At 67.0% G+C, this 114,293-nt stretch carries 110 protein-coding genes and 2 tRNA genes (1 of these 112 cut by a window edge); 83 read left to right on the top strand and 29 right to left on the bottom strand.

Going from position 1 to position 114,293, the window contains the following annotated elements; all coding sequences use genetic code 11:
* Positions 1–1,473: the 3' portion of a phosphoglycerate dehydrogenase gene (gene serA, locus AAHH99_RS07775; protein ID WP_418768144.1), read on the top strand. Its footprint begins 114 nt before the window's first position; only the last 1,473 of its 1,587 coding nucleotides appear in the window; the start codon falls outside the window, past its left edge; the stop codon is at positions 1,471–1,473.
* Positions 1,474–1,481: 8 nt separating this feature from the next.
* Entirely contained in the window at positions 1,482–2,492 is a 1,011-nt protein-coding gene (locus AAHH99_RS07770) for a 3-isopropylmalate dehydrogenase (RefSeq protein WP_418769549.1), read from the top strand.
* A 219-nt stretch (positions 2,493–2,711) separates the two neighbouring features.
* Here AAHH99_RS07770 and AAHH99_RS07765 read toward each other — a convergent pair whose 3' ends face one another.
* A complete protein-coding gene (locus AAHH99_RS07765) occupies positions 2,712–3,917 on the bottom strand; it encodes an MFS transporter (protein ID WP_418768143.1) in 1,206 nt (401 codons plus the stop codon).
* Between the two features lie 116 nt (positions 3,918–4,033).
* On the opposite strand from AAHH99_RS07765, the gene AAHH99_RS07760 reads away from it, so the two are divergent.
* From AAHH99_RS07760 to AAHH99_RS07745, 4 genes are all read left to right on the top strand, one after another.
* Positions 4,034–4,843, top strand: a complete 810-nt coding sequence (locus AAHH99_RS07760; protein ID WP_418768142.1) for a fumarylacetoacetate hydrolase family protein — start codon at positions 4,034–4,036, stop codon at positions 4,841–4,843.
* Positions 4,843–6,318 carry a glutamate--tRNA ligase gene (gene gltX / locus AAHH99_RS07755; protein ID WP_418768141.1) on the top strand — a complete coding sequence of 492 codons (1,476 nt, stop codon included), beginning with the start codon at positions 4,843–4,845 and terminating at the stop codon, positions 6,316–6,318. The genes AAHH99_RS07760 and gltX overlap by 1 nt, the downstream gene beginning before the upstream one ends.
* A 118-nt stretch (positions 6,319–6,436) precedes the next feature.
* Positions 6,437–6,511, top strand: a tRNA-Gln gene (locus AAHH99_RS07750).
* Positions 6,512–6,573: 62 nt separating this feature from the next.
* Positions 6,574–6,646 (top strand) — tRNA-Glu (locus tag AAHH99_RS07745).
* A 37-nt stretch (positions 6,647–6,683) separates the two neighbouring features.
* Here the strand turns inward: AAHH99_RS07745 and AAHH99_RS07740 are convergent.
* Positions 6,684–7,385: an IclR family transcriptional regulator gene (locus AAHH99_RS07740; RefSeq protein ID WP_418768140.1), complete on the bottom strand. Its 702-nt coding sequence runs from the start codon at positions 7,383–7,385 to the stop codon at positions 6,684–6,686.
* A 38-nt stretch (positions 7,386–7,423) separates the two neighbouring features.
* Between AAHH99_RS07740 and leuC the strand changes: the two genes are divergently transcribed.
* From leuC to AAHH99_RS07725, 3 genes are all read left to right on the top strand, one after another.
* Positions 7,424–8,884, top strand: coding sequence for a 3-isopropylmalate dehydratase large subunit (gene leuC, locus AAHH99_RS07735; protein ID WP_418768139.1), 1,461 nt, complete (start codon positions 7,424–7,426; stop codon positions 8,882–8,884).
* Between the two features lie 14 nt (positions 8,885–8,898).
* Positions 8,899–9,495, top strand: coding sequence for a 3-isopropylmalate dehydratase small subunit (gene leuD / locus AAHH99_RS07730; protein WP_418768138.1), 597 nt, complete (start codon positions 8,899–8,901; stop codon positions 9,493–9,495).
* Positions 9,496–9,685: 190 nt separating this feature from the next.
* The gene (locus AAHH99_RS07725) at positions 9,686–10,318 is read left to right on the top strand and encodes an HU family DNA-binding protein (RefSeq protein WP_418768137.1); all 633 of its coding nucleotides are present in this window, start codon (positions 9,686–9,688) and stop codon (positions 10,316–10,318) included.
* Positions 10,319–10,444: 126 nt separating this feature from the next.
* On the opposite strand, the gene AAHH99_RS07720 is transcribed toward AAHH99_RS07725, so the two are convergent.
* From AAHH99_RS07720 to cofC, 3 genes are all read right to left on the bottom strand, one after another.
* A complete protein-coding gene (locus tag AAHH99_RS07720) occupies positions 10,445–11,368 on the bottom strand; it encodes an NUDIX hydrolase (protein ID WP_418768136.1) in 924 nt (307 codons plus the stop codon).
* Positions 11,369–11,446: 78 nt separating this feature from the next.
* Positions 11,447–13,636: an RNA degradosome polyphosphate kinase gene (locus AAHH99_RS07715; protein WP_418768135.1), complete on the bottom strand. Its 2,190-nt coding sequence runs from the start codon at positions 13,634–13,636 to the stop codon at positions 11,447–11,449.
* Between the two features lie 54 nt (positions 13,637–13,690).
* Positions 13,691–14,335 carry a 2-phospho-L-lactate guanylyltransferase gene (gene cofC, locus AAHH99_RS07710; protein WP_418768134.1) on the bottom strand — a complete coding sequence of 215 codons (645 nt, stop codon included), beginning with the start codon at positions 14,333–14,335 and terminating at the stop codon, positions 13,691–13,693.
* Positions 14,336–14,397: 62 nt separating this feature from the next.
* Between cofC and AAHH99_RS07705 the strand changes: the two genes are divergently transcribed.
* The 3 genes from AAHH99_RS07705 (at position 14,398) to AAHH99_RS07695 (ending at position 17,701) form a co-directional block, all read left to right on the top strand.
* On the top strand, positions 14,398–15,378 hold the full coding sequence (locus AAHH99_RS07705; RefSeq protein ID WP_418769548.1) for an NAD(P)H-dependent glycerol-3-phosphate dehydrogenase: 981 nt from the start codon (positions 14,398–14,400) through the stop codon (positions 15,376–15,378).
* 3 nt (positions 15,379–15,381) lie between these two features.
* On the top strand, positions 15,382–16,485 hold the full coding sequence (locus tag AAHH99_RS07700; RefSeq protein ID WP_418768133.1) for a cystathionine gamma-lyase: 1,104 nt from the start codon (positions 15,382–15,384) through the stop codon (positions 16,483–16,485).
* Positions 16,486–16,546: 61 nt separating this feature from the next.
* Positions 16,547–17,701 carry a D-alanine--D-alanine ligase family protein gene (locus AAHH99_RS07695; protein ID WP_418768132.1) on the top strand — a complete coding sequence of 385 codons (1,155 nt, stop codon included), beginning with the start codon at positions 16,547–16,549 and terminating at the stop codon, positions 17,699–17,701.
* 29 nt (positions 17,702–17,730) lie between these two features.
* On the opposite strand, the gene AAHH99_RS07690 is transcribed toward AAHH99_RS07695, so the two are convergent.
* Together AAHH99_RS07690 and AAHH99_RS07685 are read right to left on the bottom strand one after the other, a co-directional pair.
* Entirely contained in the window at positions 17,731–18,297 is a 567-nt protein-coding gene (locus AAHH99_RS07690) for a DUF3515 domain-containing protein (RefSeq protein ID WP_418768131.1), read from the bottom strand.
* A 9-nt stretch (positions 18,298–18,306) separates the two neighbouring features.
* A complete protein-coding gene (locus tag AAHH99_RS07685) occupies positions 18,307–18,549 on the bottom strand; it encodes an Lrp/AsnC family transcriptional regulator (RefSeq protein WP_418768130.1) in 243 nt (80 codons plus the stop codon).
* A 119-nt stretch (positions 18,550–18,668) separates the two neighbouring features.
* Between AAHH99_RS07685 and AAHH99_RS07680 the strand changes: the two genes are divergently transcribed.
* From AAHH99_RS07680 to AAHH99_RS07665, 4 genes are all read left to right on the top strand, one after another.
* Positions 18,669–19,622: a thiamine-phosphate kinase gene (locus tag AAHH99_RS07680; protein WP_418768129.1), complete on the top strand. Its 954-nt coding sequence runs from the start codon at positions 18,669–18,671 to the stop codon at positions 19,620–19,622.
* Positions 19,623–19,637: 15 nt separating this feature from the next.
* Positions 19,638–19,928 carry a DUF1330 domain-containing protein gene (locus AAHH99_RS07675; RefSeq protein WP_418768128.1) on the top strand — a complete coding sequence of 97 codons (291 nt, stop codon included), beginning with the start codon at positions 19,638–19,640 and terminating at the stop codon, positions 19,926–19,928.
* On the top strand, positions 19,925–20,608 hold the full coding sequence (locus AAHH99_RS07670) for a uracil-DNA glycosylase (protein ID WP_418768127.1): 684 nt from the start codon (positions 19,925–19,927) through the stop codon (positions 20,606–20,608). Before AAHH99_RS07675 ends, AAHH99_RS07670 begins: the two co-directional genes overlap by 4 nt.
* A gap of 72 nt (positions 20,609–20,680) precedes the next feature.
* Positions 20,681–21,025 carry a hypothetical protein gene (locus AAHH99_RS07665; RefSeq protein WP_418768126.1) on the top strand — a complete coding sequence of 115 codons (345 nt, stop codon included), beginning with the start codon at positions 20,681–20,683 and terminating at the stop codon, positions 21,023–21,025.
* Here AAHH99_RS07665 and rpmB read toward each other — a convergent pair.
* On the bottom strand, positions 20,997–21,188 hold the full coding sequence (gene rpmB, locus AAHH99_RS07660; RefSeq protein WP_064398602.1) for a 50S ribosomal protein L28: 192 nt from the start codon (positions 21,186–21,188) through the stop codon (positions 20,997–20,999). The genes AAHH99_RS07665 and rpmB overlap by 29 nt on opposite strands.
* Before the next feature lie 246 nt (positions 21,189–21,434).
* Between rpmB and AAHH99_RS07655 the strand changes: the two genes are divergently transcribed.
* From AAHH99_RS07655 to AAHH99_RS07645, 3 genes are read left to right on the top strand one after another with little or no spacing between them, the layout of a single operon-like run.
* Positions 21,435–23,075, top strand: a complete 1,641-nt coding sequence (locus AAHH99_RS07655) for a DAK2 domain-containing protein (RefSeq protein WP_418768125.1) — start codon at positions 21,435–21,437, stop codon at positions 23,073–23,075.
* Between the two features lie 2 nt (positions 23,076–23,077).
* On the top strand, positions 23,078–25,288 hold the full coding sequence (gene recG / locus AAHH99_RS07650) for an ATP-dependent DNA helicase RecG (protein ID WP_418768124.1): 2,211 nt from the start codon (positions 23,078–23,080) through the stop codon (positions 25,286–25,288).
* On the top strand, positions 25,285–25,992 hold the full coding sequence (locus AAHH99_RS07645; RefSeq protein ID WP_418768123.1) for an HNH endonuclease family protein: 708 nt from the start codon (positions 25,285–25,287) through the stop codon (positions 25,990–25,992). The genes recG and AAHH99_RS07645 overlap by 4 nt, the downstream gene beginning before the upstream one ends.
* A 13-nt stretch (positions 25,993–26,005) precedes the next feature.
* Here the strand turns inward: AAHH99_RS07645 and AAHH99_RS07640 are convergent, their stop codons facing one another.
* Together AAHH99_RS07640 and AAHH99_RS07635 are read right to left on the bottom strand one after the other, a co-directional pair.
* Positions 26,006–26,857 carry an aldo/keto reductase gene (locus AAHH99_RS07640; RefSeq protein WP_418768122.1) on the bottom strand — a complete coding sequence of 284 codons (852 nt, stop codon included), beginning with the start codon at positions 26,855–26,857 and terminating at the stop codon, positions 26,006–26,008.
* Between the two features lie 5 nt (positions 26,858–26,862).
* Positions 26,863–27,693: an aldo/keto reductase gene (locus AAHH99_RS07635; protein WP_418768121.1), complete on the bottom strand. Its 831-nt coding sequence runs from the start codon at positions 27,691–27,693 to the stop codon at positions 26,863–26,865.
* Between AAHH99_RS07635 and AAHH99_RS07630 the strand changes: the two genes are divergently transcribed.
* From AAHH99_RS07630 to AAHH99_RS07535, 20 genes are all read left to right on the top strand, one after another.
* Positions 27,692–28,780: an alpha/beta hydrolase gene (locus AAHH99_RS07630; RefSeq protein ID WP_418768120.1), complete on the top strand. Its 1,089-nt coding sequence runs from the start codon at positions 27,692–27,694 to the stop codon at positions 28,778–28,780. The genes AAHH99_RS07635 and AAHH99_RS07630 overlap by 2 nt on opposite strands.
* A 35-nt stretch (positions 28,781–28,815) precedes the next feature.
* Positions 28,816–29,592, top strand: coding sequence for a DsbA family protein (locus AAHH99_RS07625; protein WP_064398617.1), 777 nt, complete (start codon positions 28,816–28,818; stop codon positions 29,590–29,592).
* Positions 29,589–30,221 (top strand): vitamin K epoxide reductase family protein, encoded by a 633-nt coding sequence (locus tag AAHH99_RS07620; RefSeq protein ID WP_418768119.1) that lies wholly within the window; start codon positions 29,589–29,591, stop codon positions 30,219–30,221. Before AAHH99_RS07625 ends, AAHH99_RS07620 begins: the two co-directional genes overlap by 4 nt.
* A 35-nt stretch (positions 30,222–30,256) precedes the next feature.
* A complete protein-coding gene (locus AAHH99_RS07615; RefSeq protein ID WP_418768118.1) occupies positions 30,257–33,652 on the top strand; it encodes a pyruvate carboxylase in 3,396 nt (1,131 codons plus the stop codon).
* Entirely contained in the window at positions 33,649–34,239 is a 591-nt protein-coding gene (rsmD, locus tag AAHH99_RS07610) for a 16S rRNA (guanine(966)-N(2))-methyltransferase RsmD (protein WP_418769547.1), read from the top strand. Before AAHH99_RS07615 ends, rsmD begins: the two co-directional genes overlap by 4 nt.
* Before the next feature lie 11 nt (positions 34,240–34,250).
* On the top strand, positions 34,251–34,730 hold the full coding sequence (gene coaD, locus AAHH99_RS07605; protein ID WP_418768117.1) for a pantetheine-phosphate adenylyltransferase: 480 nt from the start codon (positions 34,251–34,253) through the stop codon (positions 34,728–34,730).
* Between the two features lie 82 nt (positions 34,731–34,812).
* Positions 34,813–35,379, top strand: coding sequence for a hemerythrin domain-containing protein (locus tag AAHH99_RS07600; protein WP_418768116.1), 567 nt, complete (start codon positions 34,813–34,815; stop codon positions 35,377–35,379).
* Between the two features lie 326 nt (positions 35,380–35,705).
* Positions 35,706–36,443: a cell division protein SepIVA gene (gene sepIVA, locus AAHH99_RS07595; RefSeq protein ID WP_064398631.1), complete on the top strand. Its 738-nt coding sequence runs from the start codon at positions 35,706–35,708 to the stop codon at positions 36,441–36,443.
* A gap of 43 nt (positions 36,444–36,486) precedes the next feature.
* The gene (locus AAHH99_RS07590) at positions 36,487–37,089 is read left to right on the top strand and encodes a YceD family protein (RefSeq protein WP_418768115.1); all 603 of its coding nucleotides are present in this window, start codon (positions 36,487–36,489) and stop codon (positions 37,087–37,089) included.
* Positions 37,082–37,780, top strand: a complete 699-nt coding sequence (gene rnc, locus AAHH99_RS07585; protein WP_418768114.1) for a ribonuclease III — start codon at positions 37,082–37,084, stop codon at positions 37,778–37,780. Before AAHH99_RS07590 ends, rnc begins: the two co-directional genes overlap by 8 nt.
* On the top strand, positions 37,773–38,630 hold the full coding sequence (mutM, locus tag AAHH99_RS07580; RefSeq protein WP_418768113.1) for a bifunctional DNA-formamidopyrimidine glycosylase/DNA-(apurinic or apyrimidinic site) lyase: 858 nt from the start codon (positions 37,773–37,775) through the stop codon (positions 38,628–38,630). The genes rnc and mutM overlap by 8 nt, the downstream gene beginning before the upstream one ends.
* An 82-nt stretch (positions 38,631–38,712) precedes the next feature.
* Complete coding sequence (locus AAHH99_RS07575) at positions 38,713–39,129, top strand: OsmC family protein (RefSeq protein WP_418768112.1); 417 nt, start codon at positions 38,713–38,715, stop codon at positions 39,127–39,129.
* A complete protein-coding gene (locus AAHH99_RS07570) occupies positions 39,113–39,397 on the top strand; it encodes an acylphosphatase (protein WP_068198351.1) in 285 nt (94 codons plus the stop codon). Before AAHH99_RS07575 ends, AAHH99_RS07570 begins: the two co-directional genes overlap by 17 nt.
* A 26-nt stretch (positions 39,398–39,423) precedes the next feature.
* Positions 39,424–43,011, top strand: a complete 3,588-nt coding sequence (smc, locus tag AAHH99_RS07565) for a chromosome segregation protein SMC (protein WP_418768111.1) — start codon at positions 39,424–39,426, stop codon at positions 43,009–43,011.
* A gap of 128 nt (positions 43,012–43,139) precedes the next feature.
* The gene (gene ftsY / locus AAHH99_RS07560) at positions 43,140–44,477 is read left to right on the top strand and encodes a signal recognition particle-docking protein FtsY (RefSeq protein WP_418769546.1); all 1,338 of its coding nucleotides are present in this window, start codon (positions 43,140–43,142) and stop codon (positions 44,475–44,477) included.
* A 182-nt stretch (positions 44,478–44,659) separates the two neighbouring features.
* Positions 44,660–46,024: an ammonium transporter gene (locus AAHH99_RS07555; protein WP_418768110.1), complete on the top strand. Its 1,365-nt coding sequence runs from the start codon at positions 44,660–44,662 to the stop codon at positions 46,022–46,024.
* Between the two features lie 33 nt (positions 46,025–46,057).
* Positions 46,058–46,396, top strand: coding sequence for a P-II family nitrogen regulator (locus AAHH99_RS07550; protein ID WP_018600748.1), 339 nt, complete (start codon positions 46,058–46,060; stop codon positions 46,394–46,396).
* Between the two features lie 68 nt (positions 46,397–46,464).
* Complete coding sequence (locus AAHH99_RS07545) at positions 46,465–48,960, top strand: [protein-PII] uridylyltransferase (protein ID WP_418768109.1); 2,496 nt, start codon at positions 46,465–46,467, stop codon at positions 48,958–48,960.
* Between the two features lie 69 nt (positions 48,961–49,029).
* The gene (gene ffh / locus AAHH99_RS07540) at positions 49,030–50,598 is read left to right on the top strand and encodes a signal recognition particle protein (RefSeq protein WP_418768108.1); all 1,569 of its coding nucleotides are present in this window, start codon (positions 49,030–49,032) and stop codon (positions 50,596–50,598) included.
* A gap of 1 nt (position 50,599) precedes the next feature.
* Positions 50,600–51,682: a metal-dependent hydrolase family protein gene (locus tag AAHH99_RS07535; RefSeq protein WP_418768107.1), complete on the top strand. Its 1,083-nt coding sequence runs from the start codon at positions 50,600–50,602 to the stop codon at positions 51,680–51,682.
* A 69-nt stretch (positions 51,683–51,751) separates the two neighbouring features.
* On the opposite strand, the gene AAHH99_RS07530 is transcribed toward AAHH99_RS07535, so the two are convergent.
* Both AAHH99_RS07530 and AAHH99_RS07525 read right to left on the bottom strand, forming a co-directional pair.
* Positions 51,752–52,585 (bottom strand): D-alanyl-D-alanine carboxypeptidase family protein, encoded by an 834-nt coding sequence (locus AAHH99_RS07530; protein WP_418768106.1) that lies wholly within the window; start codon positions 52,583–52,585, stop codon positions 51,752–51,754.
* Positions 52,586–52,658: 73 nt separating this feature from the next.
* Positions 52,659–53,537 (bottom strand): D-alanyl-D-alanine carboxypeptidase family protein, encoded by an 879-nt coding sequence (locus AAHH99_RS07525; RefSeq protein ID WP_064416872.1) that lies wholly within the window; start codon positions 53,535–53,537, stop codon positions 52,659–52,661.
* Positions 53,538–53,569: 32 nt separating this feature from the next.
* Here AAHH99_RS07525 and AAHH99_RS07520 point away from each other — a divergent pair, with 32 nt between their 5' ends.
* The 5 genes from AAHH99_RS07520 to trmD all read left to right on the top strand — a co-directional run bounded on the left by AAHH99_RS07520 (position 53,570) and on the right by trmD (position 56,259).
* A complete protein-coding gene (locus AAHH99_RS07520; RefSeq protein ID WP_418768105.1) occupies positions 53,570–53,986 on the top strand; it encodes a nuclear transport factor 2 family protein in 417 nt (138 codons plus the stop codon).
* Between the two features lie 258 nt (positions 53,987–54,244).
* Positions 54,245–54,802 (top strand): 30S ribosomal protein S16, encoded by a 558-nt coding sequence (rpsP, locus tag AAHH99_RS07515; protein ID WP_418768104.1) that lies wholly within the window; start codon positions 54,245–54,247, stop codon positions 54,800–54,802.
* Positions 54,803–54,810: 8 nt separating this feature from the next.
* Positions 54,811–55,053 (top strand): RNA-binding protein, encoded by a 243-nt coding sequence (locus AAHH99_RS07510; protein WP_003881089.1) that lies wholly within the window; start codon positions 54,811–54,813, stop codon positions 55,051–55,053.
* 9 nt (positions 55,054–55,062) lie between these two features.
* Entirely contained in the window at positions 55,063–55,578 is a 516-nt protein-coding gene (gene rimM, locus AAHH99_RS07505) for a ribosome maturation factor RimM (protein WP_418768103.1), read from the top strand.
* A gap of 3 nt (positions 55,579–55,581) precedes the next feature.
* On the top strand, positions 55,582–56,259 hold the full coding sequence (gene trmD, locus AAHH99_RS07500; RefSeq protein WP_418768102.1) for a tRNA (guanosine(37)-N1)-methyltransferase TrmD: 678 nt from the start codon (positions 55,582–55,584) through the stop codon (positions 56,257–56,259).
* A gap of 5 nt (positions 56,260–56,264) precedes the next feature.
* Here the strand turns inward: trmD and AAHH99_RS07495 are convergent, their stop codons facing one another.
* Positions 56,265–56,789 (bottom strand): hypothetical protein, encoded by a 525-nt coding sequence (locus AAHH99_RS07495; protein ID WP_418768101.1) that lies wholly within the window; start codon positions 56,787–56,789, stop codon positions 56,265–56,267.
* A gap of 84 nt (positions 56,790–56,873) precedes the next feature.
* Positions 56,874–57,797 carry a hypothetical protein gene (locus AAHH99_RS07490; protein WP_418768100.1) on the bottom strand — a complete coding sequence of 308 codons (924 nt, stop codon included), beginning with the start codon at positions 57,795–57,797 and terminating at the stop codon, positions 56,874–56,876.
* Between the two features lie 322 nt (positions 57,798–58,119).
* Between AAHH99_RS07490 and rplS the strand changes: the two genes are divergently transcribed.
* The 11 genes from rplS to AAHH99_RS07435 all read left to right on the top strand — a co-directional run bounded on the left by rplS (position 58,120) and on the right by AAHH99_RS07435 (position 69,165).
* Entirely contained in the window at positions 58,120–58,461 is a 342-nt protein-coding gene (rplS, locus tag AAHH99_RS07485) for a 50S ribosomal protein L19 (protein ID WP_064351209.1), read from the top strand.
* A gap of 86 nt (positions 58,462–58,547) precedes the next feature.
* Complete coding sequence (lepB, locus tag AAHH99_RS07480) at positions 58,548–59,363, top strand: signal peptidase I (protein WP_418768099.1); 816 nt, start codon at positions 58,548–58,550, stop codon at positions 59,361–59,363.
* Positions 59,364–59,391: 28 nt separating this feature from the next.
* A complete protein-coding gene (locus tag AAHH99_RS07475) occupies positions 59,392–60,123 on the top strand; it encodes a ribonuclease HII (RefSeq protein ID WP_418768098.1) in 732 nt (243 codons plus the stop codon).
* Positions 60,124–60,177: 54 nt separating this feature from the next.
* Positions 60,178–60,483 (top strand): DUF2469 domain-containing protein, encoded by a 306-nt coding sequence (locus AAHH99_RS07470; RefSeq protein ID WP_064398671.1) that lies wholly within the window; start codon positions 60,178–60,180, stop codon positions 60,481–60,483.
* 600 nt (positions 60,484–61,083) lie between these two features.
* Positions 61,084–62,277, top strand: a complete 1,194-nt coding sequence (locus tag AAHH99_RS07465) for an MCE family protein (protein WP_418768097.1) — start codon at positions 61,084–61,086, stop codon at positions 62,275–62,277.
* Entirely contained in the window at positions 62,274–63,299 is a 1,026-nt protein-coding gene (locus AAHH99_RS07460) for an MCE family protein (RefSeq protein WP_418768096.1), read from the top strand. The genes AAHH99_RS07465 and AAHH99_RS07460 overlap by 4 nt, the downstream gene beginning before the upstream one ends.
* Positions 63,299–64,399, top strand: coding sequence for an MCE family protein (locus AAHH99_RS07455; protein ID WP_418768095.1), 1,101 nt, complete (start codon positions 63,299–63,301; stop codon positions 64,397–64,399). Before AAHH99_RS07460 ends, AAHH99_RS07455 begins: the two co-directional genes overlap by 1 nt.
* Positions 64,396–65,835: an MCE family protein gene (locus AAHH99_RS07450; protein WP_418768094.1), complete on the top strand. Its 1,440-nt coding sequence runs from the start codon at positions 64,396–64,398 to the stop codon at positions 65,833–65,835. Before AAHH99_RS07455 ends, AAHH99_RS07450 begins: the two co-directional genes overlap by 4 nt.
* On the top strand, positions 65,832–66,992 hold the full coding sequence (locus AAHH99_RS07445; protein ID WP_418768093.1) for an MCE family protein: 1,161 nt from the start codon (positions 65,832–65,834) through the stop codon (positions 66,990–66,992). Before AAHH99_RS07450 ends, AAHH99_RS07445 begins: the two co-directional genes overlap by 4 nt.
* A complete protein-coding gene (locus AAHH99_RS07440) occupies positions 66,992–68,689 on the top strand; it encodes an MCE family protein (RefSeq protein WP_418769545.1) in 1,698 nt (565 codons plus the stop codon). Before AAHH99_RS07445 ends, AAHH99_RS07440 begins: the two co-directional genes overlap by 1 nt.
* Positions 68,686–69,165 carry a hypothetical protein gene (locus tag AAHH99_RS07435; RefSeq protein ID WP_418768092.1) on the top strand — a complete coding sequence of 160 codons (480 nt, stop codon included), beginning with the start codon at positions 68,686–68,688 and terminating at the stop codon, positions 69,163–69,165. The genes AAHH99_RS07440 and AAHH99_RS07435 overlap by 4 nt, the downstream gene beginning before the upstream one ends.
* On the opposite strand, the gene AAHH99_RS07430 is transcribed toward AAHH99_RS07435, so the two are convergent.
* On the bottom strand, positions 69,143–70,255 hold the full coding sequence (locus AAHH99_RS07430) for a dihydrodipicolinate reductase (protein WP_418768091.1): 1,113 nt from the start codon (positions 70,253–70,255) through the stop codon (positions 69,143–69,145). The two genes, AAHH99_RS07435 and AAHH99_RS07430, sit on opposite strands and share 23 nt — an antisense overlap.
* 142 nt (positions 70,256–70,397) lie before the next feature.
* Here AAHH99_RS07430 and AAHH99_RS07425 point away from each other — a divergent pair, with 142 nt between their 5' ends.
* Genes AAHH99_RS07425 through AAHH99_RS07410 form a run of 4 tightly spaced genes read left to right on the top strand, consistent with a single transcriptional unit; the run spans position 70,398 to position 74,645 of the window.
* Entirely contained in the window at positions 70,398–71,366 is a 969-nt protein-coding gene (locus AAHH99_RS07425) for an LLM class flavin-dependent oxidoreductase (protein ID WP_418768090.1), read from the top strand.
* A 16-nt stretch (positions 71,367–71,382) separates the two neighbouring features.
* A complete protein-coding gene (locus tag AAHH99_RS07420) occupies positions 71,383–72,456 on the top strand; it encodes a dihydrodipicolinate reductase (RefSeq protein WP_418768089.1) in 1,074 nt (357 codons plus the stop codon).
* 6 nt (positions 72,457–72,462) lie between these two features.
* A complete protein-coding gene (locus AAHH99_RS07415) occupies positions 72,463–73,452 on the top strand; it encodes an LLM class flavin-dependent oxidoreductase (RefSeq protein WP_418768088.1) in 990 nt (329 codons plus the stop codon).
* Entirely contained in the window at positions 73,449–74,645 is a 1,197-nt protein-coding gene (locus AAHH99_RS07410; RefSeq protein ID WP_418768087.1) for a cytochrome P450, read from the top strand. The genes AAHH99_RS07415 and AAHH99_RS07410 overlap by 4 nt, the downstream gene beginning before the upstream one ends.
* On the opposite strand, the gene AAHH99_RS07405 is transcribed toward AAHH99_RS07410, so the two are convergent.
* From AAHH99_RS07405 to AAHH99_RS07390, 4 genes are all read right to left on the bottom strand, one after another.
* On the bottom strand, positions 74,632–75,942 hold the full coding sequence (locus AAHH99_RS07405) for a TetR/AcrR family transcriptional regulator (protein ID WP_418768086.1): 1,311 nt from the start codon (positions 75,940–75,942) through the stop codon (positions 74,632–74,634). The genes AAHH99_RS07410 and AAHH99_RS07405 overlap by 14 nt on opposite strands.
* A gap of 93 nt (positions 75,943–76,035) precedes the next feature.
* Positions 76,036–76,605 (bottom strand): nuclear transport factor 2 family protein, encoded by a 570-nt coding sequence (locus AAHH99_RS07400; RefSeq protein ID WP_418768085.1) that lies wholly within the window; start codon positions 76,603–76,605, stop codon positions 76,036–76,038.
* Positions 76,602–77,249, bottom strand: a complete 648-nt coding sequence (locus AAHH99_RS07395; RefSeq protein ID WP_418769544.1) for a nitroreductase family protein — start codon at positions 77,247–77,249, stop codon at positions 76,602–76,604. The genes AAHH99_RS07400 and AAHH99_RS07395 overlap by 4 nt, the downstream gene beginning before the upstream one ends.
* A 99-nt stretch (positions 77,250–77,348) precedes the next feature.
* Positions 77,349–78,278 (bottom strand): SDR family NAD(P)-dependent oxidoreductase, encoded by a 930-nt coding sequence (locus AAHH99_RS07390; protein WP_418768084.1) that lies wholly within the window; start codon positions 78,276–78,278, stop codon positions 77,349–77,351.
* An 81-nt stretch (positions 78,279–78,359) separates the two neighbouring features.
* On the opposite strand from AAHH99_RS07390, the gene AAHH99_RS07385 reads away from it, so the two are divergent.
* From AAHH99_RS07385 to AAHH99_RS07340, 10 genes are all read left to right on the top strand, one after another.
* On the top strand, positions 78,360–80,081 hold the full coding sequence (locus tag AAHH99_RS07385) for a nitric oxide reductase activation protein NorD (protein ID WP_418768083.1): 1,722 nt from the start codon (positions 78,360–78,362) through the stop codon (positions 80,079–80,081).
* A 29-nt stretch (positions 80,082–80,110) separates the two neighbouring features.
* Positions 80,111–80,917, top strand: coding sequence for a CbbQ/NirQ/NorQ/GpvN family protein (locus AAHH99_RS07380; protein ID WP_418768082.1), 807 nt, complete (start codon positions 80,111–80,113; stop codon positions 80,915–80,917).
* Between the two features lie 61 nt (positions 80,918–80,978).
* Complete coding sequence (locus tag AAHH99_RS07375) at positions 80,979–82,091, top strand: ABC transporter substrate-binding protein (RefSeq protein ID WP_418768081.1); 1,113 nt, start codon at positions 80,979–80,981, stop codon at positions 82,089–82,091.
* A gap of 4 nt (positions 82,092–82,095) precedes the next feature.
* A complete protein-coding gene (locus AAHH99_RS07370; protein ID WP_418768080.1) occupies positions 82,096–83,238 on the top strand; it encodes a spirocyclase AveC family protein in 1,143 nt (380 codons plus the stop codon).
* A 4-nt stretch (positions 83,239–83,242) separates the two neighbouring features.
* Positions 83,243–84,148 (top strand): SDR family oxidoreductase, encoded by a 906-nt coding sequence (locus AAHH99_RS07365; RefSeq protein ID WP_418768079.1) that lies wholly within the window; start codon positions 83,243–83,245, stop codon positions 84,146–84,148.
* Positions 84,141–85,619: an aldehyde dehydrogenase family protein gene (locus tag AAHH99_RS07360; RefSeq protein WP_418768078.1), complete on the top strand. Its 1,479-nt coding sequence runs from the start codon at positions 84,141–84,143 to the stop codon at positions 85,617–85,619. Before AAHH99_RS07365 ends, AAHH99_RS07360 begins: the two co-directional genes overlap by 8 nt.
* Before the next feature lie 9 nt (positions 85,620–85,628).
* Complete coding sequence (locus tag AAHH99_RS07355; RefSeq protein ID WP_418768077.1) at positions 85,629–86,852, top strand: cytochrome P450; 1,224 nt, start codon at positions 85,629–85,631, stop codon at positions 86,850–86,852.
* The gene (locus AAHH99_RS07350) at positions 86,849–87,760 is read left to right on the top strand and encodes an SDR family NAD(P)-dependent oxidoreductase (RefSeq protein WP_418768076.1); all 912 of its coding nucleotides are present in this window, start codon (positions 86,849–86,851) and stop codon (positions 87,758–87,760) included. The genes AAHH99_RS07355 and AAHH99_RS07350 overlap by 4 nt, the downstream gene beginning before the upstream one ends.
* Positions 87,757–89,025, top strand: coding sequence for a cytochrome P450 (locus AAHH99_RS07345; RefSeq protein ID WP_418768075.1), 1,269 nt, complete (start codon positions 87,757–87,759; stop codon positions 89,023–89,025). Before AAHH99_RS07350 ends, AAHH99_RS07345 begins: the two co-directional genes overlap by 4 nt.
* Positions 89,026–89,047: 22 nt before the next feature.
* Positions 89,048–89,926: a mycofactocin-coupled SDR family oxidoreductase gene (locus tag AAHH99_RS07340; protein WP_418768074.1), complete on the top strand. Its 879-nt coding sequence runs from the start codon at positions 89,048–89,050 to the stop codon at positions 89,924–89,926.
* Here AAHH99_RS07340 and AAHH99_RS07335 read toward each other — a convergent pair.
* Complete coding sequence (locus tag AAHH99_RS07335) at positions 89,923–90,579, bottom strand: TetR/AcrR family transcriptional regulator (RefSeq protein WP_418768073.1); 657 nt, start codon at positions 90,577–90,579, stop codon at positions 89,923–89,925. The two genes, AAHH99_RS07340 and AAHH99_RS07335, sit on opposite strands and share 4 nt — an antisense overlap.
* Before the next feature lie 203 nt (positions 90,580–90,782).
* On the opposite strand from AAHH99_RS07335, the gene AAHH99_RS07330 reads away from it, so the two are divergent.
* Positions 90,783–91,571, top strand: a complete 789-nt coding sequence (locus AAHH99_RS07330) for a spirocyclase AveC family protein (RefSeq protein ID WP_418768072.1) — start codon at positions 90,783–90,785, stop codon at positions 91,569–91,571.
* Positions 91,572–91,602: 31 nt separating this feature from the next.
* Here AAHH99_RS07330 and AAHH99_RS07325 read toward each other — a convergent pair whose 3' ends face one another.
* From AAHH99_RS07325 to AAHH99_RS07315, 3 genes are read right to left on the bottom strand one after another with little or no spacing between them, the layout of a single operon-like run.
* Complete coding sequence (locus AAHH99_RS07325; RefSeq protein WP_418768071.1) at positions 91,603–92,616, bottom strand: hypothetical protein; 1,014 nt, start codon at positions 92,614–92,616, stop codon at positions 91,603–91,605.
* Positions 92,613–93,938 (bottom strand): Dyp-type peroxidase, encoded by a 1,326-nt coding sequence (locus AAHH99_RS07320; protein WP_418768070.1) that lies wholly within the window; start codon positions 93,936–93,938, stop codon positions 92,613–92,615. Before AAHH99_RS07320 ends, AAHH99_RS07325 begins: the two co-directional genes overlap by 4 nt.
* A gap of 17 nt (positions 93,939–93,955) precedes the next feature.
* Positions 93,956–94,516, bottom strand: a complete 561-nt coding sequence (locus AAHH99_RS07315) for a hypothetical protein (RefSeq protein WP_418768069.1) — start codon at positions 94,514–94,516, stop codon at positions 93,956–93,958.
* Positions 94,517–94,817: 301 nt separating this feature from the next.
* Here AAHH99_RS07315 and AAHH99_RS07310 point away from each other — a divergent pair, with 301 nt between their 5' ends.
* The 5 genes from AAHH99_RS07310 to AAHH99_RS07290 all read left to right on the top strand — a co-directional run bounded on the left by AAHH99_RS07310 (position 94,818) and on the right by AAHH99_RS07290 (position 98,356).
* Positions 94,818–95,123 (top strand): hypothetical protein, encoded by a 306-nt coding sequence (locus AAHH99_RS07310; RefSeq protein ID WP_418768068.1) that lies wholly within the window; start codon positions 94,818–94,820, stop codon positions 95,121–95,123.
* Positions 95,124–95,152: 29 nt separating this feature from the next.
* Complete coding sequence (locus AAHH99_RS07305) at positions 95,153–95,497, top strand: heme-binding protein (protein WP_418768067.1); 345 nt, start codon at positions 95,153–95,155, stop codon at positions 95,495–95,497.
* Positions 95,498–95,561: 64 nt separating this feature from the next.
* Positions 95,562–96,302, top strand: a complete 741-nt coding sequence (locus tag AAHH99_RS07300) for an HAD-IIA family hydrolase (protein WP_418769543.1) — start codon at positions 95,562–95,564, stop codon at positions 96,300–96,302.
* Between the two features lie 33 nt (positions 96,303–96,335).
* Positions 96,336–97,556, top strand: a complete 1,221-nt coding sequence (locus AAHH99_RS07295) for a CoA transferase (RefSeq protein WP_418768066.1) — start codon at positions 96,336–96,338, stop codon at positions 97,554–97,556.
* Positions 97,553–98,356: an acyl-CoA thioesterase gene (locus AAHH99_RS07290; RefSeq protein WP_418768065.1), complete on the top strand. Its 804-nt coding sequence runs from the start codon at positions 97,553–97,555 to the stop codon at positions 98,354–98,356. Before AAHH99_RS07295 ends, AAHH99_RS07290 begins: the two co-directional genes overlap by 4 nt.
* Here the strand turns inward: AAHH99_RS07290 and AAHH99_RS07285 are convergent.
* The 4 genes from AAHH99_RS07285 to AAHH99_RS07270 are packed head-to-tail and all read right to left on the bottom strand — an operon-like array spanning position 98,337 to position 104,472.
* Entirely contained in the window at positions 98,337–100,832 is a 2,496-nt protein-coding gene (locus tag AAHH99_RS07285; protein ID WP_418768064.1) for an AMP-binding protein, read from the bottom strand. The two genes, AAHH99_RS07290 and AAHH99_RS07285, sit on opposite strands and share 20 nt — an antisense overlap.
* Positions 100,829–101,878: an ABC transporter ATP-binding protein gene (locus AAHH99_RS07280; protein ID WP_418768063.1), complete on the bottom strand. Its 1,050-nt coding sequence runs from the start codon at positions 101,876–101,878 to the stop codon at positions 100,829–100,831. Before AAHH99_RS07280 ends, AAHH99_RS07285 begins: the two co-directional genes overlap by 4 nt.
* Positions 101,875–103,455 (bottom strand): ABC transporter permease, encoded by a 1,581-nt coding sequence (locus tag AAHH99_RS07275; RefSeq protein WP_418768062.1) that lies wholly within the window; start codon positions 103,453–103,455, stop codon positions 101,875–101,877. Before AAHH99_RS07275 ends, AAHH99_RS07280 begins: the two co-directional genes overlap by 4 nt.
* Positions 103,456–104,472 (bottom strand): iron ABC transporter substrate-binding protein, encoded by a 1,017-nt coding sequence (locus tag AAHH99_RS07270; protein ID WP_418768061.1) that lies wholly within the window; start codon positions 104,470–104,472, stop codon positions 103,456–103,458.
* A 236-nt stretch (positions 104,473–104,708) separates the two neighbouring features.
* On the opposite strand from AAHH99_RS07270, the gene AAHH99_RS07265 reads away from it, so the two are divergent.
* Entirely contained in the window at positions 104,709–105,080 is a 372-nt protein-coding gene (locus tag AAHH99_RS07265) for a heme-binding protein (RefSeq protein WP_418768060.1), read from the top strand.
* Between the two features lies 1 nt (position 105,081).
* Here AAHH99_RS07265 and AAHH99_RS07260 read toward each other — a convergent pair whose 3' ends face one another.
* Positions 105,082–105,900 (bottom strand): DUF1206 domain-containing protein, encoded by an 819-nt coding sequence (locus AAHH99_RS07260; RefSeq protein ID WP_418768059.1) that lies wholly within the window; start codon positions 105,898–105,900, stop codon positions 105,082–105,084.
* 136 nt (positions 105,901–106,036) lie between these two features.
* Here AAHH99_RS07260 and AAHH99_RS07255 point away from each other — a divergent pair, with 136 nt between their 5' ends.
* The 7 genes from AAHH99_RS07255 to AAHH99_RS07225 all read left to right on the top strand — a co-directional run bounded on the left by AAHH99_RS07255 (position 106,037) and on the right by AAHH99_RS07225 (position 113,140).
* Complete coding sequence (locus AAHH99_RS07255; RefSeq protein ID WP_418768058.1) at positions 106,037–106,405, top strand: YraN family protein; 369 nt, start codon at positions 106,037–106,039, stop codon at positions 106,403–106,405.
* Positions 106,406–107,917, top strand: a complete 1,512-nt coding sequence (locus tag AAHH99_RS07250; RefSeq protein ID WP_418768057.1) for a YifB family Mg chelatase-like AAA ATPase — start codon at positions 106,406–106,408, stop codon at positions 107,915–107,917. It abuts the gene before it with no gap.
* On the top strand, positions 107,914–109,044 hold the full coding sequence (dprA, locus tag AAHH99_RS07245) for a DNA-processing protein DprA (RefSeq protein WP_418768056.1): 1,131 nt from the start codon (positions 107,914–107,916) through the stop codon (positions 109,042–109,044). Before AAHH99_RS07250 ends, dprA begins: the two co-directional genes overlap by 4 nt.
* A 168-nt stretch (positions 109,045–109,212) precedes the next feature.
* Entirely contained in the window at positions 109,213–110,061 is an 849-nt protein-coding gene (locus AAHH99_RS07240) for a siderophore-interacting protein (RefSeq protein ID WP_418768055.1), read from the top strand.
* Positions 110,062–110,085: 24 nt separating this feature from the next.
* On the top strand, positions 110,086–111,246 hold the full coding sequence (locus tag AAHH99_RS07235; protein ID WP_418768054.1) for a lactate 2-monooxygenase: 1,161 nt from the start codon (positions 110,086–110,088) through the stop codon (positions 111,244–111,246).
* Positions 111,247–111,279: 33 nt separating this feature from the next.
* Positions 111,280–112,182 (top strand): tyrosine recombinase XerC, encoded by a 903-nt coding sequence (locus tag AAHH99_RS07230; protein ID WP_418768053.1) that lies wholly within the window; start codon positions 111,280–111,282, stop codon positions 112,180–112,182.
* Positions 112,183–112,252: 70 nt separating this feature from the next.
* Positions 112,253–113,140 (top strand): alpha/beta fold hydrolase, encoded by an 888-nt coding sequence (locus tag AAHH99_RS07225; RefSeq protein ID WP_418768052.1) that lies wholly within the window; start codon positions 112,253–112,255, stop codon positions 113,138–113,140.
* Here AAHH99_RS07225 and AAHH99_RS07220 read toward each other — a convergent pair.
* Positions 113,124–114,059: an LLM class F420-dependent oxidoreductase gene (locus tag AAHH99_RS07220; RefSeq protein ID WP_418769542.1), complete on the bottom strand. Its 936-nt coding sequence runs from the start codon at positions 114,057–114,059 to the stop codon at positions 113,124–113,126. The genes AAHH99_RS07225 and AAHH99_RS07220 overlap by 17 nt on opposite strands.
* Between the last annotated feature and the right edge of the window lie 234 nt (positions 114,060–114,293).

Here is a 114,293-nt window from a genome sequence, read left to right as displayed (position 1 = left end):
GCCGCGGTGGCCGATGCCGACGCACTTCTGGTTCGCTCCGCGACGACCGTCGACGCCGAGGTGCTCGCCGCCGCGCCCAAGCTCAAGATCGTCGCCCGTGCCGGAGTGGGTCTCGACAACGTCGACGTGGACGCCGCCACCGCCCGAGGCGTGCTGGTCGTCAACGCGCCGACCTCGAATATCCACAGCGCGGCCGAGCACGCCATGGCCCTGCTGCTGTCCGCGGCGCGCGAGATCCCGGCCGCCGATGCGTCGCTGCGCGCGCACACGTGGAAACGCTCGTCGTTCTCGGGCACCGAGATATACGGCAAGACCGTCGGCGTCGTCGGCCTGGGCCGCATCGGTCAGCTGGTGGCCCAGCGCCTGGCCGCGTTCGGCACCCACGTCGTCGCCTACGACCCGTATGTCTCGGCGGCCCGCGCCGCACAGCTCGGCATCGAGCTGCTGAGCCTCGACGAGCTGTTGGAGCGCGCGGACTTCATCTCGGTGCACCTGCCGAAGACACCGGAGACCGCGGGACTGATCGGCAAGGAGGCGCTGGCCAAGACGAAGCCCGGGGTGATCATCGTCAACGCCGCCCGCGGCGGTTTGATCGACGAGGACGCACTGGCCGAAGCGGTGCGCTCAGGGCATGTGCGCGCGGCGGGCATCGACGTGTTCGCCAGCGAGCCCACGACCGAAAGCCCGCTGTTCGAACTGCCGCAGGTGGTGGTGACCCCGCATCTCGGCGCGTCCACCGCCGAGGCGCAGGACCGGGCGGGTACCGACGTCGCGGCCAGCGTGAAGCTGGCCCTGGCCGGGGAGTTCGTTCCCGACGCGGTCAACGTCGGCGGGGGAGTCGTCGGTGAGGAGGTCGCGCCATGGCTGGACCTCGTCCGCAAGCTCGGCCTGCTGGTCGGAGTGTTGTGTGACGAGCTTCCGGTGTCGCTTGCGGTGCAGGTCAAGGGTGAACTCGCCGCCGAAGACGTTGAGGTGCTTCGCCTTTCGGCGTTACGCGGTTTGTTCTCGGCGATCATCGAAGACCCCGTCACGTTCGTCAATGCCCCCGCGCTCGCCGCCGAGCGGGGGGTGCAGGCCGAGATCAGCACCGCGAGCGAGAGTCCCAACCACCGCAGCGTGGTGGACGTGCGGGCCGTCTACGCCGACGGGACGACCGCCAACGTCGCAGGCACGCTGACCGGTACCCAACTGGTCGAGAAGATCGTCCAGATCAACGGGCGCAACTTCGATCTGCGGGCCGAGGGCGTCTACCTGATCATAAACTACGTCGACCAGCCGGGCACGCTCGGCAAGATCGGCACCATCCTCGGGTCGGCGGGCATCAACATCCACGCCGCCCAGTTGAGCGAGGACGCCGAAGGTCCCGGCGCGACCATCCTGCTGCGCATCGACCGTGACGTTCCCTCCGACGTCCGGTCCACCATCGCCGAAGAAGTCGGCGCGATGATGCTGGAAGTGGTTGATCTGTCGTGACTTCGGCCATGAAGCTGGCGATCATCGCCGGTGACGGGATCGGCCCGGAGGTCGTCGGGGAGGCCGTCAAGGTTCTCGACGCGGTGCTTCCCGGCGTGCAAAAGACGCCTTACGACCTCGGCGCGCGCCGCTACCACGCCACCGGTGAGGTGCTACCCGACTCCGTGCTCGACGAACTGCGCGGGCACGACGCGATCCTGCTGGGCGCGATCGGGGACCCGTCGGTACCCAGCGGCGTGCTCGAACGCGGTCTGCTGCTACGGATCCGGTTCGAGCTCGACCACCACATCAACCTACGGCCCGGCCGGCTGTACCCCGGCGTGAACAGCCCCCTGGCGGGCAACCCCGACATCGACTTCGTCGTCGTGCGCGAAGGCACCGAGGGTCCCTACACCGGAACCGGCGGCGCGATCCGTGTCGGCACACCGCACGAGATCGCGACCGAGGTCAGCGTCAACACCGCCTTCGGTGTGCGTCGGGTCGTGACGGACGCGTTCGCCCGTGCCCAGCAGCGTCGTAAACACCTGACCCTGGTGCACAAGAACAACGTCCTGACCTTCGCGGGCGCGTTGTGGTGGCGCACCGTTCAGGAGGTCGCCGCCGACTTCAGTGACGTCGAGATCGCCTACCAGCACGTGGACGCGGCGACCATCCACCTCGTCACCGACCCCGGCCGTTTCGATGTGATCGTGACCGACAACCTGTTCGGCGATATCGTCACCGATCTCGCCGCCGCTGTGTGTGGCGGAATCGGCCTTGCGGCGAGCGGCAACATCGACGCCACCCGCACCAATCCGTCGATGTTCGAACCCGTGCACGGCAGCGCCCCCGACATCGCGGGCCAGGGAATCGCGGACCCGACCGCTGCGATCATGTCGGTCGCACTAATGCTGGCCCATGTCGGCGAGACGGATGCGGCTGCGCGCGTCGACAAGGCCGTCGAGCAGCATCTGGCCACACGCGGCGACGAGAAGCTGTCCACCTCCGCGGTCGGCGACCGGATCGCGGGCTATCTGTAGCTCGGCGTCCCTCTTGGGTCGCGGCCGCCTGACCCTCGGGCGCTCAGCTCCCTCCGCGCTCGGTAGCCTCGGGGGCGCTCCCGTACTGCCCAGCTCTGAGCGAATAATTCGCTCCCAGCGAATTATTCGCTCGTAGGTGGGCAACGGTGGGGGTGGTTCGGGCGGAGGTTGACGACGCGCTGGTGTGAACATCCGTGTTGGGAGCGCACGTTGGGCGAATCACAGTCCCGGCGCAGGGTTCGGCGAACCTGAGGGGTCAGGGGGCACGAGTGGGATCGCCGCCAGCGGGAGCAACGCGCTCACCGCGAATGCGGCCGGATAGCCGGCAACCCCGATCAACCCGCCGAACAGCGGTGCGGCGGCCGCCGACGCCAGATGTTGGCTGGTGTTCTGGGTGCCAAGGGCGCGGCCGCTCCAGAATGGCCCCGCGATCTCAGCGATGGCGGTGAACGCCAAACCGTTGTCGGACACCGTGATCACCGAGGCGACCACCATCGCTGCCACCGCGACCGGAGAGCTCAGCCAGTCCGACAGCGCGAGGACGCCCATGGACAGCGCCGCGGCGGCGGCGATCGCACGGATCGGACGAAGCCGTTGACCCAACCGGTCCGACCAGTATCCCGCCGCGATACGTCCGGCGGCGCCGAGCAATTGGGCCACCATGACGATGAGGCCTGCCGAGCCTGCCGACCAGCCGTGCTCCGACATCAACCACACCAGCGTGAAAGTCCACACCACCGCCTGCGGCACGACGAGCAACACCGAGACGGCGTGGATCCGCCACAGCACCGACGATCCCCGATAGGGGTTCGTGAGATGTTCGATCGGCGCCTCGGAACGCGGCGGTCGTGGCGGGTCGATCACCGCGACGAGGCATACCAGCGCCGACACCGCGCACACCGCCGCCGGAAACAGCAACGCGCCAGTCACGCCGTGGCCTTCGGCCAGCCGCGGAATCACCAGCGCGCCCAACCCGACGCCCAACGGGGTGGCCGTCTGCCGGATGCCCATGGCCAGGCCGCGCCGTTCGACCGGGAACCAGCCGACAACCAACCGTCCGCTGGCCGAATTGCTGCTCGCGGCAGCCATGCCGCCGAGAAAGAGGAAAGCGCCGACGGCGACCAGGGATTCGGAGAAGGCGGCGGCGAACGCTGCCGCGGATATCAGCACCGACCCGACCGACAGCACAATGCGCTCGCCGTAGCGGTCGACGACATAACCCCACGCGATCAACGTGATCACCAGCCCGAAGCCCGGCATCGCGGAAAGCAGGCCGGCCGCCGCGAGGTCGAGGCCCCGCTCGCTGTGCAGTGTCGGGATGAGAAACGCCACGCCGTTGATGAACACGTTGGCGCTCGTCGTCGCCGCCAGAGCGATACACAGCAACGACCACCGCCGGCCAGTGGTGAGTGACTCGGCGGACATCGGTCCATCGTGGCATAGCCATCTCACGATGCTGAATTTGTATCTCAGATATCGAGACGAAGCTGTCGTGGGAGCGGTCGGCCGCCGCTACTGGGCCGGCTACTAGGCTGAACGCCATGCGCCTTGGCCGAATCGCCAGCCCCGACGGTGTCGCCTTCGTCAGCGTCGAGGGTCCACTCGACGATCCCGCACAGGCGATCGCGAGGGAGATCGCCGAGCACCCCTTCGGCAATCCGCAGTTCACGGGCAGACAGTGGCCGCTGGCCGACGTCCGCCTGCTCGCCCCGATCCTTGCGACCAAGGTGGTGTGCGTGGGCAAGAACTACGCCGCCCACATCGCCGAGATGGCCGCACGCGCCGAGGACGGTTCGGAACCCCCCACTTTCGACGACCCGATCATCTTCATGAAACCCAACACGGCGATCATCGGACCGAACGTGCCGATTCAGTTGCCCGCCGACGCCGATCCCGTGCACTTCGAGGGTGAGTTGGCGGCCGTCATCGGCAGGCCGTGCAAGGACGTGTCGGCCGCGCGCGCCGCGGAGAACATCCTGGGATACACGATCGCCAACGATGTCTCGGCCCGCGATCAGCAGCAGAAGGACGGCCAATGGACCCGCGCGAAGGGGCATGACACGTTCTGCCCCGTCGGGCCGTGGATCGTCACCGACGTCGATCCCGCGGACCTGGAGATCCGCACCGAGGTCAACGGGGTCGTCAAGCAGAACAGCAGGACGTCGATGATGATCCACGACGTCGGCGCGATCGTGGAATGGATCTCCCGGGTGATGACCTTGCTGCCGGGCGATCTGATCCTGACCGGGACACCGGAGGGTGTCGGTCCGATCGAGGACTCCGACACCGTGAGCATCACCGTCGAAGGTATCGGAACATTGACGAATCCTGTTGTGCGCAAAGGGAAGTGATGACAAGTGATGTCCGGGTGCGGTTCTGTCCGTCGCCCACGGGTACGCCGCACGTCGGCCTGATCCGCACCGCGCTGTTCAATTGGGCGTACGCGCGCCATACCGACGGCACTTTCGTATTCCGCATCGAGGACACCGACTCGGCGCGCGATTCCGAGGAGAGCTACCGCGCGATACTCGACGCGCTGCGCTGGCTCGGACTCGACTGGGACGAGGGCCCCGAAGTCGGTGGTCCCTACGGGCCGTACCGCCAGTCGCAGCGTCTCGATCTCTACCGCGACGTGATCGACCGGCTCCTACAGGCCGGTGACGCATACGAGTCGTTCTCCACGCCTGAGGAAGTCGAAGCGCGTCATCTGGCAGCGGGGCGCAATCCGAAATTGGGCTACGACAATTTCGACCGCGATCTGAGCGAGGAGCAGAAGGCGGAGTTCCGCGCCCAGGGCCGGCGCGCCGTGGTGCGGTTGAAGATGCCCGACGAGGACATCGGCTGGCGCGATCTCGTGCGCGGTGAAACGACGTTCCCGGCCGGATCAGTACCCGATTTCGCGTTGACCCGCGGCAACGGGGAGCCGTTGTACACGTTGGTGAATCCGGTCGACGACGCGCTGATGAAGATCAGCCACGTGCTGCGCGGTGAGGACCTGCTGTCGTCGACCCCGCGCCAGATCGCGCTGTATCAGGCGCTGATGCGGATCGGCGTGGCCGACCGGATTCCCGAGTTCGCTCATCTGCCAAGCGTTCTGGGGGATGGCAACAAGAAGCTGTCCAAGCGCGATCCCCAGTCCAACCTGTTTCTGCATCGCGAGCGGGGTTTCATCCCGGAAGGTCTGCTGAACTATCTGGCCCTGCTGGGGTGGGGAATCGCCGAGGACCGGGACGTTTTCAGCCTCGACGAGATGGTGGCCGCCTTCGACGTCGCCGACGTCAACTCGAATCCGGCCCGGTTCGACCAGAAGAAGGCCGACGCGCTGAACGCAGAACACATCCGGATGCTGAGCGACGAGGAGTTCAGGGCCCGTCTGAGCGCGTACTTCGCCGAGCACGGTCACGACACCGGCCTCGACGACGACCGGTTCGCCGAAGCCGCCGCGCTCGTACAGACCCGCATCGTGGTGCTCGGCGACGCGTGGGACCTGTTGCAGTTCCTCAACGACGCGGAGTTCGCGCTCGACGAGAAGTCGGCGGCCAAGGAGTTGAAGCCCGAGGCGGTCGCGGTGCTCGACGCCGCACTGGGCGCACTGGAGGACGTCGCCGACTGGACCACTCCGGCGATCGAGGCGGCGCTCAAGGAGGCGCTGCTCGACGGCCTCGGAGTGAAGCCGCGCAAGGCGTTCGGCCCGATCCGCGTTGCCGCCACGGGCGCTTCGGTCAGCCCGCCGCTGTTCGAATCGCTTGACCTGCTGGGGCGCGAACGCAGCCTGGACCGGCTACGGGCCGGCCGCGAACGAGCCGCCGCGGAAGCCGAGGCCTGAAAAGCGCGTTGAAAATCTTTGGTAGTCTGCACGTCGGTCCGATACCGCGCGCGACGGGTTCCGCCCGCCGCACTAGGGGACCGGAATAAGCCTGTGACCTGCGGTTACGGGCCGCCGATGGGGTATGGTGTAATTGGCAACACAGCTGATTCTGGTTCAGCCATTCTAGGTTCGAGTCCTGGTACCCCAGCCAACCACCGTGATTAGGCCGACAAATCTCGCTGAGATATGCTGGCGATCCGGAAACCAGTTCTAGCCCCCGTCGTCTAGCGGCCTAGGACGCCGCCCTCTCACGGCGGTAGCGTGGGTTCGAATCCCATCGGGGGTACAGATTTCGCGGTCTGCGAACTGCGTCACATTCACATTCACAGGCGCCGGGTCAGGGCGTCGGCAGCGGCCAACAGATCGGCGGCCCACCGCGCACCGGGCCGCCTGCCCATCCGGTCGATCGGCCCGGACACCGATACCGCGGCGATGACCACACCGCGTCCGTCACGCACCGGAGCCGAGACACTCGCCACACCCGGCTCGCGTTCGGCGGCGCTCTGCGCCCAGCCGCGCTTGCGTACCTCGGCGAGCGTGCGCTCGGTGAACTTGGCGTTCGGGAGGACGGCCTGCTGGGTGGCCGCGTCGGCATACGCCAATAGGACCTTCGCGCCCGATCCCGCCGTCATCGGCAGCGTGCTGCCGACCGGCACGGTATCCCGCAGCCCGGCAGGCGGTTCCAGCGCCGCGATGCAGATCCGCGAGGCGCCTTCGCGGCGGTAGAGCTGCACGCTCTCGCCGGTGATCTCGCGCAACCGGGGCAGCACCACCGCTCCGGCGGCCACGAGCGGATCGTTGACCTGTCCGGCCAACTCGGTGAGGCCGGGGCCGAGCCGCCAGCGGCCGTCGCCGTTGCGCGCCAGCAAGCGGTGGGTTTCCAGGCCCGCGGCAAGACGGTGTGCCGTGGCGCGCGGCAAGCCCGTGCGCTCGCACAGTTCGGCCAGCCCGCAGGGCGAATCGGCGACCGCGTGCAGCACGCCCACGGCTTTGTCCAATACGCCGATGCCGCTATCCTGTCTCACAGGGAGATACTAACGTCCCAGATTGTGAGATAGTCAAGATGTTCACCGATGTTTCCAGTGCCGCCCGCGGCCGCGGTGACACACCGCGCACGTTGGCCGAAAAGGTGTGGGCCGACCACGTCGTCGTCGAAGGTGGCGGCGAGGGCGCTGCGCGCGAACCGGATCTGATCTACATCGACCTCCATCTCGTGCACGAGGTGACAAGCCCCCAAGCGTTCGACGGGCTGCGGTTGGCGGGGCGCCCGGTACGCAGACCGGATCTGACCATCGCCACCGAGGACCACAACGTGCCGACGGTCGACATCGACAAGCCGATCGCCGACCCCGTCTCGCGCACACAAGTGGAGACCCTGCGGCGCAACTGCGAAGAGTTCGGTATCCGGCTTCATCCGATGGGCGATGCCGAGCAGGGCATCGTGCACATCATCGGACCGCAGCTCGGATTGACGCAGCCCGGTATGACGGTTGTGTGTGGCGACAGCCATACCTCGACGCACGGTGCGTTCGGCGCGCTGGCGATGGGAATCGGTACGTCGGAAGTCGAGCACGTACTCGCCACGCAGACTCTGCCGTTGCGCCCGTTCAGGACCATGGCAGTCAACGTCGACGGCGAACTTCCCGACGGAGTGAGCGCCAAGGACATCATTCTCGCCGTGATCGCCAAGATCGGCACCGGCGGAGGACAGGGTCACGTCATCGAATACCGCGGCAGCGCCATCGAATCGCTGTCGATGGAGGGCCGGATGACGATCTGCAACATGAGCATCGAGGCGGGTGCGCGGGCCGGCATGGTGGCACCGGACGACACGACGTTCGAATTTCTGCGCGGGCGTCCACACGCCCCACAGGGCGAACAGTGGGACGAAGCGGTCGCGGCATGGCGCAACCTTCGCACCGACGAGGGTGCCGAATTCGACACCGAGGTCTACATCGACGCCTCGACCCTGAGCCCGTTCGTCACGTGGGGCACCAACCCTGGCCAGGGGGTGCCGCTGTCCGATTCGGTGCCCGACCCGGAGTTGATTTTCGACGAGGGGGAGCGCCAAGCGGCCGAAAAGGCGTTGGCCTACATGGACCTTCGGCCCGGTACCGCGATGCGTGACATCACGGTCGACACCGTCTTCGTCGGCTCGTGCACCAACGGTCGTATCGAGGATCTGCGGGTGACCGCCGACGTGCTGCGCGGACGCAAGGTCGCTGACGGGGTGCGCATGCTGATCGTGCCCGGGTCCATGCGCGTGCGGATGCAGGCCGAATCCGAAGGGCTCGGAGAGATCTTCACCGCTGCGGGAGCGGAGTGGCGTCAGGCGGGCTGCTCGATGTGTCTGGGCATGAATCCCGACCAGCTGTCACCGGGTCAACGTTGTGCCTCGACCTCCAACCGGAATTTCGAGGGCAGGCAAGGCAAGGGCGGCCGCACACATCTGGTGTCTCCCGCAGTCGCGGCTGCCACCGCGGTGCGCGGCACATTGTCCTCGCCCGCAGACCTGACCGACTGATAGGAGCAGAACCCGTGCAGGCTTTCCACACTCACACCGGCATCGGCGTCCCGCTGCGTCGGTCGAATGTCGATACCGATCAGATCATTCCGGCGGTCTATCTGAAGCGAGTTACACGAACGGGTTTCGAGGACGGCTTGTTCGCCGCCTGGCGCAACGACCCGTCGTTCGTATTGAACTTGCCTCCGTTCGACAAAGGTTCGGTATTGGTCGCCGGCCCCGATTTCGGCACCGGTTCGTCACGCGAGCATGCCGTGTGGGCGCTTATGGATTACGGCTTCCGGGTCGTCATCTCGTCCCGCTTCGCCGACATCTTCCGGGGCAATGCGGGCAAGGCCGGGCTCCTGGCGGCCGAAATTCCGCAAGATGATGTGGAAATTTTATGGAAGCTCATCGAGCAGCAGCCAGGCCTGGAAATCACTGTGAATCTTCAAGATCGAACCATCGCCGCAGGAACGGTCATGGTGCCGTTCAGAATTGACGACTATACGGCTTGGCGATTGCTCTCCGGACTCGACGATATAGGTCTTACGCTGCGCAAATGCGATGATATCGCGGCTTATGAATCGCGCAGGCCGGACTGGAAACCGCGGACTCTGCCAGCCGGATAACGGCGCCCGGTAAGCCGAAATCACCGTCACTGGACCCGGTTCTTCGGGGGCCCCTCTGGAGGTCAAGTGGGGCAAGAAAGTTCGCTGGCTTCGCCTGAAACTGCGCGTGGCTCTTGGAAATCAATGGGGAATGGGTTTACCGTGTCCTCTAGTCGGTCCAAAGAGGACCACTGGTTTCCGGAGGTTATGCATGAACAAAGCAGAGCTCATCGACGTACTCACGGAGAAAATGGGCTCGGATCGTCGGTCGGCCACCGCTGCGGTGGAGAATGTCGTTGACACCATCGTGCGTGCGGTGCACAAGGGTGACAGCGTCACCATTACCGGCTTCGGCGTTTTCGAACAGCGCCGCCGCGCAGCACGCGTCGCGCGTAATCCGCGCACCGGCGAGACCGTCCGGGTGAAGCCCACCTCTGTGCCGGCATTCCGGCCCGGCGCTCAGTTCAAAGCCGTTGTCTCTGGGGCGCAGCGCCTCCCGGCGGAAGGACCAGCAGTGAAGAGAGGCGTTACGGCGGGCAGTGCCCGCAAGGCGGCCAAGAAGTCGCCGGCCAAGAAGAGTGCCGCCAAGAAGTCACCGGCTAAGAAGGCCGCGACCAAGCGGACGGCGGCCAAGAAGACCGCCGCCAAGAAGTCGCCGGCTAAGAAGGCCGCGACCAAGCGGACGGCGGCCAAGAAGACCGCCGCCAAGAAGTCGCCGGCCAAGAAGTCGGCCGCCAAGAAGGCACCGGCTAAGAAGTCGGCCGCGAAGAAGTCGCCGGCCAAGAAAGCCGCCGCCAAGAAGTCACCGGCCAAGAAGGCCGCGACCAAGCGCGGGCGCAAGTAGTTTCGAACGGACACGCCGTGGGTCTACGCGACCCACGGCGTGTTCGAGTTTTGCGCCCACCAAAACATCTACGGCTCAATCTTTCCGAGCGGCAGTCCCCCGGAATTTGCATTCAACGTGTGGGCGTCATTTCACGGCCAGTGGGCTGCCCATATGGTCCGCCGCAATCAGCCGACCGTTGTGAAGCGACATCACCCAGGTGCTGCCCTTGCGATTGCGCGACTTGTCGGGCCGCACGCCGTCGCGCTCGCACCACCATTTGACGAGGTCCGGAATCACCTTGCCCTGAGTGCAGATCACCGGCGTGCCAGCGGTGCCGGCGATCTCGAGGAAGCGCTGCCGGGCCGCTTTGCGGTTGTCCGCGTAAGCCTCTTCGGTCAGCAGCCCGTCACTCTGGATCGACGTCCCGAGTTCTTCTGCCAGTGGTTCCAATGTCGATACACAGCGCACTCGGTCCGCCGCGAACAGCCGGTCGGCACCGAAGGCGAGCAACATCTCGACCAGTGACTCCGCCTGCGCGCGGCCGTGCTTGTCCAAGGGCCGTTTGCGGTCGTCGCCCTTGAACCGGGACTTGCTGCCCGCGGTGGCGTGGCGGACGATCAGCACGGTCTTGGTGTCGGCCGGATACTTCGCGAAGCGGCGCAGGACCTTTCGATCGTGCGGATAATCGAGCTGTTTGATCGCCGCCGGGACGGGTAGCCATTTGAGCTCGTCGACCTCGTCGTTCGGGCAGAACTCACCGCGGACCATGCGCGCCGCCCAGTAGCGCACCTTCTTCTTGCCGCCCTCGACGGGATAGCTGACCGAACTGAGTCGTCGGCCGAGATGTGCGGTGTACCCGGTCTCTTCGCATACCTCGCGGACGGCGGTCACGGGCTCCGTCTCGCCGGGATCCACCTTGCCTTTCGGCAGCGACCAGTCGTCGTACCGAGGGCGGTGGATCAGCGCGACTTCCGGCGCATCGGGATTTCCGTCGGGCCGCCACAACACCGCCCCGCCGGCCAGGATCGTCTCCACATCGGAGCTGGTCTCGGATGTCCGCTTCGGCACCTCAACTCCTGCAGATCATTCTGGGCACCCGCGGCCCACGACGACAATGCTGAAAGTCCCTGACGTTGAGGAGGTCCGTCATGGTTGCCGGTGGTGTTCCATCAACGAGACCTGGTGGTCGCGGACCGTGTGGCCCTCCTGCGGCGACGCCGTCCACTTACCGTCGACGCCCAACTCCCAACACCGGGTCGAGGGGTCCATCGCCGATTCGAAGATGTCGTGCAGTTGCGCCTTCAGCCGCGGATCCTTGACTTCGGCCATCACTTCGACGCGCCGGTCCAGATTGCGGTGCATCATGTCCGCGCTGCCGATCCAGAACTCGTCGATCGCACGGAAGTGAATGATCCGCGAGTGTTCGAGGAACCGGCCGAGGATCGAGCGGACAGCGATGTTGTCCGAATATCCAGGGGCGTGGGGTCGTAGCGCGCAGATACCCCGGACCACCACCTCGACCCGCGCACCGGCCTGCGACGCGCGGTACAGCGCATCGATGACCTGCTCGTCCACCAACGCGTTGGCTTTCAGCCTGATCCGCCCCTCGGCGCCGTCGCGGGTGGCGACGATCTCCCGTTCGATGCGCTCGATGATGCCCCGTCGGACCCCCTGAGGGGCGACAAGAAGGTTGCGGTAGGAGTCCTTGCGCGAGTAGCCCGTCAGTGAGTTGAACAGATCGGTGAGGTCCGCGCCGATGTCGGGCGCGGCGGTCAGCAGCCCGATGTCTTCGTACAGCCGCGCGGTTTTGGGGTTGTAGTTGCCGGTGCCGATGTGGCAGTAGCGCCGGATCAGTGAGCCCTCCCTGCGCACCACCAGACACGTCTTGCAGTGAGTCTTGAGTCCGATGAGCCCGTACACGACGTGCACGCCCGCACGCTCCAGCGCACGTGCCCACTTGATGTTGGCCTGCTCGTCGAACCGGGCCTTGATCTCGACGAGCGCGACAACCTGCTTACCCGCCGCCGCCGCGTCGATGAGCGCGTTGACGATTGGCGAGTCGCCCGAGGTGCGGTACAGGGTCTGCTTGATCGCCAACACGTTCGGGTCCGCCGCGGCCTGTTCGATGAAGCGCTGCACGGTGGTGGAGAAGGAGTCGTACGGGTGGTGCACCAGCACGTCGCCGTCGCGCAGCGTCGAGAAGATGCTCTTGGGAGTCTCGCGCTCGCCGAACGCCGGCGGGGTGGCAGGCACGAACGGCCGGTCTTTGAGCGCAGGTCGGTCGAGACCGTAGATCTGCCACAGCGAGGACAGGTCGAGCAACCCGGGCACCTCGATGACATCGCCCGGCGCGACGTCGAGTTCGCGCAACAGCAACTCGAGCATGCTCTCGGTCATGTCGTCGGAGACTTCCAACCGGACCGGGGAACCGAATCGGCGCCGTGCCAGTTCCCGTTCGAGGGCCTGCAGCAGGTCCTCGTCGCGGTCCTCTTCGACCTCGAAATCGGCGTTGCGCGTGATGCGGAACGCATGGTGCTCGACGATCTCCAGCCCGGGGAACAGGACATGAAGGAACGCCGCGATCAGTTCCTCCATCGGCAGGAAGCGAACGATGCTGGCATCGCTTTCGCGGGCGGCCAGTTCGACGAACCGTTCTACGTTGTCGGGCACTTTGACGCGGGCGAAGTGCTGCCCACCGTCGTCGGGATGTTTGACGGTGATCGCCAAGTTCAGGCTCAGGCCACTCACGAAAGGGAACGGGTGGGCCGGATCGACGGCGAGCGGCGTCAGCACCGGGAACACCTGCTCGTGGAAGTAGGTCGACAACCGTGCGCGTTCGGCCTCGTCGAGTTCGGCCCACGTGACGATCACGATGCCTTCGTCGGCCAGCGCTGGGCGCACCGAATCGAGGAATACGTGCGCGTGCCGGTCGGCAAGGTGCTGGGTTCGCTCGTTGATGCGACGCAACTGTTCGCGGGGCGAGAGCCCGTCGGCGGAGCGCACCGACAGGCCCATCTCGTCGCGGCGTTTCAGTCCGGCGACCCGGACCATGTAGAACTCATCGAGATTCGACGCGAAGATCGCAAGGAATTTCGCCCGCTCCAGCAGCGGCAGCGACGTATCGGCGGCCAATGCCAGCACCCGGGAGTTGAAGTCGAGCCAGCTCAGCTCGCGGTTCAGGTAGCGATCTTCTGGTAGCGCGTTGTCGACGGCGGGGGCGGTCGCTGCGGGAGGGGCATCCGGCGCCGAGTTACCGGAGTCCGACGGCAACGTTCGGATGGTCGGCGACGGTGGTTCGCCGTCGCTGGCACGAACCTCGGTCCCGGCTTTCGTCATGCCTGCGATGATCCCCTATCCAACGGTCTTCGTGCCAGCGCGCAGTTGAACGGTTCATCTCGAATCGGTGATGGCCGCCGTCGTTGCCGCGCCGACGCCGAGCCGGCGCGCCACCAGCAGGTCGTCGGGTGTGTCGATGTCGCAGCGGAGTCCCGGCCACGCGCCGGTGAGCTCGAGCGCGCCGGAACGCCGGTGGCGTTGAGCGGAGTCGGCGCCGAATTGCGGGTTCAAGGCGACCCCGAACGCGAACAACGCCGACGTACCGGTGCCGTGCCGGTCACCGACGAAGCTGCGTGGGTGTTCTCGGGACGCCGCGACGGCGGCGGCCAGCTCGTGGGCTTGCAATGCGGGCAGATCACCTTGCAACACAGCGACGTTCGATGTCTCATGGCGGACATCGGCTTCGGCGGCGGCGATCGCATTGTTCAGCGGGTCGGGGTGGCTTCCGGGGGTCGGGTCGGTGAGCACCCGCGCGCCGAGTCGACGCGCGGCCCCGGCGGCGACTTCGTCCGGTGTGACCACCGTGACCGAGCCGATGGCCGAAACCGCGGACGCGGCGGTGATGGTGTCGATCAACATCGCCAGTACGACCTTCTCGCGGGTGGATGCGGAAAAGACGGGGGCCAACCGGGTCTTGGCCGCGGCGAGGCGTTTTACGGCGATCACCAATGCGATCTCGGCATCCGGTGACCCGCTCATGTGCGTCATCCTGCCAGCAGTCGGGCGGGGGCTACGCTGAAGGCGTGGTCGAGGCGGCGGTGATGGGGGCCGGTGCGTGGGGGAGCGCACTGGCGAAGGTCCTTGCCGATGCGGGCAACGAGGTGACGCTGTGGGCACGTCACCAAGAAGTCGCCGACGAGATCAACGACACCCATCGCAACTCCGGATATCTCGGTGACACCGAACTGCCCAAGACCATCAGGGCGACCACCGATGCGGCCGAGGCGCTGAACGGCGCATGCACGGTGCTGTTCGCGGTGCCCGCCCAGACGCTTCGGGCCAATCTCGAACGGTGGTCGGGGCTGATCGACGACGAAGTCACGTTGGTGAGCCTGGCCAAGGGCATCGAACTCGACACGCTCATGCGCATGAGCCAGGTGCTCATCCAAGTGATCGGTGCCGATCCGGCACGCGTCGCGGTGGTCTCCGGTCCGAACCTCGCTAGCGAGATCGCCGACGAGCAACCGGCAGCCACCGTGGTCGCCTGCAGTGACTCCGGACGGGCCGTCGCATTGCAACGGGCGCTTTCGACGGCATACTTCCGGCCTTACACCAATGCCGACGTCATCGGCGCCGAAGTCGGTGGTGCGTGCAAGAACGTCATCGCGCTCGCGTCCGGTATGGCGGCGGGGGTGGGGCTGGGTGAGAACACCGCCGCGGCGATCATCACCCGTGGGCTGGCCGAGATCATGCGGTTGGGAATCGCGTTGGGCGCCAAGCCCGCGACCCTCGCGGGCTTGGCCGGAGTCGGTGACCTCGTCGCGACGTGCACATCCGGGCAGTCGCGTAACCGCACGTTCGGGCTGCGCCTGGGCCAGGGCGGCACAATGGAATCGGCGATGCTCGCCACCGGTGGCCACGTCGCCGAAGGCGTCGCGTCGTGCCAATCGGTGCTGGCGCTGGCCGAGAGCTACGACGTCGAGATGCCGCTGACCGATGCCGTGTTCCGGGTATGCCACAGGGGTCTGTCGGTCGACGAGGCCGTCGTCCTGTTGCTCGGGCGCAGCACCAAACCGGAGTGACCGGTGGACGGTCAGTACGGCGATTCCACTCGTAGCGTCAAATCCGTTGCCTCGGAACCTGTCCCGGGGCAGGCCGTGGCGCCATCACCGGTTCCGGCGTCCACCTTTCACCTGTCGTCCGATCCATCGGACGTGCCGGACTCCTATGGACGGAGCTCGAATCCGACCTGGCGCCACCTGGAGTCGGCGCTCGCGCAACTGGAGGGCGCCCCGTCCGCGCTGGCCTTCGGTTCGGGGATGGCCGCGATCACGTCCGTTCTGCGGGTGCTCGCCAAGCCGGGACATAAGCTCGTCGTGCCCGCCGACGGCTACTATCAAGTCCGCCGGTACGCGTCCGAATACCTTGCCGAGCAAGGGGTTGCGGTGGTGCCGGCCGCCACCGGCGAGATGTGTACGGCATCGGCGGACGCGGACGTCGTGCTCGCCGAGAGCCCGGCCAATCCGGGCCTGGATGTGGTGGATCTGCACCGGCTCGCGCTGCAGTGCCGTAGCCGGGGCGCCACGCTCGTCGTCGACAACACCACCGCCACCCCCTTCGGTCAGCAACCGCTTTCGCTGGGCGCCGACGTGGTCGTCGCCAGTGCGACCAAGGCGTTGTCGGGCCATAGCGATCTGCTCGCCGGTTATGTCGCGAGCGCGCACACCGACCTGATGGCGGAGGTGGCGCGCGAACGACTGCACTCCGGTGCGATCCTCGGCGCCTTCGAGGCGTGGCTGCTGTTGCGCAGCCTGGGCACCGCGGGCCTGCGGTTCGAACGGCAGTGCCACAACGCGACGGCGCTCGCCGTGGTGCTGCACGCCCACCCCGCCGTGCGCGCCGTGCGCTATCCCGGTCTGCCCGACGATCCGTCGCACCGCATCGCGTGCGCGCAGATGAAACGGTTCGGTGGCCTGATCGCCGCCGAGTTGGCCGACGCTGCGGCTGTGCACAGCCTGGTCGAGCGCAGCATGCTGCTGATCGCATCGACGAGTTTCGGCGGAATCCACACGTCGGTGGACCGCCGCGCCCGCTGGGGCGACGACGTCAGCGACGGGTTCGCGCGCATCTCGCTGGGGATCGAGGACACCGACGACCTGATCGCCGACATCGAGCAGGCGCTGGCCTGACACCACGGTCGGCCATCGCCGGACGACCGGCCGCCGACGCGGGCGGTAGCCTCTCTAGGTTGTGACTGCCCGCCATGAGCCCGGAGCCGCCCGGCCGGCGACATCGGACAGGAGCACCGGACGCGTCCGGGTTGCCGTCGTCTACGGCGGGCGCAGCTCCGAGCACGCAATTTCGTGCGTATCCGCAGGCAGCATCCTGCGCAATCTCGATCCGCAGCGGTTCGACGTGGTCGCCGTCGGCATCACCCCCGGAGGGGCCTGGATGTTGACCGAAGCGCGGCCGGACAGCCTCGCGATCACCGACGGCCGACTTCCGGAAGTGACCGCCGCGTCGGGCACCGAACTGGCCCTGGCCGCCGATCCGGGCCGCCGCGGCCAACTGCTGTCGCTGGGTGAGGGGGCGGGGGAGATGTTGGCGACGGTCGACGTGGTCTTCCCGGTGCTACACGGTCCGTACGGCGAAGACGGCACGATCCAGGGACTGCTCGAATTGGCGGGAGTGCCCTACGTCGGAGCGGGTGTCCTGGCCAGCGCGGTGGGCATGGACAAGGAGTTCACCAAGAAGCTGCTGGGCGCCGCGGGGCTGCCGATCGGCGATCACGAGGTGCTGCGGCCCCGCCAGGACGCCTTGACTTTCGAGGCGCGCGAGCGGCTTGGCCTGCCCGTCTTCGTCAAGCCGGCGCGCGGGGGGTCGTCGATCGGCGTCAGCCGGGTCACGGCGTGGGATCAGCTGCCGTCGGCGATCGAACAGGCCCGCCGCCACGATCCGAAGGTGATCGTCGAATCCGCGGTGCCGGGGCGCGAACTCGAATGCGGCGTGCTCGAATTCCCCGACGGCCGGATCGAGGCCAGCGCGCTCGGCGAGATCCGGGTCGCAGGCGTGCGCGGCCGCGAGGACGGCTTTTACGACTTCGCGACGAAATACCTCGAGGACGCCGCCGAACTCGATGTCCCCGCCAAAGTGGACGACGACGTTGTCGAGGCGGTGCGACGGCTCTCGATTCAGGCCTTCAACGCGATCGACTGTCAGGGCCTGGCCCGCGTCGACTTCTTTCTCACCGATGACGGGCCTGTGATCAACGAGCTCAACACCATGCCGGGGTTCACCACCATCTCGATGTACCCGCAGATGTGGGCGGCCACCGGGGTCGATTACCCGACCCTGCTGGCCACCATGGTCGAAACCGCACTCAAACGCGGCACCGGTCTGCGCTGACGAGCGCTACCTGCGGCCACAGCGCAGGATCAACGCACCGGTGCGGGAGCGACGGGCTTAGCCGGAAGCGATTCGGCGATGACCGTGGAAAGCAGCTGAATCGGCGTCGGGCCGGAGCCCTGCGGCAGGGTCAGGGCGACGTACACGCCGCGGTCGACGGCGTACCACGTGCTACGCGCCTGCTCGGCGCCAGCGTCATCGACACCGGCCTCACCCACCCGGAACCACTGCACGTCGTCCACCACCTGCACCGGCGCACCGACGACGAACTCCGCGGGCCGTTCCACCCCGCAGCGCAGCACGATCGGTTCTCCCTGACCCTCGGCTCGCCACGCCCCCGCACCGGCAGGCGCGGGATCGGCCAACGGTGCGCGGGTGTGATCGCCGAGCTTGTCCGGCAGTTGGGCGATCAGGTCGGCGCATTCGGCGCTCGTGGCCTGCGGGGCCGGCACCGGCACCAACGGCACCGCCTGTTGTTCCTCGGGATTCTGGCGCAGCGCGGCGATCACCAGAATCGCCACCACCGCTGCGACCGCCACCACCAGCGCGGCGATCAGCAGCGCCCGCGGCGGCCCGTCACCGGTCTGCGAAGCCACGGTCCAACTCTAGAAAGGCGCCCCGTTGGCGATCGGACAGGTCAGCGTGCGGGTGATACCGGTCACCCGTTGAACATTGGGAACCACGGTGGCTTTCAGATCGGCCAAGGTATCGGCGCCCACACGCGCGACCACGTCGTACGGGCCGGTCACGTACTCCGCGGACACCACCCCGGGAAGCGCGGCGAGTTGTTTGGCGACGACCTCGGCGCGGCCCACCTCGGTCTGAATCAGCATGAAAGCCTCGACCACCCGCTGTTCCTCCACATCGATGCATAGACTCCACGCCGCAGGCGCTTAACGTACCGCAGGTGCGGCCAGTGTTCAGGCCGGCACGAAACGGATAAGGTGCGGCCGCGACGGGAGGTGACATGGCGACCGACGCCGAAACCCTGGCGCAAGTGGGCGAGTTCGCCGTGATCCGGCGATTGGTGGCCGGACGCCGCCAGCCGGACGTCGTCGCGCTCGGGCCCGGTGACGACGCCGCGGTGCTGTTCGCGCCCGACGGTAAGACGGTCGTGAGCACCGACATGCTGGTGGCCGAGCGTCACTTTCGGTTGGACTGGTCGACGCCGCATGACGTGGGGCGCAAGGCGATCGCGCAGAACGCCGCCGATATCGAGGCGATGGGTGCACGCGCGACCGCCTTCGTCGTCGCATTCGGGGCACCCTCGGAGACGCCGGCCGACCAGGCGCTGCAGCTCGCCGACGGCATGTGGCGCGAGGCCGAGTCGATGGGCGCGGGCATCGTCGGCGGCGACCTCGTCAGCGCGCCGCAATGGGTGATCTCAGTGACGGCGCTCGGTGACCTCGACGGCCGCGGGCCGGTGCGCCGCAGCGGGGCACGACCCGGCGACGTGGTGGCCATCACCGGTGACATCGGTTGCTCAGCCGCCGGATTCGAATTGTGGCGCAACGATATTCGACAATTCGACGAACTGCGTGGGTGCCATGTCGCGCCGCGGCCGCCTTACGGACAGGGCCGCATCGCCGCCGAAAGCGGCGCGACCGCGATGACCGACGTCTCCGACGGGCTGCTGGCCGACCTGGGTCACATCGCCGAGGCATCCGGCGTCGGCATCGACCTGTCCACTGCGGCATTGACCGCCGACCGCGACGTGCTGGCCGGCGCAGCAGAAGCGGTCGGCGCCGACGCGTGGGCGTGGATCCTCGGCGGCGGCGAGGACCATGCGCTGGTCGCGACGTTCCCGGGGGCGCTGCCGTTCGGGTGGAGGGAGATCGGTCGCGTGCAGGAGGGCCCGGAGCGGGTGTCGGTCGACGGCGCGGCCTGGCAGGGGAATGCCGGGTGGCAGTCGTTCGACTAGTTAGGGTGTCGACTCGTGACCGTGTACGCCATCGCCCAGCTGAGGTTCACGGACCGTGCGGCCTATGACCGCTACCAAGCCCGTTTCCTGGCGGTCTTCAACCGGTATGCGGGGACGCTGCTCGCGGCCGATGAGTCGCCGCAGGTTCTGGAGGGCGAGTCGGACCGCGAGAAGGTCGTGTTGATGTCGTTTCCCGATGAGCCTTCGTTTCGGAACTGGGCGAACTCGCCCGAGTACCAGGAGATCTCGAAGGACCGCCGAGCCGGCGCTGATTCAGTGGTGTTGCTGATCAGGGGATTGGCATGACGGCGCGGCCGCTGCACGAGCTCATCGAGCAGGGTTGGGCCACGGCTCTGGAACCAGTCGCGGGTCAGGTCGCGCAGATGGGCGAGTTTCTCCGCGCTGAACTGGCCGCCGGAAACGGATATCTGCCCGCGGGTCAGAACGTCTTGCGCGCGTTCACCTTTCCGATGGACCGGGTGCGGGTACTGATCGTAGGACAGGACCCTTACCCGACGCCCGGTCACGCCGTCGGCCTCAGCTTCTCGGTGGCGCCCGAGGTGCGGCGGCTGCCGCGCAGCCTGGAGAACATCTTCAAGGAGTACGGAAGCGACCTCGGCCACCCCGCCCCGTCCACCGGTGACCTGACGCCGTGGGCCGAACGCGGGGTGATGCTGCTCAACAGGGTGCTCACCGTTCGACCGGGCACGCCGGCGTCGCACCGCGGTAAGGGCTGGGAGGCGGTGACCGAGTGCGCGATTCGCGCGCTGGTCGCACGCGGGCAGCCTTTGGTCGCGGTGCTGTGGGGTCGCGACGCCTCGACTCTGAAACCGATGCTGGACGGCGCCGACTGCGTGGCGATCGAGTCTCCGCACCCGTCGCCGCTTTCGGCGTCGCGCGGCTTCTTCGGCTCGCGACCGTTCAGCCGCGCGAACGAACTGCTCGAGAAGATGGGTGCCCAGCCGATCGACTGGCGGCTTCCCTAGGACTATCCGACGCCCGGAATCGGCGGCGGCGAGGGAATCGGCGGAGGAGACGGAATCGCCGGCGGTGACGGAATGGCCGGGGGTGACGGGACATCGGGAACCGGAACCTCGACGGTGCCGTTCCCTTCGGTGGTGGTGGCCGGCGATTCCGGCGACGCCGGGGTGGTCTCCGGCGCGCTCGTCTCCACCGTCACTTCCACCGACGTGGTCGGCGATGTCGTCGACGTAGTAGTGGTGGTGGTCTCGTCGCCGGCGGAATCACCGCCGCCGCACGCGGTCAACAAGGCCAACGCACATCCGGACGCCAGCGCGGTCAGGGTGGATCTTGCAGCTGCACGAGAGGTCATGCAGCACGACTACCCGGTCGCCGGTAACGGCAATCGCGGCGTCAGCCGCGCGAGACCTTTCCGGCCTTGATACACGACGTGCACACGTTCATGCGCTGTTTGTTGCCGCCGGGGCGGGCGGCGCGCACGGTCTGGATATTGGGATCCCAGCGACGGCTGGTCCGGCGATGGGAGTGCGAGACCGACTTGCCGAAGCCGGGTCCCTTCCCGCAGATATCGCACACGGCAGCCATATGCAGAACTCCTCAGATCAGTACGTGGGGTCCGGGTCGCGGCACCGCGACCGGTGCGGCTCGACCCGACAACCTGACCAGGATACCGGCAGCCGCAGCGAACGCCAAAATGTCGTCCCGCGCTGCGTGCGAGCCTGCCCCAGCCTACCGACCGGCGAGAACGTTGTGCCGAGGCTGTCAGGTCCAATCGCTAGGCTGACCGCACGGCGGGGTGCGTGGAGCGTCACATTTCTGCGGAGGTTAGGCATGTCGGCTCGACTGCTCGATGCCCCCATGCTGCAGAAGTGGTCGCACACCGCGGTCGGTGACCTCATCACCCATACCGACGAGATCAACCGACTCAACGTGTTCCCGGTCGCCGACGCCGACACCGGCACGAACATGCTGTTCACAATGCGCTCGGCGTGGGCGCAAGCCGATGCGCTGGCCGGCGCCGACGACGTCGCCGAAGTCGCGGCGGCGCTGGCACGCGGCGCCATCCACGGGGCGCGGGGCAACTCGGGCGTGATCCTGTCCCAGATACTGCGCGCGCTGGCCGAGGTCACCGCAGAAGCATCGGCCGATCTGCACGGTGGTCTGGACCGGGTGGACGGGCCGCTGTTCGCCGCGGCGCTGCACCACGCCGTGGTGTTGGTGATCCGGGCGATGGGCGAGGCCGTGCCGGGCACCATCGTCACAGTGCTCCAGGCCGCGGCCGAGGCCGCCGAGCAGGCCTCGACCGATGGCGCCGAGCTGCCCGAGGTCGTGTGCAGGGCCGCAGACGCGGCAGCGCAGTCGCTGGAGAAGACCACCGGCCAACTCGACGTGCTGGCCCGCGCGGGCGTGGTGGACGCCGGAGGGCGCGGCCTGCTGGTACTGCTGGACGCGATGAGCACCACGCTGACCGGCAGTGCTCCGCGCAGGACGGAGTACATTCCGGCGCCGCCACCGCACACCGACAACGGTGCCAACCGCGCCGTCGCGGCTCCGCAGTTCGAGGTGATGTACCTGCTCAGCGGATGCGATCCGGCAGGGGTGGAGAAACTGCGCAACGACCTCGACGGGCTGGGCGACTCGGTCGCGATCGCCGCTCCGTCGGACGGCAGCGGCCATTACTCGGTGCATGTGCACGCCGACGACGCCGGCGCCGCCGTCGAGGCCGGACTCGCGGTGGGCACCCCCAGCCGCATCCAGATCACCGCTCTCAGCGGCACCCACGATGCCCGCCCGGAGAGGGCGTGGTCCCATGCACGGACGGTGCTCGCCGTCGTCGATGGGACGGGCGCCGAGGAGTTGTTCGCGGCCGAGGGCGCCCACGTGCTGCCGCTCGAGGGCGACGCGCCGGTCAGCGCCAAACAGCTGCTGCACGCACTGGTCAACGCCGACGCGGGCCAGGCGATGATCCTGCCGAACGGATACGTCGCGGCCGAGGAACTGGTCGCCGGGTGCACCGCCGCGATGGGCTGGGGCCTCGACGCGGTGCCGGTACCCACGGCGTCCATGGTTCAAGGGCTGGCGGCGCTGGCGGTCCACGACGACGCGCGCCAGGCCGTCGACGACGGATACACCATGGCCAGGGCCGCCGCGGGCGCCCGGCACGGATCGGTGCGGATCGCCACCGAGGAAGCGCTCACCTGGGCGGGGATGTGCAAGCCGGGCGACGGTCTCGGCATCTCCGGCGACGAAGTGCTGATCGTCGGTGACGACCTGGCCGCGGCGGGAGCGGGGCTGATCGACCTGTTGCTGGCCGCCGGCGGTGAACTCGTCACGGTCCTCACCGGCGCCGGGGTCGACGAGGGTGTCGCCGGCGCGCTCTCCGAGCACGTGCACGACCGGCATCCCGGCGTCGAACTGGTGACCTACCACACCGGCCACCGCGGCGACGCCTTGCTGATCGGGGTGGAATAGCCGTGGCGACCCTGTCCGACCGTCTCGACTTCGTGCTCGGTAAGAAGGCCGCGGACCCGCTCGCTGAGCACTTCGGCATCCACACGGTCAACGATCTGCTGCGTCACTATCCCCGCAAGTACAGCGACGAGATGACGACGGTCGGCGAGGGTGAGGATCTCGAGGAGGGCGTCCACGTCACGTTCGTCGACGTCATCACCAAAGCCGAACTGAGGCGGACCAACCGGCAACCCCAGCGCGAATATCTCGTCGTCACCCTCGGGCACCGGAAGCCGAAGGTGACCGCGACGTTCTTCAACGTCAAGTACCTCAAGAAGCAGTTGGTCGAGGGTGCGAAGGTGATGCTGTCGGGGGAGGTCGGCTACTTCAAGGGCGTCATGCAGCTGACCCATCCGGCGTTCCTGGTGTTGCACGAGACCGGCGGCGTGCGAGGATCCAAGTCTCTCAAGGCGATCGCCGAGGCCTCGGGGGCCACCGGTGAGGACCTGCTGGCCGCCTTCGAACGCGACTTCTTCCCGATCTACCCGGCCAACAAGAAGGTGCAGACCTGGGAGATCTACGCCTGTGTGCGTCAGCTGCTCGACGTGCTGGACCCGATCACCGAACCGCTACCGAAAGCCTTTCTGCGACAACATGGTCTGATCACCGAAGACCAGGCGCTCCGCGCGATCCACACCGCAGAGAGATCGGCCGAACGCGACGCCGCGGTCGCGCGACTGACGTACGACGAGGCCATCGGCCTGCAATGGGCATTGGTCAACCGACGCCACGGTGAGCTGAGTGAGTCGGGTCCGGTCGCGCAGCGCCGCGACGACGGGCTCGTCGCCGCCATGTGCGAACAGTTGCCGTTCGAATTGACCGACGGCCAGAAGGAAGTGCTCGACGTCGTATCGGACGAGCTGGAGAGCACCCGACCGATGAACCGCATGCTGCAGGGCGAGGTCGGTTCGGGCAAGACGATCGTCTCGGTGCTGGCGATGTTGCAGATGGTCGACGCCGGCTATCAGTGCGCGCTGCTCGCACCCACGGAAGTCCTTGCCGCACAACATGCCCGCTCAATCGGCGCCGTTCTCGGCCCGTTGGCCCTCGCCGGTCAACTCGGTGGCATGGACGGTGCCACCCGCATCGCGCTGTTGACCGGATCGATGACAGCGCAACAGAAACGCGCGGTACGCGACGAGGTCGCCGGCGGTGAGGCGGGCATCGTCATCGGCACCCACGCCCTATTGCAGGACGCCGTCGAATTCCACCGCCTCGGCATGGTGGTCGTCGACGAGCAGCACCGGTTCGGCGTGGAGCAACGGGATCGGTTGCGCGGCAAGGCCCCTGCGGGTATCACGCCGCATCTGCTGGTGATGACGGCCACGCCGATACCGCGCACCGTCGCGTTGACTCATTACGGTGACCTGGAGACCTCGACATTGCGCGAGCTGCCGCGGGGCAGGCAACCGATCACGACAAACACCGTCTTTCTCAGCGAGCACCCACGCTGGCTGGACCGTGTGTGGCAGCGCATCACCGAAGAGGTGAGCCAGGGCAGGCAGGCGTACGTGGTGGCCTCGCGGATCGACGAGAACGACAAGTCGGCCAAGGACAAGGAGGGCGGTCCGCCGCCGATCACGGTGGTCGAGTTGTTCGCGCGGCTGAGCCGAGGCCCGCTCGCCGGACTGCGGCTCGGGCTCATGCACGGGAGGCTGCCCGCCGACGAGAAGGACGCCGTGATGGCCGCGTTCCGCGCGGGCGAGATCGACGTGCTGGTGTGCACGACGGTCATCGAAGTCGGCGTCGACGTGCCGAATGCGACGGTGATGGTGGTGATGGACGCCGACCGGTTCGGCATCAGCCAGCTGCACCAGTTGCGCGGGCGCATCGGGCGCGGACAGCATCCGAGCCTGTGCCTGCTCGTCACCAAACTCCCGCAGGGGTCCAAGGCCGGCGCCCGGCTGACCGCCGTCGCATCCACACTGGACGGGTTCAAGCTCGCCGACCTCGACCTCTACGAGCGGCAGGAGGGAGATGTGTTGGGCTTCAGCCAATCCGGCCGCGCGATCACGCTCCGGTTCCTGTCGCTGCAGGAGCACCTCGACATCATCGTGACGGCCCGCGAGTTCTGCGCACGGCTGTACGAGAACGATCCGGACCACCCGGGTATGGCGGCGCTGGCCGCCCCGTTCGTCAACACCGACCGCGTCGAATTCCTGGACAAGGCATGAAGCGCAGGCATCTGCTGTGGCTGACCGCGATCGTCGCGCTGGCGGTGATCGTCGCCGTGCAGGCGGTCAACTCGGCGGGGGACCGGGCGCAGTTCATCGCACGCGCCGACATCCCGACCGTGGTGCCGGGGGTCGACGTTCTCGCGGGCGTTGCCGTCATACCGTTGCGGATCCGCGGATACGACTACCGCAGAGCGGCTTTCGGGGACAGCTGGACCGACGACAACTCGGCCCCGGGCGGACACAACGGGTGCGACACCCGCAACGACATCCTCAACCGCGACCTCGACGACAAGACGTTCGTGTCGATCAAGCGTTGCCCCGACGCCGTCGCCACGGGCACGCTGCACGACCCGTACACCAACGCCGTCGTCGCCTTCACCCGAGGCGAGAAGACCGGCGCCGCGGTGCAAATCGACCACATCGTCCCGTTGGCGCTTGCCTGGGACCTCGGGGCGCGCAACTGGCCCGAAGACCTGCGCGTCCGGTTCGCCAACGATCCGGCGAATCTCATCGCGGTGGCCGGACACGCCAACCAGGAAAAGGGTGATCAGGAGCCTGCGACCTGGATGCCGCCGAATGCGGCGTTTCACTGCCAGTACTCGATGCAGTTCATCGCGGTGCTGCGCGGATACCGACTGCCGATCGACGCGCCGTCGGCGACCGCACTGCGCGACGCCGCGGCCACCTGCCCGACGGGTTGAGCTCCTCTAAGGCCTACGTACCGGTGTAGGTTTCCGGGTCCGGGCGGAACCGCGTGCCCTCGTCGAGGCCGTTGAGGGAGGCGATCTCGTCGTCGGTGAGCTCGAAGTCGAACACCTCGAGGTTCGAGGCGATCCGCTCCGGTTTCGACGACCGGGCGATGACCGCGTTGCCCAGCTGCACGCTCCATCGGATCAACACCTGCGCGGCGGTCTTGCCGTGCGCCTGCGCCACCGACGTCACCGTCTCGTTCTCCAGCAGGCGGCCGACGCCCAGGGGACCGTACGCCTGGGTGACGATCCCGTAACCGGCATTGACCTCCCGCAGCTCCGCCTGGTTCAGCAACGGGTGCAGCTCGATCTGGTTGATCGCCGGGGTGAAGAACGACAGGTCGATGACGTTCGACAGGTGCTCGGCGTGGAAGTTGGCGACCCCGATCGACTTGGTGTCGCCGACCTCTTTGCGCTTCATCAGGCCGCCCCAGCTGTCGACGTACTTGCCATGTTCACCGGCGGGCCAGTGGATCAGGTAGAGGTCGACGTAATCGAGCCCGAGCCTGCCCAGGCTCGCCTTGAGCGCATCCTGGGACGATTGGAAGCCGAGGTCGGGGGTGGCCAGCTTGGTGGTGACGAAGATGTCGTCGCGCGGCACGCCCGACGCCTTGATGGCCCGCCCAACCGCCTCCTCGTTGCCGTATGCCGCGGCGGTGTCGATCAGCCGGTAGCCGGCTGACAACGCCGCCAGCACCGCCTGCTCGGTCTCGGACTCCGACAGCTCGCCGACGCCGAGACCGAATATCGGCATCGTGTGGTCGTCGTTGAGCGTGACGGTCGGAACCGCAGCCGCATTGCCCGGCGATTCGGTCATTTCACCTACCCCGTGAATTCGAATGTTCGCGGATCGGGGCCCAACCGAGTGCCGTCGCCGAGCGTCGAGACGGACGCCATGTCCTGCTCGCTCAACTCGAAATCGAACACGTCGAAGTTACTCACGATTCTCTCGGGGGTCACCGACTTCGGGATGACTATATTGCCGAGCTGCATATGCCACCTAATCAACACCTGGGCCGGCGTCTTGCCGTGCGCTTCGGCGACCGAGACCACGGTGTCGTTGGACAGCAGTGACCCCTGGCCGAGCGGACTCCACGCCTCGGTCGCGATCCCCATCTGAGCATGCATCTCGCGCAACTCCTCCTGCTGCAGCAGCGGATGCAGTTCGATCTGGTTGACCGCGGGCACGATCTCGGTGGCGTCGACGAGTTCCCGCAGGTGTTCGGGCTCGAAGTTGCTCACCCCGATCGACCGGATGCGGCCCTGCTCACGCAGGTGGGCGAAGGCCTTGAAGGTGTCGACGAACGCGCCCTTGGCCGGCAGCGGCCAGTGGATGAGGTAGAGATCGAGGTAGTCGAGCCCCAGCCGGTGCATGCTCTTGTCGAAGGCACTCAGCGTGCTGTCGTACCCTTGCTCGGAATTCCACAGCTTGGTGGTGATGAACACCTGATCGCGCGGCAGGCCCGATTTCTCGAGCGCTCGGCCGACCTCGCGTTCGTTCTGGTACGCGGCGGCGGTGTCGATGTGGCGGTAACCCGCTTCGAGCGCGGTCGCGACCGCGCGTTCGGTGTCCTCCGGAGGGGTCTGCCAAACTCCGAGTCCAACCTGCGGTATCGAATTACCGTCGTTCAACGTGATCGAGGGAGATGCCATGACCCAGAGTCTGCCAGCCCATGACCATTGGCGGCCGAGCCGCAAGGAGACGCTGGTCAATACCGCGGCGGGCGTCACCCTTCGCGCGTTGCCGCGCATCCCCGAGGCCGTCAAACGTCTCCTGCTGAGACGCCGCACCGTCAGCATCGACGGCAACACGCTGGACACGACGCTGCAGTTGATGCTCGCCGGACAAAAGCTCACGGGCATCGACGGTCTGGTCAACGCTGACGGGGTCGCCGCCGCCCGTGGACAACTCGAAACGCTGGCCGCGGGTTTCAAGCAGAACATCCCCGTCGCGTCGGTGAGCGATCTCTCGATCCCAGGACCCGCCGGAGCCATCCGCGCGCGCCATTACCGGCCGGTCGAGGATGAGGGAGCCCTACTGGTCTTCTTCCACGGCGGTGGACAGGTCATCGGCAGCATCGACTCCCACGACGACCTGTGCCGCGAGATCTGCCACCGGGGCCAGATGCACGTGCTGTCGGTCGACTATCGCCTTGCCCCCGAACATCCCGCGCCTGCGGGCACCGACGACGCCCACGCCGCCTTCAGGTGGGCGTGCGAGCACGCCGCCGAACTGGGCGCGGACCCCGAGCGCGTCGCCGTCGGTGGTGACAGCGCGGGCGGCAACCAGGCCACGCTCGTCGCGCACCGCGCCCGCGGCGATGGCCCGCAGCCGGCCCTGCAGTTCCTGCTGTATCCGGTCGTCAACTACCGCGACACGACCAGGTCGCAGGTGCTGTTCTCCGAGGGCTACTTCCTCACCCGCGACGACATCGACTGGTTCCGCGACAAATACCTCAGCGGCGGAGTCGATTCCGGTGACCCCCGCGTGTCGCCGCTGCTGGCCGACGATCTGTCCGGACTGTCCCCGGCGCTGATCGTCACCGCCGGTTTCGACCCGCTGCGCGACGAAGGCAGGCAGTACGCCGAGGCCATGCGGACCGCCGGCGTCCGCGTCGACCATCGGGAGTTCGGATCGCTGATCCACGGCTTTGCGAACTTCTTCCCGTTCGGCGGTGACAGCGCCACCGCGATGGCCGAGGTGATCTCGGCGCTGCGGGCGCATCTGGCCCGCGGCTGACCGGGCGGCGAAATCGCGCCGGTACTCTTACCTGCGTGGCCACGAAACGCAAGAAGACCCCGAGCTACGACCTGAAGGCGGCTGACCGCAAGCGGAACCGGGCTGTGCAGATCGGCCTGACCGCCATCGTCGTGATCTTCGCCGTCGCGTTGGTGCTCTACATCGTGATGACCAAAGAGGACAAACCCGGTGAGGGCGAGACCAGGGCGGTCCGCGTGGCGTCGAGCAACGTGATCACCCAGGAGGGCACGTCCGAGCCCAAAGCGGTGGTGTCGCTCTACGAGGACTTCCTGTGCCCGGCGTGCGGGAACTTCGAGAAGCAGTTCGGCCCGACGATCAACCGGCTGATCGACAGCGGTGCTGCGGCCGTGGACTACAACATGGTGTCCATCCTCGACCGGGCGGGCCAGGGTTACTCGACCCGCGCCGCCAACGCCGGCTACTGCGTGGCCGACGCGGACACCGAAGCCTTCCGGCGTTTCCACGCCGCCTTGTTCGCGCAACAGCCGCCCGAGGGTGTGGGCCCCTTCCCCGACAATGCCCGGCTGATCGAGATCGCTCGCCAAGCGGGGGTGACCGGTGAGGTGCCGGCCTGCATCAACGGTGGACGCTACAACGACATGGTCAAGGGTTTGGCCAAAGCGAGCGGGGTCAACTCGACGCCGACCATCCGGATCAACGGTGAGGACTATTCGCCGTCGACGCCCGACGCGCTTATCGCCGAGATCGAGAAGATCGTCGGCGAGGTGCCCGCACTGGATGCCGGTGCGCCGCCGCCCAACGCCGATCCGACGCAGCCGGCGAGGCCGTGACGCTCGCCGCTCCCGGAGCCGTCCAGCCGTCCGAACCCGCGGCTCATGAGCCGACGGGTCTGTCGGTGGGTCGTCCGAGCGCGGTGTGGATCCTCATCGCGGGTGTGCTGGGGCTGGCCGCCGCGGTCGCGCTGACCGTCGAGAAGGTCGAGTTGCTGATCGATCCGGAGTACACCCCGTCGTGCAGCTTCAATCCAGTGCTGTCCTGCGGTTCGGTGATGATCACGCCGCAGGCGTCCGCGTTCGGATTCCCGAACTCGTTGATCGGCATCATCTCGTTCACGATCGTGGTGGTGACCGGTGTGCTCGCGCTCGCGAGGGTCGCGTTGCCGCGTTGGTACTGGGCCGGTCTGGCCACGGGCACGCTGCTTGGCGCCGCGTTCGTGCACTGGCTCATCTACCAGAGCCTCTACCGCATCGGCGCGCTGTGCCCGTACTGCATGGTGGTGTGGGCGGTCACGATCCCGCTGTTGGTGGTCGTTGCGGCCGTCGCTCTGCAGCCCCAGCACGGGAACACCGTCGCGCGGGTGCTGCACACCTGGCGGTGGTCTCTGGTCACGCTGTGGTTCACCGGCCTGCTCCTTCTGGTCCTCGTGCGCTTCTGGAGCTACTGGTCCACGCTGGTCTGACCCGCCCGGAGGATAAAGTACGTGCGTGATCGCCCATGATCTCTAAAGTCCTGGTCGCCAATCGTGGCGAAATCGCGATCCGCGCTTTCCGGGCCGCCTACGAAATGGGGATCGACACCGTCGCGGTCTACCCCCACGAGGATCGCAACAGTATTCACCGGCTGAAGGCCGACGAGTCCTACCAGATCGGCGAGACCGGCCATCCCGTGCGCGCGTACCTGTCGGTCGAGGAGATCATCCGGGTCGCCAAGCATGCCGGAGCCGACGCGGTCTATCCGGGATACGGCTTCCTGTCGGAGAATCCGGCGTTGGCGGCGGCGTGCGCGGAGGCCGGCATCACGTTCGTCGGGCCCAGCGCCCAGGTGCTGGAGCTGACGGGTAACAAGTCGCGGGCGATCGAGGCGGCCCGCTCGGCGGGCCTGCCGGTGCTCAACTCATCGGCCCCGTCGGCGTCGGCCGAGGAGTTGATGGCCGCCGCGGAGGGCCTGGAGTTCCCGTTGTTCGTCAAAGCCGTGTCCGGTGGCGGCGGCCGGGGCATGCGGCGGGTCACCGACATCGACGCGCTGGCCGACGCGATCGATGCCGCGTCGCGCGAAGCCGAGTCCGCGTTCGGCGACCCGACGCTGTATCTCGAACAGGCCGTGCTCAACCCCCGCCACATCGAGGTGCAGATCCTGGCCGACACCCACGGCAACGTGATGCACCTGTTCGAACGGGACTGCAGCGTGCAGCGCAGGCACCAGAAGGTCATCGAGCTCGCACCCGCCCCGAACCTGTCCGACGAACTGCGGCAACGAATCTGCGACGACGCGGTCGCGTTCGCCCGGCAGATCGGATACACGTTCGCCGGCACCGTCGAGTTCCTGCTCGACGAGCGCGGTCATTACGTGTTCATCGAGTGCAATCCGCGCATCCAGGTCGAGCACACCGTCACCGAGGAGATCACCGATGTCGATCTGGTGTCGAGCCAGTTGCGCATCGCCGACGGCGAGACCCTCGACAGCCTCGGACTGAGCCAGGACGCGCTACCCGCGCCGCGGGGTTTCGCGCTGCAGTGCCGGATCACCACCGAGGACCCCGCCAACGGATTTCGTCCCGATACCGGCCGTATCACCGGATACCGCACCCCGGGCGGCGCGGGCATCCGGTTGGACGGCGGCACCCATCTCGGCGCGGAGATCAGCGCGCACTTCGACTCGATGCTGGTGAAGCTGACGTGCCGGGGACGCGACTTCGGCGCCGCGGTGGCGCGGGCGCGCCGCGCGCTGGCCGAGTTCCGCATCCGCGGGGTGTCGACGAATATCCCGTTCCTGCAAGCGGTGGTCAACGATCCGGATTTCCGGGCCGGACGCATCAGCACGTCGTTCATCGAGGAGCGCCCGTATCTGCTGACCGCCAGAACACCTGCCGACCGCGGTACCAAGATCCTCAACTATCTGGCCGACGTGACGGTCAACCAGCCGCACGGCCCGCGAACCGCATCGGTGTACCCGCAGGACAAGCTGCCCGACATCGATCTGGAAGCGCCGCCGCCCGACGGCAGCAAGCAACGCCTGACCGAACTCGGCCCCGAGGGCTTCGCGCGCTGGCTGCGCGACTCCAAACCGTTGGCCGTCACCGACACGACGTTCCGCGACGCCCATCAGTCGCTGTTGGCCACCCGCGTGCGCACCACGGGGCTATTGATGGTGGCGCCCTACGTCGCGCGGATGACGCCGCAGTTGCTCTCGCTCGAATGTTGGGGTGGGGCGACTTACGATGTGGCGCTTCGGTTCTTGAAAGAAGACCCGTGGGAGCGGCTGGCCGCGCTGCGCGAAGCGGTCCCCAACATCTGCCTGCAGATGCTGCTGCGCGGGCGCAACACCGTCGGTTACACCCCGTATCCGGAGACCGTCACCCACGCGTTCGTCGCCGAGGCCACGGCGACGGGCATCGACATCTACCGCATCTTCGACGCGCTCAACAACGTCGATTCCATGCGTCCGGCCATCGACGCGGTCCGCGAAACCGGCACGGCGGTGGCCGAAGTCGCGATGAGCTACACCGGGGACCTGTCTGACCCCGGGGAAAACCTCTACACGCTGGACTACTACCTGAAGCTCGCCGAGCAGATCGTCGACGCGGGCGCCCACGTGCTGGCGATCAAGGACATGGCCGGGCTGCTGCGCCCTCACGCCGCGCACACGTTGATCGGCGCGCTGCGCACCCGGTTCGACCTGCCCGTGCACGTGCACACCCACGACACCCCGGGCGGCCAGTTGGCCACGTACCTGGCGGCGTGGCAGGCCGGAGCCAGCGCCGTCGACGGAGCATCGGCGCCGCTGGCAGGTACCACCAGCCAGCCGGCGCTGAGCTCGATCGTGGCCGCCGCCGCGCACACCGAGTACGACACCGGGCTGTCGTTGGAGGCGGTGTGCGACGTCGAACCGTACTGGGAAGCGCTGCGAAAGGTGTACGCGCCCTTTGACGTTGTGTCAGCTGGACCTCCTTCCCCCACGGGCCGGGTGTACCGCCATGAGATCCCCGGCGGTCAGCTGTCGAATCTGCGCCAGCAGGCAATCGCGCTCGGGTTCGGCGACCGCTTCGAGGAGATCGAGGCCAACTACGCCGCAGCCGACAGGGTGCTCGGCCGGCTGGTGAAGGTGACGCCGTCGTCGAAGGTGGTGGGCGACCTTGCGCTCGCGCTGCTGGGGGCGGGCATCAGCGCCGACGAATTCGCCTCGGACCCATCGCGGTTCGATATTCCCGATTCGGTGATCGGATTCTTTCGCGGCGAACTCGGCGACCCGCCAGGTGGATGGCCCGAACCGCTGCGCACCAAGGCGCTTGCCGGTCGGGCGCCGGCCAAGTCGCAGGAGGAACTCAGCGAGGAGGACGAAGCGGTTCTCGCCCAGGCGGGCCCGAAGCGCCAAGCCGCGCTGAACCGGCTGCTGTTCCCTGGCCCGACAAAGGAACTCGAAGCCCACCGCGAACAGTACGGGGACACGTCGAGCCTGTCGGCGAACCAGTTCTTCTACGGGCTGCGCAGCGACGAGGAGCATCGCGTCCGGTTGGAGCGGGGCGTCGAACTGCTGATCGGGCTCGAGGCGATCTCCGAGCCCGACGAGCGCGGCATGCGCACGGTGATGTGCATCCTCAACGGCCAACTGCGTCCGGTTCTGGTGCGTGACCGCAACGTCGCCAGCGACATCCCCACCGCAGAGAAGGCCGACAAGTCCAACCCCGACCACATCGCCGCGCCCTTCGCCGGGGTTGTCAGCGTCGGCGTCAGCGTCGACGACGAGGTGCAGGCCGGCCAGACGATCGCCACGATCGAGGCCATGAAGATGGAGGCCGCCATCACCGCGCCCAAGGCAGGCAAGGTGAACCGGGTCGCGGTCTCGGAGACGGCACAGGTCGAAGGCGGCGATCTGCTGGTGGTGGTCAGCTGACCCGCATCATCGCCGGCGCGCTGGGTGGTCGACGAATCACCGTGCCCCAGAATCGATCTGAGCACAGGCCTAGTGGAGGGACCCGTCCTACCACCGACCGGGTACGGGAAGCGATGTTCAACGTGCTGGCCGCGCGCATCGACTTCAGCGGGATCGCGGTGCTCGATCTGTACGCCGGGTCGGGCGCACTCGGGCTCGAGGCGCTCTCGCGGGGGGCCGCGGAGGCGACGTTCGTCGAGACCGACCGACGAGCCGCAGGAGTCATCGCCGACAACATCGCTGCACTCGGCGTCACCGGGGCGAGTGTGCGGCGCGGCGCCGTCGCCGAGGTACTGGCCGCAGGCAGCCCGCGACCCGTCGACCTCGTCCTCGCCGACCCGCCGTACGACATCGCCTCCGGAGAAGTGGAATCGATGCTGTCGTTGCTCACCGAACGGGGTTGGGCCGGACCGGAAACCGTCGTCGTGGTGGAACGCGCGGCGAGCGGACCGCCGCTCACGTGGCCGCAGGGCTGGCAGGTATGGCCGTCGCGCAGCTACGGCGACACCCGCCTGGAGCTTGCCGAGGCACCAGAGCGGCCCTGCTAGCGTCTTCGCTCATGAGCGGCGCGGTATGCCCCGGATCCTTCGACCCGGTCCATCTCGGGCACGTCGACGTCTTCGAGCGCGCGGCCGCGCAGTTCGACGAGCTGATCGTCGCCGTGCTGGTCAACCCGAACAAGAAGGGCATGTTCACGCTCGACGAGCGCATCGCGATGATCGAGGAGTCCGCCGGGCACCTGCCGAACCTGCGCGTCGAGTCGGGGCAAGGCCTGGTGGTCGACTTCGCCCGGCAGCGCGGCGTGACGGCGATCGTCAAGGGTCTGCGCGGTGGTGCCGACTTCGAATACGAACTGCAGATGGCGCAGATGAACAAGCACATCGCCGGCGTCGACACGTTCTTCGTGGCCGCGATACCGCGGTACTCGTTCGTGTCGTCGTCGTTGGCCAAGGAGGTCGCGTCGATGGGTGGCGACGTCTCCGAACTGCTTCCCGCCGCGGTCAACACGCGCCTGCAGGCCAAGCTGAGCCAGGGTTAACCCGCTCCAGCACGGGTAATCAGGTGGAGGCGCACAGCCCATTCGCGCCCACACCACTACCGAAATGCAGGAGGTTTCTGCCATGGCTGAAACGTTCGTCCAGAACACCGACGACGTCGTGAAGTTTTTGACCGACCAACACAACCTGATCAAAGACCTGTTCGAAGAAGTGCTGGGCGCGTCGGAAACTGAGGCGCGCGAGAAGGCGTTCGCCGATCTGCGTCAGCTGCTCGCCGTGCACGAGACCGCCGAGGAGATGGTGGTCCACCCGCGCGCCCGCAAGGAGGTCGCCGACGGTGAGGCCATCGTCGACGCGCGCCTCAAGGAAGAGCACGAGGCCAAGGAGTTCCTGTCGCGGCTCGAGAAGATGGACATCGGGTCCCAGGAGTTCCTCGACGAACTGATGAAGTTCCGCGAGGACGTGGTCGAGCACGCCGAACTCGAGGAGCGGGAGGAGTTCAGCCACCTGCAGAAGAACCTCGACGGTGATGACCTCAAGCGGATGGCGGGCGCCGTACAGGCCGCCGAGGCGATCGCCCCGACCCATCCGCATGCGGGCGTCGAGTCGGCCAAGGCCAATTTCGCGCTCGGACCGTTTGCTTCGATGCTCGATCGCGCCCGCGACCTCATCGGCGCGGCGGTGAAGTAAGCGCCCTCGGCCGTCGTGGTCGCCGAATCTGAACTTGTGTTCGAGAAATCGCCGATTTCGCGCGAAGAAGTTCAGATTCGAGGAAGACTCACGCCCGCCCCCGGGCGCCATCGAAGGATGCCGCCCGGGGGCGGGCTTTCGCCTCCGGCTCGGGCGGTTGACATAATGCGAGCAGCAATTCAGCCGGGAGTTGCGGCCTGGGGAGTGGAGAGACTCAGCAATCCATGAATTTCCGACGTCCGGGCGACACACCGGGCGGGAAGCTGAGTCACAGGGGTAACACCAGGCACACTAGTAACTGACAACTACGCCTGGAGGGTGTTGCCGTGTACCGAGTTTTTGAGGCGCTCGACGAACTGAGCGCGATTGTGGAAGAAGCCCGCGGCGTGCCGATGACGGCAGGCTGCGTCGTGCCCCGCGGCGATGTCCTCGAATTGATCGACGACATCAAGGACGCGATTCCCGGTGAGCTCGACGATGCCCAGGACGTCCTCGATGCCCGCGACGGGATGCTGCGCGAGGCCAAGGACCACTCCGACTCGATGGTGTCCACAGCCACCGCTGAGGCGGATTCGGTTCTGAACCACGCCCGCGCGGAGGCGGACCGGCTGCTGGCCGACGCCAAGGCGCAGGCCGATCGCATGGTGGCCGAGGCTCGCCAGCACAGCGAGCGGATGGTCGGCGAGGCCCGCGAGGAGGCCACCCGGGTCGCCGCCACCGCCAAGCGCGAGTACGAGGCCAGCACCGGACGAGCCAAGACCGAAGCCGACCGGCTCATCGAGAGCGGCAACCTCGCCTACGAGAAGGCCGTGCAAGAGGGCATCAAGGAGCAGCAGCGGCTGGTGTCGCAGACCGAGATCGTCGCCACCGCGACAGCCGAGGCGACCCGGTTGATCGACTCGGCGCATGCCGAGGCCGACCGGTTGCGCGGCGAGTGCGACATCTACGTCGACAGCAAGCTCGCGGAGTTCGAGGACTTCCTCAACGGCACGCTGCGCTCTGTCGGTCGAGGTCGTCATCAACTTCGCACCGCCGCGGGCACGCACGACTACGCCGCCCGCTGAGTGCCAGGGGCCGCCAAAATTCCTCGCCGTAAACTCGGTACTTATGGCGACGCATGCCAAAGCGGCGGCGCATCGCGCGTCACAATCGCCGCTCGTGATCAACATCTCCCGGCTCGGTAGGCGACCCGGGTCGATGATGACTGTCTCCGAAACGGTGCCCAGCCCGTCGCGCATCGGCCTCGACCTCATCGCCATCGACAAGGGAGCACCGTTGGAGCTCGACCTGCGCGTCGAGTCGGTGTCGGAGGGAGTCCTGGTCTCCGGAACGGTGTCGGCGCCGACGACGGGCGACTGCGCGCGATGCCTAACGCCTGTCACCGGCGACGTCGAGATCTACCTCACCGAACTGTTCGCCTATCCCGACAGCGCCACCGACGAGACGACCGAAGCCGACGAGGTCGGTCGCGTGGTGGACGACACCGTCGACCTGGAGCAGCCGATCATCGACGCCGTCGGACTGGCGCTGCCGTTCGCGCCGCTGTGCGGTCCGGATTGCGCGGGCCTCTGCCCGGACTGCGGTGTCGCGTTGGCCACCGCAGAACCCGGTCACCACCACGAGCGGATCGACCCGCGCTGGGCGAAGCTGGCCGGCATGCTCGACACTGTCGGCGGAGCCGACGATCCCACCGAGGACACGCGTGAGTGAGCGCGCCGCGCTGCTGGCGGCGCTGGGTGTCGATCTGCCCGACGAACTGCTCACCATGGCCCTCACCCATCGCAGCTACTCCTACGAGAACGGCGGCCTGCCGACCAACGAGCGATTGGAGTTCCTCGGCGATGCCGTGCTCGGGCTGACCATCACCGAGGAGCTCTACCACCGGCACCCCGACCGGTCCGAGGGCGATCTGGCCAAGCTGCGCGCCAGCATCGTCAACACCCAGGCGCTCGCCGACGTCGGTCGTCAGCTGTCCGATGCCGGACTCGGTGCCTACCTGCTGCTCGGCAAGGGCGAGCTGAACTCCGGCGGCGCCGACAAGGCCAGCATCTTGGCCGACGGCGTCGAATCTCTGTTGGGTGCAATCTATTTGGAACACGGCAACGCGATTGTCCGCGATGTGATCCTGCGGCTGTTCGGCGACCTGCTGGACACCGCGCCCACGTTGGGCGCCGGGCTCGACTGGAAGAGCAGTCTGCAGGAGCTGACCGCCTCGCGCGGCCTTGGCGCGCCCACCTATCTCGTCACCTCGACGGGCCCCGACCACGACAAGGAGTTCACCGCGACGGTCATGGTGACCGACACCGAATACGGCAGAGGCGTCGGGCGCACCAAGAAGGAGGCCGAGCTCAAGGCGGCCGCGGCGGCGTGGAACGCGCTGACCGCCGAGGTTGATGCCTGAGCTTCCCGAGGTCGAGGTCGTCCGCCGCGGACTGGACGAACACGTCGTCGACAAGACGATCACCGCTGTGCGGGTACATCATCCGCGCGCGGTGCGGCGCCACGAAGCGGGACCCGCGGATCTGACTGCCCGCCTGCTCGACAGCAGGATCACCGGGACCGGGCGGCGAGGTAAGTACCTGTGGCTGACGCTGGATGACGGCTCCGCGCTGGTCGTGCACCTCGGCATGAGCGGGCAGATGCTGCTGGGCACGCCTCCGAGCGAGAACCACCTGCGCATCGCGGCGCTGCTCGATGACGGGACCGCGCTGAGCTTCGTCGACCAGCGTACGTTCGGTGGATGGATGCTCACCGACATGGTCACCGTCGGCGGGACCGAGGTCCCGTTTCCCGTCGCGCACCTCGCGCGTGACCCGCTCGATGCGCAATTCAACCGCGACGGCGTCGTGGAAGTGTTGCGGGGCAAGCACTCCGAGATCAAACGTCAGCTGCTCGACCAGACCGTCGTCTCGGGCATCGGCAACATCTACGCCGACGAGGCGCTGTGGCGGGCCAAGGTCAACGGCGCCCGGTTGGCGTCATCTCTGAACCGGCCGAAGCTGGCCGAACTGCTCGACGCGGCGGCCCAGGTGATGGGGGATGCGCTCGCGCAGGGCGGGACGTCTTTCGACTCGCTGTATGTCAACGTCAACGGTGAGTCGGGTTACTTCGACCGCTCGCTGGACGCCTATGGGCGCGAAGGCGAGCCGTGCCGACGCTGTGGCGCCATCATGCGGCGCGAGAAGTTCATGAACCGCTCGTCGTTCTACTGCCCGAAATGTCAGCCGCGGCCGCGGGTACGGCGCGGCTAAACTTCCGCGAGCGACCGTGTCTGTACGCCAACACGCCGGTTCGGGACGGCATTTCGCGGTCGCTCGCGGAAAGGGAGCGACCATGACAGAACTGTGGGTGGAGCGGACGGGGGCGCGGCGCTACACCGGGCGCAGCTCGCGCGGCGCGGAGGTGCTCGTCGGCAGCGAGGATGTCGACGGCGTCTTCACGCCGGGCGAGCTTATGAAGATCGCGCTCGCGGCCTGCAGCGGGATGGCCAGCGACGTGCCCCTGCAGCGGCGCCTCGGCGAGCAGTACCGCGCCACGATCCGCGTCTCCGGGGCGGCCGACCGCGAGCAGGAGCGCTATCCGCTGCTCGAAGAGCGGATGGAACTCGACCTGTCCGGGCTGTCCGAGCAGGAGCGGGCGCGGGTGCTCACGGTCGTCGAGCGTGCCATCGACCAGGTCTGCACCGTCGGCCGGACCCTGAAGGCTGGGGCCAAAGTGACTTTTGAGGTAGATGATGCAGGAGTTAGCTGAGGTACGCCTGACCGCTTGGGTGCACGGGCACGTGCAGGGTGTCGGCTTTCGGTGGTGGACGCGCGCCCGCGCACTCGAACTGGGGCTGACCGGATTCGCGGCCAACAAGCCCGACGGCCGGGTTCAGGTAGTCGCCCAGGGCCCTCGCGAGTCCTGTCAGCGGCTGCTTGACCTGCTGCAAAGCGGAGAAACACCGGGGCGGGTCGACAATGTCGTCGCCGACTTCACAGAACCTCGCGACTCGCTACAAGGGTTCACCGAGCGATAGCCGCCGCGGCGGTAGTGTGGCACGTCGTGCACCTCAAGAGTCTGACCCTGAAGGGCTTCAAGTCGTTTGCTTCGCCGACGACTCTGCGCTTTGAGCCAGGCATCACGTGCGTGGTCGGGCCCAACGGTTCGGGTAAGTCCAACGTCGTCGACGCGCTCACCTGGGTGATGGGTGAGCAGGGCGCCAAGACGTTGCGCGGCGGCAAGATGGAGGACGTCATCTTCGCGGGCACGTCGTCGCGCCCGCCACTGGGGCGCGCCGAGGTGACGGTGACCATCGACAACTCCGACAACTCGCTGCCGATCGAGTACTCCGAAGTGTCGATCACCCGGAGGATGTTCCGCGACGGCGGCAGCGAGTACGAGATCAACGGCAGCAGTTGCCGGTTGATGGACGTGCAGGAACTGTTGTCCGACTCCGGCATCGGGCGCGAGATGCACGTCATCGTCGGACAGGGCAAGCTCTCCGAGATCCTCGAGTCGCGTCCCGAGGACCGGCGCGCGTTCATCGAGGAGGCCGCCGGCGTCCTCAAGCACCGCAAGCGCAAGGAAAAGGCAGTCCGCAAGCTCGACGCGATGTCGGCCAACCTGAACCGGCTGACCGACCTGACCACCGAACTGCGCCGCCAACTCAAACCGCTCGGGCGCCAAGCTGAGATGGCCCGGCGCGCACAGACCATCCAGGCCGATCTGCGCGATGCGCGGCTGCGGCTGGCCGCCGACGACCTCGTCACCCGCCGCGCCGAGTTCGACAACACCAATCAGGCCGAGACCACGCTGCGGCGCGAACACGACGAGATCGCCACGCGACTCGAGGCCAAGACCGCCGAGCTGGCAGCGCATGAGGCGGCGGTGGGCAGCCTCAGCGAACGCGCGGACGCTGCGCAGCAGACCTGGTTCGCGCTGTCCGCGCTGGCCGAACGCGTCAGCGCGACGGTGCGCATCGCCAGCGAGCGCGCACAGCATCTCGACACCGAGCCCGAGGTGTCTACGGGTCCGGATCCCGACGCTCTGGAAGCCCAGGCCGACGAGGTCGCCGGACAGGAGCGCCGGCTGCTCGGCGAGCTGACCGAGTCGCGCGGCAAGCTCGATGCGGCCCGCGCCGAACTCGCCGAACGTGAGCGCATCGCCGCCGAGGCCGAACGCGCACACATGGCCGCGGCTCGCGCCGAGGCCGACCGCCGCGAGGGTCTGGCGCGGCTGGCCGGTCAGGTCGACACCATGCGCACCCGCGTGGAATCGATCGACGAGACCGTCGCCCGTCTCACCGGCACCATCGACGAGGCCGCCACCCGCGCGCAGCAGACCCAGGCCGAGTTCGAAACCGTGCAGAGCCGCGTCGGCGAACTCGACGCCGGTGAGGTCGGTCTGGACGATCACCACGACCGGACGGTCGCCGCGCTGCGGCTCGCCGACGAACGCGTCGCCGAACTGCAGGCCGCCGAACGTGGCGCAGAACGTCAGGTGGCCTCGCTGCGCGCGCGTATCGAGGCCCTCTCGGTGGGTCTCGATCGCAAGGACGGCGCGGCCTGGCTGCAGAAGAACCGCGGTGGGGCAGGCCTTCTCGGTTCGGTCGCGAACCTGCTGAAGGTGCGCAACGGCTACGAGGTGGCAGTCGCGACCGTGCTGGGTGCCGCGGCCGACGCAGTGGCCGCCGAGAGCCCGGGCGCCGCTAGCGCAGCGGTCGCGGCGCTCAAGGAGTCCGACGGCGGGCGGGCGGCGATCGTGCTGAGCGACTGGCCGAACCATCAAGTGCCGCAGGCACAGTCGTTGCCCGACGGCGCGGTGCGGGCAGTCGATCTGGTCGAGGCGCCACCGCGGCTGCAGGGTGCGGTCCGGGCCATGCTCGCCGACGTCGTGGTGGTCTCGGACCTGGCCGCTGCGCTGGACGCGGTCGCGGTGCACCCGACGCTGCGGGCGGTCACCACCGACGGCGATCTCGTGGGTCCGGGCTGGGTCAGCGGGGGGTCAGATCGCAAACCCAGCACGCTCGAGATCGCATCGGAGGTCGACAAGGCCCGCGCCGAGCTCGCCGAGGCTGAAAGGCAGGTCAACGAGCTGTCGGCAGCGCTGTCCGGTGCGCTTGCCGAACAGGCCAGTCGTCAGGATGCCGCCGAGCAGGCGTTGGCGGCGCTCAATGAATCCGACGCGGCGATCTCGGCGATCTACGAGCAGTTGGGCCGGCTCGGTCAGGACGCCCGTTCGGCCGACGACGAATGGCAGCGGCTGATCCAGCAGCGAAATGAGCTGGAAACAAACCGATCTCGCACCGTCGACGAACTTACCCAGCTCGAGCAGAGACTACACAACGCGCAGCAGGAGCCGACGTTCGAAGCCGAGCCCGTCAACCGGCAGGAGACGACGGCAGCGGCAGAGGCGGCGCGCACCGCCGAGGTGGAGGCCCGCTTGACGGTGCGAACCGCCGAAGAGCGCGCCAATGCCGTTCGCGGAAAGGCTGATTCGCTGCGTCGGGCCGCCGCGGCCGAGCGCGAGGCAAGGCTACGCGCGATGCGGGCCCGCGAAGCTCGTCGACATGCGGCGGCCGTGGCGGCCGCCGTCGCGGAGTCGGGTCGCGTTGTCGCGCAACGGCTCAGCGCCGTCGTGGCGGTGGCCTCACGTGCCCGCGACGAGGTCGCCGCCGAACGACAGCACCGCGCCGCCGCGCTGGCCGGGACGCGCGACGAGGTCAACGAGCTCACCGCCAAAGTCAACGGCCTCACCGAGGCGCTACATAAGGACGAGCTCGCCAAAGCGCAGGCCGCGCTGCGGATCGAGCAGCTCGAGGAGCAGGTGCTCGAACAGTTCGGTATGGCAACCGCCGACCTGATCGCCGAATACGGGCCGGACGTGCCGTTGCCGCCAACGGAATTGGAGATGGCCGAGTTCGAGCAGGCGCGCGAGCGTGGCGAGCAGGTCACCGCGCCCGCACCGATGCCGTTCGACCGCGCGACGCAGGAACGGCGCGCCAAGAAGGCCGAGCGAGAGCTCAACGAACTGGGCCGGGTCAACCCGCTGGCGCTCGAGGAGTTCGCCGCGCTCGAGGAGCGGTACAACTTCCTGTCCACCCAACTGGAGGACGTCAAGGGTGCGCGCAAGGACCTCCTCGACGTGATCGAGGACGTGGACGCACGCATCCTTCAGGTGTTCACCGAGGCCTACGCCGACGTGGAACGGGAGTTCACCCAGGTGTTTTCGGCGCTGTTCCCCGGCGGCGAAGGTCGGCTGCTGCTGACGAATCCCAACGACATGCTGACCACCGGCATCGAGGTCGAGGCGCGCCCGCCCGGCAAGAAGATCAAGCGGTTGTCGCTGCTGTCTGGCGGTGAGAAATCACTGACCGCGGTCGCGATGCTCGTCGCGATCTTCCGCGCGAGGCCGTCGCCATTCTATGTGATGGACGAGGTCGAGGCGGCGCTCGACGATGTGAACCTGCGCCGACTGATCAGTTTGTTCGAGCAGCTGCGCGAGCGCTCTCAGTTGATCGTGATCACCCACCAGAAGCCGACGATGGAGGTCGCCGACGCCCTGTACGGCGTCACCATGCGCGACGACGGCATTACGGCGGTCATCAGCCAGCGCATGCGCGGGCAGGAACTGGTCGGCGCGGCCAACTGAGCCGCGGTTTGTGCACCGTCTGGCGCGCTGAGCGCAACAAGCTGTGCACAGATCGAGACCCGAGGGGGCGCGGGGGACGTCGGCGCGACTCACCTTGAGACAATGGCGCCGTGACTGATGTTGGCTCGATGTGGTTGTGGATCGCGATCGCGGTCATCGCCGTTTTGTTGGTCGCCGCGCTCGTCGTCGGGCTGGTGCGGTATCGACGCCGGCGCATCCGGCTGTCGTCGACGGAGACGGCCACGCCGATCGACCGTTCCGGGGGCTATACCGCCTCCTCAGGGATCACGTTCTCGCAATCCGCGCCGACCGCGCCCTCCGAACGAATCGACACCACCGGCCTGCCCGCCGTCGGTGACGACGCCACCATTCCGCGCGACGCACCCAAGCGCCCGATCGCCGACGTGCAGCTTCCCGAGCCGCCCGTTCAGGAGCGCCCCGCACCCGCACCCGCCGAGCCGGCGCCCGTCGTCGAAGAGCCGGCGCCCGTCGTCGAGGAGCCGGCCCCCGTCGTCGAGGAGCCCGCACCCGTTCTCGACGAGATCGCGCCCACCGAAGGGCGGCTCGAGCGGCTGCGCGGCAGGCTCGCCAAATCTCAGAACACCCTCGGACGCAGCATGCTGGGGCTCCTTGGCGGCGGCGACCTGGATGACGAGTCGTGGGAGGAAGTCGAAGACACGCTGCTGATCGCCGACCTCGGGCCGGTCGTGACGGAGTCGGTGGTCGCCGCGCTCCGCGCCCGGATGGCCAGCAGCCGGGTGCGGAACGAGGCCGACGCCCGCGCCGTACTGCGCGAGGTCCTCATCGAGGCGCTGCAGCCTGAGCTCGACCGCTCGATCAGGGCGCTGCCGCACGCGGACAAACCCTCGGTGCTGCTGGTCGTAGGGGTGAACGGAACCGGTAAGACGACGACGGTCGGCAAGCTGGCCCGCGTCCTGGTCGCCGACGGTCGCCGCGTCGTCCTCGGGGCTGCCGACACCTTCCGCGCCGCCGCGGCCGACCAGTTGCAGTCGTGGGCATCGCGGGTCGGGGCGCAAGTGGTGCGCGGCCCGGAGGGTGCCGATCCCGCCTCGGTGGCCTTCGACGCCGTCGACGAGGGCATCAAGGAGGGCGCCGACGTCATCGTCATCGACACCGCCGGGCGCCTGCACACCAAAACCGGCCTGATGGACGAACTGGGCAAGGTCAAGCGGGTGGTCAGCAAGCGCGCGGAGGTCGACGAGGTCCTGCTGGTGCTCGATGCCACGATCGGCCAGAACGGTCTGCCGCAAGCCAGGGTCTTCGCCGAGGTCGTCGACATCACCGGCGTGGTGCTGACGAAGCTCGACGGCACGGCCAAGGGCGGAATCGTCTTCCGCGTCCAGCAGGAATTGGGCGTTCCGGTCAAGCTCGTCGGACTCGGCGAGGGCGCAGACGATCTCGCTCCGTTCGAGCCCGGCGCATTCGTCGACGCGCTTCTCGGATAGTCCGATGCGCCCGGCGGAGGCCGTGCGTCGCTGCCCAATCCGCGTGGAAACACGAGCGTAACGCTTCTGGCGTGTCCGTTCACTTCGTGGAAACGGAACAGAATCACCGGTGAAACGCGAGCAAAAGAGTCTCTTCGGGAGGCCGATCCGATCGGCGCACTTCCCAAGGAGGTTCACACAAAGTGGTTTCAGCCTTACCCCTTGCCCTACCCGATGATGCGTTCGCGCCGTTCGGCCCCGAGGGGTTGAGTTCCGGCGACACCGCATGGGTGCTCACCGCCGCGGCGCTGGTTCTGTTCATGACGCCCGGTCTCGCGTTCTTCTACGGTGGGCTGTCACGCCAGAAGTCGGTTCTGAACATGATGATGATGTCGTTCGGGACCATGGGCGTCGTGAGCGTCATCTACGTGCTGTGGGGCTACTCGATGTCGTTCGCGTCGGCGCACACCGGAAACAGCGACATCGCGGGCATCTTCGACAACCCGTTCTCGCTGTTCGGGCTGAGCCCGCTGCTGGAGACCAAGGAAGTGGACGGAATATCCCTCTACGTTCTCGGCGGATTCGGTTCGGTGCCCGCGATCGTCTGGGCGGGCTTCCAGCTGACCTTCGCGGTCATCACCGTCGCCCTGATCAGCGGCGCGGTGGCCGAGCGCATGAAGTTCGGCACCTGGCTGGTGTTCGGCGGAATCTGGGTGACGTTGGTGTATTTCCCGCTGGCCCACATGGTTTGGGGTGGCGGCTTGCTGTCCGGGGCCGAGAACGGTATCGCGGCCAAGCTTTTCGGCGTCAGCGAGGAGGGCACCGCAAACGTGTCCCCGATCGACTTCGCCGGCGGCACGGTCGTGCACATCAACGCCGGCATGGCCGCGCTGGTGCTTGCGCTGCTGCTCGGTAAGCGGACCGGCTTCGGCAAGGTCGCCTATCGGCCCCACAACATTCCGTTCGTGATGCTGGGTGCTGCCATCCTGTGGTTCGGCTGGTTCGGCTTCAACGTCGGGTCCGAGGGCGCAGCCGATATGCTCGCCGGCCAGGTCTGGGTCAACACCACCGCTGCGACGGCCGCCGCGATGCTGGGCTGGCTGCTGGTGGAGCGGCTCCGCGACGGTCACGCGACCAGCGTCGGTGCCGCCTCGGGCGTCGTGGCCGGTCTCGTGGCCATCACACCGGCCTGCGGCTCGCTGTCGCCGATCGGGTCGTTGATCCTGGGCGTCATCGCAGGTGCGCTGTCGGCGCTGGCGGTCGGACTGAAGTACAAGTTCGGCTACGACGATTCGCTCGACGTGGTCGGTGTGCACCTGGTAGCGGGCCTTTGGGGCACGGTCGGCATCGGCTTCCTGGCGCTGGAGACGGGCCTGTTCTACGGCGGTGGTTTCCAGCAGCTCGTCGTGCAGGTGGTCATCGCCTTGGTGGCGGTTATCTTCACCGGCATCATGACCGCAATCATTGCCTTTATCGTTAAGCCGTTGGGTTGGCGCGTTACCGCGGAGGACGAGGACACCGGCATTGATGCGACCGAACATGCTGAAACCGCTTACGAGCTCGTCTGATCGGCAACAATTTCCTCGGAAGGGATCCACTAAATGAAGCTGATTACAGCGATCGTCAAGCCATTCACACTCGAGGATGTCAAAACCGGGCTGGAGCAGACGGGTATCCTCGGGATGACCGTCAGCGAAGTTCAGGGCTACGGCCGCCAGAAGGGGCACACCGAGGTTTACCGCGGTGCTGAGTACTCCGTGGATTTCGTGCCGAAGGTTCGCGTTGAGGTTGTCGTCGAGGACTCCGCCGTCGACAAGGTGGTCGATGTCATCGTCCAGGCCGCGCGGACCGGAAAGATCGGCGACGGCAAGGTATGGGTGAGCCCCGTCGACACCGTGGTCCGGGTACGGACCGGGGAACGGGGAGCCGACGCCCTTTGAGCCGCTTGTAGAACTGAGAGTTCGTCTCCGTCCGATCACACACCGTGAGTTACAGGGGAGAGGACGAGATGAGTGAGTTGAGCCCCGAACCAGCTGCCGACGAGAGCATGGAGCAGACAGCCGCCGGCGCCCCTCAATGGGTGGCGCCGGCGGCGGGTTCGTCTCGTCCGGCGACGGACCTCAGTGCCGCGATCAAGCAGTTGTTGACAGACGGTGCGCGCCAACTTGATTCGGCCGCCCTGCGACATGCATTACAAGATCTGCACGAGTTCTGGCTGACCACCAAGGCCACCGAGATCGGCATCACGCCCACCAGCGGCTTCGCCATCGTCGCGACCGGTGGCCTGGGCCGGGGCGAGTTCGTGCCGCACTCCGATCTGGATCTGATGCTGTTGCACGACAACATGCCCGACGACGTGGTCGGCCAGGTGGCGGAGCTGCTGTGGTATCCGTTGTGGGACGCCAACATTCGCCTCGACCACAGTGTGCGGACCGTGCCCGAGGCGTTGAAGGTGGGCGGTGAGGACATCTCGGCGGGCTTGGCGATGCTGGAAGCGCGTCATATCGCCGGTGACGCGGACTTGTCCGCGCTGCTGATCGGGGGAGCCCGTCGGCAGTGGCGCACCGGAATCGCTTCGCGCTTCGACGAACTCGTCGAGCACACCCGGGCGCGCTGGCAGCGCAGCGGGGAGATCGCGCACCGCGCAGAACCCGAGCTCAAATGTGGTCGTGGCGGGCTGCGTGACGTGCAGCTGCTCAACGCGCTGGCGATCGCGCAACTGGCCGACGGGCATCCCAACCACACGTTGGCGTCCCCGCTCGGGTCGCTGGGGCAGGCTCATCTGGCGTTGCTCAACGTACGGACCGAACTGCACAGGGTGGCCGGCCGTGGCCGCGACCTGCTGTTGGCCCAACACGCCGACGAGATCGGCGCGGCCCTGCACATCGGTGACCGCTTCGATCTTGCCCGAATGCTGTCCGACGCCGCGCGCACCATCAGCTTCTACGTCGACGCGGGTATCCGCACGGCAGGTAACGCGCTTCCCCGCCGTGGATTCGCGGCATTGCGCCGTCCGCCTCGTCGCCCTCTCGACGAGGGGGTCATCGAGTTCGCAGGCGAGGTCATCCTCGCGCGCGATGCCCGGCCCGAACGTGATCCCGGCCTGATCCTGCGGGTGGCCGCCGCGTCGGCGACGACGGGGCTGCCTATGGCGGCCTCGACACTGTCCCGGCTCGCCGCGGCGGCCCCCGAACTCCGGACGCCCTGGCCGCGTCAGGCGCTCAAGGATCTGCTCGTGATGCTGGCCGCAGGACCGTCGGCAGTCGCCACGATCGAGGCACTGGACCGCACCGGGCTATGGGGGCGCCTGTTCCCCGAGTGGGGTGCGGTTCGCGACCTTCCTCCGCGCGACGTGGTGCACATCTGGACAGTCGACCGGCATCTCGTCGAAACCGTCTCGCGGGCAAGCGCTTTCACCACGCGAGTGGCTCGCCCGGACCTTCTGATGCTCGGTGCGCTGTGCCATGACATCGGCAAGGGACGCGGCGGCGATCACAGCGTCATCGGTGCGGAGCTGGCCACCCAGATCGGCACCCGGCTGGGGATGTGGCCGTCGGATGTCGAAATCCTGTCGAAGGTCGTTCGCCATCACCTGCTGCTGCCGCACACCGCGACACGGCGCGACCTCCAGGATCCCGACACGATTGCGTCGGTGGTCGACGCCCTCGACGGCGATCCCGTCCTGCTGGAGTTGCTTCACGTCCTCGCCGAAGCCGACTCGCTGGCGACCGGACCCGGCGTCTGGGGTGACTGGAAAGCCTCGCTCCTCGGCGATCTCGCGCGTCGCTGCCGGATGGTGATGGCCGGAGAACCACTACCGCAACCGGATCCCATTGATCCGCGGTATCTTTCGCTCGCTGGACAGGTGGGTGTTCATCTGGAGTTGTCACCGGGGGACAGTCCGCAGATCTTCAACGTGACGGTCATCGCGCCCGACCGGCGCGGCCTGCTGTCGAAGGCGGCGGGCGTGCTCGCGCTGAACTCGTTGCGCGTCCACTCGGCCTCGGTGAACGGTCACGAGGGCTCGGCGATCAACACGTTCGTCGTCTCTCCGCATTTCGGCTCGCCGCCGGCGGCTGAGGTGCTGCGACAGCAGTTCATCCTCGCGCTCGACGGTGAACTCGACGTGCAGCAGGCACTGGATCGCCGCGAAAGCGAGGCCGCGCAGCACGGCACCTCGCGTGCGGGTGAGGTGCCTGCCGCCGTCCCCATCAATCACGTCACCGCCCCGCCGCGCATCCTGTGGTCCGAGGGCGCCCGGTCGGGCGAACTGGTGGTGCAGATCCGCAGCACCGACCGCGCGGGCCTGCTGGCCAGGCTGACCGCCGTGTTCGAGCGCGACGGCATCGATATCGCGTGGGCGAAGGTGACGACGATGGGCTCCTCGGTCGTCGACCTGTTCGGCATTACCGCTGACGAGGGCGTGCGCGACGAGATCGAACGCGACCTGTACGCGGTGCTGCCTACCCCGCCGGCCCCCAAACCGGTGTCCGAAGCGAGCTGATCACGGCCGTTCGCGCCGCGCACGCCCTGCTCGGGCGCGTCGCTGTCGGCTCCCATTAGGCTGGACGTCGTGTTTGAATCCCTGTCCGACCGGTTGACCGGGGCCCTGCAGGGCCTGCGCGGCAAAGGGCGGCTGACCGACGCCGATATCGACGCGACCACCCGCGAGATCCGGCTGGCGTTGCTGGAAGCCGACGTGTCGCTGCCCGTCGTGCGCGCCTTCGTCAACCGCATCAAGGAGCGCGCCCGGGGCGCCGAGGTGTCCGGCGCGCTCAACCCGGCCCAGCAGGTCGTCAAGATCGTCAACGAGGAACTGATCGGCATCCTCGGCGGTGAGACCCGCCCGCTGGCGTTCGCCAAGACGCCGCCGACGGTGATCATGCTGGCCGGCCTACAGGGTTCCGGCAAGACCACCCTGGCCGGCAAGCTGGCCAGATGGCTTCGCGTACAAGGGCATACACCGCTTTTGGTGGCGTGCGACCTGCAGCGCCCCGGTGCGGTGAACCAGCTACAGATCGTCGGCCAGCGCGCCGACGTCGCGGTGTTCGCACCCCACCCCGGTGTGTCGGCGGACGGCGCGGCCGATGCGGCGCCCGGTGATCCGGTCGCGGTAGCGGCCGCGGGCCTGGCCGAGGCCAAGGCCAAGCACTTCGACGTGGTCATCGTCGACACCGCGGGCCGCCTCGGTATCGACGACGAGCTGATGAGTCAGGCCGCCGCCATCAGGCAGGCCGTCGATCCGGACGAAGTGATCTTCGTGCTGGACGCGATGATCGGCCAGGACGCGGTGACCACAGCCGAGGCGTTCCGCGAGGGCGTCGGCTTTACCGGCGTGGTGTTGACCAAGCTCGACGGCGACGCACGCGGCGGTGCAGCACTCTCGGTCCGCGAGATCACCGGCGTGCCGATCCTGTTCGCGTCCAGCGGTGAGAAGCTCGAGGACTTCGACGTCTTCCACCCCGACCGGATGGCCAGCCGCATCCTCGGTATGGGCGATGTGCTGTCGCTGATCGAGCAGGCCGAGCAGGTCTTCGACGCCCAGAAGGCCGAAGAGGCCGCGGCCAAGATCGGCAGCGGCGAACTGACGCTGGAGGACTTCCTCGAGCAGATGTTGGCGATCCGCAAAATGGGCCCGATCGGCAACCTGCTGGGCATGCTGCCCGGCGCGGGTCAGATGAAGGACGCACTGGCCTCCGTCGACGACAAACAGCTCGACCGGCTGCAAGCGATCATCCGCGGTATGACACCCGAGGAGCGTGCCGATCCGAAGATCATCAACGGGTCGCGCCGGCTGCGCATCGCCAACGGGTCGGGTGTGACGGTCGGCGAGGTCAACCAGCTCGTCGAGCGGTTCTTCGAGGCCCGCAAGATGATGTCGCAGATGGCAGGCCAGATGGGAATGCCTTTTGGCCGCAAGAACTCTCGCAAGAACACCAAGAACAAGAAGAAGAGCGGAAAGAACAAGAAGTCAGGCAGGGGGCCAACTCCGCCGAAGGTGCGAAACCCCCTCGGCGCCGGGATGCCGGGCATGCCCGCCGGCTTCCCGGATCTGTCCGATATGCCCAAGGGTCTCGACGAGCTCCCACCGGGGCTGGCCGACATCGATCTGTCCAAGCTGAAGTTCCCGGGCCAGAAGTAGCGTGAAGCACCCCGTTCTTCATGTCCGCGGGGTCGGTCTGCCCGATGAGCAACCGGTGGAGTGGTGGATCGACGGCGGTGTGCTCAGCTCCGAACCGGTCAGCGGCGCGGAGACGGTGTTCGACGGCGGATGGATACTGCCGGGGCTCGTCGACGCCCACTGTCACGTGGGTCTCGGCGATCACGGCCCGCTGGACAATCTCGACGACTGCATCGCACAGGCCGAGGTCGAACGCGATGTCGGTGCGCTGCTGTTGCGCGACGCGGGTTCGCCGATCGACACCCGCAGCCTCGCCGACCACGACGATCTGCCGGAGATCATCCGCGCGGGCCGCCACCTCGCCAAGCCCAAGCGCTATCAGCGCGGGTTCGCCATCGAATTGGACGACGAAACCGCGCTGCCCGCTGCGGTGGCCGAACAGGCGCGGTTCGGCGACGGGTGGGTCAAGCTCGTCGGCGACTGGATCGACCGCGAGGTCGGCGACCTGGCGCCGTTGTGGTCCGACGACGTACTCAAGGCCGCGATCGACTCCGCGCACGCCAACGGCGCCCGCGTCACCGCGCACGTGTTCAGCGAGGACGCGCTCCCGGGGCTGATCAAGGCGGGGATCGACTGCATCGAGCATGGGACGGGCCTGACCGACGACACCATCGACCTGATGGTCGAGTACGGCACCGCGCTGGTGCCAACTCTGATCAACGTCGCCAACTTCCCGGGTATCGCCGACGGCGCCGCGAAATACCCGAAGTACGCCAAGCACATGCGGGACCTGTACGAGAAGTGCTATCCGCGCATCGCCGCCGCCAGGGAGGCCGGGGTGCCGATCTATGCGGGCACCGACGCAGGCAGCATGGTCGCCCACGGCCGCATCGCTGACGAGATCGACGCGCTCACCGGCATCGGGATGACGCCGACCGAAGCACTGGGTGCGGCGTGCTGGACCGCCCGCGAGTGGCTCGGCAGGCCCGGCATGGAGCACGGCGCACCCGCCGACCTGGTGTGTTACGCCGACGATCCGCGCAAGGGCGCGGCCGTCGTCAACCGCCCGGATCTGGTGATCCTGCGCGGTCGCACCTACCCCTGAGCCCGCGAGCGACCGGAAAATGCCGGGGAAAGGCGGCGTGTCGTGCGCAAACGCGGTCGCTCGCGCAACTTAGGGCCGGCTGAAGCCCCAGTCGAACAGTTTGATCGCCTGACCGTAGAGGTCGCCGGTGCCGTACAACTGCGCGACCACCAACCGGCGGTTACCGCGTTGGGCGGCGGCGGCGAAGGTGTTACGAGCCAGGTTGGTGTAGCCGGTCTTGCCGACGAGCGTGCCCGGATACCGCTCGAGCAGCTGGTTCTGGTTCGTGATCGTCTTAGGGCCGTTGTCGGTCGGGAACAACGACGACGGCTGGCGCACGATCGCGGCGAACACCGGATACCGCAGCGCATGGCGATAGATCTGCGCGAGGTCGCTGGCAGTGGTGAACGACTCCATGCCCGGACCGTCCAGCCCTGACGGCGACGACGCACGCGTGCTGCGCGCGCCCAGCGACTGCGCCTTGGCGTTCATCTTCGCTACCGCGACGCGGTAACCGCCGAGGCCGTCGGCGAGAACGTTGGCGGCTTCGTTACCCGAGACCAACATCAGCCCGTCGAGCAGTTGGCGCACCGTGTAGGCGCGTCCGGCTTTGACTCCCGCGCAAGAGCATTCGACGTCGGCGGCCGCCGGCCTGGCCGCGATCACCGCGTTGAGCGGAAGGTGGTCGAGTACCACCATCGCGAGCAGCGCCTTGATGGTGCTTGCGGGCGCATGCGGCTCATAGGGATTGCGCGAGGCCAGGATTCGGCCCGAATCGACGTCAGCGAGCACCCAGGCCTGCGCCGGCCCGTCGGGCAGCGCGACGGCGCCCGACGGTTCGCCTCGAGGCTGGGATGATGCGGGCGCGGCGACGCCGATGGCCAGGGTCAGCGCAATGGCCAACGCAGCCAACATGCTTCGCATGGTCGCCGAGCGTATCGGCGGGGTTCGGAGTCCCGGTCTCGGATGTGTTGCGATTCAGCAACTTAACCGGTGATCACAGCGCGCCGATAGTGGCGCCCGGACTCAGCGCGAAACCCCAGTCGAACAGGCTGGAGGCCTGATCCCAGTAGGTCGGCTGACCGGGCTTGTCCATGCCGTACATCAACGCGACGACCAACCGGCGCCCGTCGCGTTGCGCAGCGCCGACGAAGGTCTTCTGGGCGCGGTCGGTGAACCCCGTCTTCCCGCCGAGCATGCCCGGATAGCGCTCGAGCAGTACGTCCTGGTTGACCAGGACCTTGTCACCGTCCTTGGTGGGGAAGACGGCCGTCGGCTGAGCAGTGATCGAGGCGAACACCGGGTTCGCCATCGCAGCGCGGAAGATGACCGCCAGATCGTGCGGCGACGACCACATGTCGATGCCGGGGCCGTCGAGGCCCGACGGCGACGCCGCATTGGTTCCGTGGGCACCGAGCAGGGCGGCCTTGGCGTTCATCTTCGTCACGGCGACGTCGTAACCACCGAGCATGGTGGCCAATGTGTTGGCCGCGTCGTTGCCCGAGACCAGCAGAATCGCCTCCAGCAGTTGCCGTGTCGTGTAGACCATGCCGGGCGTCACGCCCGCACAGTTGCACTCCACCCGGGTGTCGGCCTCGTTGGCGACCACGGTGGCATCGAGCGGCAGTTCGTCGAGCACCGTCAGCGCCAGCAGCACCTTGATCGTGCTGGCCGGCGCGTACTGGCCGTACTCGTCGCGCCCGGCCAGCACCGCACCGGTGTCCATATCGGCGAGCACCCATGCCCGGGCCGGGCCCTCGGGTATGGGTACCGAACCCGACGGTTGGCTCACGCCGACGGGCGCGGCGGTGGCGACGGAGGTCCCGAAGGCCACCAGGCACAACACAGTGGTCAAGCAGATCAAGAGCTTCCGCATGGGCAGGCAGCCTAGTCGTGTTCAATCGACGCATGTTGAGCCTCGAGGAGATTTCCGACCGCTTCGAAATACAGCAGCTGTTGATCGACTACTCGACGGCCATCGACCAGAAGCGATTCGACGACCTCGACCGGGTTTTCACCCCGGACGCCTATATCGACTACCGCGTGACCGGCGGCATCGACGGCCGCTTCCCCGAGGTCAAGGCGTGGCTCAAGGACGTGTTGCCGAACTTCCCGGCGTACTACCACATGCTGGGCAACGTCGATATCCGCGTCACCGGCGACACCGGCTCATCGCGTGCCATCTGCTTCAACCCGATGGTGATGGGCGGCGAGGGTCAGATCTACTTCGTCGGGATCTGGTACGTCGACGAGTTCGTGCGCACCGCCGACGGCTGGCGCATGAGCAAGCGGGTCGAGGAGAAGTGCTTCGACAAACTCGTCTGAGCGCGCGTAAGCGCCCTTAACGGGTTGATCGCCCTCACCTGGCGCGTGGGATCAACCCGTCAACGCAGTGGCGCCGCGGATTTTTGCCGGTCGCGGCTGTTCTGGCACAATGGGCGGCTGTCTGCCGCGGGACCCGTTTCGAGCGATTTCGCCGGGCGCTTCTGCGGCGGTCACACATGCAAGGCAAAACCGGGCCGAGGCAACCCGCCTCGATCGCTGAATTGCCAGCGTGGCAATCACAGGAGAAGACGTACCACCATGGCTGTAAAGATCAAGCTCGCGCGGCTCGGCAAGATCCGCAACCCCCAGTACCGCATCACCGTCGCCGACGCGCGCACCCGCCGTCAGGGCCGCTCCATCGAGGTGATCGGCCGCTACCACCCGAAGGAAGACCCCAGCCTCATCGAGATCAACTCGGAGCGGGCCCAGTACTGGCTCAGCGTCGGCGCGCAGCCGACCGAACCGGTGCTCGCGCTGCTGAAGATCACCGGTGACTGGCAGAAGTACAAGGGTCTACCCGGTGCGGAAGGCACGCTGAAGGTCAAGGAGCCCAAGCCCAGCAAGCTGGATCTGTTCAACGCGGCGCTCGCGGAGGCCGAGGGCGGTCCGAGTACCGAGGCCACGCAGCCCAAGAAGAAGAAGAAGGCGCCCGCAGCCAAAAAGGCTTCCGACAAGGCCTCCGACAAGGCCTCCGACGAGTCGGACCAGAAGGCGGTCGAGGCCGAGGCCCAGGCCGATCCGGCACCCGCCAAGGACCAGTCCGAGCCTTCGGCTGAGGGCGAGGACGCCACCGTCGCCGGCGCCACCGAAAGCTGAGCCAGGCCGTGAGTTCTGTCGTCGTCGACGCGGTCGAACACCTGGTGCGCGGAATCGTCGACAACCCCGACGATGTCCGCGTCGACATGGTGACCAGCCGGCGTGGACGCACCGTCGAGGTTCATGTCCACCCCGATGACCTGGGCAAGGTGATCGGACGCGGTGGTCGCACCGCGACCGCGCTGCGCACACTGGTCGCCGGTATCGGCGGTCGCGGTATCCGCGTCGACGTGGTGGACACCGACCAGTAATCGGTCAGCATGGACCTCGTGGTCGGGCGCGTGGCCAAAGCGCACGGCATCACCGGTGAAGTGGTGGTGGACGTCCGCACCGACGATCCTGACGCGCGGTTCGCAGCCGGGACGTCGCTGCGCGGGCGACCCCCCAAGGGCGGTGCCGAGCGCGAGTACACGATCGAGTCGGTCCGTGAACACGGCGGTCGCCTACTGGTCCGGTTCGACGGCATCGACGACCGCAACGCCGCCGACGCGCTGCGCGGAATCCTGTTCCTCGTCGACTCGCAGGAACTCCCACCGATCGATGACCCCGACGAGTACTACGACCATCAACTCGAGGGCCTGCGGGTGCGGACAACGGACGGCGACGACGTCGGCACCGTCACCGAGGTGCTGCATACGGCCGCCGGTGAGTTGCTCGCGGTCCACGCTGACGAACGCGAAGTTCTGGTGCCGTTCGTCACCGCGATCGTGACGTCGGTGTCGTTGGCCGACGAGGTCATCGAAATCGACCCGCCGGACGGCCTGCTGGAGATCTGAGCCATGCGCATAGACGTTGTGACGATCTTCCCGGCCTATCTCGAACCTCTGCGGCAGTCGTTGCCCGGCAAGGCTATTGAATCCGGCATCGTGCAACTGGAGGTGCACGATCTGCGGCGCTGGACGCATGACGTACACCGCTCGGTCGACGATGCACCCTACGGAGGGGGACCGGGGATGGTGATGAAGGCGCCGGTGTGGGGCGAGGCCCTCGACGAGATCTGTTCGGAGCAAACGCTTCTGGTGGTGCCGACGCCTGCGGGACGACTGTTCCGGCAGGCCGACGCCAGCGCATGGGCAACCGAGAAACACCTGGTGTTCGCGTGTGGACGATACGAGGGAATCGACCAGCGCGTCATCGAGGACGCGGAACGCCGCATGCGCGTCGACGAGGTGTCGATCGGTGACTACGTGCTGCCCGGCGGCGAGTCGGCGGCACTGGTGATGGTCGAGGCCGTTGTGCGGTTACTGCCCGACGTGCTCGGCAATCCGAAGTCGCATCAACAGGATTCACATTCCGAGGGGTTGCTCGAGGGCCCGAGCTACACTCGGCCACCCAGCTGGCGTGGTCTCGACGTACCCGAGGTCCTGCTCTCCGGCGACCACGCCAAGGTCGCCGCATGGCGTCGCGAACAAGGGTTGGAGCGCACCCGCGAACGTCGACCCGACATGCTCGACTGAGCGCCTCAGGTGACGACTTCGACAACTCCGTTCAGATCCATGATGCCGAGTTCGACGACGAGGGCACGCTGACGCCGACCGGCCTCGTCCCGGAATGCCCGCAACGCCCCCGACAGCATCTCGGTCTCGTACGCCTTGTCGGTCAGCACTCTGTCGCCGTAGGCCACTGCCGCTGCGCCGCAGTCGCGGTGTGCCATACCGATCAACCGCGTCAGCCAGTGCAGGTCCACCGAGATCGCGAGGTTCTCCCAGAATGTCGCGTGCCAGCCGGCGAACGCCGGGGCCACCGCGCCGACCGGCCCGCCGGCGAAGGCGAACTGGCTGTAGTTGTTCTGCCACCCGCGGCCGGACATGTACTTCCACGTTTCCGTGGTGAACCGAGGGTCGATGCATTTCATCAGCATCGCCTCATAACCCTGATCGAGTTGACCCGCCGCTTGCGGCGCGGTGGCCATTGCGGCGGCGCCCAGCCCGAACGCACCGAGTGCGGCCCGGCGCGAGATGGTCGGCAGCTCTCCAGCTGGAGTCATCAACGCAGCGTGCCGGATTCTCGCGGCGCGAAGTGCCCTTTTCGCAGTTCTCGGCCGACTTTCAACGGAATTGCTAGGCGGAAACTAGATTCGGCCGCCGGGGAACATGGTCTTGACCGCCTGCGTGACCGTGTTGCGTGCGGTGGCGTCGTCGGCGGGCTGCATCGATGCGATCGCCATGACGAATCGACGGTCGGTGCCGATCGCCCCGGTGGACCAGTGCACCCAGTTGCCGCCGTTCCAGCAGCAGAACCAGCCCTGCTTGACCGCCACGCGCTCCTCGTAGAGCCCGTCGGGGATGCCGAACCGCTGCGGGTAGACACCGCCGGGCGCCGTGCCGTCGGGCGCCGTCGGAGTCGACCTGGCCAGGTTCGACACGATGACGTCGGTCTCTTCGGGGGGTAGGCCGCCGCCGCCCGAAAGCAACTCTGAGTAGTACCGCACCAAATCTCCCGTGGTGCTCAGAGTGTTGAACCAGCGGCCGTTGTACGGCGTGCTGGTCGCGGTCAGGCCATATCGCGCGGTGACGCGCGAAACGATCTCGCTGCCGCCGCCGCGATTCCAGAAGATCTCGGCCGCGCTGTCATCGGATGACCGAAGCATCGCATCCAGCGCCTTGCGGTCCTCGGGCGTGATCTCGGTCTTTCCCTGCGCTTCCTGCAGCAGCAGGTCGTCGGCGATGAACAGTTTGACCACCGACGCGATCGGCATCGCTTCGTTGTTGCCGTTGGACACGAAGTATCCGGTATTGCGGTCGAGCACCGCGATGGAGAGGTCGGCACCGGCCTCGGCGGCCTGCTCGGTGGCTTGGCGCGTGCGGGCGTCGAGCCCGCCGAAGGCGGCGGCGGGTTCGTCGGGCGGGGCTCCGGGCAGCGGTGCCGAGTCGCCCTGCGGCGCGATCACGGTCGATGGCGTGTCGTGCCCTTGCGTCTCGTACCCGGCGACAACCACGATTGCAGCGGCGACGATTGCAATCGTCTTGACCAGCGGAGACGGCCGCCGTTGCATGACACTCCTCAAATGGCCCAGATGAGAAATCGGAGGCCCGCCGCGTTGCTTCGGCCCTGGTATCAAGCCTAATCACTGGCTACCCCGGGCGCTTGTCTAGGTAACCTCGGGAAGCGCGGACCAAGGGACCCCGCGCGATTTCGCTGGATCAGGTCTCATCTGGCACAATTGAGCAGTTGTCTGTGCAGGACCCGGGAACGGCCAGTTCCGCCCGCTGCGAGATACACCCCGATTCGCCCGATCAGATCGGCTCGGCAGGCCATGTCACGGGTTCCACGTGACTGCAGCGCCCGCAGCCGCCAACCGCAAGGAAGTGTCACCGATGAACACGCTGGACTTCGTCGATCAGACATCACTGCGCGACGACATCCCGGACTTCGGTCCCGGCGACACCGTCAACGTGCACGTCAAGGTCATCGAGGGCTCCAAGGAGCGCATCCAGGTCTTCAAGGGTGTGGTCCTGCGTCGCCAGGGCGGCGGTGTCCGGGAGACCTTCACCGTGCGCAAGGAGAGCTACGGCGTCGGCGTCGAGCGGACCTTCCCGGTGCACTCGCCCAACATCGACCACATCGATGTCGTGACCCGCGGTGACGTACGTCGCGCCAAGCTGTACTACCTGCGTGAGCTGCGCGGCAAGAAAGCCAAGATCAAGGAAAAGCGCTGACATCGCGGTCGGCCGTCGGCCCCGGGGCTTGATCCTTGGAGCGCGAGCAGCGCGGAGCTGAGCACGGCGCTGGCTACCCTGATGCGGTGACCGGTTCCTCAGAGCCCGACGAATCATCAGCCGAGCACCGGCCCGAGACCGCCGAGCCGGACAGCGAGACGGAGGAGCCCAAGAAAAAGGGCAGCGCGCTCCGGGAATTCGCGATCCTGATCTCGATCGCGCTCGTCATCTACTACGTCATGCTGACGTTCGTCGCCCGGCCGTATCTGATTCCGTCGGAGTCGATGGAACCGACTCTGCACGGCTGCCCGGGCTGCACCGGCGACCGGATCATGGTCGACAAAATGACCTACCGGTTCTCGTCACCCGAGCCGGGCGACGTCGTCGTGTTCAAGGGCCCGCCGAATTGGAACATCAATTACCGGTCGATCCGCTCGGACAACACCGCGATCCGATGGGTACAGAACGCGCTCTCGGTCATCGGTTTCGTCCCGCCCGACGAAAACGACCTCGTCAAGCGGATCATCGCGGTCGGCGGCCAGACCGTGGAATGCCGAGCAGCGACCGGCTTGACCGTCGACGGCAAGCGGCTCGACGAGCCCTACCTTGATCCCGAGACCATGCAAGCGGACCCCGCGATCTATCCGTGCCTGGGAAATGAGTTCGGGCCGGTCGAAGTGCCTGAAGGCCGGTTGTGGGTGATGGGGGACAACCGCACCCACTCGGCTGATTCCCGCGCTCATTGCACCAACACCCCGGCCGACGCCCAGAAGGGTCTGCTGTGCACGGGCGACCCGACGGCGGGCACCGTTCCGGTGGACAATGTGATCGGAAAGGCGCGATTCATCGCATGGCCCCCTTCCCGTTGGGGTGGTGTGGGCAGCGAGAACCCGCAGACGTAAACGCCAGACGCAACTAGGAGAGCTGTTCTTGCCGGCGACATGGCCTCCGCGCACTGTGATCCGGAAATCCTCGGGGCTGCGCACTCTGGAATCTGCGCTTTATCGCAGCGGTCTCGGGCCGGTCGCCGGCGTCGACGAGGTCGGCCGCGGCGCGTGTGCGGGACCCCTTGTCGTCGCCGCCTGTGTCCTCGGCCCGAATCGATTGGAGAGCCTCTCGGCGCTCGACGATTCGAAGAAGCTCAACGAAAAGGAGCGCGAGCGCCTTTTCCCCCTGATTCGGCGTTACGCCCTGGCCTACCACGTGGTGTTCATCCCCTCGCATGAGGTCGATCGCCGCGGCGTGCATGTGGCCAACATCGAGGGCATGCGCCGCGCGGTCGCGGGCCTGTCCGTGCGACCGGGCTATGTGCTGTCCGACGGTTTCCGCGTGCCCGGGCTGCCGGCGCCGTCGCTTCCGGTGGTCGGCGGCGATGCGGCCGCGGCGTGCATCGCGGCGGCCAGCGTGCTGGCCAAGGTCAGCCGCGACCGCTTGATGGTGAAGATGGAAGCCGAACACCCTGGTTACGGCTTCGCGCTCCACAAGGGCTATAGCACGCCTGCGCACAGTGCGGCGCTGGCTGAGCTGGGGCCCTGTAGCCAACACCGGCACTCGTTCATCAATGTCCGTCGGGTGGCCACGGCCGGAGGAATCAGAGTGGTGACCGAACTGGTTGACTCCTGCCAAGTCGGTCCACCGGAGCAATGTGACGAAGCGGGGTAGGGGACAATGGGAGCCAACAAGGGGGCAGCGACCAAGATGAAGGACAGCTGAGCGATGAGTGCCGAAGATCTCGAGAAATACGAAACCGAGATGGAGCTCTCGCTCTACCGCGAATACAAGGACATCGTCGGCCAGTTCAGTTACGTGGTGGAGACCGAGCGGAGGTTCTACCTCGCCAACAGCGTCGAACTGGTACCGCGCAACTCCGACGGAGAGGTCTATTTCGAGCTGCGGTTGGCCGACGCCTGGGTGTGGGACATGTACCGGCCCGCCCGCTTCGTCAAACAGGTCCGCGTGATCACTTTCAAAGACGTCAATATCGAAGAGGTCGAAAAGCCCGAATTGCGGCTCCCGGAATAGGCGGGGCGCCTCCATCGCGCTGCGTCGACCAACTGACGCTTGCGACAGTAAGTAGTCGCCGGAAATACCAACACGTTTCGCACCGAATCACAGGGAGCCGGCCTTTCCAAGACTGCCCGTCTCTATTCTCGTAATAATTGCCATTTGGCTTCGCGCGGCGTCGGTCGCACGGCACGATTGAGTCGCATCGCCGACGACGCGTTGTATCCGTCGACTTGCGATCGCGCTGAAGAACGCCTGTGGTGGGCCTAATCATTGTTCCAGGCTGACCCAAAGCGCCGCCATACCTGACAAGCGGGTCGCGGACGTCGCGAGCGCGAGACAGACAACACCGATTTGTTCCATTTCTGCCGGTTGAAGTGGGCTGAACTGTGTGACATTCTTGTCTAGCAAACAAATACTGCCCCACTCGGCTGCTTGAAAGAAGGATCTGCGAGCCCAAGGAATTCCGCTCGATATCGGGAGTGATTGACCCAAAGATATGTTCCGACGTAAAGTCCTGCACCGTCCTCGATCGCACACTGGGGGGAAAGCGGGATTGTCATACCGACCGATGGGGTGCGGTGCGGGACACCTCGGGCATGAGCGCGGGAGCGATCGGTGAAGCGCTATCTACTGCGCCCACTCGTCGGATTGGCATCGATCGTCGCGGTCGTGGCGGTGTTCGCGTTGGCGGCGAGCCTGTTTCGCGGCGACTTCTCCGATACCGTTCCGGTGACCGTGGTTTCGCAGCGTGCCGGGCTGGTGATGAATCCGGACGCCAAGGTTCAAGTCCGCGGTGTCCAGGTCGGCCGGGTCGCATCGATCGAAGTACTCCCGAGTGGTGAGGCGGCCCTGCATCTGGCAATGGATCCTTCGCGGCTCGATGCGATTCCGGCCAACGCGCTCGTCGACATCGCGGCGCCAACGGTGTTCGGCGCCAAACAGGTCCAATTCGTCTTTCCCGACGAGCCGTCACCCCAATCGCTGCGCGCCGGTCAGGTGATCGAGGCCCAGCATGTGATGGTCGAGGTGAACACCGTCTTCGAGCAGCTGACCTCGGTGCTGTCCACGATCGAACCGGCGAAACTGAATGCCACGCTCGGCGCGATCGCGCAGGCCGTATCCGGTCGGGGACAGAAGTTCGGCAAGATGCTCTCCGATCTCGATTCTTACCTGGCGACGCTGGAGCCCAGCCTGCCGGCGCTCAACCGCGATCTGGAACTGGCTCCCGGAGTGCTTCGCGCATACGCAGACACGTCAGAGGATCTCGTGTCGATCGCCGACAACGCGGCGACCATCAGCGAGTCCATCGTCGACAAACAAGACGATCTCGATGCGGCGCTCCTCAGCGTGATCGGGCTCGCCGATGTCGGCAACGAGGTGATCACGCAGAACCGTCAGTCGCTGACCGACGTCGCGCGGCTGTTGGTCCCGACCACTTCCCTCACCAACGAGTACAACCAGGCATTGTGGTGTGCGCTGGCCGGCATAGTCGAGTCAGCGCATTTCCCACCGTTGAAAGCCCCGGGCGTCGAGGTGCTGGCCGGCTTCCTGTGGGCGCAGGAGCGGTACCGCTATCCCCTGGATCTGCCCAAGGCAGGCGCCGAGGGCGGTCCGCAGTGCACCGGGCTGCCGAAGCTGCCGTTCGAGACCGCCGCACCGTATGTGGTGGCGGACACCGGTACCAATCCGTGGCGACGCACCTATCCGGGCATCGTCCTCAATGCCGACATCATCAAGCAGATCATGTTCCCCGACACCGAAACCGCTGGGCCGCCCCGTAATACAGCACAGATCGGAATGCCCGGATGAGGCGTTCGCTGCGGCCGACCGTGGTCAAGTTCGGGCTTTTCGCGCTCGTGATGACGTTGCTCACCGCATCGCTGTTCTTCATCTTCGGCCAGTACCAAACCGGCAGCACCAAGGATTACACGGCGGTGTTCGCCGACGCCTCCCGGCTGAAGACCGGACAATCCGTGCGGGTGGCCGGGATGCGGGTCGGCACGGTCAACAGCGTCAAGCTACGCCCCGACAAATCCGTGCTGGTCAGCTTCGACGCCGATCCGAATGTACGCATGACCACGGGCACGCGAGCCGCGGTCCGGTACCTGAACCTGGTCGGCGACCGATACCTGGAGCTGATTGAGGGGCCCGACAGAACACCGATGCCACCCGACTCCCAGATTCCGGTGGAGCGGACCCAGGGCGCCCTTGATCTCGACCTCCTTCTCGGCGGCCTCAAACCCGTTATCCGGGGACTCAATCCGGAGGATGTGAACGCCTTGTCGGCGTCACTGATCCAAATTTTTCAGGGGCAGGGCGGCACCCTGCAGTCGCTGCTGAACAACACCTCCGGCTTCACCACAGCCCTTGCCGAGCACAACCAGACGATCCAGGCGCTGATCGACAATCTGCGCACCCTGCTTACGACCCTGAATCGCGAGGGCGACAAGTTCTCGGGCACGATCGACCGCCTGGAGAAGCTCGTCACGGAGCTTGCGGCCGAACGCGACCCGATCGGCACAGCGATCGAGTCGCTGAACAACGGCTCGGCCTCCGTGGCCGACCTCCTCAGCGATGCGCGCGCGCCGCTGGCGGGCACCATCGATGAGCTTGCCCGATTGGCGCCCAACCTCGACTTCCAGAAGGACCGGATCGACACGAGCCTGCAGAAGGCGCCCGAGAACTACCGGAAACTGGTCCGTACCGGGTCGTACGGAAGCTTCTTCAACTACTACATCTGCGAACTCAAGTGGCGGGTGACCGACCTGCAGGGCCGCACCGCGGTCTTCCCCTGGCTCAAACAGGAAAACGGGAGGTGTGCCGAGCCCTGATGCTGAAATACCGTGGCAGACAACTCATCCGCGCCGGAATCCTCGGCGTGGTGCTGATCGTCCTCGTCATCGCCGTCGGGCTCGCTCCGGAACGACTGGTGTCATGGGCGACCGCGGTGCGGTATCAGGCGCAGTTCACCGACGCCGGCGGGCTGGCGGCGGGCAACGACGTCACGATCTCGGGAATCAAGGTGGGGACGGTCTCCGGCGTTGCGCTCCAGGGGCGCAACGCGCTGGTGACGATGGTGGTCGACGGCTCGGTGTCGCTGGGGTCGGACACCACCGCACACATCCGGACCGGAACCCTGCTGGGCGAGCGGGTCGTGACCCTGGAATCGAAGGGCGAGGGTTCACTGCACCCGATGGACGTGATCCCTGTGTCGCGCACCGCATCCCCGTATTCGTTGACCGAAGCGGTCAGCGAGCTGACGAGCAACACCGCGGGCACCGACACCGCGTCGTTGAACCAGTCCTTGGATACGTTGGCCGCGACCCTGGATCAGGTGGCGCCGCAGCTGGGCCCGGCGTTCGACGGGCTGACCCGGCTGTCAAGGGCGATCAACGACCGTGACGAAACGCTGGGGGATCTGCTGGAAAACGGCGCCGATGTCACCGAGATCCTGTCGGACCGCAGCCAGCAGGTGAGCACGCTGATCCTGAACGCCAACGACCTGGTGTCGGTGTTGTCGGCGCGGCGCTACGCCATCGTCGAACTGCTCGCGCACACATCGGCGTTATCCAAGCAGCTGTCCGGCCTCATCGCCGACAACGAGAAACAGCTAGCACCCACATTGGAGAAGCTCAACGGCGTCACCGAGATCCTGGAGCGCAACCGCGACAACATCGCCAAAGCGCTTCCGGGGCTGGCGAAGTTCCAGATCACGTTGGGCGAGACGATCGGTAACGGTCCTTACTACCAGGCCTACATACCCAACATCTTCTTCGGTCAGATATTCCAGCCGTTCTTCGACTATGCGTTCGGGTTTCGGCGCGGGGTCAACGCTGGCCAGCCCCCCGACAACGCCGGGCCGCGCGCTGAGCTTCCGTTCCCGTACAACGGAATTCCGATGCCCCATGAGCAGTGGGGTCCGGGGCGATGAACAACATCTGGGTGAAGCGTGCGCTCGCTGTGGCGCTGGCGGTGGCGCTCGTCGGCGGCGCCGTCGTCCTGTTCCGGCAGACCGTGTTGCGGCCCACGACCATCACCGCCCACTTCACCACCGCGACCGCCATCTACCCCGGTGACGAGGTCCGTATCGCCGGCGTCAAGGTGGGCTCCATCGAATCGATCAAACCGGTCGGCACCCAGGCCGAGATGAGGTTGGTCGTCGACCACGGCATCAGGGTGCCCGCCGGCGCCAAGGCGGTTATCGTTGCGCAGAACCTGGTCTCGGCGCGGTACGTCCAACTGACACCCGCCTACGAGTCGGGGCCGGTGATGGCCGATGGTGCCGTTATCCCGTTGGACCGCACGGCAGTTCCGGTCGAGTGGAACGAGGTCAAAGAGCAGCTGATGCGCCTGGCGACGGACCTCGGCCCCGCCGAGGGTATGTCGACTGGTTCGGTCGGCAGGTTCATCGACAGCGCGGCCGGCGCGCTCGCCGGCAACGGCGACAAACTGCGTCAAACGCTTGCGCAGCTGTCGGGTGTCGGTCGCATACTCGCCGACGGCAGCGGCAACATCGTCGACACCATCAACCACTTGCAGACGTTCGTCACCGCGCTGCGCGACAGCAACGAGCAGATCGTGCAGTTCCAGGACAGGTTCGCGACGTTGACCAGCGTCGTCGACGACAGCCGATCCGATCTCGACGCCGCGCTGAAGAACTTGTCCGACGTCGTGGGCGAGACGACCCGGTTCATCAGGGGCAGCCGAGACCAGACCGCCGAACAAATTCAGCGACTGGCCAACGTCACCCAGAACCTCGTCGACAATCGCATGGCACTGGAGAACGTACTGCACATCGCGCCGCACTCGATCGCCAACGCGGTCAACATGTTCGACCCGCGTACCGGCGCCGCCAGCGGTGTGTTCGTGCTCAACAACCTGTCGAATCCGGTGTGGGCCTTCTGCGGCATGATCGGGGCGCTCCAGAACGTCACCTCGCCCACCACCGGCAAGCTGTGCGCGCAGTACCTCGGGCCCGGCCTGCGCACGGCGAGCATCAACAACGTCCCGTTCCCGTTCAGCCTTTTTTTGACGTCGAACCCGCCCCCGTACATGCTGCGGTATTCCGAACCGGAGTTGATGCCGGGTGCGGGCGGGCCGCCCGACGATCAGCCCGAGCCCCCGCCCGCGGTGTCGGCGTACACGGGAATCGGCGATGTGCCGCCGCCTCCCGGATGGGGCGCGCCGCCCGCCCCGCCCGGTCTGCCGCCCGCACCACTCGCGGCGCCTGCAGCACCCGGTCCGCCGACACTGCAGGACATGTTGTTGCCCGCCGAGCGGCCCAACCCGCAGGCTCCGGCGGTGCCGTACTCGCCGGCGCAGCCGGCGGGAGCGCCCCCGGTCCCACACGGTGGAGCCCCCTCATGACGGCTCGTCGGATGGTGGCGGTCGGCCTGAGCATCCTGCTGACGGTCACCGGTTGCTCATTCCAGGGGGTCAACTCGCTGCCCCTGCCGGGCGCGGTGGGCCGAGGGCCTGATAGCAACGTCTACCACGTCGAACTTGCGAATGTCGGAACCCTAGAGTCGAATTCGCCGGTGACGATCGACGATGTCGTGGTCGGCAGCGTCGGGAAGATGACGCTGCACGGCTGGCACATCGACCTGGAGGTCTCGGTCAAGCCCGAGGTCGTGGTGCCCGGCAACGCTGTGGCTACGGTGGGGCAGACCAGCCTCCTGGGATCGATGCACATCGCGCTCGACCCACCGCCCGGCGACAAACCGCGCGGAAGGCTCAGTCCCGGCGCCACCATCGCTCTCGACAGAACGTCGACCTATCCGTCGACAGAACAGACGCTGTCGTCCCTGGCGGCGGTGGTCAACGGCGGGGGACTGGGCCAGATCGGCGACATCATCGCCAATTTCAACACCGCGCTGTCGGGACGTCAGGGAACGGTGCGCGACTTGATCACCCGGCTGGACACCTTCGTCGGGTCCCTTTACCAACAGCGCGAGAACATCATCGCGACCATCGACGAGCTGAACAGGTTCTCGCAGCGGTTGGGTGATGAACAACGGCTGCTCACCCGCGCGCTCGACAAGATTCCACCCGCGCTCGACGTCCTGATCCGGGAACGTCCCAGCTTCACCACCGCACTGGATCGGTTGGGGCAGTTCAGCGAAACGGTTTCCGGCTTGATCAACGACACGCAGGCCGACCTCGTGGCGAATTTGCACAACTTGGAACCGACCCTGCGCGCGCTCGCCGACGTGGGCGCAGAGATCGACACGGCGCTGGCTGCCTTGCCCACGTTCCCTTTGAGCCAGAACTTGATCGACCGCGGGGTGCGCGGTGATTACGTGAATCTCTTCGTCACGGTGGACTGGACGAACGCGCGGCTCAAGCGTGGATTGCTGCTCGGTACCGCGCTCGGGCAGAACCGTGCATCGTTGATTCCCGCGCCGGGTGACCCCGGATATGACGCGTACTACACCAAATTCCCATTGGGCGTGGGCACCTCGCCGCCCTTCGGCCCGATTCCCAATGCTGCGCCCGCGCCGTGGGAACCGGGGGGTGGTGGCTGATGCTGCCGCGGATGGTCCGCATCCAGCTCGTGATCTTCTCGACCGCGTCGATCATCGGCGTAGTCGCAATGGTGTTCGCCTACATGCAGGTGCCCACCCTGCTGGGCATTGGGAAGATCACCGTCAAAATGGAGTTGCCGTCCTCCGGTGGGCTCTACCGGTTCGCCAACGTCACCTATCGTGGGGTGCAGATCGGCAAGGTGACCGAGATTGACGTGTCCCGCACCCGGGCCACCGCGACGCTGCGGCTCGACACCTCGCCGAGAATCCCGTCCGATCTGCAGGCCGAAGTGCGCAGCGTGTCAGCCGTCGGCGAGCAGTACGTCGAGCTGCTTCCGCGCACCGAGTCGCCGCCGTATCTGGAAGACGGATCGGTGATCGCCATGTCCGACACCACGATTCCGCAACCGGTGAGCCCGATGCTCGAGCAGGTGAACACCCTGATCGCGAGCATCCCCAAGGGTCGCCTGAGCGAATTGATCGACGAATCGTACAAGGCGTTCAGCGGAGCCGGCTTCGACATGGGTTCGCTGGTGGACTCGTCGGCCACGCTCTCCGAAGCCCTGAACGAGGACCCGTCGCGCTCGGCGAGGTTGGCCGAAGACTCGGTGCCTCTGCTGGATTCGCAGGTCCGCTCGACCGACTCGTTGCGGGTGTGGGTGCGAAGCCTCGCCGGGATCACCGGTCAGGTCGTGGCCAACGACCCGCAGCTCCGCACACTGCTTGAGGAGGGCCCCGCCGCGGCGAACCAGGTCTCCACGCTGCTCGAACAGGTCAGGCCGACCCTGCCGGTGCTGTTGGCTAACATGACCACCATCGGTCAGGTCGCAGTGACCTACCGGCCCTCGCTCGAACAGGTGCTCGTGCTGTTACCGCCGTTCGTGGCCAACGTGCAGTCGTCGGCTCCCCATAACAATCCCACCGGTATCGCCCTGGGAGACTTCCGTATTCAGATGGCCGACCCCAACCCGTGCACCGTCGGCTTCCTGCCACCCTCGGAATGGCGGAGCCCGGACGATCAGACCACGGTCGACACGCCGGACGGGATTTACTGCAAGCTGCCGCAGGATTCGCCGATCGTCGTACGTGGTGCGCGCAACGCGCCGTGCATGGGGGTTCCCGGCAAACGCGCGCCCACCGTCGAGCAGTGCTACAGCGACAAACCTTACGAACCGCTGGCGATGCGCCAGCACACTCTCGGTGCGTATCCAATCGATCCGAATCTCATCGCACAGGGCGTGCCGCCCGACGACCGGGTCAGGGCCGACGAGAACCTCTTCGCCCCGCTAGAGGGCGCGCCACTGCCGCAGGGCTCGGTGCCGCCGATCCAGCCTCCGCCGCTCGCAGTCGGTGCGCGGATGCCGTCGCTGCCGCCGAACGCGATCCCGCCCCTGGTGTCGCGGGAGGTGGACCAGCAGGGTGCTGTCAGCGTGCCTGCGCCGCAGGCGGCGATCCCGCACGGTCCACCGCAGCAAGACCCGCCGCCGGACGGTTCGCCACCCCCGCCCGGGGCGGTGCCCGCGACGCCGAGTTCCGGTACCACCGGTCCGGCGGACGGACCGTCCGTCGCCGTCGCGCACTACGATCCGCAGACCGGACAGTATGCGACACCGGACGGAAACGTCGGCCGCCAAACCGATCTCGTGCATAGCCCGAAGTCATGGCAGCAGTTGGTCTACGGGGGAGGGGCACAGTGATCCGGGCGTTGACGATCGCGGCGACGATGATTGCGGCGATCCACCTAGCGCCTCACGCGCAGGCGCAGAACGAGGTCGCGATCAACGGAGTTTTCACCGCGTTCTCGGATGGCCGATGGGCCACGACAAACGACTCCCGTCACGACGAGGCGAGCGTCACGCAGACGTGGACCATCACCTCCACATGTACGACGTATCAGGACTGCACCGGTCGGGTCGTGAGCGATCAGGGCTGGAGTGCGGAGGCGGTGTACATGAGCGGCCGGTGGAAAGTCACCAGGACGGTCCCGGACTGGGAGCCGTGCATCGACGGTACGGCCTACCCCGGCAAGCAGTCGTGGGTGTTCTGGCTGGGTTATCCGCCGGACCCCAACAAGTACCAGGGGTGGGACAAGACCGAGGGTCCCAGTGGCGCCTGCGGTTTCAACAAGGTTCTCGATATCGAGATGCCGTTCACGCTGACCCGCGTGGGTTGAACGCGTGCCTCGGGATCGTCAGCGGCAGGTCCACCGAACTGAGCAGGCCCGGTTGTGCGGCAACGACATACGGCACCGCGTTGACGACCCGCATCGCGGTCGCCACCATCGCTCCTGCGCCTGAGGTCATGCTCTCGATGGCAGCGTCCTTGCGGTCGCGGACGGTGGCCGCCATCGTGCATTCGATGTCGGGTTGGCCGGTGATCACGATGCGGTACCCGAGTGCGTCCGGCATCGTCGGCCACTCGGGCGCCACGTCGGGCGCCAAGCGGGTGACGTGTTCGATCACGATCGCCGCCCGGCCGTCAACGATGCCGATGGCCTGCATGCGCAGGGCTCCGCAGGTACCCGCCTCGACCCTGCCCATCGCGACCTCCAGCGGCCGCTCGGTCACCGCGCGGTCGAACGTCTCGCGAATTTCCTGCACGTCGACGCCGAGGGCCTCGGCGACCATGCGAATCTGGCCCTGCCATTCGCCGGCGATCGCACCGGGGAACGAGATCCACGGCTGGTAGTCGAGGGGCCGGCCGAAACCCAGAGCGTCGCTCATGATGTCGGGCACGCCGTAGTCGTCGTAGAGACCGATCTCGTATGCGTGGATCTTCTCGATCTGTGAGGACTGCGTGCTCAGTACCAGCGGGAGGTAGTCGGCGACGAAACCCGGTTCGATTCCCGAGGCGTACAAGGAGACCTGGCCCTCCTTGGCCGCCGCGACCAGTTGGTCTCGCCACTCGGCCGGTTCGTATGCGTGGGGGTTCACCAAACGTGTGGTGCTGGTGGTCACCACGTTGATTCCGGCGCTGAGCAGCCTCACGTAATCCGGGACCGCGAGCGCGTCCCGTTCGGGTCCGCTGGCGGCGTAGATGACGCAGTCGGGACCGAGCCCGATCAGCGCATCCGCGTCGGTGGTCGCGGCGACCCCGATCGGCTGCCCGTTGGCGAGTTCGCCCGCGTCCTTGCCGTTCTTGTCGGACGAGTGCACCCATACCCCGACGAGATCGAGGTCGGGCCGCTGGGAGATCGCGCGGATCGCGATGGACCCGATTCCGCCGGTCGACCAGACCACGACGCGGTGCTTACCTCCGGACATCGATCCTCCTCGGAGAGCGCGAGACGGCGACGTCCACGACGACGTGCCAGCGCCGAGAATAGCATCCACTATTAATGGAAACCAGAACAAAAATTAGGTTAGAGTCGGTCGTCGTGAATCCCTCGGGCTTGTTGCGGCGCTGATGTTCACGCTCCGTTTCGACATGCGTGCGCCCGCTTCGGGAGCGCCCGCGACCGAGCTGTACGCGGCCGCCGTGCAGATGTGCGAGTGGGCCGAGACGCGCGGCGCGGTGATCGCCGTGCTCTCCGAGCACCACGGCACCGAGGACGGCCACCTGCCCGCGCCGCACCTACTGGCTTCGGCGATCGCCGCGCGAACGTCTCGATTGGCCATTCTGCTTGCGGCCGTACCCATCACCTTCTGGAATCCGGTCCGGCTCGCCGAGAACATCGCCGTCCTCGACATCATCAGCCGGGGGCGGGTCTCCTATGCCTTCGGAATCGGTCACCGCGCCGAGGAATACGAGCATTTCGGTGTGGACAAGCGCCGGCGAGGTGCGATCGCCGACGAATCGTTGGCGCTGCTGCGGCGCCTGCTGACCGGAGAGCCGACGGAGATCGACGGGCGGCGCGTCCATGTGACACCGCCTCCCGCTTCGCCCGGCGAACCCTACATGCTGATCGCCGGGGGCAGCAAGGCCGCGGCCAGGCGCGCCGCGCGCAACGGGCTGGGCTTCATCTCCCAGGTCGCCTCGGACGAGTTGAAGGCGTTCTACGAAAGCGCGTGCCGCGCCAACGGGTTCGAGCCCGGCATGATGCAGTTCCCCGCAGAGGGTGCCCCGACCACAGTCTTCGTCGCCGACGATGTGGACGCGGCGTGGCGGGAGCTGGGGTCGTACCTGCTGCACGACGCGATGATGGCCGCGTCCTACCGGCACGGCGACGAATCCGTAGCGAGCATCTCGACGGCGCACAGCGTGGCCGAACTGCGGGAAACACCAGGGCCCTACCGCATCTTCACGTTGGATGAGGCCGCCGACTACGTGCGAGGCGGCAGACCGCTACCGCTGCTTCCGCTGTGCGGAGGGCTGCCACCCGATCTGGCCTGGCCCTATCTCGAGCGCGCCGCACTGGCGAGCGCATCAACCTAAAGCGACGGGAGGATTCATGACAACACCGCTGAGAACCGTTGTCTGGGCGACGGGCGGCGTCGGGTCGATCGCCATCGACGCGATCCGCAGCAGACCGGACCTCGAACTCGTCGGGGTGTGGGTGCACTCCGACGAGAAGAACGGCAAGGATGCGGGGGAGTTGGCCGGTGGTGATCCCATCGGGGTGACCGCGACCAACGACGCCGATGCGTTGATCGCGCTGCAACCGGACTGCGCGGTGTATACAGCGAGCGGACCGGAACGGGACGCGGGTGCGGTGCCGGACTACGTGAAACTCCTCGAAGCAGGAATCAATGTGGTGTCCACGTCGTCGACGACGCTGATCTATCCGCCCGCCTACTACTCGCCCGAGTGGCGGGACCAGATGGAACGGGCGGCGAAGAAGGGCAGCGCATCGTTCTACGCCTCCGGAATCTTCCCCGGCTTCGGGTCCGACCAACTCGCGCTGGTGCTCGCCACGCAGTCCAAACGGATCCGGTGCCTGACCGTCACCGAGGTCGCGCTGAACGACCACTACCCGGTGGCCGACGTGATGATGAACGGCATGGGCTTCGGCCACCCCCTGGATTTCGAACCGCTCCTGAAGACACCCGGCTTCATCGAGATGGCCTGGCGGGCACCGATTCATCTGATCGCAGAGGGGCTGGGCGTGGAGGTCGAGGAGGTTCGCGGAACCCTCGACCGTCGCGTCACCGAACGGGACATCGAGGTGGCGTTCGGCACGATCAAGGCCGGGACCTGTGGTGCGGTGAGCACCCGCGCCGCGGGCGTGGTAAACGGCAGGGAAGCGATCGTCGTCCAGCACATCATCCGCATGGCGCGTGACGTGGCGCCGGACTGGCTGTCCTCGGAGTTCGACGCCACCTATCGCGTCGACATCGACGGTGATCCCGACATCCACTGCGCGATGAACGTCGGCGCCGCCGAAGGCCACGGCGCGGGGCACGCCGCGATGGCGGCCACCGCGATGCGCGTGGTCAACGCGATTCCCTACGTCGTGGCCGCTCCCGCAGGCTTGCTGAGCTCGCTGGATCTGCCGAACACGTTGCCCCGACACGCTTTCGGGTGATCGACGGTGCTCACCATCCGCTTCGACATGCGCGCACCGAGTTTCGGCGCCGCAACGACGGACCTATACGCGGCCGCCATCGACATGTCGGCGTGGGCCGAGCAACACGGATGTGTGGCGGCGGTGCTGTGCGAGTATCACGGATCCGAGGACGGATATCTGCCCGCTCCGCTGATGTTGGCATCGGCGATCGCGGCCCGCACCGAGCGGTTGATGCTCAACGTGGTGGTGATCTTGCCGTTCTACGAACCTGTCCGGTTGGCCGAAGACATCGCGGTGCTCGACATCCTCAGCAATGGCCGGGTGTCGCATGTGTTCGGGCTGGGTTATCGCCCCGAGGAGTTCGAGCACTTCGGCCTCGACCGGTCACGCCGAGGTGTGCTGGCCGATGAGAACCTCGCCCTGCTGAGGACGCTGCTGACCGGCCGGTGCATTGTTCACGACGGCCGGCGCATCACGGTGACGTCGCCGTCGAGAACTCCCGGCGGACCGGTATTGATGTGGGGCGGTGCCAGTCTCGCGGCGGCACGCCGCGCCGGCCGCTACGGTCTCGGCCTTCTGGCCAACGGCAGCGTAGCGGGTATGCGGGAGGCGTACGAAGCCGCGTCCCGGGAGCACGGGCATGAGCCGGCCGGTGTGTTGTTGCCCCCGCCCGACACTCCCACGGTCACCTTCGTCGCCGACGACGTCGACCAGGCGTGGGAGGAGATAGGCGAGCATCTGCTGCACGACGCCCGGATGTACGCCCAGTGGAATCCCGACAATCACGCCTCCGCGGGGATCTCCGCCGCGCGCGATGTGGCGGAACTGCGCACCGCCTACACCTCGCACCGGATCATCGACATAACCGAGGCGGCCGAAATCATAGCGGGCGGTGGCTTTCTCAACCTGTCACCGCTGTGCGGCGGCATCCCACCCGAGACCGCGTGGCCATACCTGAGGCGGGCCGGTGACTTGATCGAGAACCTGACCACGACAAGAGGAAGCAGCCAATGACCGACACCAACACCGTCGACCTGTACTACGACCCGTTCGATTTCGACATCGACGACGACCCGTACCCGATCTGGAAGCGGATGCGCGACGAGGCGCCGCTGTACTACAACGAGAAGTACAACTTCTATGCGTTGAGCCGCTACGACGACGTCTCCCAGGGCCTCCATGATTGGGACACGTACCGATCGGGCAAGGGCACCACGATGGACGTCATCATGAGCGGTGTCGACGTGCCTCCAGGGGTGATCCTGTTCGAGGATCCGCCGCTGCACGACATCCACCGACGGGTGCTCTCCAAGGTCTTCACCCCGCGCCGGATGGAGGCCATCGAAGGCCTGGTGCGCCAGTTCGTCGTTCGCGCGCTCGACTCTCTGGCCGGCGCCACCCGCTTCGACGTGATCGGCGATTTCGGGGCGCTGATCCCGATGCGCACGATCGGTTACCTGCTGGGCATCCCCGAAGCCGGCCAGCAGCAGATCCGCGACAACACCGACGCGTCGATCGGCCTGAAGGAGGGGAGTTTCCAGGCGGTGTCGGCCGCCACGTTCGAAAACGCCTATCAGCTGTTCGCCGACTACATCGAATGGCGGGCCGAGCATCCGTCGGACGATCTGATGACGCAGCTGCTCAATGCCGAGGTCGAAGACGAAGGTCGACTTCGGCCGCTGTCGCGCATCGAGGTGCTGACCTACACGAGCATGATCGCCGGCGCCGGCAACGAGACGACCACCAGGTTGATCGGATTCATCGCCCAGATGCTCGCCGAGCATCCCGCTCAGCGGCGTGAACTCATCGACGACTTCTCGCTGATACCGAAAGCGATCGAAGAGGTGTTGCGCTATCAGTCGCCCTCGCCGGTGCAGGCACGGTACGTCGCCCGCGACACCGAGTGCTACGGCACGACGATCGCCGAGGGTTCGGTGATGTTGTTGCTCAACGGTTCTGCCAACAGGGACGAGCGGCGCTACCCGGACGGCGAGAGTTTCGACATCCATCGCGGAGGGTCGCACCTGTCGTTCGGACAGGGACTGCACTTCTGCCTGGGCTCGTCGCTGGCCCGGATGCAGGCGCGGGTCGCGCTGGAGGAATTGCTGCGGCGGTGGCCCGAGTGGGAGGTCGACTACGCCGACGCCGCCATGGCTCACACCTCGAGCGTGCGCGGGTGGGGCAGGTTACCGATCACCGTCGGCTAGCGTCGTCGGCCGTCGAGCGTGTGGTGACCCCGCGCAGCAAAGTGTCGCGCACGTGGATCTGTGATGCGCGGGGCCCGAGATCGTGCAGGAGGTTCTCCGGGATCCACGACACCCCGATCACGACGCGGGCCAGTATCTCGTTGGACGGGCCGTCGATCGAGATCTCACCGGAGCGGATCCCCGCGGTGAGAAGTGATTTCATCTGCCGGACGCGTTTGGTGAACAGCCAGGCGATGTTCGGGGTGTCCGGGGGCGACTGGCGCATCCACGCCAGCTGGATCCGAAACTCGTCACCGAAGTGGGCGAGGGCGTTGGTGTGGATCCAACTGAGCGCATCCAGCTTCTCGACGGCCGACGAGTCGGACCGCAGCACGCTGGTCCAACCCACCTCCGCGACCTTCTCGCCGAACGACTGCATGATCGAGGCCAGCAGCTCCTCCTTCGACCCGATCAAGCGGTACACCGTTCCGGTGCCCAGGCCCGCGGCCGCGGCGATGTCGCGGATCGTGGTGACCTCGTAGCCTTTTCGCCCGAACTCGGCACGCGCCACCGCGCGCACGTGCGCGGCCTTGTCGTCACGGGCGTTCTGCTCATCCTCGATCCACGATTTCACCGCATCGTCGGCGGCGATGAACGCCGCGGAGCGATCGAGTTGGGCGTCGCTCGGCGGAACGGTGGCCAGGCCCTCCAGCAGGATCCTGCACAACGTTTCCGCGACCTTGTCGGCGCCCGCACTGTGCCGGATGACGTCGAGGCCGACCTGGCGCATCGACTGGACGATCCGGTCGGCCAGGATCGGCAGGTCGACGTCCGGGCGCAGGTATCCACTCCACCGCGCGGCGCGCAGCGTCTGCACCATCGCCTCGAGGATCTTCGCCGGACGTTGTTGGGCCAGCGTGGCCAGTTCCGGGTTCGACGTCGGGGCCTCGTAGAACGTCATCTGCAACGCGGCGCTGTGCGTCACCGCGCACTCGGCGATCGCGGCGCCCAGTTCCACGATCCGGTCGAACGCCGACAGCGGAGCCGGATCGTCGAGCCGGTCGAGGGCCTGCTCGGCAATGCGGTCGAGATCCTCGTGATAGCGCCGCAGCAACTCGACGAGGATCGCTTCCTTGGAATCGAAGTGGTGGTAGAGGCTGCCCGGCAGGATGCCCGCGGCGTCGGCGATCTCTTGCAGCGATGTCCGCAGCCCCGACGTGGCGATCAACGACGCCGCCGTCTGCAGGATCTCGGTCCGCCGGGTGCCGTCGTCGTAAGAATGGCCAGCGCGCTTCGCGAGGTCCGCCTTCGGCGTCACGCGGCGCGCCACAGCACCTCCAAGACCAGGCTCCCGTCCACCTGTTTGGTCGAACCGACCCAAAGTTTGGTTAACGCTACCAGAACCGGGACCTCACGCAGTGTCGCTCGAGGTGAAAGCGCCGGTGGCGGGATCAGTGGGACGTTGGCGAGCAATCTTCAGGGGGCGCTCGTAGGAGATGTCGCTGTGATCGTGCGCGACGGTGAGGATGTCGGCGAGAAATCCCATGGTCTCGTCGGTGATCAGCGTCGTGCCCTCCGTATGCCATTCGACCACGCACACCCGTGCGGCGATGGCCCAGCGGTCGTCCCGGCGCTCGAGCCGGTCGATGTAGCGGCCCCCGTTGATCGTCAGATGGTTCGCTGGGGCGCGGTCGGTGCCGACGAACAGATAGTAGGTTTCCGCGTGCGCCTCATCGCCGGCGATGTCCGCGGTGTGGTTCAGCAGGTAGTGCTGGTAGCGCGTCTGCGTCTCGTGGTACGCGAACGCCCAGTCGATGAAATCGTCGACGGGGCCGACGAAACCGATGTGCTCGTCGACCGCGTCGTCGTGGTAGGCCGAGCGCACCAGTTCGCGGTCGCGTCGGTCCATTCCCCTCGCGTAGCGCTGTATACACGCGAGGATGTCCGCGCGATCGCAGAGTTCCTGCAGCCTGGCATTCACAGCGGCGGCCCCTCCCACGTGTCGACGGCGACCACTTCGGAGATCGGTCGGCGTTCGGCCGGACGGAATGTGACGCCGGGCCGCAGCCGCCCCACCGGCAGCAGGCAGCCCTGTACATAGGTCTCCGGAATACCGAGCAATTCGCGGACCGTCGCCTCGTGGGTCAGGTGCAAGGTTGTCACGCACGTCCCATGGCCGCGCGTGTGTAGGGCCAGCGCGAAGTTCCATACTGCCGGGAAGATCGAGCCGTAGAGCGTTGCCTGGTAGAAGGATTCGTCGTCCTCGGTGCGGGGGAGATACGGTTCGTAGCACGGGATGACCAGGAGCGGGACCTTCGCCATGTTCTCGACCAGCCACTCCGTCGAGGACATGATCTTCTTGCCGGGTGTATCGGGCGGCAGCAGGTCGCCGATCAGCCGGCCGCCGACCTTCTGCAGATAGGCATCGCGGTAGAGTTCGGCGAGACGTGCGCGGAGCGTCTCATCGAAAACGGCCACCCATCGCCAACTCTGCTGGTTCGAGCCGTTGGGGGCGTGCATCGCGATCCGCAGGCATTCCTCGACCACATCGCGATTCACCGGGGCGGCGAGGTCGAGTGACTTTCGCGCCGACCGCGTTGTCGTCAGAAGCTGGTCGATGTCGATGGCGCGCTCCTCGTGCTGATCACCCGCGCCGACGATAATCCGGAACAGATTTTTGGTCAACGGCGCTTGCGGCTTGTTGACTGTGTCGCCGAGCGACGCTCAGCCGGTGACGCCGAGGCGCTGCGTCACCGCGAAGACCTCCTCGTAGATCGAACCCGGGACCGTGAACGGTTCGGTGGCCGCCACCTCCACGAGGTGTTCGGCGACGTCCTCCGCCGTCGGCTGAGCGTCGCGTGGCGCCAGCCAGCCCTCGCCGAGCCCGATGAACACCCTGGCGAACCGTCCCGCGCAGGCGGAGAAGTTCTGGTGGCTGAACTCGCAGGCCCGGCTGGCCAGGTACACCACGATCGGCGCGACGAGTTCGGGGCGGATCGCGGTGAAGAAGCCGTTGTCTTCGAGGACCTTCGGATCGCCCAGCGTCTCGGTGACCATGCGGGACAACCCGAACGGGAGCACGCTGTTCGCGCGGATCCCGTGCGGTTCGCCTTCGAGCGCGATGACGTTGGACAGACCGACGATGCCCGCCTTGGCCGCGGCGTAATGCGCCTCCAGATGCTGACCGAACATCCCCGCCGACGAGGCGACGAACACGAACCGGCCGTACCCCTGCGCCTTCATCACCCGGTACGCAGGCTGGGAGAGATAGAACGCACCGTCCAGATGGACCGACAGCATGCGGCGCCAGTCGTCGGGTGTCAGTTCGTCGAAGGGGATGGAGTTGAAGATGCCCGCGTTGCTGATCACCGCATCCAGCCGACCGAACGCGTCGACGGCGGTCCGCACGATCGCTTCACCGCCGCGGGGGCTGTCCACTGAGTCGTGCGACGCGACCGCGGTACCATCCGATGCGGTGATTTCGTCGACCACCTGGTCGGCGATCGCGGCGTCCTCGCCGTCACCGTGCATGGTGCCGCCCAGGTCGTTGACGACCACCGCCGCTCCGCGCCTTGCCAACTCGAGCGCATAGACGCGTCCGAGGCCGCGACCGGCCCCCGTTACCACGACGACCTGGCCGGTGAAGTCGATCATCGTCCCTCCGGTGATTGACGGCGGTCCGGCCGGACTTTACGTTGGAACAGATATTTGGTCAACGAGGAAAGGGCGCGCTCGATGACGAGCGAGGACGCCGACGATCCCAAGCGCCTGGCGCTGCTGGCCTCGGCCCTGGCCGGCCGCACGATAGCGGTCGCGCCGGCAACCCCGGGTGAAGCGGCGTGGACCGACGGCGTCACGGTGTTCGTCGACCCGTCCGCGAGCGCGCCCCGCCAACTCGAGTCGGTCACCGTGCAGGCATCGCTTCTGGCCAGCGGCGGTCTGGAGGCCGACGTGGTGCGCAAACTCGTCAGGCGCCCGGCGCTGGCGCGACGCTACCTCGCGGTGGAAGGTCAGCGGGCGCTGTCGGTCAACGATGATCTGTTGCCGTCCGGTGTCCGCTCGCTCCTCGACTGCGACCTCGCGGCACGAGCGGATTGCGCTGCCGGGTCGTTGAAGGTGGCCGGGGAGCACCGTGACATCGCCGATCCACCGGCGGGCTTCGGCGTGATCAAGGCGCAGAAGCTGCTGGCGACACGCGCCTCCGCCGCACAGGTGGAACCGGCGGGCGGACACATCCCACGTCGCGGATCGAGTGGGGACCTGGCCGAATTGGACGACGACGATGACGTCGACGGCGACGACGTGACCGATCCCTTCTCCAGTCCCGTCGGCGGTGGCGGCGCGCTCGGCAAGCTCCTGAAGCGCATGACCAAGAGCGTCCGTAAGCTCTCCGGCGGCGGCACACCGGGCGCCGACACACCAACCCATCGCTCCCGCAGAGGATTTCGCGGCAGCGGCGCGGTGACCTCGGGCTCGGCCGGGGCGGTGGACGCCGACGGGTTCGATACCTCCGAGAACGAGGGTCGCACCTATCCCGAGTGGGATTTTCAACGGCGCTGCTACCGGCCGGACTGGTGCACGGTGCTCGAAATCGAGACTCCGATCGGGGAGGGGCAAACCCTGGCCCGCCCCGATGTTCACGCGTTGCGGCGGCCGCTGACTCGACTCGGTATCGGGCTCGACCGGTGCCACCGACAGACCCAGGGTGACGACATCGACGTCGATGCGGCGGTCGAGGCGCGTGTGGAGACCCTTGCGGGTTCGACACCGGACGAAGCCGTCTACCTCGACAACCTGCGTCGGCGACGCGACCTGGCGGTGCTCGTCCTGCTCGACATCTCCGGATCGGCCGGAGAGGCGGGCACTTTCGGGCAGACCGTGCACGAACAACAGCGGGCGGCCGCCGCCGCGCTGACGATCGCCCTCCACGAACTCGGAGACCGCGTGGCGCTGTACGCCTTCCAGTCACAGGGCCGCGCAGCGGTCAACCTGATGCCGGTCAAGCGCTTCGACGAGCACCTCGACGCGATGGTCATGCGGCGATTGGGAAGCCTGAAGGCCGGCGCCTACTCGCGGCTGGGCGCGGCGGTCCGGCACGGCACCGCGGTGATGACGGAGAAGGCCGGCACGTCACGACGCTTGCTGGTGGTGCTCTCCGACGGGTTGGCCTACGACCACGGCTACGAACGGCTCTACGGGGCGGCCGACGTGCGAAAGGCGCTGGGGGAGGCAAGGCGCGAGGGTATCGGCTGCCTGTGCCTGACGATCGGGGCGGCCACCGACTCCGGGGAGTTGGCCAGGGTGTTCGGCAGCGCCGCGCACGCGTCGATCCCGAAGCCCGCACAGTTGGCCGACGTGATCGGACCGCTGTTCCGCTCGGCTCTGCGCACCGCGGATTTGCGTCGGCGCGTGTCAACACCCGCCAGACCCTTGAACCAAACATCTGTTCCGCGATAGTGTCAGACCAGGCTGAGCGAAGGGAAGCCATGCAGGTGAAGCCGCCGCGGCCCTACTACGTGCCCGTCGCGAACGAGGAGCAGGTCTTCAAGGCCGCCTACAACCAGGGCCTCTCGATCGCATTGAAGGGCCCGACGGGATGCGGAAAGACGCGCTTCGTCGAGGCGATGGCGCACGACCTGGACCGACCACTGGTCACCGTCGCCTGCCACGACGACCTCACCACGGCCGATCTCGTCGGCCGGTTCCTCCTGCACGGCGGGGAGACCGAGTGGGTCGACGGACCGCTGACCCGCGCGGTCCGCGAAGGGGCGATCTGCTATCTCGACGAGGTCGTGGAGGCCCGTCAGGACACCACCGTCGTGCTGCACCCGCTGGCCGACCACCGCAGGCAGCTGCCGATCGAAAGACTGGGCGTCACGCTGGACGCCGCACCGGGATTCTGCCTGGTCGTCTCCTACAACCCCGGTTATCAGAGCGTGCTGAAGGACCTCAAGGACTCCACCAGGCAGCGGATGGTCGCGATCGAATTCGGTTTCCCGACAGCCGACGTCGAGGAGAAGATCGTCGCGAGCGAGGCCGCCATCGACCACGACCGCGCGGCGGAGCTCGTCCGGTTGGGGCACGCGATCCGTCGGCTGGAGACGGGGGGACTGCGTGAAGTCGCCTCGACGCGGGTGCTGATCGCCGCCGGCCGGCTGATCGCCGAGGGATTGGCCCCGCATGACGCCGCCAGGGCCGCCATTGCGGGCCCGCTCACCGACGACGCGACCATCACCCGCGGCCTGCTCGAGATGATCGACGCGTACTTGGTCGACTTACGGCCGGACGATTGACGGTGATCATGACCGTGGCTACTGTCTGAACAAATTTTAGGTTTATATCGATGGAGGTGGCATGTCCTACGAGAGCACCGCGGAGCCAATCAAGTTCGGGTATCTCATGGACTTCAAGCTGCCCGACCTGTACCCGCAGGAGATGAAGGAAGATCTGTCCAACCCCTTCGAGCTGATTTTCGCCGAGGCTGTCGAGCAGGGCGTGATCGACCGCCCCATCCAGATCATCTACAAGGAGGTCGAGGGGCTGCCGAAGGGTTCGGTCAAGGCGGTCATCGACGCGTACGGCGAGCTCGTCGACGAGGGGTGTCTCGCGGTGTTCGGCCCGCACATCACCGACAACTGCGTGCCGACCCGCGAGGCCATCGAGGAGCGTTTCCGGGTGCCCGCGCTCAGCGTCACCGGCAGCGACGCCTGGCTGGGCGAGTGGACGTTCTCGTTTCCGCAGGGGTCGCTGACCGACGAGCCGATTCTCTGGGCGGACCTGTTGGCCAAGGGCGGCCACCAGGAGGTCGGTGTCCTCATGGAGCAGTCGCTCGTCGGCGAAACGTATGTGAAGAACTTCCGAAACGCCTGCCGCCGCAAGGGCATCCGAATCGTCGCCGAGGCGGCGATCGCGCAGACGGCCCAGGATGTCTCCGAAGCCGTGCGCACTCTGCATGAGGCCAAGGCGCAGGCCGTCGTGCACGCCGGTTTCGGATTCGGCATCGTGTTCGTCAACCCGGCGCTCGAGGCGCTCGGATGGGATCCGCCGCGTTTCACCAGTACGGCGTTTCAGAACGCGTGGATCAACCCGATCATGTGGAACGCGTTCATGGGGTGGACGGGCGTCGATCAGTACGACGAGGGCAACCCGGTCGGCCAGAGATTTCTCGACAAGTACCAGGAGAAGTTCGGCCGTCGGCCGGAATACTGTGTGCCCGTTGTGAACTGTGATGTCGCGTCGGCCCTGCTGCGCGCGTGCGCCGATGCACACCCGCTGAGCCCGCGCGGGGTCAAGGAGGCGCTGGAACGCGTCAAGATGATGCCCGCGGCCGCGGGTGCGCCGGGCACCCGTGTCTCGTTCGGCAACTGGACGCGGCGGGCCTGGATGGGCGCCGGGTATCTGGTCGCGCGACGACTGGACGCCGACGGCGTCAACTCGCATCTCGTTGACCGATTCGGTGAGGAGTGAACCCATGACCACGGAAGCGCCGAAGGCCGACCTCGCTCAGCCGACCGCCGAGCCGCCGAAGCGACCTTGGCTCGGACCGACGATCTCGGTGGCCGCGCTGCTCGCCGTGGCGGTGTTCTTCGCCGTCAACACCCGTAAGGGGCCGGGCTCTCCGCGCATCGCCAACCCCGACGTCGAGGGGGCGCCGCGGCCCGTCGAGGTGTTGTTCGGGTGGAGCACGTCGACATGGGTGGTGATCCTCGAGACCTTCACCGTCATCACGATGGTCGTCATCATCACCTTGTGGGTGGTGCACTGGCGGCGTAACCCGCACAACCCGACGTTGCTGATGGCGCTGGTCACGTCGTTGATCGTGTGGCAAGACCCGATCATGAACTGGTCACCGTTCGCGGTCTACAACCCCGAATTGGCGCATCTGCCCGAGGACTGGCCGTTGGTGTCGCTGTCGCCGACAGTCGAGCCGTTCGTGGTTCTCGGCTACGTGATGTTCTACCTCGGACCCTACTTCCCGGCGATCTGGATCCTGCGAAAGCTGCAGGCGCGCAGGCCCGTTGACTCGTTCGTGTGGAGGCACCCGCTGATCAGCCTGGCGGCCATCATCTTCCCGATCGGGGTGGTGGTGGACGCGGCGCTGGAGATCACCCTGGTGCGCACCGGCATGTACATCTATTCGCAGGTGCCGCCGTGGGCGTCGGTGTTCAACGGGGAGCCGCATCAGTTCCCGCTGATCTGGGAAGTCGTGGCCGTGACGTTTGTGATGATCCCCGCCGGGGTGCTGCTCTACCGCGACGACACCGGCAAGTCGGTGGCCGAGAAGCTCGCTGCGCGGGCGCGGATCTTCGCCTCCAAGCCCAGGTTGGGAACCTTCATCGTGATGTTCGTGATCATCAACATCGCCTATCTCTGCTACGGCGGACTGTTCGCGATCGTGAAAGCGACGAAGATCTCCACCTCGGTGGCCTGCCCGTGGCCGTACCCAGAGGTGAAAATCTATGACCCGCAGGGCTTCTACGAAGAGAATGGGCAACCGGGGCCGTACTCGGTGGGCATCATGTCCACCTGGATGAGCGGCCAACCCGACGGACGGCCCGACGTGGAACTGGGTGCGAAGAGCGATCGCTGCGCACCGGATGCCCAGAATGGTTGAGCGCTTGCACGTAGGACAGCCGGCAAAGCAGCCGCGCAGCGTCGTCATCACCGGTGCCTCGCGGGGGCTGGGATTGGCGTCGGCGAGCCATCTCTACCGGCAGGGCTGGCGGGTCCTGGCGGCCATGCGGTCCGTTGATGCCGGCATGGCCAGGCTGCGCGAGGTCACCGGGGCGGTGCCGGACGATCCGAATCTGATCGGCATCACACTCGATCTCACCGACGCCGCGTCGATCGAGGCGGCGGCGAAGTCGATCGAGGAGGTGGTCGGCGCGCCCTATGCAGTGGTGCACAACGCCGGCATCTCGGCGGCCGGAATGGTCGAGGAAACTCCGGTGAGCCTGTGGGAGCAGATGTTCGCGACCAACATCTTCGGTCCCGTCGCGCTGACCAAGGCTTTGCTGCCGGCCATGCGTGAAGCCGGATGCGGGCGCATCGTGCTGGTGTCGAGCCAGGGCGGCGTGCGTGGAATGCCCGCCACGGCACCGTATTCGGCGGTCAAGGGTGCGCTGGAACGCTGGGGCGAGTCGATGGCCGCGGAGGTCGCGCCGTTCGGCGTCGGTGTCACGATCCTCGTGACCGGAACCTACGACACCGAGATCATCACCGATGCGGGCACGACTGATTGCCGGGATCTCGAGGGCCCTTACGCGCCGCACCACAGCACGATGGACAAGCGCGGCCGGGCCGCGATGCGCATGGCCGCGCGATCGCCCGAGAAGTTCGCGGCGGGTTTGGCCAAGGCGCTGGACAGTACGAAGCCGTTCGTCAAGCGGCCGGTGGGTCCCGACGCCCGAATGTTGTTGATCGCCAACCGCGTATTCCCCCCCGGGGGGTTGCACCAGATGATCCGGTTGATGATGGGCATTCCGCGGTTCGGCGCGCTACGAGGAAGCAGAGACCATGGCTGACGTTCGCTTCGAGACGAAGTTGATGATCGATGGCAAGCTCGTCGACGGTGAGGCCGGCACCTTCACCAACATCAACCCCGCGACCGAAGAGGTGCTCGGCGAGGTCGCCGACGCCTCGAAGGCCGATATGCACCGTGCGATCGACGCGGCCAGGCGGGCGTTCGACGAGACCGACTGGTCGACGAATCACGCGTTCCGGCAGAAGTGTCTGCTGCAGCTGCAGGAGGCGGTCGAGTCCGAACAAGAAGAGCTGCGAGAGGAACTCATCCTCGAGGTGGGCTGCCCGCGCGCCATCACGCACGGCCCGCAGCTCGATGCACCGCTCTCCGACGCCCTGAAATTCCCGGCCCGGCTGATCGACGAATATCCGTGGGAGACGTCGCTGGGCGACGCCCTGGTGTCGGTCACCGGAGTCAACACCACCCGCAAGGTCTGGCGCGAGCCCGTCGGCGTGGTGGGGGCGATCGTGCCGTGGAACTTCCCCTTCGAGGTCACCATCCAGAAGCTCGGACAGGCCCTCGGCACCGGTAACACCGTCGTGCTCAAGCCGGCGCCCAACACCCCCTACAACGCCACCCGGCTGGGCCGGCTGATCGCCGAAAACACCGACATCCCACCGGGCGTCGTGAACGTCATCACCGCATCGGATCATTTCGTCGGCGAGGAACTCACCCTGTCGCCGAAGGTGGACCTCATTTCGTTCACCGGATCCACCGTCGTCGGCCGACGCATCATGGAGAAGGGCGCCGCGACGATGAAGCGGCTGTTCCTGGAACTGGGCGGCAAATCGGCGACCATCGTGCTGGAAGACGCGGACTTCGCGGTCGGCTGCATGATGGGCATCGCGCCCTGCATGCACGCGGGTCAAGGGTGCGCCAACCCGACCCGGCTGCTGCTGCCGCGTTCCCGCTACGACGAAGGCGTCGAGATCCTCAGGGACATCTACGAAGGCGTCGCACCCGGCGACCCGCAGGATCCCGCCACCCTGTGCGGCCCGGTCATCTCCGACAAGCAGCGCAGCCGGATCCGGGGATACATCGACAAGGGTGTCGAGGAGGGCGCCACGCTGCTGGTCGGCGGCGCCGAGGCGCCCGACGGCATGGACAAGGGCTTCTTCGTCAAGCCCACGCTCTTCGTGAACGTCGATAACTCGATGACCATCGCGCAGGAGGAGATCTTCGGACCCGTGCTCTCGGTGATCCCCTTCGACGACGAGGACGACGCCGTGCGCATCGCCAACGACAGCCCGTACGGCCTGGCGGGCAACGTGATGGCGGGAACGCTGGACCGCGCCCTATCGGTGGCCAGGCGACTTCGCGCCGGATTCATCGGGTTGAACGGCACCGCAGGCTACGGCGCCGACACGCCGTTCGGCGGTTACAAGGCCAGCGGCATCGGGCGCCAGAACGGTGTCGCGGGCTTCGACCAGTACACCGAGATCAAGTCGGTCGCCTATCCGGCCGGTTCGTAGGAGGCAGCCATGCAATTGTTGTTCGAAGACCTCGAGGACTTCGGCGAGTTCGACGACTTCGTATCGGGCGATGTGCGCGACCCCCACACCGAACTGGCCCGGTTGCGCCGCGAGGAGCCCGTCCAGAAGATCGAGATCCCCGGTATCCCAGGACAAGAGGGCAAGCCGATCGTCATGGTCTACCGCTACGACGAAGCCCAGCAGATGCTGCGGGACAACGAGACGTTCTCCTCGGCGATCATCATCCAGGCGTTCGGCGATGTGTTCGGCAAGCATGTGATGCTCGGCATGGACGAACCCGAACACGGCAGGCACCGGGGTCTGGTGGCCAAGGCGTTCTCGCAAAAGGCCCTGGCCCGCTGGGAAGACACGCTGGTCACCAAGATCGGCAATGCGTTGATCGACCGGTTCGCCGACCGCGGAAGTGCCGACCTGGTCAAGGAGTTCAACTTCCCGTACCCCACGCTGATCATCGCCGGGTTGTTGGGCCTGCCGCAGGATGACTACGCGCAGTTTCAGAAGTGGTCGATCTCGCTGCTGTCGTTCACCGTCAACCCGGAACGCGGACGGGAGGCGTCCGCGGCGTTGGCCGATTACTTCCGGCCCATCCTGGCCGCGCGTCGCGAGCACCCGCGCGACGACTTGATCAGTCGGCTGGCCGCGGCCGAGATGGACGGGGAAAAGCTCTCGGACGAGGAGATCTTCTCGTTCCTGCGGTTGCTATTGCCCGCCGGTGTGGAGACCACGTACCGGGCGTTCGGCAATCTGATGTTCGGGCTGCTGACCAATCCCGAGCAGTTGGAAGCCCTTCGGGCCGACCGGTCACTGATATCGCAGGCGATCGAGGAGGCGGTGCGCTGGGAGCCGCCGCTGAGCATGATCACCCGGATCGCCAGCCGCGACACCGAACTCGGCGGCGTTCACATTCCCGAGGGTTCGTCGGTGATGCCTGTGTTGGGCGCGGCCAATCGGCAGGACGAGCGGTTCCCCGACCCCGATCAGTTCGACATCTTCCGAGAATCGAAGGCCAACATCGGGTGGGGCCACGGTGTGCACGTCTGCCTCGGCATGCACCTGGCGCGGCTGGAGATGCGGGTCGCGCTCAACCTCCTACTGGATCGCTTGCCGAATCTGCGGCTCGATCCGGGCGCCGAGGAGGCCTACATCCGCGGCCAGGTGTTCCGGTCACCGACGGCGCTGCCCATCCTCTTCGACCCGGCCGCCAACCCGTGACCGATCTGCGTTTCGACGACCGCGTGGTGGTCGTCACCGGGGGCGGCCGCGGAATCGGCCGCGGCCATGCGCTGCTGGCCGCCGCCAAGGGGGCGTGCGTCGTCGTCGCCGACAACGGCGCCGAGATCGACGGGCGTGCAGGCGCATCACGAGCGGCCGATGCGGTGGTCGAGGAAATCACCCAACGCGGCGGGCGTGCCGTGGCGTGCCACGCCTCGGTCGCCGATGAGGCGGGCGCGCAGTCGATCGTCGACGCCGCCCTCGGCGCGTTCGGGCACCTCGACGCGGTGATCAACAATGCCGGCGCGCACGACCCGGGGCTCTTCGAGAACCTGTCGGGAGACAGGGTCCGGCGGATGCTCGACGTGCATTACTTCGGAACGCTTTCCGTCACGCGGGCGGCGTGGCCCCATCTCGTCGCGGCGGGGCAGGGCCGGATCGTCAACACCGTATCCGAGGCCATGCTCGGCGGCATCCCGGAACTCACGAGCTACGGCGCGGCCAAGGGAGCGGTCTGGGGGCTCACCCGCAACCTCGCGACCGAGGGGGCGGTGCACGGCATCGCGGTCAATGCGATCGCGCCCCGGGCCTACACCCGCATGTCCGCATCGCAGGGGCGACAACTGGCCGAACTGTACGGCATGTCGGAGGAGACGATGGCCGAGATCAACGCCTCCATGCCTCCCGAACTGTGCGCTCCCGCAGCGGTTTTCCTCGCACACCCGTCATGCCGGTTGAACGGTGAGGTCCTGCTGACGGGAATGGGCGGCGTCTCGCGTCTGGCCGTCGTCCGCACCCAGGGCATCTGGAAACAACCCCTGACCGCAGAAGACATCGCCGAGAACCTCGACACGATCATGAACGTCGACGACGCCTATGTGACCGAAGCAACCAGGAGTGTCCTGTGACCGATTTTGAGACCCTCGACTTCTTCACCGACGAGACGCTGATCCCGGACCCGTATCCGTATTTCGACCACCTGCGGTCCAAATGCCCGGTGGCGCAGGCCACCCCGTTCAAGGTGCTGGCGGTCACCGGGTACGACGAGGCACTCGCCGTCTACAAGGACCCGGCTTTCTCGTCGTGCGTGTCGGTCGCCGGCCCGTTCTCGGGCCTGCCCTTCGGCCCTGGTGAATCCGATGACGTCAGCGAGCTGATCGAACAACACCGCGACGGCGTGCCGATGGCCGAGCACATCACGGCCCAGGACCCGCCGCTGCACACCCGCACCCGCGGCCTGCTGAACAAGCTGATCACGCCCAAGCGCCTCAAGGAGAACGAGGACTTCATGTGGCGGTTGGCCGATCGGCAACTCGACACCTTCCTCGAGAAGGGCAGCTGCGAGTTCCTGGCCGCCTATGCGAAACCGTTCTCGCTGCTGGTCATCGCCGACCTTCTCGGTGTGCCCGCTGAAGATCACGACGAGTTCAAGGAGGTCTTCGCGCTCGAAACCGTCGGCGAACTCGGCAAGGAGGCGCCGACGTCGCACAACCCGCTGCAGTGGCTCAACGAGAAGTTCTACTCCTACATCGAGGATCGGCGGCGCTCACCGCGCACGGACGTGCTGACCGAGCTCGCGCAGGCCAAGCACGAGGACGGTTCCACGCCCGACATCGAGGACGTCATGAACCTGTCGACGTTCCTGTTCGCGGCCGGAACCGAGACGACCACGAAGCTGGTCAGTTCGGCGGTGCGCTTCATCGCCGACAACACGGGCTCGGAAAAGCAACTACGAGACGACCGCGCAAAGATCCCCGCTTTCCTCGAGGAAACGCTGCGGATGGAAAGCCCCGTCAAGTCGCACTTCCGGATGGCGCGCACCACCACGAAGATCGGGGAGGTCGAGGTGCCCGCCGGGACGACCGTGATGCTGCTTCCTGGCGCTTGCAACCGCGACGAGCGGAAGTTCGCCGATCCCAATACCTTCCGGGTGGACCGGTCGAACGTGCGCGAACAGATCGCCTTCATCCGCGGCGTCCATTCGTGCCCGGGCGCGCCGCTGGCCCGCGCGGAGGGACGAATCTCGTTGAACCGGATCCTCGACAGGATGAGCGACATCGCGATCTCCACCGAGCACCACGGCCCGCCGGACGACCGCCGGTTCACCTATGAGCCGACATTCATCATGCGGGGGCTCAGCGAACTGCACATCACGTTCACCCCGATCGGCTGATCAGAAATCGAAGGAGTAGGACATGACCGGAAAGCTCGAGGGCAAGGTCGCTTTCATCACGGGGGCGGCCCGCGGTCAGGGTCGTGCGCACGCGATCGCGATGGCCAAGGAGGGCGCCGACATCATCGCGGTCGACATCTGTCGTGACATCCCGTCGAATCCGTATCCGCTCGCCACACCCGAGGATCTCTCCGAAACCGAACGCGCGGTCAAGGAAATCGGCCGTCGCGTCGTCGCCCGGGTGGCCGATGTCCGTGAGCGCCACGAGCTCCGCGAGGCGGTGGAGGCGGGGGTGGCCGACCTAGGGAAGATCGACATCGTGGTGGCCAATGCCGGCATTCTGCCGATGGCGATGGGCAATCCTGATCCGATGGGTTTCGTCGACGCGTCGGACGTCGACCTGGTCGGCGTGATGAACACGGTCGCGGTGGCGCTCCCGCATCTGCCCGACGGTGCGTCGGTCATCGTGACCGGGTCTACCGCGGGCATGATCCGCGGCACCACGACGAGCCCGGACATGGGCCCCGGCGGGGCGGGTTACGGCTGGAGCAAGCGCATCGTGATGGAATACGTCGACGAGATGTGTCTTCACCTCGCGCCGAGGATGATTCGCATCAACGCCATCCACCCGACGAACTGCAACACCCACCTGTTGCAGAACGAGGGAATGTACGGCGTGTTCCGGCCCGACCTGAAGGCCGAGGGCAAGACACCCACCCGCGAAGACGCCGAACCGCTCTTCACGCTCTTTCAGGCCATGCCGATTCCGTACATCGAACCCGAGGACATGGCGAATCTCGGCGTGTTCCTGGCCAGCGATGACAGCCGCTACATCACCGGCCAGCACATCCGGGTGGACGCCGGCTCGCTGCTCAAGTGGCCCAACGGGCCCGGCGGCTAAGGCCGGTGTAGGAAGCCGTGCAGGATCGCCTGCACGAGTTCGTCGACGATCGCCTCGCGCGACGGCGGCCTGCTGCCGAAGACGGTGGAACGCAGCGCCACCATGCCGGCGATCATCGCGACCGTCGAATGCGCCGGGAGATCGGGCTGATCCGATCGCAGGCCCCGCAGGCTGATGCCTTCGGCGCTGATCTGGCCGAGCAGCTTGAGCGCGCGCCTGATGTCGGCGATGCCTGCGCTGTCGATCTCCTCGTCGGTGAGCCCGTCCGACGCGACGAGGGTCAGCAGCAGGCCTCGATGTTCGATGAGGACGTCGTAGAGGCGACCGACGAATTGTCGGGTCAGCTCCTCCTCGGTGACCTTGTCGGGGATCACCGCTTGCCAGGTCTCGCCGAAGTCGTCGACGAAGTCGGTGAATGGGAGGACGAGGGCCTCGCGGAACAGGCCTGCCTTGGAGCCGAAGTGGCGGAACAGAAGGTATTCGGTGACACCGGCCGCCTCGGCGATCTCGCGCGTGGTGGTGCTGCGATAATCCCGGCGCGCGAACAGGTCACGGGCCGCGTCGAGCAGGAGCCGCCGGGCCTCGCCGGGAGGCCTGCGAGTGGCCGCCACGTCATTGGTGGATGCCTTCTTCGACGAACGGCGCTGGGGCACGGGAAATGACGATAGTCGTCCCTTGACCCGGACGCGGGTAATAGTGTGCACTATTACAGCTGAAGGCCGGTGCGGAAGGACGTGGTCATGGGCCAACTCATCATGCTCGGAACGCTGTTCGGGCTGCTCGTATTGATCTTCGGGCTGGTGCTGTACTTCGATCCCGAAGCGCGTGGGGAAAAGACGGTCACCGAGGACGACCGATGAGCACCGAGCTGACACCGGCGTTGATCGTTGGCTTGTCGTTCGCCTACGTCGGCGGTTTTTTGTTCCTCGCCTACGGCGTCTATCTGAGCATCCGCCGCGGCCGCCTTCATCCGCTGCTGCTGGTGTCGATCTCGGCGATCTCGTTCTCCTGGATCGAGGCACCCTACGACTGGGCGGTGTACGCCCAGTTCCCCCCGGCGCTTCCCCGCATGCCGTCGTGGTGGCCGATGAACATGACGTGGGGCGGCGGGCTTCCCTCGTCGGTACCGATCGGGTACATCGCCTACTTCGTGCTGCCCGCGGTGATCGGCGCCGCGCTCGGCCGGTGGCTGATCCGTCGATTCGGTTGGCGCAGACCGCAAACCCTGCTGATCGTGGGCCTGCTCGTCGGGTTCTGCTGGGCACTGCTGTTCAACGGCTTCTTCGGCCCCCGGCTGGGCATCTTCTACTACGGATACGTGATCCCGGGGCTGGCGATCTTCGAGGGAAGCAAGTTCCAGTATCCGATCTACGACGCGATCGCCATGGGACTGCAGATGATGGTGCTCACCTACCTTTTGGGACGCGTCGACGGTCAGGGGCGCAACGTGATCGAGGTGTGGGCGGACAAGCGCTCGACGAGCCGGGTCGGATCGGCACTGCTGTCCATCGCCGCGATCGTCGCGGTAGGGCACCTCATGTACGGCGCGGTCTTCGCGCCGCATTTGGCGACGAAACTCGGCGGCTACGTGACGTCAGGTCCGACCGAGCAACTGTTCCCCGGCATCCCGAACCAGCCCCGCTGAGGCCGCCTCGCCTGATGCGCCGGCCCGGCCCTCAGCGCATCGTCGCGAGGTTCTGCCAGAGGTTGCGCAGACTGTCGGTGCCCCCGAAGAGCGTAGTGAAATGTGTCGAGTCGATCAGAACGATGTCCCCGGCGCGCTGATCCGCCGGGGGCATCCAGATGAGCGCGTTGAACTCGCCGGTGCCGTCGGCGGTGAACGGGTGCGGCCGGTGCGGGTCGACGCGCTGGCGGCCGAGTACCCGAACGGCGTCGCTCTCCGGCGCTGTCAGCTCGTAATGGGGTAGATGCGGATGGAAGTTGAACGTGTTGACATTCGTGAGCAGACCCGCTGAATCGAGATCGTGAGCTCCATTCAGCGGCGCAATCTCACGCGTGCCCTCGATCACCGCGGGTCGTAAACCCCACTTGTTGATCACCGGCACCTCAAGCGCCTTCATCAGCGAGCGGGTGTACTGACCGAACCGCTGCTGTCGCGGAACCAATGGGTCGCCGTGGTGTTCGAACTCCATCTGTCGTTGGGTGAAGTCATCGGTGAAGCCGACATCGTGATGCGGGGCGAGCAGGAGACAGGTTCCCTCGCGGTGCAACCAGTGCGCGATCGCTGCGATCTCATCGGAGGCGGCCGACTGCTCGGACAGCACGTGGTCGAGCCCGAAGACCATCAAGGTGTCGGTGTCGGCGAGGATCCGCTCATCGATCGGCAGTTGATAGCCGGCCTGATCGATCCGCTGGAACACCGCCACCGGATGTCCGGTCACCGCCTCGGCGAGTTCTTGGAATGCCAGTGTCGATCGATGGAAGAGCTCCAGGGTTCCCGCGATGCCCTGTAGGAAGTGGGCTGCATCATATTCGGTCGTCTCATAATTGGGCCACAACGCATTTCGAACTTCCGTCATGGTCGAGAAGCGGTTGTACATCTCGCTTGGGTCCCGCTGTGCCTCCCACGGGTAGCTCCAGGTCCAGTAGATGCTGATCCGCCTGTGGCCGTCGCGGTCACGCGGGATGTGGTTCTGGTTGTATGTGCGGGCCGAGGTGGGAGTCGTCACGACGGTTCCTTCAGACCGGCGAGATGACGTAGGCCGCCCATGCCGGGCAGGAAGAAGTAGGCGCCGCCCTTGAGAGTGGTGAATGCCGGAATGCCCTTGTAGACCCTGCGGATGGGCCGCTTCGGTGTGGTGAAGTCAAGGGTGCCGTCTTGGGTGCCGCAGATAGGGTCGTGCTCGTTTCCGAGTTCGTGGAAGGTCTTGTCGTTGATCCAGACGTTTTGGGCGAATTCGAATTGGCGTACGAGGTCGGCGCAAATGATGAAGGCGGCGATGCCCCGATCGACGCCGTCATCGGCTGCGCCGTCGGGTAGCGCGGGACCGTAGGTGGCGCCACGGCGGATCATTCGCCGACGGTTCATGTAATGCGCGGTGTCGCGAGGGTTGAGCCTCCTGGCGTGCGAGCCCAGCGGGCAGGCGTAGCCGAATGGGTCCATTTCCTTGTAGTTGAAATCGTTGTTGCGCATGGGGTCCGCACCCAACTCGGGATCGTCCTTCTCCGGTGCGAGTACGAGCGGGGCCCCGCTTCGCCAGCGGCCCATGAACTTCGCGGCGAGCAACTCCTCGTCCTCCGATGTATTGGAGTTCGTCCTCAGGTATTCGCGGAACAGCCCGACGTGTTCCTGCAGTCGGCGGTAGGCCATATAGCTGCCGTTGCGCGAGAGTGCCTCGGGTTGAGGCAGATCGAGGACGGGTCCGTTCTCGTCGGGATACCCGAGAATGAACTCACCCGGCTCTAGCGGCTCGCCGGAGCCCGGCGTCGGCTCTTCACCGGAACCCTTCATCACCGGCTGGGACAACCGGTCGCGGAAGCCGAAGTGGTCGTGGGCGTAGTCGAACGGTGGGCTCGCGTTCAGGTCGAGATGGGAAAGGCTGCGCACCCCGTCTGTTTGGGCGATCAGCTTGTCGTGCTCCTCGAGGGATCGTCGACACTGCTCTTCGGTTCGGGAGAACAAAATCGCGATGGCGTGGAGGTCGTCGTCGGCGAGCCCGCCGACCCACCGTTGCGGTGCGCAGGCACCGGTGTCACCGAGGATGCCGGCGCGAGCGGCCATCCCTTCGCGAAACGCTTCGGGGAAAGTGGCCAGCGACTCCTCCGGGACGCCAAGCGCGCGAAGGCCGTGCCACGTGAAGGCCAGGGTGACCCAGCGATCCGAGGATTCCATCGAGGCGCGGACATCCGCTGCAGACTGGACCTTGTCGAGCAGTGCGGCGAGCCAGTTGTGGCCGCCTTCGGCGGAGTCGAAGGTCAGGAACTCGTACCGGCCCGTAATCGCGGGAGTGCGGGTCAGCAGAATGTGCTGTATGTCCTCGAGTTCGAGCATGCGTGGGTCCTGAGCTATTACTGCATCTGGTCGAGCATGGTGGAGAACGCCGCCTTCAGGCGTAGGGCCTTCTTGATCTCATCGGCCGTCACGTACGGATACTCGCCGTATTCGAGGAAACTCGGAACATGGTGTTCGCGGACAAATTTCACGAACGCCTCAGGGTTCTCCCGCCAATCGTCGGGGAAGCCTTCGAGATTGGTGAACACGGTTGTGATCCCCGTCTGGCTGAACAGCTGGACGGCGTCCTCGGTGTACTTGTCGAAATCGGTGTCGAAGATGCCTTGATATTGAAAGTGCAGCCCCGAACCGACGTCGAACAGTTGCCATCGGAGGTAGTGCAGGCGCAGCGGCGCGAGCACGTCGGGGCTGCCCGCGACGGCATCTTCGATCTGCTTGCCGTACGCACGGACGGCCGCTTCGCGGCCCTCCTTGACCTTCGCGATGATTGAGAAGCCGTAGCATGCCGGCGTCCTCGGGAAGACCGGGCCGTAACGGCCACGCTTGAGTTCGAAATAGCCGCTCTCTGGAATGGCCATCGCCGACGGATTCGTCCAATGTTGATCGTTCGCGCCCATGGTGTTCCCCTAATATCGCGGCGTGAGCGGACAATAGCACTGCTCACCGGGTCAGACCCGGAGATCCGGAGGCGACCCTGCAAGCTCGGCGATGCATTGCGCTACCTGCTTGCGCCGGTAATTTGATGCCGGACTAAATAGTCGAGCTATCCTAACGGCGAATGCATCCGCGGAGCCGGAAGAACGTTGAATTGCCGATTCAGAACCCGAAGCCGTCGACCGGAATTAGGCTGCGAACATTCGGTAGCCGGCGTACCGGGTGCGACGGCATGCCGCCCGCCTACGAGAGAGGGAGGCGGCCATGAGATTTACCCATCGCTGCCTATTGGTTGCGCTGTCGATGTCTGCGGCGTCGGTTGCTGTGGCTTTCGCCCCCGTCGCATCGGCGGACTGCACGAATGCGGGGGCGGCCACCGTATGCGCGCAGGGCACCGTCCGCGGCGGGGGGCCCAGTGCCCCGCAGGCCGGTCCGGCCTATCCCGGTTACTGCGCCGACCCCTGGTATTGCAGCGACGACTGGGGCGTCGACATCGTCCTCGATCCGGGTCCGCCCGGAATAGACATTGGCCGACCGGGCCGCCCCGGCGGTGGTCTCGGTCCCCGTTAGCACGTCACCATCTGAGTAAGGAGTTGTCAATGTTGTTGCGACGCAGTGCTGTCGGTGCCGGTGTGGTCGTCGGCGCGATCCTCTTCGGTGCCGCACCGGCCGCCGCCGACCCGCCCAATTGCACGGCCGCCGATCTGGCCGGGGTCATGTCCGGCGTCTCGGCGGGCACGTCGTCCTACCTGTTCACCCACCCGGACGTGAACGCGTTCTTCACCGGGCTGAAGGGTAAGCCCCGAGACCAGATGACCGACGAGATCAAGGCATACCTGGACGCCAATCCGCAGGTCCGCGATGAGCTCCGGGCGGTGCGGCAGGCCGCGTTCGATTTCCGGGCGCGCTGTGACGTTCCGATGCCCGACCTGCCGATGGGCTAACGATCGCGGGCGGAACTGACACACTGGAGGCGTGCGCGACACACCGAAGTGCTGGCTGTCCGACATGGACGGGGTGCTCGTCCGCGAGGAACATGCGTTGCCCGGCGCCGCCGAGTTCCTCCAGCGGCTCGTCGACCTGCAGCGGCCCTTTCTCGTACTGACCAACAACTCGATCTTCACCCCGCGCGATCTGTCGGCGCGGCTGCGGCGGTCCGGTCTGAACGTGCCCGAGGAGTCCATCTGGACCTCCGCGCTGGCGACCGCGGCGTTCCTCACCGACCAGTTGCCTGGCGGCTCGGCCTATGTCATCGGAGAGGCCGGCCTGACCACGGCGCTGCACGAGGGCGGCTACACCCTCACCGACGTGGAACCGGACTTCGTGGTCCTCGGGGAGACCCGGACGTACTCGTTCGAGGCGATCACCAAGGCGATCCGGTTGATCCTCGCCGGTTCGCGGTTCATCGCGACCAACCCCGACGTCACCGGGCCGTCGGCCGAGGGGCCGCTGCCGGCCACCGGGTCGGTCGCGGCGATGATCACCAAGGCCACCGGTCGCGAACCGTACTTCGTCGGCAAGCCCAACCCGATGATGTTCCGCAGCGCGCTCAACCGGATCGAGGCGCATTCGGAGAGCACCGTCATGGTGGGTGACCGGATGGACACCGACGTGGTCGCGGGCATTGAGGCGGGGCTGGAGACCATCCTCGTGCTCACCGGTTCGACGACGGTCGACGAGGTCGAGCGGTACCCGTTCCGCCCCAGCCGGGTGTTGCCGTCCATCGCCGAAGCCATCGAACTGGTGTGAGGCACGGCGCGCCCGCTGCCTACACTGACCCCGATGACCAGCACATCCGAGGCGACGCGGCCACTGGCCGGCGTGCGTATTGTCGAGATCTCCAGCTTCGTCGCCGTCCCGTTGGCCGGGATGACGCTGGCCCAACTGGGGGCGGAGGTGACGCGTGTCGATCCGATCGGCGGCGCCGCCGACTACCGCCGATGGCCCGTCACCGACGACGGCGAAAGCATCTACTGGGCGGGCCTGAACAAGGGCAAACGATCGGTGGCCGCCGACGTGCGCTCCGCCGAGGGGCAGGACGTGATCAAGCGGCTCATCGCCGGCAGTGGGGTCCTGATCACCAATGTCGCCGGGCGCGAGTGGCATTCGTACGACGTCCTCAAGGAGTTGCGAGACGACCTGATCCACGTCGAGGTCTCCGGTCGCGCCGACGGCGGCACCGGGGTCGACTACACGGTCAACGCGGGTCTCGGTTTCCCTCTGGTCACCGGCCCAGCCGAACTTGCCACACCCGTGAACCACGTGCTCCCCGCGTGGGACGTCGCATGCGGGCTGTACACCGCACTGGCCGTCGTGACCGCGCTGCGGCACCGCGACGCGACAGGACAAGGCCAGCGAATCGGCATCCCGCTGGAGAACGTCGCCCTGGCGACGGCCGGCAACCTTGGCTTCTTCACCGAGGTCATGGTCAACGGCACCGCACGCGAACGCATCGGCAACTCGGTGTACGGCCAGTACGGCCAGGACTTCGTCAGCAGCGACGGGGTGTCGTTCATGGTCGTCGCGTTGACCGGCCGGCATTTCGGCGACCTCACCGAGCTCACCGGCACGACGAAAGCGGTTGCCGCGCTGGCAGAAACGGTCGGTGTCGACTTCTCCGACGAAGGGCAGAGGTTCGTGCACCGCGATGCGTTGAGCGGATTGTTCGCCGAATGGTTCACCGCGCACACCGCCGACGAGATCGCCACAGCGCTGTCGGCCACCTCGGTGCTGTGGGAGCGCTACCGCACCTTCGCCGAGGCGACCACCGAGGACAAGGTCACCGCCAACCCGTTGTTCACCTCGCTCGACCAGCCACGAATCGGCACCTATCTGGCGCCGGGACTTCCGATTTCGATCGGCGGGCAGTACCCGCCGGCGGTCGCGTCGCCGGCGCTGGGGGACGACACCGTCGGCGTGTTGGGTGAGTGGCTGGGATTGACCGTCGAGCAGGTCGACGGCCTGGTCGCCTCGGGTGCTGTGGCAACGGGACGCGCTGGATGAGCAGGCTGCTCGACCTGCTCGAGTTGCGCTCGGGAACCGAAACCGACAGCTGGATCGGGCCGGCGAGCGGCCCTGCGGGCAAACGCGCCTACGGCGGTCAGTTCGTCGCGCAGAGCCTGGCAGCTGCCTGCCGCACCGTCGATGTGGACCGGCTGCCCACCAACCTGCACCTGCAGTTCCTGCGCGGCGGGGAGGCGGGTGACGTGGTCGAGTACAGCGTTGCACGCGTGTTCGACGGCCGCACGTCCTCGGCGCGCCGTGTCGAATCCCGGCAGCAGACACGGCTTTTGACGACGGCGACGGTGTCGTTCGCGGTGCCGATGCGTGGTCCGGAGCACGGGCGTCGACTCGCGGCGCTGTACGATCCGCAGTCCTTGCCGCGCACCGGTCCGGCCGGGCCAGCACCGTCGATGCCGCTCGAGGAACTCGATATCAGGATCTTCGACGACGGCTCCTCAGGCGAGTTCGTCCGCCGTCTCTGGTGGCGCGCGACGGTGCCCGTCCCGGACGATCCGATCCTGCACACCCTGATCGCGGTCTATGTGTGCGACGTGTACATGATCGATCCCGCGCTACAGGTTCACGGCCATTCGATGCGGGCGCGAACGCACCGCAGCGGCACCACGGATTCGTCGATCTGGTTTCACCAACCGGTATTCGCCGATCAGTGGAACCTGCTGGAGTCGACGTCGCCCGCCGCAGCACGGGGTCGGGGCGTCGTCACGGCGAGCCTGATCCGCGCCGACGGCGTCATCGGCGCCACGCTGGCGCAGGAGGGTCTCATCGCGGAGCGGGACTGAGCCTTGCCGAGGCGCGCTGCCTGCGGCGTACCCGCAGCAGTCGGCGTGTCATCGTCACCAGATACGTGAGCAGGATGCCGACGGCGAGCGAGGCCATCACGCCGACGGCGGGGTGCCCGGGGAACATCGCATACACCTGGTAGTGGACGAGGTAGATGTAGAGCGAGGCCTCGGCGAGAATGCCTGCCGCGACGGTCAGCGCCGCGGGACAGCGGATGGTCGGCAGCCAGATCACCAGGGCGAGACCGCCGAATACGAGAAGCTCTCGCAGCGTGCTGTCGAAGTAGCCGTACAGCGCCACCGCCAGAACCACCGTCAGCAGCACGCGCTGCAGGGTCGTGCCGGCTTTCGAGGCCGCCCAACCGATCGCGAAGAACCAGAACGCGAGCATCGTGAACCAGGCATCCCGGCCCATGTCCAGCCCGAGCACGTCGTAGCGCAACGCCAACCCGGAGACCAGGAACACCACGGCGAGCGCGAACGGACGTCGGCGTTCGACCCGGTCCACCGCCGGGATGCAGAACAGCAGCGTCAATCCGACCAGCGTCCACACCAGAACCTCGACGAACCACAGGCGGCCTGCGGTCATGCTGTCGTGCGGACCGAGAAATTTGTTGGCCAGCAACAGGTTCGTCCAGGTGTAGTCCGACGTCCACAGCAGGACGATGCCCACCCACAGCACCGAAGGCACCGCGATCCAGCCGATGGTGTTTCGCAGGTGGCGCACTCGCTTGGTGCGCGACACCGGTGTCAGGCAGAACCGGCCGAAGTTGTATCCGGCGATGCCGAGCAGCAGATGCGCGCCGCCCCACAGCTCGAACAACTCGGCATGCGAACCGACGATCAGAATGATCGCGACGGCCCGCAACGCCACGCTGGTCTCCAGCGTCGCGTCCCACAGCCGCCACCGCGTTCGCGGCCGCTTGACCAACCTCTCGAGTTCGCGAAGCGGCCGCTGCTGCCATTCGGCGGGCAACTGCCCGAGCGCTCGCTCCAGACGCACCGACATCGCCACGTAGGACAGCGAATTCCCGCCCAGGTCCACGAAGCTCGCGTCCCGGTCGACCGCAGCCGGGTCGAGCTGCAACACGTCGGCGAACACGTCGCGCAGGTCGGCCGTCGACGTCGCGTCTGGGCCCCGTGCGAGTTCGCGGACGGTTTGGTAGTCGGGTTTACCGGACTCCAGCAGCGGCAGTTCGTCCACCGCGACCGCGCGCACGGCCGACGTGGGCACACCGGCGGCCTCGGCCGCGATGCGTTGGACGTCGCGGTCGCTGTGCGCGCCGGCCGCCGCGACGACGAGGCGGTCGTCGTCGGTGCAGAACGCGGTGATACCGCGGGCGCTTAACGCGGACTCGATGCGCTGCAGATCGACGCGCAAGCCGTACATTTTGACGAACCGGCTGGTGCGCCCCACGATTTCGTAGAGCCCGTCGGGAGCGCGGCGGGCGAGGTCGCCGGTGTGCAACGATTCGACGGTCTTGCCCAGGGCCAGGTCGGCGGGGCCGCGGGCATAGCCCATCATCACGTTGGGTCCGCGGTAGACGAGTTCGCCGACCGCGTCGTCGGTGCCTTCGCCGCTCGGTTCGATCGTGAACGAACCGCCCGGTATCGGCCGCCCGATGGCCTCGGGCCGTGACAGCGCGTGTTCCGGTGGCAGATAGGCCATTCGCGCGGTCGCCTCGGTGGCTCCGTACATGACGAACAGTTGCCAGCCGTGGCTGCGGGCAAGGTCTGCGAACCGTCGGACCCGCTCGGCAGGCATGTGTCCGCCGGCCTGCGTCACGTACCTCAGGTCCGGCAGGTCCATCTTGTCGAACTTGATCCGCTCGAGCAGTTCGAACGTGTAGGGCACGCCCGCGAACGAGGTGCCGCGACGGCGGCGGAACAGGTCCCAGAACCGATCGTCGGTCACCGAGCGATCGGTGAGAATCAGGCCGGCGCCGCGGAGCAGGTAACTGTTGACGACCGAGAGCCCATAGCAGTACGACATCGGCAGGGTGGTCGCCGCACGGTCAGTTTCGCCGATGTCGAGGTAGTCGGCGATCGCGCAGGCATTGGACAGTAGGTTGCCGCGGGAGAGTCGGACGAGCTTCGGCGAGCCGGTGGTGCCGGACGTGGACATCAGCATCGCCAGGTCCTCGTGCAAGCGGTGCCCGCCGGCGCTGCGGCGATGGTGGATCACTCCGTCGGCGATGACGGTGTCGGGGTGGTAGGTGCGCAGGATCGTCGAGTGTTCCCGCCCGGCTGGGACAGCCAACACCACATGGTCAGCGGCGAGCGCAGCGAAATAGTGCACGAGCGTGTCGATGTCGTTGCGTGTTTCGAGCAGCACGAGGCGCCTGCTCTGGCCGAGGTCGATCATCGCGGCCGCGACTCGGTCGGCCAGCGCGGCATAGGTCAGGCGCTGGGTATCGGTGTGCACCGCGACGTTGTCGCCGTAGCCGCGCAGGTGCTCGATCAGCGGGTTCGTCACAGCGCCACTCCGCTTCCCACTACTTGGATGTGGACCTTGGCGTCGACCTGGGGGGGATCGATGCTGTGCTGACGCACGATGATCGGGTCCGCGCCGCCGGCCGGGTCGACGGTCAACAGCACGTCGTGGCCGAGAAACTCGACCGCCAACACGGTACCGACGCCCTCGAGCCGCTCGGTGTCCGAAACCGTAGTCGCGACAAGCTGTTCGGGCCGCAGAAGCAGCGTGGCCGGACCCGTCGCACGGATTTGGGTACCGTGCAGGGGGATTCGCCCCAGCGCGCACTCGGCGACGCCGTCGATGACCGTGCACGGCAGCGATATGCAGTCGCCGAGAAAGGCGGCGGTGAAATGGTCGGCCGGATGCCGGTACACCTGTTGTGGTGGTCCCACCTGAGTGAACCGCCCGTCGCGCATCACAGCGACCTGGTCGGCGACCGAAAGCGCCTCCTCCTGGTCGTGAGTGACCAGCAGCGTGGTGACCCCGGCATCGATAAGCAAGCGGGCCACAGCTTTACGTGTTGACGCGCGCAGCCCCGTGTCGAGGGCGCTGAAGGGCTCGTCGAGCAGCATCACGACCGGCTTGCGGGCGAGCGCCCGCGCAAGGGCCACCCGCTGCTGTTGGCCGCCCGACAGTTCGTGTGGTCGTCGTGATGCGAAGGCGGGCTCCAGCGAGACCGTCTCGAGCAATTCACCGACCTTGGCGCGGATCTCGGCCCGCCGCAGCGATCCGTTCAGTCCGTATGCGATGTTCTGGCCCACGGTCAGATGTGGGAACAGTGCGCCGTCCTGGGCCACGTATCCGACCGCGCGCCGATGCGGTGCGACGGCACCGCCCGGGCCGGCCACCTGGCGGCCGCTGATCACGATCGTCCCGTCGTCGGGTGCCTCGAAGCCGGCGATCAGCCGAAGCAGCGTGGTCTTGCCGCACCCCGACGCCCCGACCACCGCGGTGATGGTGCTCGCCTCTAATTCCAGGTCGACGTGATCCAGCACCACGTGACCGTTGAAAGCCTTGGCCAGGCCGTGTATTTCGACGACGCTCACAGTGCCGCCGCCCTCGTCGACTGCCGATACAGCAGCAAGGTCACCGGTATGGCGAGGACCACGAGCACCAAGGCGTAGGGTGCCGCGGCCGCGTAGTCGAGCTCGCTGGAGAACGACCAGAACATCATCGCCAGCGTCCGGGTCCCGGTAGGCGCGAGCAGCAGGGTTGCCGTCAGTTCGGTTGCCACCGCGACGAACACGAGCGAGGCACCTGCGGCAGCGGCGGGGGCGGTCAGTCGCAGCGTCACCCGGAAGAACGTCGCGGTCGGCGAACTGCCCAGCGACCGGGCCGCCTCCTCCAGGCTCGGCGGGACCTGAGCGAGGCCGGCCCGGACGTTGACCAGCGCTCGGGGCATGAACAGCAGAACGTAGGCGAAGACGATCAACGTCACGCTCTGGTAGAGGGGTCGCACGAAGTGAATCGTGAAGGTCACCAGCGCCAGTGCCGTGACGATGCCGGGCAGCGAACTGGTCACGTAGTTCGCGCCTTCCACGACGCGGGCGAGGACGCCGGTCGAGCGCACCGCCACCCAGGCGACCGGGAACGCGAGCACGGTCGTCACGACTGCTGCGGCCGAAGCCAATCCGACGGTCTGACCCAGCGCGGAGAGGATGTCATCGACGATCCAGACGTCGGCGCCCCCCAGCCACAGCCACCGCACGATCGTGCCGACGGGCACCCCGATGGCCAGCACGGCCAACGCAGTCAGAGCGAGCGTGGCTGGAATCACGCTGTGGCGCAGGTGGATCGGTGCGCCCGCACGCTGCGCACCTGAGCCGATTCTGGCGAACCGGGCGTTTCCGCGCGCGGCGGCCTCGACGACCAGCAGCGCCAGGCACAGGAGCACGAGCACACCGGCCAGCATGCTGCCCGCCGCTCCGTCGAAGGTGGCCTGGAACTGCTGGAAGATCGCGACGGTGAAGGTGTCGAACCGCAACATCGCAAACGCACCGAACTCCGCGAGAAGATGCAACCCCACCAACAGCGAACCCCCCAGGATGGCCAGCCGCAGCTGCGGAAGCGTGACGCGCAGAAACACCCCCGCCGAACCGGATCCCAGCGCCCTGGCCGATTCCTCGACGGCGGGATCGAGCCGTCGCAGCGTCGCGGCGACCGGCAGGTACGTGAACGGGAAGTAGGACAGCGTGGTGACCAGCACGCCCGCCGTCAGGCCGTGCAGTGACGGGAACACCCCGACCCAGGCATAACTGTTGACGAACGCCGGAACGGCCAGCGGCGCAACGAAGAGCGGCCGCCAGAGTGTCCGGCCGGGAAGGTCCGTACGCTCCACCAGCCACGCTGCGCCGATGCCGATCAACACGCACAGCGGAACGGTGATGAGAACCAGTGCGACCGTGTTGAGGAGCAGTTCACCGACGCGTGGGCGCACCACGAGGTCGTACGCCCGCGTCCACCCCACCGAAATCGTCGCCCACGCCACATATCCCAGCGGAATGCAGGTGGCCGCCACCAGGATCGCGACCGTGGCCGAGACCAGCGGGCCGGGCCGGGCCGCCTTGTTCGGCCGCGACACCGGTGCCGCGGGTGGGGGGACGGGGGGAGCGGCGGCGACCACCTACAACAAGCCGGCTTTCGTCATCAGATCGGTGACCTTCTGAGCGTCGAGGTTGGACGGGTTGACGTTCGGCGCCTGCAGCGTGTCCAGCGGGGGCAGGGCGGGGTTGGCGGGCACGCCACTGGCGACGGGGTATTCGAACGATGTGCCCTTCTCGAGCACCTCTTGGCCGGCCTTGCCGGTGACGAACCGGACGAACTGCTGCGCCTGGTCCATCCGGTCGGTCGAGGCGAGCACCCCAGCACCGGAGAGGCTGACGAAGGCGCCGGGATCCTGGTTCTTGAAATAGTGCAGGGCGGTGTTGCCGCTCATCTCTTTGGTCTTCGCCTGATCGCGGAACCAGTAGTAGTGGTAGATCACTCCACCGTCGACTTCACCGGCGTTGACCGCCTTGAGCGTGGCGATGTTGTCGCTGTAGAGCTTGGCATTGGCCTTCATCGCCGCCAACCACTGAGCGGTCGCGGGCTCGCCCTTCAGTTGGAGCAGCGCCGAGACGATCGCCTGGAAGTCGGCCTTGGTCGGAGGCGCTCCCCAGCGGCCCTTCCATTCCGGTTGCTGCAGGTCGAGCAGCGACTTCGGCAGCTGGTCGGGCTGCAGTCTCGAGGTGTTGTAGACGAACACGGTGCTGCGCGCGGCCACCCCGGTCCACTTGCCGGTGGGCGGACGGTACTGCGGCGGCACCTGCTCGAGGGTCTCGGATTCGAGGTCGGCGAACAGTCCGGCGCGCTCGACCGCGGCCATCGCCGGGGAGTTCTCCGTCAGAAAGACGTCGGCGGGCGATGCTTTCCCTTCGGCCACCAGCTGGTTGCCGAGTTCGGTGTCACCGCCTTGGCGGTAGGTCACCTTGATCCCGGTCTCCTTGGTGAAGGCGTCGATCCATTCCTTGGTCAGCGACTCGTGCTGGGCGTTGTAGATCAGCAGTTCGTCGCTCTGGCCCCCATCCGAGCACGCGCTGACGCCGGCTGCCAGGGCGAGGGTTGACAGGACGGCGGCGATCCGCCTCCACCGTGATCGCATACAGGGGATCCTTTCGCGGTACGTGCAGGTCAGGCCGTAATCATTAGCTGAGGTTTGCCTAACGAACATACCCTGTCGTGATCCGTTGAGGCGGGTGTGGATCGATCGGGCCGTGGCGGCCGCCCGCCGGGGTCTCGCCCCGTTTCGGCACAGCGCCGCCGCGTCGCCGCATGCGGGGTACGTTTGCCTCATTCGGGGGCGCCGGCCCTGCGGTACCGAGGCCGAGGACGGACGAGATGACCACATTCAAGCGTTCGGTACCGGTTTGCGCCGCGGCGCTGGTGGCGGCCGGTGTCCTGGGTGCCGTCCCGGTGGCGAGTGCCGCGCCGTGTACGGCCGGCGGGTTGGCCACGACGGCGAGCGGCGTGCTCAGCCAGGCGGGCGGCTATCTGGAGTCGCATCCGGGCGCCAACGAGGTGCTGACCGCCGCGGCGACGCAGCCGCCGGACGTCGCGCTTACCAACGTGCGGGCTTATTTCACCGCGCATCCCAACGAGTACCTCGACCTGCGGGGGATCGCCGCACCGTTGACCGATATGCGCGCGCAGTGCGGTATCGCCGTCAGCCCCGGACAGCTGGCGATGCTGTTCGAGACGATGGGCGAATAGTTCACAACCGCCCGGACCGGGCCCGGACGAAGTTGTAGACGCCGAACGCGGCGATGCCGATCGCGGCGAGGATGAGAAGGAACTTGCCGAACGGTGCCTGCCCGAGCGTCTTGACCGCCGCGTCGAATCCGGTCGCCTTGGCGGGGTCGGCCTGCAGCGTGGCCACCATCACCAGCACACCCGCGCCCGCGAGGACCAGTCCCTTGGCGGTGTAACCCGCGATGCCCACGGCGGTGACGCCGGTGCCGCCGGACGCGCGCAGGTCTCTGAAGAACTTCTTCGTCACGCCCTTGTAGACGTGGTAGCCGCCGACGACGATCAGGCCCAGGCCGACCGCGATCAACACGGCCTTGCCCCAACCGGATTGCATCATCTGCGCGGACAGGCCGGCGTTCTGTTGAGAACTCTGCTGGCCGCTGCCCATGGCGAAGCGGGCCGCCGAGAAGGCGATCGCGAAGTTGACGGCTGCAAGGCCGAGCGATTTCACGCGCTTCCAGGCCGGTGTGTCATCGCGGAAGCGGCCCGAGCCCTCACCCGGCCTCGGGCCGACGATCGCCTCGGCGACGCGCCACAGCCCGAGTGCCAGCAGTCCGGCGGCCACAACCCACAGGAGCACTGCGCCGCCCGTCTGTTGCGCCAATGTAGCCAGCGCCCCCGACTGGTCGGCGTTGCCACCGGATCCCAAGGCGATGCGCAGTATCAGATAGCCGACGAGCAGATGCAGCACGCCGCTGATCGCGAAACCGGCACGCGCGGTGTATTCGAACGCATCGCTGTCGGTCGCCCGGTCGGCGACTCCGTGTAACGAGTTGTCGGTCATGCCGGCGTGTACCCCCATTTTGACGTCGACGAAACAGCGCCGGCTCGAGCTGTGAATGAAGCGGGGGTTGGGGATGACTGGACGTCACGGACGCCGGACGCGCCGATGTGTCGGTCACCTGCTCGACGGTGGTGCCATGAACTCATGGACTCGTGCCGAGATCGGCGCGCTGGGAGAGCAACTCGCGGTCGACCACCTGCGGTCGCTGGGGCTTCGGGTGCTCGAGCGCAACTGGCGGTGCCGGTACGGCGAGCTGGACGTGATCGCGGTCGACGACTCGGCACGCATCGCGGTCTTCGTGGAGGTGAAGACCCGCACCAGCGAGCGGTTCGGCGGGGTCGAGGAGGCTGTGACCCCGCAGAAGGTGCGTCGGTTGCGGCGGCTCGCCGGGTTGTGGCTGGCCGCCCAGCAGACCGCATGGTCGCAGGTGCGCATCGACGTCGTCGGGGTGCGGATCGGCCGGCGCCGCAGCCCGGAGATCACCCACATCCAGGGGGTGGGGTAGATGTCACTGGGGCGGGCGTATTCGGTCGCGGTGACCGCGCTCGACGGCCAGATCGTCGAGATCGAGTCTCACATCGGTTCCGGTCTGCCGAGCATCACCTTGGTCGGGCTGCCGGACGCGGCACTGCAGGAGGCGCGCGACCGGGTTCGAGCCGCGATCACGAACTCTCGCTGCGAGTGGCCGATGACAAGGCTGACGATGGCGCTCTCACCCGCGACGCTCCCGAAGGTCGGGTCGGTTTACGACCTCGCCTTGGCGATGTCGGTGCTGTCGGCCGGCGCGAAGGAGCGGTGGCCTCGACTCGAAAAGACCGTGCTGCTGGGCGAATTGGCCCTCGATGGACGGGTCCGTCCCGTCAAGGGGATCCTGCCCGCCGTATTGGCCGCCAAGCGGGAAGGTTGGCCAGCGGCCGTCGTCCCCGCCGGGAACCTCGCCGAGGCCAGCCTGGTCGACGGTATCGAGGTGTGGGGAGTTCGCACGCTGGGCCAGTTGAAGTCGTGGATCGAAGGCGGGCAACGGCTCGAACCGCGCACCGCGTCTCCGTGCTCGCCGCCCACGCCCGTCGCCGACCTCACCGACGTGGTTGGCCAAACCGAGGCGCGGTACGCCGTCGAGGTGGCGGCGGCGGGCGGTCACCACCTCATGCTGACCGGGCCGCCGGGCGTCGGGAAAACGATGCTGGCTCAACGCCTTCCGGGCCTGCTGCCGTCACTGTCGGAGAGCGAGGCGCTCGAGGTCACGGCGATCTACTCTGTGGCGGGTCTGCTCTCGGGCGAGGCCCCGTTGATCACCCGGCCGCCCTTCGTCGCGCCGCATCACACGTCGAGCGTGGCGGCCATGGTCGGCGGCGGTTCGGGCATGGCGCGGCCCGGTGCGGTCAGCCGGGCGCACCGTGGCGTGCTGTTCCTCGACGAGTGTGCCGAGATCGGCAGCAGCGTGCTCGAGGCGTTGCGTACTCCGTTGGAGGACGGAGAGATCCGCCTTGCTCGCCGTGACGGCGTCGCCCGCTATCCCGCACGGTTCCAGCTGATCCTTGCCGCCAACCCGTGTCCGTGTGCCCGCCCCGACCCGCGGGACTGCGTGTGCACCGGCCACGAGAAGCGACGCTATCTCGGCAAGCTCTCCGGTCCACTGCTCGACCGAGTCGATCTTCACGTGCGAATGCACTCGTTACGCGCGGGCGCGATCGTCGCCAAGGACGGTGAGTCCACCGACGTGGTGCGTGAGCGGGTGGCCGCGGCACGGGCCGCGGCTGCCGAGCGGTGGAGGCCACACGGCATCGGCACCAACGTCGAGGTCAGCGGTTCGTTGCTGCGCCGCAAGTTCCGGCTGCCCCCGGCTGTGATGAAACCGTTCGAGGCGGCGTTGAATCGGGGCACACTCAGCGTCCGCGGCATGGATCGCACGTTGCGGGTCGCGTGGACGCTGAGTGACCTTGCGGGCCGGACATCGCCGACCCTCGAGGACGTCACCACCGCGTTGAGCTTCCGACCGGCCGGAGGTGCGCCGTGACCGACAGAACCACCGAAGCATGGGCGTACCTGTCGCGGGTTGTCGAACCGCCGTGTCCCGCGCTCACTGCCCTGGTGGCGCGGGTGGGCCCGGTGGAAGCCGCGGAGCGGGTGCGGCAGGGCTCGGCAGGCGAAGAAGTCAACCTGCACGCCGAGGCCCGTCGTGACATCGACTGTGCTGCCGACGATTTGGCTGTGCTAGCCCGTCGCGGCGGTCGGCTCGTCACCAGCGATGACGACGAGTGGCCGCTACTGTCGTTCGCAGCGTTCGGAGGCGGCGCTCCGGCCCGGTTACGGTCGCAGGCGCATGCCCCGATGGTGCTGTGGGCGATCGGGCCCGCGACGCTCGACGAGGTCGCCTTCCGGTCCGCCGCAGTCGTTGGGACCAGGGCCGCGACGATGTACGGCGAATTCGTCGCAGGCGACATCGCGACCGGCTTGGCGGAGCGCGACGTCGCAGTGGTGTCCGGTGGCGCGTTCGGTATCGACGGCGCCGCGCATCGCGCGACGCTGGCTGTGGAAGGTGTGACCGTCGCGGTTCTCGCCGGTGGCGTCGACGTCCCCTACCCGGCCGGGCATTCCGCGCTGCTGCAGCGCATCGCCGAACACGGGTTGCTTCTCAGCGAATACCCGCCCGGCGTGCGACCCGCACGCCACCGGTTCTTGACCCGTAATCGGTTGGTGGCCGCACTGGCCGGGGCGACCGTCGTGGTCGAGGCGGGCGCGCGAAGCGGTGCAGCCAACACTGCGGCTTGGGCACGCACGCTCGGTCGCCCCGTGTGTGCGGTGCCAGGGCCGGTGACGTCGTCAGCGTCGGTCGGGTGCCATTCGCTGCTACGGAGCGGAGCAGCGCAGATCGTGACGCGTGCGGCAGACGTCGTTGAATTGGTCGGCAGGGTGGGTGAACTGGCACCCGAGGAGCAACATCCGACATCACCGCTCGACGAGCTCGGCGATATCGAGAAGCGGGTCTACGACGCGCTTCCGCGCCGGGGTGGCCGCACCGCCGAGGAGGTCGCGGTGGCCTCCGGTCTGCCGGCGCGTCAGGTGCTGGGTCCACTGGTGAACCTGGAGTTGTCCGGCCTGGTGGTCGGCCGGGACGGGAGGTGGAAGCTGGCGGCCGGGTGACGGCTGGTCGCAGGTAAGTACAAAGCGGTTGATCGCGCGTGGAAGGGGTAGGAGTGCGTCACAGCCAGCGTGGGCGCCGCAACGTAGGGCCCCAGCCGGCGCGGCCCGCTCGTATAGTCGATAAGGCCGACTAATCACCAGGTCGGCCGAGTTTTGGAGGGATTCTTCGTGGCAGCGCGACCGATACACACCTTCGAAGTGGTGCGTACCGAGCAATTGACACCGCACATGATCCGGCTGGTTCTCGGCGGATCGGGATTCGACACGTTCACCCCGAACGAGTTCACCGATGCCTACGTCAAGGTCGTGATCGTAGATCCCGGCATCGATGTCGCGCAGTTGCCCCAGCCGCTGACACTCGACTCGTTCGCGTCGCTGCCGCCGGAGCGGCGGCCCACCGTGCGCACCTACACCGTGCGCAGCGTCGATCCCGAGCGCCGCGAGATCTGGATCGACTTCGTGGTGCACGGTGAGCACGGTGTTGCCGGGCCCTGGGCGACCGCCGCGACCCCCGGCCAGCCGGCCTACCTGATGGGTCCCAGCGGCGCCTATGCGCCCGATCCCTCGGCGGACTGGCATTTGTTGGCGGGTGACGAGGCGGCGGTGCCCGCGATCAGCGCCGCGCTGGAAGCGCTGCCGGACAACGCGATCGGGCGGGTCTTCATCGAGGTCGCCGGACCCGACGACGAGATCCCGCTGAAGAAGCCCGACGGTGTCGAGGTGCGCTGGATCTATCGGGGCGGGCGTGCCGACCTGGTGCCCGAGGATCAGGCCGGTGACCACGCTCCGCTGATCGCCGCGGTCAAGGAGACCCCGTGGCTGCCCGGGCAGGTGCAGGTGTTCATCCACGGCGAGGCCCAGGCCGTCATGCACAACCTGCGGCCCTATATCCGCAAGGAGCGCGGCGTCGAGGCCAAATGGGCGTCGTCGATCTCCGGATATTGGCGTCGTGGCCGCACCGAGGAGACCTTCCGGCAATGGAAGGCCGAGCTCGCCAAGGCCGAATCCGCTACCTGACCGGCGGCCTGGCACGCTTGCCGCATGACGTTCGGTAACTACCAGTTCGAGATCTACCTGCAAGGCCTCTCCGGCATCGTGCCGAAGCTGCCGATGACGTTCGCGCAGTGGGAGGCCAAGGCGGAAGCGGCCATGCCGCCGTCGGTGTACTCCTACGTCGCGGGCGGAGCAGGTGACGAGCGGACCCAGCGGCTCAACCGCACCGCGTTCGACAACTGGGGTTTGATGCCGCGGATGTTCCGCGCCACCCGCGAACGCGACCTCTCGGTCGACCTGTTCGACATGGCGTTGCCCTCGCCGGTGTTCATGGCGCCGATCGGCGTGATCGGCATCTGCGCGCAGGACGGGCACGGTGACCTCGTCACGGCCCGCGCGGCAGCGCGCACCGGTGTGCCGATGGTCGTGTCGACCCTCACTGAGGACCCGCTCGAGGACATCGCCGCCGAATTCGGCGATACGCCAGGCTTTTTCCAGCTGTACACGCCGACCGACCGGGAGTTGGCCGCCAGCCTCGTCCACCGCGCCGAGGCGGCCGGATACAAGGGGATCATCGTCACCCTGGACACCTGGGTGCCGGGATGGCGGCCGCGGGACCTGTCGACGTCCAACTTCCCGCAGCTGCGCGGCAGCTGCCTGGCCAACTACACCAGCGACCCGGTGTTCCGCGCCGCACTGCCGCAGCCGCCCGAGGAAAACCCGCAGGCCACCGTCATGCACTGGGTGGGTCTCTTCGGCAACCCGCTGACGTGGGACGACCTGCCGTGGCTGCGTTCGCTGACCGACCTACCGCTCATCGTCAAGGGCATCTGTCATCCCGACGACGCGCGGCGCGCCAAGGACGGCGGCGTCGACGCGATCTACTGCTCCAACCACGGCGGACGACAGGCCAACGGCGGGCTGGCGGCCATTGACTGCCTACCCGGGGTCGTGGAGGCGGCCGACGGGCTGCCGGTGCTGTTCGACTCGGGCATCCGCAGCGGCGCCGACATCGTCAAAGCGCTCGCACTGGGCGCCACCGCGGTGGGGATCGGACGGCCCTATGCGTACGGACTGGCGCTCGGCGGCGAGGACGGCGTCGTGCATGTGCTGCGATCGCTGCTTGCCGAGGCCGATCTGACGATGGCCGTCGACGGTTATCCCACCCTCGCCGATCTCACTCCGGACACGCTGCGGCGCGTCTCCTGAGCGTTGCCGAAGGACTCTGCGACGGTTGGTGTCGTGGAAGGCGTCCTCGAGGAGTTCGACGCGTACCTCGCGCTGGAGCGAGGCCGCTCCGAGCACACCCGTCGCGCGTATCTCTGTGACCTTCGGTCGCTGTTCGGGTTCATGGCCGAGCGCGGACACGACGTCGGTCTGAACGCGCTGAGTCTGCCGGTGCTGCGGTCGTGGCTGGCCGCGCAAGCCGCCGCCGGCGCCGCCCGCACGACGCTGGCCCGGCGCACGTCGGCTGTCAAGATGTTCGCCGCGTGGGCGGTGCGGCGCGGCCTGATCGACACCGATCCGGCGGCCCGGCTGCAGGTACCGAAGGCCCGCCGTGAACTGCCCGCAGTGTTGCGTGAGGACCAGGCTCTCGACGCCATGGCGGCCGCGAAATCGGGTGCCGAACAGGGCGATCCGATGGCGCTGCGCGACCGATTGATCGTGGAGTTGTTGTACGCCACCGGAATTCGCGTCAGCGAGCTGTGCGGGCTCGACACCGACGACGTCGACATGCCGCGGCGGCTGCTGCGGGTTCTCGGCAAGGGCAACAAACAACGGACGGTTCCGTTCGGTGCGCCCGCGCAGGAGGCCTTGACGGCGTGGCTCGATCGCGGCAGGCCGGCGTTGGCGACCGCGGACTCGGGTCCGGCGCTGCTGCTGGGCGCGCGTGGTCGTCGGCTCGACCCGCGCCAGGCGCGCACCGTCGTGCACCAGACCGTCGCGGCGGTCGACGGCGCACCGGACATCGGGCCGCACGGGTTACGGCACAGCGCCGCGACGCATCTGCTGGAGGGCGGCGCCGACTTGCGTATCGTGCAGGAGCTGCTCGGCCATTCCACGCTGGCCACCACGCAGCTATACACCCATGTCACGGTCGCACGGTTGCGCGCGGTCCACGACCAGGCCCACCCCCGCGCGTAACTACGGTGATTTCGGTGTAGCCGGTTGCGCTGCGCGCACCCGCGGGCACCGAAATCGCAAAGGAGGACCGGTGGTCAGGTCGACGGTCGGGCTGTCGTGGGGGCCGGTCAGCTACCTCGAGTGGACGCCCGAGCGCGTCGACGCCGCGCCGACGGTGGTGCTGCTGCACGGCGGAGGAGTGGACAGCGCGTCGCTGTCCTGGGGTGGCGTCGGGCCGCGGCTCGCGGCCGGTGGTTACCGCGTGCTCGCGCCCGATCATCCAGGCTACGGCGACAGCCCGCCGGCGCCGTGGCCGTCGACCCAGGATCGGTTGGTCGGCTACGTCGGCGAGTTCGTCGACGCGCTCGACCTGGACCGCTACGCGATCGGCGGTTTGTCGCTCGGTGGTGGGATGACGGTCGGGCACGTAGTGGGCCGGCCGGAAAAGGTCACGGGGGCAATGCTGTTGGGCAGCTACGGGTTCACGACCCGGCTGTCTGAAGGACCGCTGTCCGGTGCCCGGCAGGTGTTGACGTGGGCCATGGTGCGCACCGGCCTGCTGCGAGCGGTGAGCCGGTGGTCGGGGCGAAGCAGGCGTGCCATGGCGTGGGTAATGCCTGCGCTGATCGGCGACCCCGCTGCGCGAACGCCGGAATTGGTGGACGAGATTTTGTCGGCCGCCCGAGCGGATCACGCATTCGAGGCGTTCGGTCAGTGGCAACGCGATCAGGTCCGGTGGAATCGTCTCACCACCGACTACCGCGACCGGCTCGCGACGTTCCCGCACCCAGTGTTGATCATCCACGGAGACAAGGACACCAGCGTGCCGGTGGCGGCGGCGCGGGCAGCGGCCGAACTGATCCCGTTTGTACGCCTCGAAGTGGTTGCGGGCGCGGCACATTGGGTGCAGCGAGATCGTCCCGACGTCGTGGTGTCCGCGATGCTGCAGTTCCTCGACACGCTCAGCGCAGCAGCTTGATCACCTGAGCGATATCCGGCATCGCCGAGGGCCGCCCGGGAAGTTCGTCGAAGGCGGTCCAGTAACTGACCCCGAACCGCCGCCGGCGCTCGGTGAGCTGTTCGGCCATCTGCTCATACGTGCCGATCAGCACGAACGGCGACGTCAGCAGGCGCTCGGGGGAGACGCCGCCAAGTGCGGAGGCCAGTTGTTCGGCGGCCCGATGCGCCTCGTCGGTCACCACGACGGCGTGAATCAGCACGTTGAGTTCGATGCGCTCGAACCGGTCGCCTGCGGCCTCGCGCACCACGGCGATGCGGTTCTCGAGTCCGTCGGCATCGAAGTGCGTCAGCCGAACCGCGGTGGCGTCGCGGTTGTGGGTGATGCCCGCCAGGCCGACGATGTCGGCGAGCCGTCCCGCGAGCTTGAGGACACGGGTTCCGTTGCCGCCGATCAACAGTGGCACGCGCGAGGGCGGGACCGGAAGCAGCTGGCCTGCTTCGGAGCGGATCCGGTAGTGCTGGAGGTCGGCATCGACGGGCCGGCCGTCGAGGAGCGCGCGGATCACCTCGGCCGCCTCGGCCAACCGCGACACGCGGATTCGGCCGTCGTCGAACGGAATACCGGCGGCGTCGTACTCGGACTTCATGTGCCCGGCGCCGATGCCCAGTTCGAACCGGCCGTCGGAGACGAGCGCGAGGCCCGCCGCCTCGCGGGCCGTTTCGACGGGATGACGGAAGTCGTTGTTGAGCACCAGCGTTCCGACGTGCAACCGCTCGGTGGCCATCGCGGCCGCGGCGGCGCTGGTGAACGGCGGCGCCATCGGAACGAGGTGGTCGGCGAACGACAAGACGTCAAAACCGGAACTCTCGACGGCGCGGGCGAACGCGCGCATCTGCTCGCCGGAGCGCGGCAGGCCTGCGGTCAGCCCGAAACGCATGGGCCGGTTGCGATGAGCATCGGTGGTCACGGTTCGACGTTAGGCGCACGCTCGCGCGGGGCCGAGCGTGCGGCAACGGCGGTAATCTGGCGGCGTGTCGTGTGCCAACACCTTCGTAACTGGTTGATGTCAAGGGTGGTTGGGGTGGCCCGCTGGGTCCTGGTCTCAACGTAGTTCGTCAAACGGGTTCTTCCCGACTGCGTTCAATCGAGTTCATCAGGGCGGCGGGGCCTG

The sequence above is a fragment of the Mycobacterium neumannii genome (genome assembly GCF_048452905.1).
Taxonomy (GTDB): domain Bacteria; phylum Actinomycetota; class Actinomycetes; order Mycobacteriales; family Mycobacteriaceae; genus Mycobacterium; species Mycobacterium neumannii_B.
This window is presented reverse-complemented; position numbering and strand designations above follow the sequence as displayed.

Coding starts and splice junctions, on each gene's coding strand:
- AAHH99_RS07370 (WP_418768080.1), top strand. CDS start 82,096: ATGACCACGGAAGCGCCGAAGGCCGACCTCGCTCAGCCGACCGCCGAG.
- AAHH99_RS07300 (WP_418769543.1), top strand. CDS start 95,562: ATGGACGGGGTGCTCGTCCGCGAGGAACATGCGTTGCCCGGCGCCGCC.
- AAHH99_RS07645 (WP_418768123.1), top strand. CDS start 25,285: ATGAAGCGCAGGCATCTGCTGTGGCTGACCGCGATCGTCGCGCTGGCG.
- AAHH99_RS07445 (WP_418768093.1), top strand. CDS start 65,832: ATGACGGCTCGTCGGATGGTGGCGGTCGGCCTGAGCATCCTGCTGACG.
- AAHH99_RS07220 (WP_418769542.1), bottom strand. CDS start 114,059: ATGCGTTTCGGGCTGACCGCAGGCCTGCCGCGCTCCGGCGAGCAGATG.
- AAHH99_RS07630 (WP_418768120.1), top strand. CDS start 27,692: ATGACCCAGAGTCTGCCAGCCCATGACCATTGGCGGCCGAGCCGCAAG.
- AAHH99_RS07375 (WP_418768081.1), top strand. CDS start 80,979: ATGTCCTACGAGAGCACCGCGGAGCCAATCAAGTTCGGGTATCTCATG.
- rpsP (WP_418768104.1), top strand. CDS start 54,245: ATGGCTGTAAAGATCAAGCTCGCGCGGCTCGGCAAGATCCGCAACCCC.
- AAHH99_RS07420 (WP_418768089.1), top strand. CDS start 71,383: ATGACAACACCGCTGAGAACCGTTGTCTGGGCGACGGGCGGCGTCGGG.
- trmD (WP_418768102.1), top strand. CDS start 55,582: ATGCGCATAGACGTTGTGACGATCTTCCCGGCCTATCTCGAACCTCTG.
- AAHH99_RS07715 (WP_418768135.1), bottom strand. CDS start 13,636: ATGACGAAAGCCGGGACCGAGGTTCGTGCCAGCGACGGCGAACCACCG.
- AAHH99_RS07655 (WP_418768125.1), top strand. CDS start 21,435: ATGTCGGCTCGACTGCTCGATGCCCCCATGCTGCAGAAGTGGTCGCAC.
- AAHH99_RS07570 (WP_068198351.1), top strand. CDS start 39,113: ATGCAGGAGTTAGCTGAGGTACGCCTGACCGCTTGGGTGCACGGGCAC.
- AAHH99_RS07575 (WP_418768112.1), top strand. CDS start 38,713: ATGACAGAACTGTGGGTGGAGCGGACGGGGGCGCGGCGCTACACCGGG.
- AAHH99_RS07270 (WP_418768061.1), bottom strand. CDS start 104,472: ATGCGATCACGGTGGAGGCGGATCGCCGCCGTCCTGTCAACCCTCGCC.
- AAHH99_RS07315 (WP_418768069.1), bottom strand. CDS start 94,516: ATGGGCGCGAACGATCAACATTGGACGAATCCGTCGGCGATGGCCATT.
- AAHH99_RS07430 (WP_418768091.1), bottom strand. CDS start 70,255: ATGTCCGGAGGTAAGCACCGCGTCGTGGTCTGGTCGACCGGCGGAATC.
- AAHH99_RS07640 (WP_418768122.1), bottom strand. CDS start 26,857: ATGACCGAATCGCCGGGCAATGCGGCTGCGGTTCCGACCGTCACGCTC.
- AAHH99_RS07355 (WP_418768077.1), top strand. CDS start 85,629: ATGCAATTGTTGTTCGAAGACCTCGAGGACTTCGGCGAGTTCGACGAC.
- leuC (WP_418768139.1), top strand. CDS start 7,424: ATGTTCACCGATGTTTCCAGTGCCGCCCGCGGCCGCGGTGACACACCG.
- AAHH99_RS07295 (WP_418768066.1), top strand. CDS start 96,336: ATGACCAGCACATCCGAGGCGACGCGGCCACTGGCCGGCGTGCGTATT.
- rpmB (WP_064398602.1), bottom strand. CDS start 21,188: ATGGCTGCCGTGTGCGATATCTGCGGGAAGGGACCCGGCTTCGGCAAG.
- AAHH99_RS07340 (WP_418768074.1), top strand. CDS start 89,048: ATGACCGGAAAGCTCGAGGGCAAGGTCGCTTTCATCACGGGGGCGGCC.
- AAHH99_RS07385 (WP_418768083.1), top strand. CDS start 78,360: ATGACGAGCGAGGACGCCGACGATCCCAAGCGCCTGGCGCTGCTGGCC.
- AAHH99_RS07550 (WP_018600748.1), top strand. CDS start 46,058: ATGAAGCTGATTACAGCGATCGTCAAGCCATTCACACTCGAGGATGTC.
- AAHH99_RS07260 (WP_418768059.1), bottom strand. CDS start 105,900: ATGACCGACAACTCGTTACACGGAGTCGCCGACCGGGCGACCGACAGC.
- rimM (WP_418768103.1), top strand. CDS start 55,063: ATGGACCTCGTGGTCGGGCGCGTGGCCAAAGCGCACGGCATCACCGGT.
- AAHH99_RS07290 (WP_418768065.1), top strand. CDS start 97,553: ATGAGCAGGCTGCTCGACCTGCTCGAGTTGCGCTCGGGAACCGAAACC.
- AAHH99_RS07705 (WP_418769548.1), top strand. CDS start 14,398: ATGGGGGCCGGTGCGTGGGGGAGCGCACTGGCGAAGGTCCTTGCCGAT.
- AAHH99_RS07250 (WP_418768057.1), top strand. CDS start 106,406: ATGTCACTGGGGCGGGCGTATTCGGTCGCGGTGACCGCGCTCGACGGC.
- AAHH99_RS07305 (WP_418768067.1), top strand. CDS start 95,153: ATGTTGTTGCGACGCAGTGCTGTCGGTGCCGGTGTGGTCGTCGGCGCG.
- AAHH99_RS07760 (WP_418768142.1), top strand. CDS start 4,034: ATGCGCCTTGGCCGAATCGCCAGCCCCGACGGTGTCGCCTTCGTCAGC.
- AAHH99_RS07425 (WP_418768090.1), top strand. CDS start 70,398: ATGTTCACGCTCCGTTTCGACATGCGTGCGCCCGCTTCGGGAGCGCCC.
- AAHH99_RS07545 (WP_418768109.1), top strand. CDS start 46,465: ATGAGTGAGTTGAGCCCCGAACCAGCTGCCGACGAGAGCATGGAGCAG.
- AAHH99_RS07320 (WP_418768070.1), bottom strand. CDS start 93,938: ATGCTCGAACTCGAGGACATACAGCACATTCTGCTGACCCGCACTCCC.
- AAHH99_RS07680 (WP_418768129.1), top strand. CDS start 18,669: ATGGCGACCGACGCCGAAACCCTGGCGCAAGTGGGCGAGTTCGCCGTG.
- AAHH99_RS07330 (WP_418768072.1), top strand. CDS start 90,783: ATGAGCACCGAGCTGACACCGGCGTTGATCGTTGGCTTGTCGTTCGCC.
- AAHH99_RS07490 (WP_418768100.1), bottom strand. CDS start 57,797: ATGCAACGGCGGCCGTCTCCGCTGGTCAAGACGATTGCAATCGTCGCC.
- AAHH99_RS07615 (WP_418768118.1), top strand. CDS start 30,257: ATGATCTCTAAAGTCCTGGTCGCCAATCGTGGCGAAATCGCGATCCGC.
- AAHH99_RS07390 (WP_418768084.1), bottom strand. CDS start 78,278: ATGATCGACTTCACCGGCCAGGTCGTCGTGGTAACGGGGGCCGGTCGC.
- mutM (WP_418768113.1), top strand. CDS start 37,773: ATGCCTGAGCTTCCCGAGGTCGAGGTCGTCCGCCGCGGACTGGACGAA.
- AAHH99_RS07360 (WP_418768078.1), top strand. CDS start 84,141: ATGGCTGACGTTCGCTTCGAGACGAAGTTGATGATCGATGGCAAGCTC.
- ftsY (WP_418769546.1), top strand. CDS start 43,140: ATGTGGTTGTGGATCGCGATCGCGGTCATCGCCGTTTTGTTGGTCGCC.
- AAHH99_RS07235 (WP_418768054.1), top strand. CDS start 110,086: ATGACGTTCGGTAACTACCAGTTCGAGATCTACCTGCAAGGCCTCTCC.
- AAHH99_RS07470 (WP_064398671.1), top strand. CDS start 60,178: ATGAGTGCCGAAGATCTCGAGAAATACGAAACCGAGATGGAGCTCTCG.
- AAHH99_RS07725 (WP_418768137.1), top strand. CDS start 9,686: ATGAACAAAGCAGAGCTCATCGACGTACTCACGGAGAAAATGGGCTCG.
- AAHH99_RS07765 (WP_418768143.1), bottom strand. CDS start 3,917: ATGTCCGCCGAGTCACTCACCACTGGCCGGCGGTGGTCGTTGCTGTGT.
- AAHH99_RS07665 (WP_418768126.1), top strand. CDS start 20,681: ATGGCCGGGGGTGACGGGACATCGGGAACCGGAACCTCGACGGTGCCG.
- cofC (WP_418768134.1), bottom strand. CDS start 14,335: ATGAGCGGGTCACCGGATGCCGAGATCGCATTGGTGATCGCCGTAAAA.
- AAHH99_RS07635 (WP_418768121.1), bottom strand. CDS start 27,693: ATGGCATCTCCCTCGATCACGTTGAACGACGGTAATTCGATACCGCAG.
- AAHH99_RS07265 (WP_418768060.1), top strand. CDS start 104,709: ATGACCACATTCAAGCGTTCGGTACCGGTTTGCGCCGCGGCGCTGGTG.
- AAHH99_RS07525 (WP_064416872.1), bottom strand. CDS start 53,537: ATGCGGAAGCTCTTGATCTGCTTGACCACTGTGTTGTGCCTGGTGGCC.
- AAHH99_RS07460 (WP_418768096.1), top strand. CDS start 62,274: ATGAGGCGTTCGCTGCGGCCGACCGTGGTCAAGTTCGGGCTTTTCGCG.
- AAHH99_RS07440 (WP_418769545.1), top strand. CDS start 66,992: ATGCTGCCGCGGATGGTCCGCATCCAGCTCGTGATCTTCTCGACCGCG.
- AAHH99_RS07455 (WP_418768095.1), top strand. CDS start 63,299: ATGCTGAAATACCGTGGCAGACAACTCATCCGCGCCGGAATCCTCGGC.
- AAHH99_RS07380 (WP_418768082.1), top strand. CDS start 80,111: ATGCAGGTGAAGCCGCCGCGGCCCTACTACGTGCCCGTCGCGAACGAG.
- coaD (WP_418768117.1), top strand. CDS start 34,251: ATGAGCGGCGCGGTATGCCCCGGATCCTTCGACCCGGTCCATCTCGGG.
- AAHH99_RS07770 (WP_418769549.1), top strand. CDS start 1,482: ATGAAGCTGGCGATCATCGCCGGTGACGGGATCGGCCCGGAGGTCGTC.
- AAHH99_RS07410 (WP_418768087.1), top strand. CDS start 73,449: ATGACCGACACCAACACCGTCGACCTGTACTACGACCCGTTCGATTTC.
- AAHH99_RS07530 (WP_418768106.1), bottom strand. CDS start 52,585: ATGCGAAGCATGTTGGCTGCGTTGGCCATTGCGCTGACCCTGGCCATC.
- gltX (WP_418768141.1), top strand. CDS start 4,843: ATGACAAGTGATGTCCGGGTGCGGTTCTGTCCGTCGCCCACGGGTACG.
- AAHH99_RS07255 (WP_418768058.1), top strand. CDS start 106,037: ATGAACTCATGGACTCGTGCCGAGATCGGCGCGCTGGGAGAGCAACTC.
- AAHH99_RS07310 (WP_418768068.1), top strand. CDS start 94,818: ATGAGATTTACCCATCGCTGCCTATTGGTTGCGCTGTCGATGTCTGCG.
- AAHH99_RS07495 (WP_418768101.1), bottom strand. CDS start 56,789: ATGACTCCAGCTGGAGAGCTGCCGACCATCTCGCGCCGGGCCGCACTC.
- rplS (WP_064351209.1), top strand. CDS start 58,120: ATGAACACGCTGGACTTCGTCGATCAGACATCACTGCGCGACGACATC.
- AAHH99_RS07450 (WP_418768094.1), top strand. CDS start 64,396: ATGAACAACATCTGGGTGAAGCGTGCGCTCGCTGTGGCGCTGGCGGTG.
- AAHH99_RS07590 (WP_418768115.1), top strand. CDS start 36,487: ATGGCGACGCATGCCAAAGCGGCGGCGCATCGCGCGTCACAATCGCCG.
- AAHH99_RS07670 (WP_418768127.1), top strand. CDS start 19,925: ATGACGGCGCGGCCGCTGCACGAGCTCATCGAGCAGGGTTGGGCCACG.
- AAHH99_RS07520 (WP_418768105.1), top strand. CDS start 53,570: ATGTTGAGCCTCGAGGAGATTTCCGACCGCTTCGAAATACAGCAGCTG.
- AAHH99_RS07600 (WP_418768116.1), top strand. CDS start 34,813: ATGGCTGAAACGTTCGTCCAGAACACCGACGACGTCGTGAAGTTTTTG.